The organism is Halopseudomonas maritima, assembly GCF_021545785.1.
Lineage (GTDB): Bacteria > Pseudomonadota > Gammaproteobacteria > Pseudomonadales > Pseudomonadaceae > Halopseudomonas > Halopseudomonas maritima.
The window spans coordinates 747,551-859,147 of the sequence record NZ_CP079801.1; the positions used below are offsets into that span (position 1 = coordinate 747,551).

The window sequence follows — 111,597 nt, forward strand, 5'->3', positions numbered from 1 at the left end:
GTACAGGTGCACGGTGGCTCAGGCCTGATTCAGGGCAACGCGGTGGAGTTTCTGTTCCGCGCCAGCCGGATGATGCGCATCCTCACCGGCACCAGTGAGATTCAACGCAACGCCATCGCCAAGGGACTGCTCATGCCGGGCTAAGACGGCCCACGCTGACGCGCCCCGGCCTGTGCCGGGGCGTTTTCATAACAACAATTCGAGAGTCCCCATGACAGCCCAAGACACCCTCTACCGGCCAAAAACGGCCTGGACCATTGCCGGTTTGTTGGCGACCATGATGCTGGTCAACTTCCTCGACAAGGTTGTCATTGGCCTGGTCGCCGTACCGATGATGCGCGACCTGGACCTGACACCGGCCGAATTCGGTTTGATCGGTGGCAGCCTGCATTGGCTGTTCGCCATGGCTGCGGTCGCCGGCGGCTTTCTCGCCAACCACAAGCCGACCCGCACCCTGCTGCTGATCATGGCGGCGTTCTGGTCGGTCATTCAGCTGCCGATGCTACTCGCCACCTCGGTCTGGGCCATCATTGCCTGCCGCGTGCTGCTGGGCATCGGTGAAGGTCCGGCCTCGCCCATCGCCACCCACGCGCTGTACAAGTGGTTCCCGGACAACAAGCGCAGCCTGCCGGTCGCCCTGCTGCACTCCGGCAGCTCGCTGGGCCTATTGGTCGCGGGCCTGATGATTCCCTGGGTCACCCTGCACTGGGGCTGGCGCGCCAACTTTGCCGTGCTCGCGGTGCTGGGCTTTGTCTGGTGTCTGGCGTGGCTCAAGTTTGGCGAGGAAGGCCGCCTCGATCAGGCCCGTGCCAGTCAGCTGCCAACCTCCTCCGAGCGCCTGCCCTACCGTCGCCTGTTGAGCGACCGCACGGTGCTGACCAACTACTTCTGTCACTTTGCCGCCAACTGGTCGCTGGCCCTGACCCTGACTTGGGTGCCAACCTACCTGGAAGTCGGCCTGGGCATCGACTCGCTGAACACCGGCCGCCTGTTCGCGCTGTTTGTGGTGGTCACCACGCCGCTCAGCCTGATCATGGCCTGGTGGTCGCAGGACCTGATGCGCCGCGGCTTTTCCTCGCGGCTGGCCCGCTGCGTATTCGTCTCCGTCAGCCTGATCATCAGCGGCGCGCTGGCCTTTGCCCAGACCATGCCGGATATTCCGGTGGCGGCGCGCGTCACCCTGATGACCCTGAGTGGTGGCTTCGCGCTGGTGATGTACTCCGTCGGCCCGGCGATTCTCGGTGAGATCACCCCCGCCAGCCAGCGTGGCAGCATTCTGGCAATGGGTAACGGCTTTGCCTCGATTGCCGGCCTGAGTGCACCCGTCGTCACCGGGCTGCTGGTGCAGAACGCCACCGGCCACGTTGCCAGCGGCTACGAGCAGGGCTTTATGGTTACCGGCGCAATCCTGATCGTCTCCGGCCTGCTGGGCCTGCTGTATATGAACCCCGCCCGCTCACAAAGCACGCTGGGCGCCGGCGACAGCACCGCAGTCGCAACCACAAACTAAGCTCAGACATCCGCCGAGCCGGCCGTTGCCGGCTCGCGCGGTGCAATTAGCGACCCCTTCCAGCGGCCGCTCTCAGCCAGCTCTATCAACGTGGCGCGCACCAGATCACGCATGCAGGACGCCGGAAAGCTGAGCGGCCGGTGCACCGAGTACGCCAATGAAATGGTGCGCCGAATGCTCGGCTCGACGATCCGCCGCGCATACTGCTGCTCCTGATCCTCCAGCGGCGGCCAGTTGGTGATGGTGCAGGCCAGACCTGCACGCACCAGACTGCTGATACTCTGCGCCGAGTTCTGCTCAAAGCTCACATGCAGATCCAGCCCGGTCTCCATCGCGGCCTGATCCACCCGGCGGCGCAGATGCAGCGCCCGTGGCGGCAACACCAGCGGCGCCGACAGCGCCTCGGCAAAGCTGATGGTTGAGCCGCTGGTCGGCATTGGCATACGTCCATACCACCACAGCTCCTCCAGCAGCACCGGCTCGGCACTGACGTGCGCCAACTCCTCGGCGTTGGGCACCACACCAAAATCCACATGGCCCAGCTCAATCGCGTGGCCAGCCGCCGAACTCATGCCGTCGGTGATCTGCAATTCGATACCAGGAAACTTCTCGCGGGTGCGGGTGATCAGCTCCGGCAGCAGCAAGGAGGCAGCCGACACCGGAATCGCAATCGCCACCCGCCCCTTGGGGTTGCCCCGGGTAGACTCCAGCTCATCCTTCACCGAATCGACCTTCTGAATCACCGAACGGGCAATCTCGTACAAGCGCCGCCCGGCGTCGGTCAGCTCGGTGCCGCCGTGGCGGCGCTCCAGCAACTGCATCTCCAGCTCGCTTTCCAGTAGACCGATCTGTCGGGACAACGCAGGCTGGGCAATGTAGGAGTCACGCGCGGCAGCGGAAAAGCTGCCGGCTTCGGCAATCGAGATCAGATAACGGAGCTGTTTCAGTGTCATAGCACACCCATAACAAAGCAGAATAGATGCCATACAATTTCGCTACTTGCCCGGCCAATGGCGAGTAAATAGCATCTCTGCCATTACAAAAACACATAATTGGTCGTCATCACAACAACAATGAGGTTCTCGTATGACGAAGCTGCTTACCACCCGCCGGACGCTTGTGCGCCTGCTGACGGCACTGACACTGTGGTTGCCCGGCGCCCTGGCGCAGGCAGACGCCGCCTCGCCACCTCTCTGGCCCGACAAGCCGCTCGACCTGCTGGTGGGCTTCAGCCCTGGCGGCGGCGCCGACACCCTGGCTCGTCTGGTGGCGCGTCAACTGAGCGTCGAGCTTGGCCAGCCCGTCACCGTGCGCAATATTGCCGGCGGCGGCGGTATCGTCATGGCTACCACCCTCAGGCACGCAGAGCCCGACGGCTACACCATCGGGCTGGCCGCCAACTCGGCCTTCGACGGCATGCCGACGATCACGCCGCTGCGCTACCAAACCGATGATTTCGACTACCTGACTACCGTCAGTCAGTTGCAGAACGCCCTGATTACCAGCGGCAACGCGCCCTTTGCCAACTGGGAAGAAATGGTCGCCTACGGCCGCGAGCACGGTCTGAGCTACGGCTCGCCCTCGCCCATCACCCGTGACGTGCTCAACCTGGTTGCCGAGCGCGAAGGCATACGGATTCGCTTTATCCCGATGCGCGGCGGCATGGATGTCATCAACAGCCTGATCGGCGGACACATCGATATCGCCTGGAGTGCGGGTATTCATCAGGCTTTCTTGCGTGACGGCAAGATCCGCGTACTTGCCTCGCTCAACGCCGAGCGCCTGCGTGCCTCGCCCGGCAAGCCGGCGATCCAGGAGCTGGGTTATCCAATGGGCTACTCCTCCTACTTTGTGCTGGCCGCACCGACTGGCCTGCCCGGTGAGATCAAACACCGTCTCAGCGCTGCGCTGATCAAAGCCAGCCAGTCGCCGCGCGTTGCGCAACTGGCTGAGCAGCGTATGGGCTTTCCCAATGTGGTGATGACGCCTGAGCAGATCACCCGTTTCATCCACCAGACCGCCGCCGACTATCGCCGCCAGGCGGCATCAGCGCCGCTCAACTGAGCGCAGGAGGTAGCATGTCCGAACGTACCCTTGATCTGTGGGCTGGCCTGCTGATTGTGCTGGCCGGCCTCGCTGGCCTGCTCTATCTGATTCCTGCGCACATCGGCGACGGCTTCGGCTTTGGCCTGTCGCCACGGTTTTTCCCCTACCTCTGCATCGGCGCCACCACCGCGCTGGGCGCTCTGCTGCTGCTCAACCGGCTGCTCAGTGGAGCTGAGACCCGGCGCATCGAGTTCAGTCGCCGCCATCTGGGCCGTTTGCTGCTGTTGGTGGCCCTGCTGGCCGGCAGCCTGGCGCTGATTCAGTGGCTGGGCTACCTCGTCGGCGCAGCCTTTCTGGTCGCCGCCTTCATGCTCGCCATGGGCGAGAAACGCATCAGCCGCATTCTGCCCACCGCCACACTCTGGCCGCTGGCGCTGTGGCTGCTGTTCAAACTCGCGCTGGGTGCGCCGCTGGACTGAGGAGCTACGACATGCAAGACATTCTGCTGGGGTTGGCCGATGCCTTCACCCTGAGCAACCTGCTCTACATCGGCGCCGGCGTGCTGATCGGCCAGATCTTTGCCGCAGCGCCGGGCGTCGGCGCGCTGATGGCCATTACCATCGCCGTGCCCTTCACCTTCTACCTCAGCCCGGTGACCGCCATCGGCTTTCTGGTCGGCATCAACAAGGGCGGCACCCTCGGCGGCGCCGTCTCGGCCATCCTGATGAACACGCCGGGCTCGGCGGAGGCCACCGCCACTACCTTCGACGGCTACCCGATGGCGCGCAACGGACAGGCACTGAAGGCGCTGCGCACCGCACACGCCTCGTCGGTCAGCGGCGACGCCATGAGTGATCTGGTGTTGTTTCTGGTGGCCGCACCGCTGGCCGTGCTGGCGGTCAAGATGGGGCCGCTGGAGATGGCCTCGGTGGTGCTGGTCGCCTTTGTAGTGGTGGCCGGGCTGGCCGGTCACTCGATGATCAAAGGGTTGATCGCCGCCGCGCTCGGGGTGCTGCTCAGTCTGGTCGGCACCGACCCGGAAACCGCTGGCGAGCGCCTGTCCTTCGGTATCCCGGAGCTAATGGGCGGGCTATCGATCAGCGCCGTTGGTATCGGCGTGCTGGCGTTGGGCGAAATCTTTCGTCAGGCCATCCTGCACGGCGATACCGGCAGCCAGCCAGAGCCGACCGAGCTGGGCGAGAGCAACACCAACCGCTTCCGCTGGCGGGACTTTCGCCATATCCTGCCAACCATCCTGCGCTCTACCGGCATCGGCACCGTGATTGGCGCCATCCCCGGGCTTGGCTCCACCGCTGCCGCCTTCCTCGGCTACGCCTCGGCCAAACGCGCCGCCGGGCCGGACAGCCAGTTCGGCAAGGGTGACATCCGCGGGGTCGCCGCCACCGAGGCGGCCAACTCGGCGGTGGTCGGCTCCAACTTCATCCCGCTGCTGTCGCTGGGCATCCCCGGCAACGTGGCCGCCGCGCTGATTCTGGGCGCCTTCGTGATCCACGGCATCACCCCCGGGCCGCAGCTGTTCTCCGAACAGGGCCGACTGGTCTACGCAATCTTCGGCGCCATGCTGATCGGCACCCTGTGCAACCTGGTGTTCGGCCTGTTCACCATGCGCCTGTTCGTCAAGGTAATCCGCCTGCCGCTGCCGATCATCCTGCCCTGCGTGGTGCTGCTCTGCGTGACCGGCATCATCGTCTCCAGCAACCTGTTCAGCGCCTGGCTGCTGATCGGCTTTGCGGCGCTCGGCTTTTTCATGCGCCTGCTGGACTTCTCCTTCGTGACCTTCATCATCGGCTTCGTGCTCGGCCCTGCATTCGAGCTGAACGTGCGCCAGAGTGTGCTGCTGGCGGACGGACAGATCGGCTATCTGCTTGATCGGCCGGTCGCCTGTGGCTTCATGCTGATGGCCCTGTTCCTCACCTGGCGCATCGGCCTGCGCCGCCGCAACGCCGGACGCTGATCGGCCCGCGCACAGCACCTGCACACCTGCAGCTGCTGTGCGCATCCCCCTCCTCCGCAACATGCCCGCCCCACCGCGGAGCACGGGCACCTGCGACCATGCGCCACCCCATGCCAAAAGGTTATAAACACCATCGAAATACTGTATTTGCGGGCCAATAACCGCAGCAATAGCATGCAGTCCATCACAAATACGCATGAGCCATTCATGCAGTTCGACCGATAATAAAAATGAGGGTCCTGATAGTGACTGACTTCAACGGGCGCCGCGCCCCCTACCCCATCCTGCTGTTGGCCATGGCCTGCGCTGCAACACCCGCCGCAGCCTCAACCTTCCAACTCGGTGACATCGACGGCCAGCTGACCTCATCGCTGAGCCTGGGCATGAGCATTTCCACCGAAGACCCGGACGAAGACCTGATGCGCAGCGCCAGCGGCGACGATGGCCGACGCAACTACCGTTCCGGTGACATCTACTCCAAGCTGTTCAAGGGCACCCACGACCTGGAATTGCGCTACGGCGACAGCGGCGTGTTCGTGCGCGGCAACTACTGGTACGACTACGCGGTACGCGACGAAGGCCAGCGCTATATCGACATTGAGGACGCCGGCCGCAAGACCTCGATGAAGTCCGCCGGTATTGAGCTGCTCGACGCCTTCGTCTATCACAACTACGACCTCGCCGGTCAGCCCGGCACCATCCGCCTGGGCAAGCAGGTGGTCAACTGGGGTGAAAGCACCTTCATCCAGGGCGGCATCAACGTCGTCAACCCGTTCAACCTGAGCGCCCTGCGCCGCCCCGGATCGGAAATCAAGGAAGGTCTGGTGCCGGTCAACATGCTCTACAGCATCCAGAACCTGACCGACAACCTGTCCGTTGAGGGCTTCTACCAGCTCGACTGGGAGCAAACCCAGCTCGACAACTGCGGCACCTTCATGAGCGGCAACGACTCGATCCCCGAGGCCTGCGACGGTCGCTTTGTCGGCCCTGACCTGTCTGCCAATGCCGGCGCCATCGCTGTGCTCTCGCCCTACGGCGTGAACCTCACGCCCGCGGGCATCCAGGTCAAACGCAGCGGCGACAATGACGCCCGTAACGGCGGCCAGTTCGGTCTGGCCATGCGCTGGTTCTTTGAGCCGCTGGACACCGAATTCGGCGCCTACCTCGCCAACTACCACAGCCGCATGCCCTACAGCAGCCTGATCAACAGCCCGTACGCCAACGGCGGCAACCCGGCCGGTGTGCCCGGCGCGCTGACCGGCGCCCTGCGTCTGGGCACCTCAAGCTTTTATGTCGACTACCCGGAAGACATCCGCCTGTACGGCCTGACCTTTGCGACCAACCTGCGCACTGGCACCGCGTTGCAGGGCGAGATCAGCTACCGCCCGAACATGCCGCTGCAGTTCAACGGCACCGACATGACCAACGCCGCACTGAACAACCCGGACCGTTCGCCGCTGGTCAGCAGTGGCGCCGTCGCTACCGGCAACAGTGCACGTAGCAATGGTTACCGCCGCAAGGAAGTGACCCAGGTACAGATGACCGCCACTCACTCGTTCAGCCAGGTCATGGGGGCTGACCAGTTCTTCCTGGTCGGCGAAGCGGGCGCCACCTTCATCGGTGGCCTGGAAGGCCGTTTCGGCCCCCGCTACGGCCGCAACAGCACCTTTGGTCAGGGTGAACTGGCCGACAACAGCATTTGCCTGGCCGGCTCCGAGACCCCCAAGCACTGCAATGACGAAGGCTTTGCCACCGACTTCTCCTGGGGCTACCGCGTACGCGCCATCTGGAGCTACGCCGATGCATTCGCGGGCATGGACCTGAAACCGAGCGTTTCCTGGGCGCATGACGTCGAAGGCTACAGCCCGACCGAAACCTCTGGCTTCTCCGAAGGATCGACCGCCATCAGCCTTGGCCTGGGCGCGGAGTTCAACCGTACCTACAGCGCCAACCTCTCCTACACCAATTACTTCGACGGTGACTACGGCACCAAGGGCGACCGCGATTTTGTAGCCCTTAGCGTCGGCGTAACCTTCTGATGCGGAGCAAACCGATGAACCACTACACCCGTGCATTTTCTCTGAGCCTGTTGAGCACCGCCCTGCTCGCCACTGCCGCCCATGCTGCCGTCTCGGCGGAAGAAGCAGCGCGCCTCGGCCAGGACCTGACTGCGATTGGTGCCGAACGTACCGGCAACGCCGATGGCAGCATTCCAGCCTGGACCGGCGGCCTGCCGCAAGACGCAGGTACTATCCTGCCCAATGGCACACCGAGCGACCCGTTTGCCAGCGAGCAGCCCCTGTACACCATCAACGCCAGCAACTACGAGCAGCATCGTGAGCTGTTGACCGACGGTCAGGTCGCGCTGCTCAAGCGCTACCCCGAAACCTATGTACTGCCGGTCTACGAGACCCGCCGCAGCGTCGGTTTCGCCGACGACATAGCAGCCGAGGCGCTACGCAACGCGACCGAAGCCAGCCTGATCAACGACGGCAACGGCCTGGCCGGCTTCCGCGGCAGCGTCGCCTTCCCGATCCCGCAGAACGGCCTGGAAACAATCTGGAATCACATCACCCGCTTTAACACCGGCAGCAACATATCCACCACCGACACCGCCGCGCCGCAGCCCAACGGCGACTACGTGATCACCACCACCGAGCAGTACTACACGCCGGTTGATCAAACCACCGACTACGAGCCGGCTGACTCCGACGATGTGCTGTTTTACTACAGCCACAAGATCACTGCACCGGCCCGTCAGGTAGGTGAAGTGGTGCTGGTCCACGAGACCGTTGACCAGATCGCCAACCCGCGCCGCACCTGGCTTTACACCGCCGGCCAGCGTCGCGTGCGCCGCGCGCCGAGCATCAACTATGACGCGACCGGCGCAACCACCGCGGGCCTGCGTACTGCCGACAGTCGCGACATGTACAACGGCGCGCCGGACCGCTACGAGTGGACGTTGGTAGGCAAGAAAGAGCTGCTGATCCCCTACAACAGCTACCGCCTGGCCTCACCGGACCTGACCTACAAGGAGATGATCCAGCCGGGCCATCTAGCGATGAACCACACCCGCTACGAGCGTCACCGCGTATGGGAAGTGGTTGCCGAGCTGAAGGACGGCCAGCGTCACGTTTACAAGACCCGCCGCTTCTATATCGACGAGGACAGCTGGTCGATTGCCGAAGTTGACCACTACGACACCCGCGACCAGCTCTGGCGGGTGGGCGAGCGCCACAGCTTCTACCACTACGCACAGCAGGCGCCGCTGAGTGCCGCCGACGTGTTCCACGACCTGCAGAACGGCCGCTACATCGCCCTCAGCATGGCCAACGAACAGCGCGACGGCTACCGCTTCAACTACCGCGCCAGCACCTCGGACTACTCCCCGGGTGCCCTGCGCAGCAGCGGCGTACGCTAAGCCCTGTGCCCGGTCGTACCTGCGACCGGGCTTTTTGCCGAGAAGCATCCCGCATGAACACACGCCACGCCCTGCGCTCCCTGCGCGAACGCACCCACACCCGCCTGCTGGGCGGCGATGAACCCGACCCGCGCTTTACCCTCGCCAACGAGCGAACCTACCTCGCCTGGATACGCACCTCGCTGGCCCTGCTCGGTGGCGCCATTGCCGTCGAGGCCTTTACCCAACAAACCTTCAGCCCGGAAGCGCGACGCCTGATGGTCGACTGCCTGCTGATTCTTGCCGGCCTGCTCAGTCTGGGTTCTGCCCTGCGCTGGCTCAACGTCGAACGCGCTCTGCGCCACCGCCGCCCGCTGCCGCTGGCACGCATCATTCCGTTGCTGTCACTGGGTTGCGCCGGCACTGCCCTGCTGCTGACCTGGTATCTCTGAGCAGTGAGCTTTATCCCCCCGGACCACGGCCTGCAGGCCGAACGCACCCAGCTGGCCTGGGCACGCACGCAGTTGTCGCTGCTACTGGTGGGCTGTCTTGCGCTGCGCTGGCTGCATGTGGAAAGCGGCCAACGGCTGGAAGTGGCGCTGATCATGGTCTGTCTGGCCACCGCCCTCTGGAGCAGCCAGCAGCACCGCTACCGCCGCGGACTACGCATGCTCCGCCACGAACGCAGCCGCCCTGCACTGATACCGGTGCTGATTACCAGTGGCGCACTGACCGCCGTGTCGCTGCTCGCCCTGCTGCGCTAAAACCCGGCAGACCATTCCCCTTAAAAACGCACACCTCAACCAGACGCCGTTCCCGCGAAGACAGGAATCCAGTCATACGCCCGCGCCCACCATGGATCCTCGCTTGCGCGAGGATGACGAAGTAATGAGGCGTGCCGTTCGCGTCAGGGCCCTTCCATATCACAACCACGCCTGATAAAACGCCAACTCCTCCTCCAGCACCTGCGCCAGATGCGCAGCCTGGCGGAAGCCATGGCGTTCGTCGGCGAAGGTGACGCAGTGTACGGGCACGCCGTTGTCGTCCAGCGCGGCGACCATCTGTTCGGTCTGGCTGGGCAGTACGACGGCGTCGCGCAACCCCTGAAAGAAGATCACCGGGGTGCGGATGCGGTCGGCCTGGGCGAGCGGTGAGCGTTCAACGTAGCGGTCGGGCTGGGTGTCGGGGTCGCCGATCAGCCAGTCGATGTAGTCGGCTTCAAACTTGTGGGTCACCGCGCGCAGCTGTAGCGGGTCGCTCACGCCATACAGGCTGGCCGCAGCGCGGAAGCGCCCCGCCCCGGCCACCAGCGAGCACAGGGTGGTGTAGCCGCCGGCGCTGGAGCCACGAATGAACACCTGCGCCGGGTTGATGCGGCCCTGCTGACTCAGATAGTCGACCGCCGCCAGCACATCCTCCACGTCGGTCACCCCCCAGTTGCCCTGCAGGCGCTGACGGTAGGCGCGGCCAAATCCGGTGCTGCCACGGTAGTTGAGATCGGCAACGGCAAAGCCGCGCTGGGTCCAGAACTGGATGCGGTTATCCAGCACCGGGTAGCACGCCGAGGTCGGCCCGCCGTGGGTAAAGATCAGCAGCGGTGGCGGCTGATCCAGCTTGTGGACGTGGTTGCGCGGCGGGTAGAAAAAGCCGTGGGCGCTCTCGTCGCCCGCGCTCAGATACAGCAGTCGTTCGGGGCGCGACAGGTCAGCGGCGTCCAGCGTGCTGTCTTCGCCCAGCAGGCGGGTCAGTTCACCGGTGGCCAGTTCAATGCGCAGAATCGCGGCGGTGCAGCTGGGCGACGCGCCAATGCAGTACAGCGCCTTGCCGTCGCTGCACAGGTGCCGAAAGCGACTGTAGGCGTGCGCCAGCCGCCGCTCTTCGGCGCTGACCGAGTGGCGGATAGCCAGATGGCCGTAACCCGCCTCGCTCCAGCTCAGGGCCATCCAGCCGTCCTCCAGCGGCAGCCAGGTGTTGCTGCCCTGTTGCCAGGGCGCGGGCGCGTGATCGGCGGCAATCGCCGGCAGCTTGCGCGGCCGGCTCTCGGCAAACAGCCACGGCACCCAGTAGCCACTACGATCAGACAGACAAGCCAGCTGACCGGCGCGATCAAAGCGCGGTTGCTGCAAGGCTTCATTCTCGCCCCCCACTGACTGCACCTCAGCCACGCTGCCGTCGCCAGCCAGCGTTGCTCGCATCAGACGGGTGCGCGTCCAGCTCAGATCGGGCCTATCCCACTCGATCCAGGCCAGCTGGGTGCCGCAGTCGCTGAGCTGCGGGCTGTGGTAGAAATCCGCGCCGCTGGCAAGCAACTGCCGCGAGCCGTCCAGCCCGATGGCGACCAGCCGGTGCTCCACCCGCCCCGGCAGATGCGCCTCCTCCACCACCAGTACGCGGTGGCGGGCAAGGTCAGCGCAGAGTCCGCCGTAGCGGCATTCAGGGTGATTGGTCAGCGGTTCAAGGCGCTGCCCTTCCAGGCATTGCAGATACAGCTGCTGGTCGGCTTCGTTGACGAACACCAGCAGGCAGTCAGGCGGGTGCTCGCCGGGCAGCACACAAAAGCTGCCGCCGCCGTATTCATACACGCGGCTGCGCACGGAATGGCCTTGGGGGGTAATGGTGCGGGTGACGCCGTCCTGCCAACGCTGCAGCACGCTGTCGCCCTGCTCGGGGCGGAAGGTCAGCCACCAGAGTGCGCCGTGGGCGCAGCACAGGTCGCTGTAGTCAGCGCTGGCGGCCACCGCCTGCGCTGCGCTGAAGTCGCTCGGCCAGCGACCGGGCAGGGTTACATCAGACCTTGCAGATGATCCTCGAGGTACGTTCATTACGGAAGGTCAACTCCTCTATCCCCGGCTGGGGCTGCTCTGCTTCAGCGCGCGCCTGCAATATCTTGTGATGGTGGGGCGACTTGCTGCACACCGGGTCTGCCTGGGTGGCATCGCCGGTCAGCAGGTACGCCTGACAACGGCAGCCGCCAAAATCCTTCTCCCTCTCGTCGCAGGACCGGCACGGCTCGCTCATCCAATCATAGCCGCGAAAACGGTTGAAGCCGAACGAGTCATACCAGATGTGCGACAGGCTGTGCTCGGTCACGCTGGGGAAGCTGACCGGCAGCTGCCGTGCGCTGTGGCACGGCAGCGCGGTGCCGTCTGGCGTGATAGTCAGGAAGATATTGCCCCAGCCGTTCATGCAGCCCTTGGGGCGCTCTTCATAGTAGTCGGGGGTGACCAGAATCAGCTTGCAGGGGTTGCCCTGCTCGACCAGCCTCTCGCGCCATTGATTGGTGACCAGCTCGGCGTGGTCCAGTTGCGCCTTGGTCGGCAGCAGCCCGGCGCGGTTCAGGTGCGCCCAGCCGTAGTACTGACAGGTCGCCAGCTCGACAAAATCGGCCTCCAGCGCCACGCACAGCTCGATGATGCGGTCGATCTGGTCGATGTTGTGCCGATGGGTCACGAAGTTAAGCACCATCGGGTAACCCGCCGCCTTGACCGCCCGCGCCATCGCCAGCTTCTGCTCGAACGCCTTGCGCGAGCCGGCCAGCATGTTGTTGATCTCGGCATCGGAAGCCTGAAAACTGATCTGGATGTGATCCAGCCCCGCCTCGCGGAAGGCCTCGATCTTGGCCTCGGTCAGCCCCATGCCGGAGGTGATCAGGTTGGTGTAAAAACCCAGCTCGCGCGCCGCGCCGATCAGCTCGGGCAGGTCTTCGCGCACCAACGGCTCGCCGCCGGAAAAGCCCAGCTGCGCCGCGCCCAGCGCCCGCGCCTGGGTGAATACGTCGATCCACTGGGCGGTGCTCAACTCACCCTTGTGGTTGGCAAACTCCAGCGGATTCGAGCAGTACGGGCACTGCAGCGGGCAGCGGTAGGTCAGCTCGGCCAGCAGCCACAGCGGTGGCCCTTGTTCAGCGGATGTGGAGCCAGTGTTGAGCATGGGCCACCTCGATAAAGGCCAGAACGTCTTCGTCCAGTCCCGGCACATTGGGAAACTTGTCTGTCAGCGTGTCGATGATGTCAGCCACTGGCCGCTTGCCATCCACCAGCAACAGCACTTCGGCGGCACTCTCGTTCAGCTTGACCATACCCTCAGGGTAGAGCAGCACGTGGCTGTTCTGCACCGGTTCCCATTGCAGACGAAAGCCGGGGCGCAGCACCGGCGTGTTATCACGCACCACCGGATTCATAGCGCGATCCCCCGGTGCCAGGCCTTGTCGGCGGTGACCGTGTGATACGGCGGGCGCTCCAGCTCGTAGGCCATGGTCATGGCATCGAGCATGCTCCAGAGCACGTCCAGCTTGAACTGCAGAATCTCCAGCATGCGCTGTTGCGCCTCCCAGGTGGTGTAGTGATGCAGGGTAATGCGCAGGCCGTGCTCGACGTCGCGGCGGGCCTCTTTCAGACGCTTGCGGAAATAGTCGTACCCGGTCGGATCAATCCACGGGTAATGCTGCGGCCAGCTGTCCAGCCGCGACTGGTGAATGTGCGGGGCAAACAGCTCGGTCAGCGACGAACTGGCCGCCTCCTGCCAGCTGGCCCGGCGGGCGAAGTTGACATAGGCATCCACCGCAAAGCGCACGCCCGGCAGCACCAGCTCCTGGGACAGCAGCACCTCGCGGTCCAGCCCCACGGCCTCGCCCAGACGCAGCCAGGCCTCGATACCGCCCTCGCTGCCCGGCTCGCCATCGTGGTCGATGATGCGCTGAATCCACTCGCGGCGGGTGTCGCGGTCCGGGCAGTTAGCCAGAATCGCCGCGTCCTTCACCGGAATGCAGACCTGATAGTAGAAACGGTTCGCCACCCAACCCTGAATCTGCTCGCGGGTTGCGCTGCCGTCGTACATGGCAACGTGGAACGGGTGATGAATGTGGTAGTAGCGGCCCTTGTCGCGCAGGGCCTGCTCGAATTCGGAAATACTCATCGGCTCGCGCTGCATGGCGGCCTCCTTACAGAACGATCTGCATACCGTCATGGGCGACCTCGATGCCATGCGCCACCAGTTCGGCGCGCTCGGCAGAGTCCTCGTCCAGGATCGGATTGGTGTTGTTGATATGAATGAGCACCTTGCGGCTGGCCGGCTGCGCATCCAGCAGCTCGATCATCCCGCCCGGCCCACTCTGCTGCAGGTGGCCCATCTCGCTGCCGAGCTTGTCGCCCACGCCAGCAAAGGCCATCTCGTCATCGCGCCAAAGGGTGCCGTCCACCAGCAGGCAATCGGCATCACGCATGGTCGCCAGCAGCCCGTCATCCGGCTGGCCCAAACCCGGTGCGTAAAACAGCACCCCGCCGGTATTGGTGTCGCGCACCAGCAGGCCGATGTTGTCGCCGGGGTGCGGGTCATTGCGGTGCGGCGAATACGGCGGCGCCGCGCTGCGCAGTGGAATCGGCAAAAACTCCAGCGCCGGGCAGGCCGGAATACGGAACGGCTCGCCCAGCCCGATCCGACGGCGCTGCAAACCACCGTTCCAATGGCTCAACATCGGGAACAGCGGGAAGCCGGTCTGCAGGTCCTCGTGGACCATATCGGTACACCAGACCTCGTGCGGGCAACCCTCACGCAGGGTCAGCAGCCCAGTCACGTGATCGATCTGGCTGTCCATCAACACAATCGCCCGGATCGCCGTATCACGCACCGCCCGCGCCGGTTGCAGCACAGGCGTCTGCTCCAGCTGGGTGCGAATGTCGGGGGAAGCGTTGCAGAGAATCCAGTTCACCCCGTCATCCGACAAGGCAATGGAAGATTGGGTACGCGCTTTCGCGTTGAGCGTGCCACGGCGCAGGCCGTCGCAGTTGCGGCAGTTACAGTTCCACTGCGGAAAACCACCGCCAGCAGCCGAACCAAGTATCTGTACATGCATGGGATCTGTCCTCGGCCAGCGTGCCTAAACGCCCCGGAAACCGGGGCGCCCGGTACTCAGCGGTTGGCAAAGTACATGGTGACTTCAAAGCCAATGCGCAGGTCGGTGTAGCTGGGTTTAGTCCACATGGGTCGATCCTCTTGTTATTGCGTGGGTTTACAGCGTCGGCAGGAACCGACGGACCCAGTTAAACACCAGGATCGGGGGGGTACGAATGATACTTTGGGAGTAGATTTGGTCGTGATTTGGTTGGTGTGGGGGTGGTTGCTTTGCGCTGCATCACGGCTATCTTGGTTCCAAAGCACCGCACAGGTAAACCCAATGAAAACAGTTAGCCTCCGCACGTTTGAAGACAACCTCGACAAGCATGCACAGCAAGCGTTAGCCAAGCACCTCCCACTCAAGGTAAGCAACCCCGACGGTGACGACTTTGTGGTCGTCAGCGCCGCCGAGTGGTCGCAGCAGCAAGAGACGTTGCATGTGCTGCAAAGCATGGACCTGATGCAGCAGATTGCGACATCGCTTGAGACTCATCAGCAAAGCCAGGGTTAGGCCCGTCTGAAAAGCAGATGAATGAGATCACGCGCGTTGAAGGCGATACTTGAGGTGTGCTAATACGGTATTCACCTGACAGTTGACCACTGTCAGGGGTGGTGGTCATACGGCCTCGAACCGGATTATGAAACGGGTACCCCTACCTGTCCGTAACCTGGAGAAGCACGCATGACCACCAAATCAGGTTTTTTTCTACAGCCTCAACGCCCCGATCAGGCGGCGCCTGCAACGGAGCTTTTTACGTGTTAATTTCGAGCGCAGCGAGCACACGCAAAAAACGTAGTGTAAGGCGCTCGCACTGCACCGGTTTTTTATAAGCGCCATCTAGCGCGATAGTAAATATTTAATGCCAAACCCCGCCACCAAAAGAATGATGCCAAGACCGAGCATATACCTTGGACCATAATCAGGCTTTTCACTCGGAACGACCTTATAAAACTGCCCACTCGGCTGGTCAGAACCGAAGCCAACCGGAAGAAAGTCTGTCAGTTGCGGAAGGCCAGTAATATATGCAAGCAACGTATAGACGACTATCAAGCCGCCCAAAATACTTAAAAAATAACTCACGGCCTCACCAACTTAAAACGCCGCATTCAGGGGCAGCTGACTTTGTGCGCTTAATTGCGTGAAAATGGGAGCGCAGCGACCGCGCAATAAAGTGCGCAAAGTTAACCGCCCCCTGCAACGAGGCTGTAGAAAAACCCATTCCGGGCTCACTCCAGCCATCTCCTTGTTTATCTTTCAACCCAAACTCGTCTGGGCCGTACTGTATTCAAACACGCTGGCGTGATCTGGTATCCGCCAAACAAGCCTTGCAAGGCTTTCTACAGCCACCTCTGAAGCGTCGTCAGCCGCATTGCCCGTAATTCGCCAGCTTCTCCAGATTGTGGACTAGGCAATACAACTGCCATTGACCTTGAACCTTTCTGCGGCCGCGCAAGCTGAAGCGGCTCAACCGCTTGTTGGTGCCGATGTTCCCAAACACCGGCTCCACCACCGACATCCTGTGGCTGTAAATCGCTTTGCCCTCGGGGCTGTCCACTCGGTGCTTCATCCAGTCGGTATAGCTCGGTGGCCGGTTCGCCTCCAATCGAAACGAAACCTGCCTCCCCGCGCCCTTGCGGTGCTCTGCAGACTGCGGGTTGTGCATACAGGCGTTGCGCTTGGGGCAGGTTCGGCATTGCAGCAAGCGTCCTTCAAAATAGGCTACCGGTACACCAGCGTCGTTTGTCCGCACGCCACGGTGGCTGAGTTGTTGGCCAACCGGGCAGCGGCAGGTCATGTGTATAGGATCAAAATCAAAGGCACTGGCCGGGAATGTCGGACTGCGCGTCACGCCTGCGGGCTTCTGGTGGCGCTTGCCGTACTTGTCTTTTTGCAGGGCAAAGCGCGGGTCACGACTACGAAAGCGGTTGTCCGGTATATAGCCGTTGATCTGTCTGGTATGCAGGTATTGCATGTTGGCTTCGTTGGCAAAGCCGGTATCGGCGGTGACTACCACGCCGTGCTGATAGATAGCATCGGCAATCTTCAGTCGGGCATAGCGCTGCTCCAAGGTTTCCAACATGGGTTTGAGGGTATGGTGCTCCTGCCCTTCGCCGAAGGCTTGGGCCTCAATGATGATCTGGTGCTTGCGATCCACCATGGCGACGCCGTTGTAGCCTTGCAGCGTGCCCTTGCTGGTAGTCATCTTGGCGCTGTCGTTATCGGTGATATTGCTCTTCACTTCCTTGCGGCGCTTACCCTGGCCCATCCTTGGACTCTGGGTCTTTAAAAACCGATCTACCTTTTCCATCGCTTGATCCAGCGAGAGGATCATCTTGCCGTGGCGGATGGCTCGCTCCATCTCCACCTCTGTCTCCGCCGCATCATGCTGGCGGTGTTCGTTCAGATGGTGACGGATCAGCTTGCGCAGTTTGCCGCGCTTGGCCTTGAGCTCCTTGAAGGTACCCGACCACTCCTTGGCAGCATTGGAGGACATCTTGCAACCGTCGATAGCAAACAGCTCGTTACCCAACAAACCCTGCTGATGACACACCAGCAACACCTGCTCGAATACCGCTTCGATCGCCGTGGCGTTCTCGCTGACAAAGCTGGCCAGGGTGGTGAAATGCGGAACCGTATCGCAGGACAGCGCCTTGAATAGAATGTTGGTCTCGCAGCACCACTGGATCTGGCGGCTAGAGGTAATGCCCTTGGAATAGGCGAACAGAATAATCTTGAGCAAGATGGCCGGGTCATAGGCTAACCGGCCTGTGGCATCGTTGCTGTAACGGGGATGGAAGACCGAAAGGTCCAGCTTGTGTTCAATCAGATAATGAACGGCGTACTCGAACGTGCCGGGCTGAAGCTGCTCCTGGTAGTTGATCACCACCATGCTGTGCTGGCTGTAGTCGTAGGGCTTGAAGCGCGGCATGCAACACTCCTTGTTGATCTGACGCCAGACTACCAAATCAGGGGTTTTTCTACAGCCTCAACGCCCGGCTAAACGGCGAGCTTTAGCGAGTCCAGTGGAGGCCATGCTTTTTATGGCCGGAACGATGTTTGAGCGGCTTGTTAAATTTTTACGCATAGAACTGTACAGGCCCAAAAAATATAAACAGTAATGAAACACCTAACCCACTTACTAAGCCACCATACGCGCCCGCTAGAGCAGGATTTTTCTTATTAAACGCAATATTGATGAAAAGAACCAAAACAACAAACACCAATAAAATAGCTACCAACCAATCGTACAGTGCAAACCCCACAGCACACGCCGCGAATGACGAAATGATAAAGAAGATCCAGAATTTCTTTCGGTCATTCATAAGTAGCTCTTGAAATTTAACGTGTGAAGCCAAGCACCAGTCGCGCTTGCGCGAGTGTGTGACTTGGCGACTTGTTATTTGCTGATGGCGTTGCACTGACATTTGCCACAGCAAATGGATACGCCAGCAGCTTGCCGAATAGCGAGCGAGGGAGATGAGCAATTGATGGCCTCTTCTCTGCCTTAAGGCCAAGTGGTTGTCCGGTACAGCACTCGGTGCTTCCCGGCAACCACTTGGTCTTAAGGTTTGATGTTAGGCGGAGGTCTGTCAATTTCATTTCCTAGACTTTGTGCTCATATCAGTCGCAGCCAATATGCTGTTTGGATATACAGTATTTTGTGCGGTTTGCACTATGCTGATATGGGGTCTCGCTCGCTATCGCGCAAATAACAGTGATTAGATAGCACGCAGCACTAATACATAATTAGTGCACCCGGTATAACACCGAAAGTAGATATAGATAATTTCCCAATAAAATCATGCAGTTGCCACCCTACTTGGTGCTTTTGACGTATTCGCGCCGCAGCGAAATTTGTGAAGAGCTTCCTACTTTAGCGAAAGGAGAACACACGGCAAGCTGATTTTATGTCAACGCGCAAGCCGTATTGCTTGCACGGACCCCGGGTCCCCGTTTACGCGGGCGAGTAGCGCAGATTTATCGGGATAAAGAGTCGTAGGTTGTCTGAGGAGCGCAGCGACGAGTTTTACGACTCCCCGATAAATCGAGCAACGCAGCGAACCCGAAGGGCCGCGTAGTCGGGGTGGCCTAGGGGGTGCAGGGGGAAATGGCCATGCATTTCCCCCTGCTCGCCGCGAAGGCGAAAGGCAGAGGTGAGCAACGCACAGGTCGTCCAATCTAGCCAGTCACGTTGGTGCAGATGTCACCACGGGCACGGCATGCCGTGCCCCTACCGGAGATTGGGTCAGCAGCGGAGCTATAGAGAACGCCCCCACCAAATCCCAAACAAAAAAAAGGCGTGACCGAAGTCACGCCAAAGTTTCACGAACAGACTTGCAGAACGAGGGGCATGTTCCCTCAGGGGTAGTACTCAGGGCCGACAACTCACCACCAGCCCCTAGCGCCCCGGCAGGTGGAGCAACCTGCGCGGGGTTTGCCTGGGTTGGGCTTAGAAGAAGCCCAGCGGATTGACGTCGTAGCTGATCAGCAGGTTTTTGGTCTGCTGGTAGTGGTCGAGCATCATCTTGTGGGTCTCGCGACCGACACCGGACTTCTTGTAACCACCGAACGCGGCGTGGGCCGGGTACATGTGGTAGCAGTTGGTCCAGACGCGGCCCGCCTGGATGCCACGCCCCATGCGGTAGGCACGGTTGATGTCGCGGGTCCAGAGGCCGGCGCCCAGGCCGAACTCGGTGTCGTTGGCGATGGCCAGGGCTTCGGCTTCGGTCTTGAAGGTGGTGACGCTGACCACCGGGCCGAAGATTTCTTCCTGGAAGATGCGCATCTTGTTGTGGCCTTTGAGCAGGGTCGGCTGGATGTAGTAGCCGTTGCCGAACTCGGCGTTCAGACGCTCTGCGCCGCCACCGATCAGGAACTCGGCACCCTCTTCGCGGGCGATTTCCATGTAGGACAGGATCTTGTCGAACTGCTGTTCGGAAGCCTGTGCGCCGACCTGGGTGTCGGTATCCAGCGGGTTGCCGCGCTTGATGCTGCGGGTACGCTCCAGAACCATGCCGATGAAGTCGTCGTACATGTCTTCCTGGATCAGCGCACGGGACGGACAGGTACACACTTCGCCCTGGTTGAAGAACGCCAGCACCATGCCTTCAACGGCCTTGCTGACGAAGGACTCTTCCGCCTGCATGATGTCGGAGAAGTAGATGTTCGGCGACTTGCCGCCCAGCTCGACGGTAGACGGGATGATGTTTTCCGCAGCGCACTTGAGGATGTGACGGCCAACCGGGGTAGAACCGGTGAACGCCAGCTTGGCGATGCGGGTGCTGGTGGCCAGTGCTTCACCGGCTTCGCGGCCGTAGCCGTTAACCACGTTCAGCACACCCGGCGGCAGCAGGTCGCCAATGACTTCCATCAGCACCAGAATGCTCAGCGGGGTTTGCTCGGCAGGCTTGAGCACGATGCAGTTACCGGCAGCCAGCGCCGGGGCCAGTTTCCAGGCGGCCATCAGCAGCGGGAAGTTCCACGGAATGATCTGACCAACGACGCCCAGCGGCTCGTGGAAGTGGTAGGCGGCGGTGTGCTCGTCCAGCTCGGCAGCGGTGCCTTCCTGCGAGCGCAGGCAGCCAGCGAAGTAGCGGAAGTGGTCGGCGGCCAGCGGGATGTCGGCGTTCAGGGTTTCACGCACGGCTTTGCCGTTGTCCCAGGTTTCGGTGACGGCCAGCAGTTCGAGGTTCTGTTCGATGCGGTCGGCGATTTTCAGCAGGATGTTGCTGCGCGCCTGCACGGAGGTTTTGCCCCAGGCATCCTTGGCAGCGTGGGCAGCGTCCAGCGCCTTGTCGATATCTTCTGCGGTGGAGCGCGGGATTTCGCAGACTGCGTTGCCGGTGACGGGCGTCAGGTTGGTGAAGTACTGGCCTTTGACCGGTGCAACAAACTCGCCATTGATGTAGTTGCCATAGCGAGACTTGAAGGAAACGACTGAGCCTTCGGCTCCAGGTTGTGCATAGATCATTGTTGTTTTCCTCTGAGCGAAGCCTGACCCCGCACGGGTCAAGTCATGGTTCGATCTTAGTAACGGCTCCGGGGTGTCTGGTATGCGCCGTTGGCAGGGTTGATGTCGTTATTTAGTAGTAGATTGCCCGACCCATGGCGCCTTATCAGGCTAGACAACCCGGGGGCTGCAGCCCGCCGCGCCGACCAGCAGTCAGGCGCTCTGCACCCGCAGCACGCCGGTATCAATCGCCAGGTGCACCAGCTCGGTCAGGGAGCTGACGTTGAGCTTTTGCTTGAGCACGGTGAGGTTGTTGGAGACGGTCTTGCTGCTGATGCACAGGTTCTCGGCGATCTGCCGGGGCGGCACGCCGCGGGCGAGCATCACGAAGATTTCAAACTCACGCTGGGTGACGTCACGCAGGCGCGGGTCGAGGCGTTCATCGCTCCCGGCGCAGGCCAGTTGGGTGGCCAGCTCCTGCTCGATGTAGCGATGGCCCTTGAGGCAGCGGCCGACCGCTTCGAGCAGCACCTCGGGCGAGGCGTTTTTGGTGATGTAGCCGAGCGCGCCGGTGGCCAGCGCCTGACGCACCAGCGGCAGTTCATCGTGCATGCTGAAGAACAGCACGCGCAGCAGCGGCCAGCGCTGAATCAGCCGGCGCGCGGTTTCGATACCGCTGATGCCGGGCAGGCCGATATCCATCACCACCAGATCGGGCACCCGCTGCTGGGCGGCGGCGATGGCCTCTTCGCCACTCTCCACGCCGCGTACCTCGGCCTGGCCGAGCATCATCGCCAGCAGGCTGGTGTAGCCCTGGCGCACTACCGCGTGATCGTCTACCAGCAAGATGTTCATGCTGCCTGCCTCCAGGGAATGCTCAGTTCCAGTATCAACCCGCCCTGCTCTGCGCCGCGCAACTGCAACGCAGCGCCCAGACAACGAGCCCGTTCGTGCATCGAGTGCATACCGATGCCCCAATTGCTGTTCTGCGCCAGGCCGCAGCCGTCGTCTTCAATACGCACCACCAACTGATCTCCCAGGCAGCCCAACCAGATCTGCACCAACGTAGCCTTGGCGTGGCGGGCGACGTTGTTGAGCGCTTCCTGCAGCAGTCGATATAGGTGGGCGCGAGCGTCGGGCGGCAGCTCCGGCAGCTCAGTGGTCAGCAACAGGCGGCAGTCAATGCCGTGCTGCACCTGCCATTGTTCGGTCAGCTGGGCCAGTGCCTGTTCAAGCCCAAGGCGTTGCAGCACCACCGGATGCAGATCACGGACCAGGGCGCGAAAGCCCTGCTGCAGGCCATCGCAACTGCCGATCAACTGTGCGCTGAGCTGTTCGATCTGCTCGGGTGAGGCGCTGCGGCTGTGCTGCAGCATAAAGGTCTGGGCGCGAATGCCGGTGAGGTACTGGCCCAGATCGTCGTGCAGCGCGTGGGCCAGTTGCATGCGCTCATCTTCCTGCACGCTGAGCAGCCGCTCGGTCAGGTTCTGATTGCGCTGCTCGGCCTGTTGCAGCGCGCCGGCCATGCTGTTGAAGCGTTCGGCCAACTGGTTGAGTTCCGGTTGCTGACTGGCGGCCAGTCGCGTGCTGAAGCGCCCGGCGGCAACCTCATGCAAGCCGCCGAGCAGTTGCTGATAGGCGCGCTGACCGCGGCCCAGCGCCCAGTGAATCGCCAACAGCGAAACCGCCAGCGCAGCGGCAAACACCAGTAGCAGGAGCTGGACAGACTCCCAGATCTCGCCCAGCTCATCGTGCGGGTCGGGGGTGATATGCCACTGGGAGCCGTCGTTGAACGACAAGGTCAGTGGCGGGAAGCGTGCATCCACCGCCGGTTGCAGCCAGTTGACCAGCCAGCGCGGCACGTCTTCAGCGGTGGCAGCAGGCAGCGCCTCGCCCACACGGCTGATGCGCAGATGGCGCAGGCCGTCGAACTGCTGCGGGTCGGGTGAGGTAGCGCTGCGCGACAGGCCGTCAAACAGTTGCAAGGCTAAGGCGCGGCTGGCGTGCAGCTCGCGCACCAGATCCTTCTCGGCCTGCTGCAGCAACACCAGCAGCAGGCTGAGCAACACGGCGGCGAAGGCCAGCAACACACCCGTATAGAGGCGCGCCGCCAGCGGCAGGGTTTTCATCGGAGCGCTCAGCGAACGACGAAGGTGCCCTGCATGCCCTTGCTCTCATAGCCCTTGAGATAGAAGGCATAGCGACCCGGGATCAGCGGGGTAAAGAAGACCTCGGCCTCACCGGCCTCTTCAAACTCCAGCTCGTGCAGCACGGCGGGTTTGATTTCCACATCACCGGCCTCGACCTTACGCAGGTGCACGGTTTTGAAGAAGTCGGGCGCCTGGAAGGCGTATTCCTTCATGCCGGAGGAGACGATCATCAGCTGATAGGCCTTGCCGGTTTCCAGCTCGTATTCGCTCTGGCTCATGGCAAAGTCGCTTTCGTCGTTGCCCAGCACCAGGTCAGGCAGGGGTGTGGTACGACGGGTCAGGTCGCCGGCGGCGAGCAGGCGGTCAGTGCCGACCAGGCAGATCATCATGAGGCTGACGTGCAGCAGGGTGCGAGTGCGCGACATGGCGGCGGTCCTTTTTTATTGTGCTGTAGCCATGCTAAAGCCCCTGCCGCGAGCCGAAATACTACCTTGGTACCGGGCGATTGGTACTTTCTTCATATTTCCCCGCCGCGGGGCGGTTTCTATGCTGGGGCCACAACAAAAAGGAGGCCCCGATGCGCCCGCTGCTCACCCAAACTGCATTCTTTATGCTCGCCCTGTGCGCAGCTACGCTGGTGGCCGAACGCAGCCATGCCGAGCCGCTGGAGGTGCGCATCGGCTACGTGGCCTGGGCACCTGACCCCGGCCCGGTGCTGTCGAACGTGATCCCCGAGCCGACCGATTCCGGCCTGCGCGGGGCGGAACTCGCCATCGTCGACAACAACACCACCGGCCGCTTCCTCAAGCACGACTATCAACTGCTGACCGCCAGCGAGCCCGACCTGAGCGCCACGCTCGACGCCGCCCGCGCCCTGCATGCCGACGGCGTACGGCTGTTTATCGGCAACCTGCCGGCCAGCGCGCTGAGCACCCTGTCGGCCGAGTTTGGCGACAGCCTGCTGTTCAACGCCGGCAGCTACAACGATGAGCTGCGCACCAGCCAGTGCCTGCCCAATGTGCTGCACACCCTGCCCAGCCGCGCCATGCTGGCTGATGCGCTGGGCCAGTTTCTGCTCAGCCGCAAACTCAAGCGCTGGCTGCTGATCAGCGGCCCGACCGAGGAAGACCAGGCCTATGCCGCCGCGCTCAAGCGCGCCGCCCAGCGCTACGGCATGCGCATCGTCGCGGAGAAGGAATGGAGCTTTGATACCGACCTGCGCCGCGCCGCGCAGGCCGAGGTGCCACTGTTCACCCAGACCGACGAGTACGACGTGGTACTGGTGGCCGACGAGCGCGGCGACTTTGGTGAATACATCCCCTACAACACCTGGTATCCGCGCCCGGTGGCCGGCACCCAGGGGCTAACCCCGGTCGGCTGGCACAAGACCATCGAAACCTACGGTGCCGCTCAACTTCAGAAACGCTTTGAGCAGCACGCCGGGCGCTGGATGAACAGTCTGGACTTCGCCGCCTGGCTGGCCGTGCGCTCGATTGGCGCGGCGGTCACCACGCTCAACAGCACCGACGCCGACGCCATTGGCGCGCTCAGCGTCAGCGACCGGCTGCCGATGGACGGCTTCAAGGGCCGCAAGCTGAGCTACCGCACCTGGAGCGGCCAACTGCGCCAGCCGATTGCACTGGTGCAGCCACGCGCACTGGTTACGACCTCACCGCAGGACGGCTTCCTGCACCCCGGCACCGACCTGGACACCCTCGGCTACGACGAACCCGAGAGCCAGTGCCGCATCGCCGACCACCTGAACAAGAGCTGATGGAGCTGCCCATGACTATTCTGCCCTTTCGCCACGCCCTGCTGGCCGCGTTGATCACCACCGCGAGCACCACCGCTCTGGCCGAGACTGCCTACGTCTCGAACGAGAAGGACAACACCATCTCGGTGATCGACATGAACACGCTGGAGGTCACCGATACGCTGGAGGTTGGCATGCGCCCGCGCGGCATTTTGCTGTCCAGCGACAACAGCAAGCTGTTCATCTGCGCCAGCGACTCCGACACCGTGCAGATCATGGATCTGGCGACCCGTCGCATAGTGCAGGAGCTGCCGTCCGGCGCCGACCCGGAGCAATTCGCCCTGCACCCGAACGACCGCACCCTGTACATCTCCAACGAAGACGACGCGCTGGTAACCGTGGTGGACGTACCGACCGCCGAGGTACTGGCGCAGATCGACGTGGGCGTGGAGCCCGAAGGCATGGCGGTCAGCCCCGACGGCAAGTGGGCGGTCAACACCAGCGAAACCACCAACATGCTGCACTGGATCGACACCGCCACCAATGAGCTGGTCGACAACACCCTGGTTGACCAGCGCCCGCGCCACGTCGAGTTCAGCCACGACAGCAAGACCATCTGGGCCTCGGCCGAGATCGGCGGCACCGTTACCGTGCTGGATGTGGATTCGCGTGACGTGAAAAAGGTGCTGACCTTCGAGATCAAGGGCATCCACCCGGACCGCATCCAGCCGGTGGGCGTACGCCTGACCCGCGACGGCAAATACGCCTTCGTCGCCCTTGGCCCCGCCAACCACGTCGCTGTGGTCGACGCCAACACCTTCGAGGTGCTGGACTACCTGCTGGTTGGCCGCCGCGTCTGGCACATGGCGTTCAACGCCGACGAAAGCCTGCTGCTGACCACCAACGGCATCAGCGGCGACGTATCCGTGGTCAACGTCCACGACCTGGAGGTAGTGAAGTCGATCAAGGTCGGCCGCTTCCCCTGGGGCGTGGTGATTACGCCCTGATGAGCATCCGCGCGCAGGGGGTCAGCTTCGCCTATGGCGAGCGCAGCGCACTGGATCAGGTGGATTTCAGCTGTCATCCGGGCTGCCTGAACGCCCTGCTCGGGCCTAACGGTGCGGGCAAATCGACGCTGGTGGCGCTGCTCAGTCGGCTCTATGCCCTGCAGCAGGGCGACATCCTGCTGGGCGGTTTGTCGATCCGCCAGCACCCGCGCGCCGCGCTGCGCCGGCTTGGCGTGGTGTTTCAGCAGAGCACACTGGATCTGGACCTGAGCGTGCGCCAGAACCTGGCCTACCACGCCGCCCTGCACGGGCTGTCACGCCGTGAGGCGGCGCAGCGCATCGACGCCGAACTGGCCCGCCAGCAGCTCGGCGAGCGCCAGCACGAGCGAGTGCGCGCCCTCAATGGCGGCCACCGCCGCCGGGTCGAAATTGCCCGCGCCCTGCTCCATCAACCGCGCATCCTGCTACTCGATGAGGCCAGCGTGGGGCTCGATCAAGCCAGCCGCCGGGCGCTCAATCAGCACGTGCGCACGCTATGCGCAGAACAGCAACTGACCGTGATCTGGACCACCCATCTGCTCGACGAGATTCTGCCCAGCGACCCGGTGGTGATGCTCAACCGCGGCCGCGTGGTCGCCCAGGGGCTAGCCCAGCAACTAACCAACAGCGCCGAGCAAGAAAGCCTCAGCGACGCCTTCGACCGGCTCAGCCGCAGCGCCGAGGAGCCCACCCTATGAGCTTCGCCCAGTATCTGTATTGCCTGCAGGGCGTGATGCAGCGCGAATGGCTGCGCTTCTTTCAGCAGCGCTCGCGCTTCCTCAGCGCGCTGGTGCGCCCGCTACTGTGGCTGCTGGTGTTTGCCGCCGGCTTTCGCGCCGCGCTGGGGGTGTCGATCATCCCGCCGTACAGCACCTACATCACCTACGAGACCTACATCCTGCCCGGGCTGTGCTGCATGATTTTGCTGTTCAACGGCATGCAGGGCTCGCTGTCGATGGTCTACGACCGCGAGATGGGCAGCATGCGCGTGCTGCTCATGAGCCCGCTGCCACGGCCGTTTCTGCTGCTGTGCAAGCTGCTGGCCACCGCGCTGGTGTCGCTGATTCAGGTCTACGCCTTTCTCGCCATTGCCTGGTGCTTTGACATTCGCCCGCCGCTCTGGGGGCTGCTGGCCGCCGCGCCAGCCCTGCTGCTGGCGGCGCTGCTGCTGAGTTCGCTGGGTTTGCTGCTGTCCAACGGCATTCGTCAGCTGGAGAACTTCGCCGGGGTGATGAACTTCGTCATCTTCCCGCTGTTTTTCCTGTCGTCGGCGCTGTATCCGCTGTGGAAGATGCGCGAATCGAGTGAATGGCTGTACTGGCTGTGCGCGCTCAACCCGTTCACCCACGCGGTGGAGCTGGTGCGCTTCGCGCTGTATCAGCAGTTCAACCTGACCGCGCTGCTGGTGTGTCTGGGCCTGTGGCTGGTGTTCAGCCTGGCCGCCGTGCTGACCTTCAACCCGCAGCGCGCAGCGCTCAGAGGCTGAACCACCCACATCGCGCTTCTCGCTTCTTGCTGCTCGCTTTTCGCTTTTCGCTTTTCGCTTTTCGCTTTTCGCTTTTCGCTTGTGGCTTGTGGCTTGTGGCTTGTGGCTTGCCGCTTGAGGCTTGCAGCTGCCCGCCCCTCCCGGGCCGGGCCTACTACTTTAGTACCGGTTCGTTATGCCAATGTATCATTTGCAAGACGCCCCTCCGGGGGTGTAATACCACCTAATACCACCGGGCCAGCATTGCCCGGCATAACCGACTACAAAAAAAACAGGTTGCCCAAGCCATGTACAAGATACTGATAGCTGATGATCATCCGTTGTTTCGTGAGGCCATCTGCAATGTCATCAGTAGCGGATTTCCCGGCAGCGAGCTGCTGGAAACCTGCGACCTGGATAGTGCTCTGGCCATAGCCCGGGAACAGGACGACCTGGATCTGATTCTGCTGGATCTGAACATGCCCGGCATGCACGGCCTCAATGGCCTGATCACGCTGCGCAACGAATCGCCATCGATCCCCGTGGTCATTGTCTCCGCCGAGGAAGACAAGCAAGTGGTGCTGCAGGCCATCACCTACGGCGCGGTCGGCTTTATCACCAAATCCTCACCGCGCGCGCAGATGACCGAAGCGATCGAGCAGATCCTCGACGGAAACGTCTATCTGCCCTCCGACATCATCCGCGCCAACCACACCATCACCCGCCGCAACCCCGAGGAATACCCCATCTCCCCCGAGCTGCTCTACGCCCTCACCCGCAAGCAACTGCTGGTGCTCGAGCGCATGGCCAAGGGCGAGTCCAACAAACAGATCGCCTACCACCTGGATATCGCCGAAACCACGGTCAAAGCCCACGTATCCGCGATTCTGCGCAAGCTGAATGTGCATAATCGGGTGCAGGCGATCTTGTCGGCGAGTGATGTGGATTTCAGTGCCTATTTGCGGCGCTAAGGTCAGTCCTCGACGATGTGCGCAAACGACAGGGCAAGAAAGTCCAGCATGCCGCGTACCGAAGGCAACAACCCCCGGCGCGACGGAAAGACCGCGTGAATCATCTCATCCTTGGGTGCCCACTGGGGTAGCGCACGCACTAGCCGGCCCGACGCAAGGTCTTCGCGCACAACCAGCAACGGCAATTGCACTACACCCACACCACGCAACGCTGCCTCCCGCAGGGCGAGCATATCCGTGGTGATATAACGGGGCTCGTGGAGTATCACCGCCTTGGCGCCGTCCGGCCCGTACAACTCCCATTCAGCCACCTGGCCGCTGGTGCCCAACATCATGCTGGGCATGCCTTCAAGCTCGGATGGCACAGCAGGGTAACCCAGTGCCGACACCAGACCAGGGCTGACGACCAGACATTGCCCACGGCTGCTGAACGTACGTAGCGCCAGGTCACTGTCCTGCAAGGGCAGTGGCCGTACCCGAATCGCCAGGTCGACGCCCTCTGCCACCACATCCACCCGGCGGTTGGTTGCCTCAAGGCACACCTCTACCTTGGGGTGCGCCGCCATAAATTCCGCGACCATCCTGCCAACATGCACGTGCAACAACGCCACCGGGCAGGTCATGCGAATCACCCCGCAGGGTTCGGCCCGACTGGAATCAACAGCTTCCTGCGCCGCCTGGGCCTCAACCAGCATGGCCTTGCAGTGTTCAAAATACACTCGCCCAATCTCGGTGAGCGAAAACTGGCGCGTTGAGCGGTGCAATAACCTGACCCCCAGATACGATTCCAGCCCGGCGATCCGCCGACTCAAACGAGACTTGGGAATACCTAGCGCACGCCCCGCCGGGGCAAAGCCCTTGTGCTCTACTACCTGAACAAAAAAGTACATATCGTTCAAATCATGCATAAGTTCGTTCCATAAATAGGACTCTGCAAACCATATAAGCACACTACTGAACACCGGCAACCCGTCTTATCGTTAATAACAACGAAACAACGACTGACTTGGAGCCTCCCGATGAAACGTATTACTGGTGTGTTCAGCGCCCCGCACGGCCACTGGGTAGGAAATGGTTTCCCGGTGCGCTCACTCTTCTCCTACAACACGCACGGCGCCAAGCTGAGCCCGTTCCTACTGCTTGATTACGCCGGCCCGAGCGAGTTTTCGCCTACCACCGAAGCACGAGGGGTGGGTCAGCACCCGCACCGCGGTTTTGAAACGGTCACCATCGTTTATCAGGGCGAGGTAGCCCACCAGGATTCCACTGGCCAGGGCGGCGTGATTGGTCCGGGCGACGTGCAATGGATGACCGCTGGCGCGGGCATCCTGCACGAAGAGTTCCACTCACCTGAGTTCAGCAGCACCGGCGGCACGCTGGAAATGGTGCAGCTGTGGGTCAACCTGCCGGCGCGAGCCAAGATGACCGCGCCGGGGTATCAGGCAATCCTCTCGGCAGACATTCCGAGTGTGCCGCTGGCCAACAATGCCGGGCAGGTACGCGTCATTGCTGGCGAGCTGGATGCGGCGAAAGGCCCCGCACAGACACACAGCGCCATGCACGTCTGGGACCTGAGCCTGAACGCCGACAGCTATACCGCTTGGCAACAGCCAGAGGGGTGGACCACGGCGCTGGTCGTGCTGAGCGGCCAGATAAGCGTCAACGGCAACACCACCGTGGCGCCCAGCCAGATGGCGACCCTGGCGCGCGAGGGCAGCGACTTTTCGATCGTCGCCAACAGTGACGCTCGCGTGTTGCTGCTGGCCGGTGAGCCGTTGGATGAGCCCGTGGTCGGCTACGGCCCCTTTGTCATGAATAGCCAGCAGGAAATCGTGCAGGCCATTCAGGATTTCAACAGCGGCAGGTTTGGCCAAATGGCCACCTGAGCTGTCTGGTAGCCGAGCATTTCGGCTACCGCCAACGGGTGCCTGGCACCCTCATAACTCCATAGGAGAAAGCAATGACCAAACCCTACGTGCGTCTCGACAAAAACAACGCTGCCGTGCTGCTGGTAGACCACCAGACCGGCCTCCTGTCACTGGTACGCGACATCGACCCGGACCGGTTTAAAAACAATGTCCTGGCCGTCGCCGACATCGCCGAGTATTTCAACCTGCCGACCATCCTCACCACCAGCTTTGAAACCGGCCCCAACGGCCCGCTGGTACCCGAGCTGAAAGAGAAATTCCCCGATGCGCCCTACATTGCGCGCCCGGGTCAGATCAACGCCTGGGATAACGAAGATTTCGTCAAAGCCGTCAAAGCCACCGGCAAAAAGCAGTTGATCATCGCCGGGGTTGTCACTGAGGTCTGCGTCGCCTTCCCGACCCTGTCCGCCATCGAAGAAGGGTTTGAGGTGTTCGTCGTTACCGATGCCTCCGGCACCTTCAACGAACTGACCCGCCACTCCGCCTGGGATCGCATGTCCCAGGCAGGCGCCCAGCTGATGACCTGGTTTGGTCTGGCTGGCGAGCTGCACCGCGACTGGCGCAACGACATCGAGGGTCTGGGCGCGCTGTTCTCCAACCATATCCCCGACTACCGCAACCTCATGACCAGCTACAGCAAGTTGACCGACGACAAGTAACGCACCTGGCGCCCGCCAGCAACAACAGGAGCACGGCGCACCAGCCCGTGCTCCGACACCTGAGCGGGAGCATGGAAACACCGAGCCGGCCCGCAGCACAGTCCAGCGCGGCCGGCTGTCGCGTGGCAACGCGACGACGCTTCTGGAGACCAACCATGAGTAAAACTCGCACCAACCAGGCCGTGTCGATCGGCCCGGATTACGCGCAGCGCATTAGCATGGGGCGCCACAGCCTGCTGGCTGACGAACCCGCCAGTCTGGGCGGTCAGGATGCCGGCCCTGCCCCCTTTGATCTGTACCTCGCGGCGCTTTCCTCGTGCACAGTCATCACCCTGCAAATGTATGCCAAGCGCAAGGGCTGGGACCTGGGGAATGTGAGTGCAGACCTGGCGCTGACCTTCACCGACGACGGTCAACCGCAGGTGCACCGTACCCTGCGCACCAGCACAGCACTCACTGAGGCTCAGTCGCAAAAGCTGCTTGAAATTGCCGCCAAGACGCCGGTTACGCGAGCGCTGGGTCAGGGCGCTGCCATTACCAGCAGCCTCGCCCATCACTAATCAGGAGAAGCACCCCATGCCCCGCATACTGGCGCTGTCCGGCAGCCTGCGAGCCGGTTCCTACAACACCCAGCTGGCACGTCTGGCCAGCACGCTGGCGCCGCCGGGAACCACCGTCGACGTTGCCACCCTGCACGGCATCCCCCTCTACGACGCGGACCTGGAAGAACACAGCGGCATTCCTGCCGCAGTAGAACAACTCAAACAGCAGATTCTCGCCTGCGACGGCCTGCTGCTGGTTACCCCTGAATACAACAACGGCATTCCCGGTGTGATGAAAAACGGCATCGACTGGCTGAGCCGGGCTGACCGCACTGCCATCTTCAGCGACCGCCCGGTTTGCGTGATCGGCGCAACCCCCGGTGGCTGGGGCACGCTGTCGGCGCAAAGCGCCTGGCTACCGACCCTGCGCATGCTGGGTACCCGCGAGTACCACGGACACAAGGTGCTGCTGTCACATGCCGCCTCGGTATTCAGCGACGGCGCGCCCAAAGACGAGACGCTGGAGCGCACGCTAGCTGAGCTGCTGACTGGTTTCAGTGACTATATTGTGCAGCAAACACGCTAAGGAGACCGCCATGAGCAACCAAGACACCCAGCTGGAATATGACTGCAGCTACGCCCAAGGCTGCAGCGCGGTCGAGCTGCTGATCACCCCCAAACTACGTGACCTGGGCGGTTTTTCGGTTCGCCGGGTATTGCCGTCCAGCCAGCGGCGCGCCGTTGGTCCCTGGGTATTCTTCGATCACATGGGGCCGGCCGTCTTTGCCGCCGGCACCGGTATCAACGTGCGCCCTCATCCGCATATCAACCTGGCCACCGTCAGCTACCTGTTCGAGGGCGAAATACTGCACCGGGATTCGCTCGGCACCCTGCAGCCCATCCAACCCGGCGACATCAACTTGATGGTGGCGGGCACGGGCATCGTCCATTCAGAGCGCGAGCGCCCCGAGGTCACTGCGCTCGAGCACCGCCTGCATGGCCTGCAGCTCTGGCTGGCACTACCGGAGAAAGACGAAGAGACAGCACCGGCGTTTTATCACTACCCCGGCAGCGAGATTCCGGCAACCCAGGTGGACGGTGTGCCCGTGCGGGTACTCATGGGACAGGCCTTTGGCGTCAGTTCACCGGTCAAGACCTTTGCCACCACCCTGTACGCCGAAGCGCGTCTGCAAGCCGGCCAGCAGTTGACGCTGCCCGATGCCGAGGAGCTGGCGGTGTACGTTTTGTCAGGCGAGGTCGCCGTCGGTGACACCCGGGTTCCGGCGCACAGCATGGCCGTGCTGTCAGCTGCTCGTCCGCATCCGATCCAGGCACATAGCGACAGCATCATCGCGCTAGTCGGCGGCGAGCGCTTGAGTGAGCGGCATATGGAGTGGAACTTCATTTCCAGCCGACCAGAACGCATTGAGCAGGCCAAGGCAGACTGGGCAGCCGGCCGGTTCGCGCAGGTGCCGGGGGATACAGAGGAGTTTATTCCGTTGCCCGAGTGAGCCCTGTGACTCAGGCGCCCAGCGCCAACAAATGACTCATCGCCGTTTTCAGCTTCATCGGCTTCACCGGCTTGTGCAGCATCACATGCCCCAGCTCGCGCACCTGCAACTTCAACGCGTTGCTGTAGTTGGCGGTGATCAGCAGCACGGGCAGCGGTGAGCTGCGGCGAGCGTTGATGCGTTGGACAACGTCGACGCCGTTGACGTCGTTGTCGAGGTGGTAGTCGGCGATCAGCAAGTCGGCCTGAGCGTGGAAGTTGTCGACCTGGGCGGCGAGATCTTCCTCCGACAACGCGGTGATGACGTTGCAGCCCCAGCCTTCCAGCAGCGTGCGCATGCCAGCGCAAATAGCGGCGTCGTTATCCAGCACCCAGACGGTGGAGCCGGGTAGCCGCTCGCCGATGCGGGCGGTGACGGGCTCGTCCTGTACCACGGTCGGTTGCAGGCAACCGAAGGGAACGTCCACGCTGAACACCGAGCCGCGACCTTCAACCGAGCGCACCCGGATGCGGTGGCCGAGCATACGGGCAATCTTGTCGACGATGGCAAGCCCCAGACCCAGCCCGCGGTCGCGGGTGTTGGCGCTGGGGTTGACCCGTTTGAACTCCTGAAAGATCTCCTGCAGCTTGTCTTCCGGGATACCCATGCCGGTATCCCACACCTCAATGCGCAGACCGTGGGCATGGCGACGACAGCCGAACAGGATGCGCCCGGAGGGCGTGTAGCGGATGGCGTTGGTCAGGAAGTTGCGCAGGATACGCAGCAGCAGCTGGGCGTCGCTGCGCACCACCGCGCCGCAGGGCACAAAGCTTAGCTGCAGCCCTTCGCTGGCGGCGAGCTGGCGGTATTCGTTTGCCAGGTTGTCGAGCAGGCTGTCGAGGCAGAAGGCGTTGATGTCGGGTTTGATGACCCCGGCGTCCAGCTTGGAGATATCAACCAGCGTGCCAAGCAGGTTTTCGACGTCTTCCAGCGAGTGGCTGACCTGCCGCACCAGGGAGGCACCGCCCTCCGGCACTGGCTGCTCCAGCAGCGCGCCGGTGAACAACCGCGCGGCGTTGAGCGGCTGCAGCAGATCGTGGCTGACGGCAGCGAGAAACTTGGTCTTCGACAGGTTGGCCTGCTCGGCCTCGCGCTTGGCTTCGCGCAGGCGGGCTTCGGCCTCGGCGCGTTCGCGGATCTCCTGACGCATCTGGCTGTTTACTTCGGTCAGCTCTTGGGTGCGCTCACGCACACGCTGCTCCAGATGTTGGTAGGCCTGATGCAATGCCTCTGAGGTACGCCGCCGCTCGGTGATGTCGCGGATCATCACAAAGATACCGACCACTTCGCCCTCACTGCCCCGATTCGGCACGTAAGAGCGCAGCAGGTAGCGCTGCTGGCCGTCCAGATTGGGTTCGGCAAACTCGAAGCTGACGCTTTCGCCGTTGAAGGCGCGGGCGATGTACGGCTCCAGGCGGGCGTACTGCTCGGCGCTGTGCACGCGGTGCAGGCTGTGACCGAGGATTTCACCGCGCGCCCAACCGTACCAGTCTTCATACACCTTGTTGGTGAACTGGTAAGTCAGGTCGGCACCGACGTAGGCGATCAGCGCGGGCACATGGTCGGTAATCAGCCGCACCCAGCGCTCGCTGTCTTCCAGCGCGCGGGCATAGAGGTCGCGCTCGGTGATGTCGGTAAAGGTATTGACGAAGCCGCCGGTGGGCATGGGGTGGGTGCGCACCTCCAGCACCCGGCCGTTACCCAGATGCTGCTCACAGGTCAGCACCGGCGCGCCCTGTTCGTTGCGACTGTAGGGCGTGAACAGCTCCAGCTCGCTGTCTTCCATCACCTCGTCGAACGGGCGGTGGGCTTCAATCGGTGCCAGCCCGGCCAGCTCCAGAAAGCGGCCATTCCAGACTTCCAGCGCGCCTTCGTCATTTACCACCGCCACGCCCTGCGACAGGCTGTCGACGGTGCGCTGCAGCAGGCGGGTTTTCAACTCCAGCGCCTTCTCCCGCCGCGCCTTTTCGGACTGCTTGAGGTCGGTGATGTCGGTGTACATGATCACCAGCCCGCCTTCGCGGGTCGGCCGTTCACTGACCTGCATCCAGCGCTGATCGCGCAGCTGGTGCAACTGGTGGCCGTCGGCAGCGGCATCGGTATCGACGACCAGCCCGGCGCGCAGCGCCATGCGCTTGACCTCGCCGAGCGACGTGCCTTCGGTGATGCGCACGCCGGTGCCCTGCCAGAAGGCGGCGAAGCGGCGATTGTAGAGCACGATCCGCTTGTGCTCGTCGAACAACACAAAGGCGTCGGGCACGCTCTCAATCGCATCAATCAGGTAATGATGTGCCTTCTCGGCCCGGGCGCGGGCATCGCTCAGCAGGCGGTTGCTGGCTTGCAACTCGGCCATGGTGTCGTTCAGCGCCTGGGTGCGTTCGCGCACCTGCTCGGCCAGTTCCACCGAGTGTTGAAACGCGGCGTAGCTTTCGGTGCGCTGGCTGGAGCTGGATTCGACCCGCTCGATCAGCGCCGCGTTGATGCGTTTGAGTTTGCTGTTTTCCGCCCGCAGGGCAATCAGCTCGGCCAGCAGGTCCGGGTCGTGCAGCGGCAACTCAACGCGGGAACGCAAAGGCCACCCCGGTGAAGGTCTGGTTGATGTGCATGCCGTTGAACTGCTCGCCATAGGTGTTGAAGCCGATCACCCGGTTGGCGGCGAGAAACGCGGACATGCGCCCATCTTCACCACGCAATTCGGACTCCATACGGCGCAGAAAGCAATCGCAACCGAGGATCAGCACCGGTTCGCCCAGTCGCTGGCGCAGTTGCTGGAGGCGCAGTCGCAGATTTGGCATCAGCTCACCGGGTGTCATTGCCGTGAGCACGATGCCGGTATCCACCGCGCAGTAGAAGGTCAGGCTGCGATCCGGGTTGACCCGCTGGATGGAACGCACATAGAACTGGTCGCGAATACGCACCGCCAGCGCATCGAGGGCGAAGTGCTTGCCGCTCAGTTCATCCACCGGCACGCCAACCAGCCGGGCGTATTCCTCGGCGGCGGGTTCAGCGTTCAGCTCCAGCACGGTGCGGGTGCTGCTATCGGCGTCAGTCACCACCAGCTTGCGCTCGGTGGGTTTGAGGTGGTGGGTGGTGAACACCTCAAAGTCCAGCCAGGTGTTGACCATCACCACCACCGCCGCACCGGTAAGAAAGCGGCCCTGATAGTAGACGTGGGTGTGGCTCAGGTGGTTGTCATCCCCGGCTGAGCCGCCGAAATGCGGAATGCTGCCGAGCGCGGCACTGAGGGTGTTGAGCACCAGCTCTTCGCGGCTGGACAGGCCGTCCAGCAAGGTCAGGGCAAAGGTGTGATCCTTGACCGGTGCCAGATTGACCTGCCGACAGTGGCCTAGCATGCGCTCCACCGCCTGCTGCGCCTCGACCAGACTGAAGCTGTCGAGCGCGCGGATCAGCGTGCAGTCGACCGCAAAGGTACGCAAGTCCAGCCCGACCGCGCTGATGCAGCCGCGACCGTAACCCTCTGCGCTGATTTCCCCTGCGGTAGTACAGCCCAGCAGCATCACGCCGCCAAAGTGCTGTTCCAGCGCGGTCGCCAGCTTGTCGAGCGGGTATTCCGCCGAGCAGAAAAACAGCACGCAGCCCAGATGCGGGTGCAGTAACTGACGCGCCAGATCCTGCGCCGCAGCGTCCGGGTCGGTGGCCTCGGTCATGGCGGTGCGAAAGCAGTCGTCGAGCGGCTGGGTGCTGGGGTCGGGCATACCGGGAATCGGGTTCATGCCAACAATTCTAGAGAGCAGGCAAGGTCCGCCAACATGCTACTTCAGTACTGGATTGGTAGGTCTTGGGGACAACGCGGGGCGGGGCTGGTGTGCGGTGGAGAACGCTGCGCGATTCTCCACCCTACATGGGTGAGGTGTTCGTTTGGAGGCCGACGGAGAAGCCTGCGGCGTTCTCCATCCTACATGGGTGAGGTGCTCGTTTGGAGGCCGACGGAGAAGCCTGCGGCGTTCTCCATCCTACATGGGTGAGGTGCTCGTTTGGAGGCTGACGGAGAAGCCTTCGGCGTTCTCCATCCTACATGGGTGAGGTGTGGGGCTGGTGCCGGCCGTAGGGTGGAGAATCGCGCAGCGTTCTCCACCATGAGTGGCCCGCCGCAGCCCTGTGGCCGAGTTGAAACTAAGCCTTCCGATAAACAAAAACCCCCGCCTGCATGCGCAAACGGGGGCAGATACCGGCAGACGCGCTTACCAGCTCAGGGCAACACCCAAAGCCACCGAATCCGTCTCTTCGATGGTCAGGTTGTTGGTGCGATCTTCGATCTCGAACTGGTTGTACTCGGCCACCAGCGTCAGATGCTCGTTGATGCTGTGGAACAGGCCGATGGCCCGGGTTTCGTAATCGGCGGCAATGCCCAGGCCGTTGCCGTCGTCCTCGGTCTTGCCGTAAGACAGCGCCAGGCGGGTCTTGCCGCCAAAGGTGTAGGAGCCCTGCATCAGGTAGCCAGTGCTATCAATCTCACGCAGTATCGCTTCGCCGGCGTTGTTGGTGAAGAAGGGGTTGATGCCTTCGGCGTCAAAACCAGATGCAACCAGCGACAGCGCACCCATCTTTGCCTGCACACCGTAACCAACCCCCTCGGAGGTCACATCGTCTACAGCATTATCGGTGTTCTTGGAGGTCTGATAACCGGCGTTGAGCCAGCTGTAGATCTCAGCGCCAGCCAGATCAAACTGGTAGGTGATTTCGGTTTCAAAACGCGGCGCGTCCTGGTAGTTCTTGCCGGCAACCCTGTCGTCGTTGGCATCGACCGGGTCCATGATGCCGGCGGCGATGCGCAGGCCACCCATGACCGGCGAGCGGTAGGTAATCTGAGCGGTCGGGAACGGGTACGGGTAGCCGCTGCCGATATTGCCGAAGGATACGCCACCGCCGTCAACCAGGCCCAGGGTGTCGCTTACCTGACCGTAACCGGCCAGCATTTCGTCGAGCAGGATGTTGGAGCGGGCGAACAGGCCAAAGTCCTTACCGACCAGCACTTCACCCCAGTCTCCGCCGATGGTGCCGTAGAACTGACGGACGTCGATGGCGGTTGCGGTGCCGTTGGTTTCGCTGTCGTTGATGGTGACCCAGAAGGACGAGCGCGCGCCAAGGGTCAGGTCACCCATGTCCTTGCCCATGTTGAAGCCGATGTAGTTCGGCAAAAAGCCCATCTTGACGCGGGCCTGATCGCGGTCCAGATCGTCGTTGATGTTGTCGGTGTCGGTCTGGACGTAGAAGGCGTTGACGTAGCCGTCAGCGGAGAAGGTGGTGCCGTCTTCGTCGTACAGGGTGATGGCGGCGGATGCCGGGGCGCTCAGCAGCGCGAGGGCGATAGGGGTCAGCAGGGTGCAGGCAATCTTGTTCTTGTACATGGTGCTCTCCGATGTAATCAGTGACTGAAGCGTCACGCCGATTATCAGAAAGCCCCCTGCCCGCCCCCATTAGCCATGAGCGGCGGTTGCATTGCCCTTTGGTGTCTGCGACCAAGCGATGAGAAGCCTCGCCGCCGGCAGGTTGTATTTACAACCTACCGAGGTAGTAGAAAACACCCGGTTTCAGTCCGCGCCCGCCTGCCGACTCAGCAAACGCCAGCGTGCGCTGTGCGGCAGGCGGCTGACAAAGGCGCTCCAGTGCGCGGCAGTCAGGTCAAGCAACGCCTGCTGTTCGGCGGCCAGCTGGTCTTCGCGCTGCCAGAGGCAATCTTCCCAATGCGCCTCAAAGCCCTGCTGCGGGTGCTGGCGCTGCTGCTCAAGCAATTGCGCCAGATGCACAGCCTGACTCTGCAGTTGATCGGCAGACAGCCTGCCCAGCCCCTGCAGGCTCTGGTCGAGAAAGACATCGACCGCCGACTCGATGCAGCGGTGCGAACGGTCCGGCGATTGCACCAACAGCAGCAGACCGGGGCGCCCGGCGCGGCGATGCAGCCGTGCCACCACCCAGTAGCCGAGCTGCTGACGGGTGCGCAGCTCGGCGAAGAACGGATCGGCCAGCCGGTGGTGCAGTAGACGCCAGCAGGCCGCTGCCTGCAGGCTGTCGTCTTCGGCCGGCAGGTACAGCAGTTGCGCTCGGTCGGTGTGCTTGCTGCTGACTTCGCTGACCTGCAGTTGCCCCGGTTGCAACTGCGACAACGGGCAACGCCAAACAAAGGGCTGCAGCAGGCTCGGACAGAGATTGAGCAGCAGCTTGGCAAGCTGCGAGCCCTCGCCCTCCGACCAGCCGTCAGGCTTGAGCCAAAGGATCTGCGCCTGCGCGCATAGCCCCTGCCAAAGCGCCAGCGGATCACGCAACCGCAGTGCGCGGTTTGCACACTCCTGCTCCAGCGTCTGCAGCAGGCGCCAGGCGGGTAAGGCATCCTGCTCGTCCTGCAGCCACCGGCGACTGCGACGTTCAATCAACGCCAGCTGACTGGCTGCCGGTGGTGCCTGCAGCTGACTCAGCAACTCGCGTACAAAGCTCGGCAACAGACGTTGCGGGCCACTGACATCCAGCACCACTTGGCCCGGCGCCAGTGACCATTGCAGACGCACCCCAACCCGCGCGCCCCATTGCTCCAACGCCTCGCTCTGCAGCGACCAGCAAGCCTGCAGCCAACGGCGCTCGGCCAGCGTGGCGGCCTTGTCTGTCCAGCACCAGGCCAGCCGAGTGCGCAGCGCACCACTCGACGGGGCAAAGCGATGCAAGCGCAGTCCCGGCGCGACCGATGACCAGCGCAGCCCTTTTGGTGCCTCGGCCAGCGGACCAAGGCAGGGTCCCAGACGGCCGGCCAGATTGGCGGTGGGAGCGGGGCTAGACCGCAACGCGCGGGCCTGCCAACGGGTGCTGGTATGCGCACATAGCTCGCCGCCGAGCAGGCGTGGCAGGCGCTGCAACAGCAGGCGATTGCTCGGCGCCAGCTGGCTGAGCAGTTGCTGCCAGTCGGCCAAGCCGAGGGTCGGCAACGCAACGCCGGGCACATCCAGTACCTGTTCGGCGGGCAGCGTCAGCAGCCGCTCGGCGTAGCGGCGGCAGCTGTCGAGCAGGTCGCCCTGCGGGCCGAGATCAAAGGCGGTCTGCGCCAGTGCCCGGCGCGCCGCCTGCGGCCATTCGGCCGGGTCCCTGCTGCGCATCGCCTGCACCCAGCCGTCGAGCCCGGCCAGCACCTGTTCAGGTTCGGCGTGAGCGCTGTGCAATTCAAGACGCAGCAGCGCCTGACCGCCCACATCAGCCTCCAGCGAGGCATGCAGCTCGTCGAGCAGACCTCGCTCTCGCAGATAACCCAGCGCCCCGGCGGGCGACGGGCTGTTCAGCCATTCGCCCAGCCAATGCGCCGCAGCACCGTGCACATCGCATTCACGCAACGGGTACAACAACACCGTCTGCGCCTGACTGCTGCGACCTTGCCAGTCAACCTGACGCGGCAACTGGCCTGGCGCAAACAGCGGCAGAGCGAAAGGCTCGGGCGCGCGGCCGGCCAGCAACTGGTCGGCACTGTCCTGCGCCAGCGCAAGCAGCTGCTCGGGCGATTGCGGCCCGTGCAGCACCAGCGCCATGCTGCCGGCGCGGTAATGAATCGCGTGCCATTGGCTCAGCCGCTCGGACAACGCAGCGGCGTCCCCGGCCAGCGTCTGGGCGTTGCCGGCGGTAAAGCGGCTGAGCGGATGTTCTGGCTGCACCTGGGTAGCGAGCACCGCCTGGGCGTGGATGTCGTCGTCGGCCAGCCGGGTCTGAAACTCGGCGTCGATGACGCGCCGTTCCTGCTCAACCTGCTGGGGTGCAAACAGCGGCGCAGCCAGCATGTCGGTCAACTGCGCGAGACAGGGCTGCAGCCCCTGCGGGCTGACCGAGCAGAAAAAGCGAGTGGCATAAGGCGCGGTGCTGGCGTTGAAGCGCCCACCCCACTCCGCTACCCGGGCCGGAAACGAGCCTGGCGCAGGCCAGCGCTGCGAGCCCATAAACAGCATATGTTCAAGCAGGTGTGCCAGCCCCGGCAGATCATCGGGTTCGGCATGGCTGCCGGCGGCAACCTGATAAACCGCCGTCGCCTGGCTGGCGTGGACGTCGTGAATCAGCAGACAGAACAGGCCGTTACCGGCGCGGTACAGCTGGTAATCGCGCTGGTCGGCAGGCAGGGAGGCAAGAGGTATCGGGTGCACGGCGGATCACGCAGAGTTGAAGCCAGTGCTCAGGTTAACGCAGCCAGCAGTGGCTCCCGACAAACCGATACCAAAGTAGTAGGCTGCTGCGACAGACGGTGAAAAGCCGGAGATAGAGCCTCCGACTGGCAGGAGAAGAGAGTGCGCCGAGGCGCACTCTCGACTGTTTAGCGCTGGCTGACTACTGCGCTGCTTGGCAGCTTGAAGGTCCACAGGGTGCCGCCCTGGGTGAAGTTCTTCACCCGCTCGGCAACGTGGCCACCCCACAGCGGTACTGCACCACCCCAACCGGACATGACGGAGACATACTGCTCGCCGTCCATCTCCCAGGTGACCGGCGAGCCGATCACACCCGAGCCCGTGTTGAACTGCCACAGTTTCTCACCGTTACGCGAGTCAAACGCCATCAGGTAGCCTTCCGGGTTGCCGGTGAACACCAGGTTACCCTGGGTGCTCAGCACGCCGCCCCACAGCGGAGCCTCGTTCTGGTAGCGCCAGATTTCCTCACCGGTTTTCGGGTCCATCGCGCGCAGCACGCCGATGTATTCCTCGTTCAGCGGCTTGATGGTGAAGCCAGCACCCAGGTAGGCAGCGCCTTTCTTGTAGGTGGTGGATTCGTTCCAGATGTCCATACCCCACTCGTTCGACGGCACGTAGAACAGGCCGGTGTTCTGGGCATAGGACATCGGCATCCAGTTCTTGCCGCCAAGGAAGGCCGGGGCGGTGAAGACCTGACGGCCGGCGTCGCCGGATTCGGTCGGTGCGCCCGGACGGTAGTCATCGGCGTAGATGGGACGGCCATTTTCATCCAGGCCGGTTGCCCAGGTGATCTTGTCGACAAATGGGAAGCCGCGAATGAAATCACCGTTGGTGCGGTCCAGCACGTAGAAGAAGCCGTTACGGTCGGCAGTACCGGCCGCTTTCACTTCCTTGCCGCCTTCTTCGTAGTTGAAGGAGATCAGCTCGTTCACACCGTCGAAGTCCCAGCCGTCATGCGGGGTGGTCTGGAAGTGCCAGACGATCTGACCGTTATCGGGGTTCAGCGCCAGACGCGAAGACGAGTACAGGTTGTCGCCGGGGCGCAGGTGTGAGTTCCACGGAGCCGGGTTACCGGTGCCGAAGAACAGCAGGTTGGTTTCCGGATCGTAGTAGCCGCCCAGCCACGGCGCACCGCCACCGGTCTTCCACAGGTCACCCGGCCAGGACTGGTTGGCTTCGCCGCCGGAGATACCAGCCTCGACCGCCTTGCCGTCTTCGTAGGTGTAACCCATGTGGCCTTCGATGGTCGGACGGGTCCACAGCAGTTCGCCGTTGGAGGGGTTGTAGGCTTCGATCTTGCCGACGACGCCGAATTCGCCACCGGATACCCCAGTGATCAGCTTGCCGTCAATCACCAGCGGCGCCGCAGTGATCGAGTAACCGGCCTGGTAGTCCGCGACGGTCTTGCGCCAGACCACCTTGCCGGTGTCCTTGTCCAGGGCAACCAGCTTGGCGTCCAGGGTGCCGAAGATCACCAGGTTGTCCCACAGGGCAACGCCGCGGTTGATCACGTCACAGCACGGCATGATGCCGTCGGGCAGACGGGCGTCGTATTGCCACAGCTTGGCACCGGTGCGGGCGTCCACCGCAAAAACCCGCGAGTAGGAGCCGGTGATATACATCACACCGTCCTTGATCATCGGCTGGGACTGCTGACCACGCTGTTTTTCGCCACCCAGCGAGAAAGCCCAGACCGGCTGCAGGCTGCTGACGTTGTCGGTGTTAAGCATATCCAGGGTGCTGAAACGCTGACCCTGCAGACCCATGCCGTTGGTGACCACCTGGCTGTTGTTGGTGGCGTCGGCACGGATATCGTCGTTGGTGACATTGGCTGAAGCCACGCCGGCGACGCTCATGGCGGCAACCAGCGTGGTCAACAGAAAGGAAGAGCGGGCATGTTTGGTCATTGCTGCTACCTCTGAGATGTTGTTGTATTGGCGCAGTCGGGTTGCGTCGAGCGATACTTGGCAGCGCTCGACACGTCCCACACGATGAAACGGGAAAATTTCCTGCTTCTGGCCACGATTCTTGGCTCAGAGCCCAATACCAACAATTGCTCGCAGGGGTGATTTCCTTACTCCCTTGGTAGCAGTACCCGCCCGCCTCAGAACACGAAACGCGCGCCAACCGTAAGGTTGCGACCCGGCAGCAGCACCTCATCCTTGATGAACGAACTGTGCTGACGCGCCTTCTCGTTGAGCAGGTTGTTGCCGCGCAGGTAGAGCAACAGATCGCTTTCGCCTACCTGACCACGCCAGTTCAAACCCGCACCCAGCAGGGTGTAGTCACCGGTCTCGGTCTCGTAGTCCGCGATATTGTCCTGGCGCATCACCTGACTGGCTTCCAGCTGCGCAGACACTGCCCCGCTCAGGCGCTGATCCAGCCGCACGCCAACCCGATCAGCCGGAATGCGCGGCAGATCACCACCATCCTTGAGACGGCCACGCACACTGTCGCCAAACAGGGTCAGCCCGGTCGCGGCAGTCGCCTGCCAGCTCACGCTGCCTTCCAGCCCCTGCAGCACGGCATCTGCCTGACGGTATTCGACAACGCGGTAGTCCGCACCCGGATCGGCTCCGGTATCAGCCGCATAGATAAAATCATCGACTTCATTGCGGTACACGCTGACATCAAAGGTGACCGCGCCACGGGTGCGCCGCAGACCCAGCTCAGCGTTGATCGCAGTCTCCTGATCCAAATCAGGATCACCAAGCTCAACAGTGCGCGTAGCCGCGTGCGGACCGTTGGCGTACAGCTCTTCGGCGGTCGGCAAACGTTGCGAGCGCGACAGCGAGCCGTACAGCGCCAGATCCGGCTGGAACTGCCAGGTCGCGCCGAGCGACAGCGAGGTGCCACGATGGTCGGCTTCGTCGCTACCGTCCTTCACCTCGACCGACTGCCACTCCTGACGCAGACCGACCTCATACAGCCAGTCGCCCGCCTCATAGCTTTCCAGCAGGAACAGCGCGCGGTTGTGAGTCAGCGTGGCCGGCACATACGCCTCCTCCCCTTCCGCGGCAAAATCACGGCGGGTCAGCTGGGTGCCGATCACCCCGCGCCAGCCAGCGATCGGGGCATGGGTCACTTCCAGACGGCCGTCGGTACCGCGATTGGTAAAGCGGGTGCCGACTTCATCGCCTTCCATCTCCAGATGGCGGTAGTCGGTGTCAGCCACCCGCAGGCGCACGCGCTCGACGCCGGCAAACGGATTCTGATATTCGCCACGCAGATCCCAGCGGCGCTGTTCCATATCGATCCAGGCATCGGCGTGTTCATCGTCGTCGTGGCCGTGACCATGCCCATGACCACCGCAATGCCAGTCCGGGCCGTGGGTGTGGCAGTCGGCGTGCTCATGCGCCAGCAGACCGTATTCGCGATCCTGGCGGCTGTAGGCCAGCCCCAGATAGCCCTGCTCTCCGATCCAGCTCAACCCCAGCGAGCCGGTATCGGTATCGTTGTAGGCGCCTTCCTGACGGGACGGATGGCCCGGGATGCGGTAGGGATCAGCCTCACTCTTGCCGCCTTCGATACGCATCGCAACGGCACCGGTGCCGAGGGTCAATCCGGCAGAGCCAGCGCGCTCATCGGCGACCGTGTTAGCCCGCAGATCAATTTCGCCTTCATAACCGCGCTCCGGCACATAGGTCGGCACCCGGCGATCAATCAGGTTCACCACCCCGCCAATAGCCCCGCCACCGTACAGTAGCGTGGCCGGGCCCTTGAGCACTTCAACTCGCTCGATCAACGCGGTATCGGCGCTGATCGCGTGGTCAGGGCTGATGGTCGAAGCATCCAGCACATCGGCGCCGTCGCTCAGCACCCGCACCCGCGCCCCATCCAGCCCGCGAATCACCGGCCGGCTGCTGCCCGGGCCAAACCCCGCAGCACGCACACCCGGCAGCGACTCCAGACTATCCGCCAGCCCGGTCTCACGCAGCGCAAACCACTCCTCGCCCTGCAGCACCGCCGCCGGCTGAATCATTTGCTCAGGCGTCTGATTCAACGCACTGGCACTGACCGTCAACGCCGGCAACTCCATCGGCGCATCCGCCGCCTGCACAGAAGAGACACCAGCGGCCACCGCCGCCATCGCCAGAGTCAAAGGCGTCTTACTTAAAAACATGGCTGCTCCCTTTCGATTTGGTATTGGCAACGGCGTGCCAGACACGCCGCGGGAGCATACTATATTTGTTATAACGTAACAGTAAAAGCAAAAAACGTTGCCTGAATGTAAATCGGTGATTGAACCACCGGCCGCAGAGCGGCCGAGCAGTCCGGTACCGACACAGAGCGTAGTTACCATCGAAACAGTGGAACCAAACATGCAGCGCGCACGGCCCCAATTCCCGTTTACGCGGGCGAGTAGCGCAGGGCTGACGGGAAAAAGAGGCGCAGCATGTCTGAGGAGCGGAGCGACGAGTTCTGCCGCTACCTAGCCGGCCACCCCCGCCCAACCGAGCAACGCAGCGAACCCGAAGGGCCGCGTAGTCGGGTGCCCGGGGGAATCGCTAAGGGGGCCGGGCAAGCGCCCCCCCCTTGGCTCGCCGACGAAGGCGAAAAGCAAACCACCCAGCTGCACGATAACGAGCAATGACCACACAAAAGTAGAACCTGCGCGCAAAAAAACCGGCCCAGAGGCCGGCAAAGGAGATCAGTCGATTACTGCGCGTAGCGATCAGGCGGCAAATACCGCAGCCCGTGCGCGGCATAAATGGCGGCCATGCGGCCATCCAGAATCATGCTTTCCACCTCGTCACCCAGCGCGTAGGCCAACTGACGGTTGGCGTCGTGCACCGCCATGCCCAACTCCCAGACCTGCTTACCAATATTGGGATAGGCGTTTTCGGTCAGTTGCATGCCGGCCTGCGGATGCTGCGCCAGCAGCCAGTCGATTTCTGCCTGGGTGCCCATCACCGCATTGACCTCGCCTTTAAGCATGGCGTCAAAAGCAGCGCCGAGGGTGCGGTAGTGATGGGTCATGCCGGCCAGTCGGCCGTTCATCACCGAGCCCAGATAGAACGAGGGCACCGAGTCTTCCTCTACCCCAACCGGGTAATACTGGAAGATGGCGATGCTGGGCACGCCGTCGATCTTGCTAGGGTCAAACGCGGCCTGCCAGCGCTCGCGCTGATAGGGGCCGAACATGTGCACCAGCTCGTTCTTGGGCAGGCCCAGCTCGTCGCGACGGTTGCTGAAGTCCTGATCGTAGGGCACGCGCAGCATCACGTCGGCGACTTCACCGGGGCGCAGGTAGTGCCCTTTCCACAGGTGGTTGCGCAGGTCACCGTCAATGGTTTCGTCCGCCTGCATCCACTGGATGCTGAGGCGCACACCGAGTCCTTCGGCCAGTCCCTTGGCGAGCGCAACATCCACGCCAGCGGGCTCGCCGTTCTGCATGAAGCTGTAGGGCGGAAAGTCCTGATACAGGGCTACGCGCAGCTCACCGGAGGCGACAATTTCGTCGTATTCACGGATGTGCGTGATGTTGTACGCCTGCGCTGGCAGCCCCAGCAGCAGGCAGAGACAAAACAGCCAGGCGCGGATCATGGCATTATTGCTCCACGGCGACACTTTCCAGCCAGGTACGGATGGACCAGAGCGCTTCCTGACTCAGGAAGTCGGCCATCTTTGGCATGTAGACGCGGCCGTCACGCACCGAGCCGTTGATGACCCGTTCCTTGAACCATTCGTCGCCGTAGTCACCGGCTTCCAGATACCGCAGGTCAGGCGTGATGCCGCCGGAGATGCCTTCCAGGCCGTGGCAGGCTGCACAGTTCTGGTTATAGGCTGAGGCACCTACCTTGATGGCCAGATCGTGCTGCGGGTGACCTTCACGGTAGGGGTTGGTGTCGCGCCATTCCGTGCCGAGCTCTTCGAGTCCTTTGGTGTCTACCGACTGGGGCGTGACATTGCCATGAGCCATTGCCTGGCCTGCAGCCAGTGCCAAGCCGAGTGCGGTCATCTTCAGTGTGTTCTTGTAATGGTTCATACTGCTCACCTCGTGGCCGAATCAATTGCGCAAATACATTGCTGTCGATGGCCATGGTAGGAAGCCGCCGCAATGGCCCCAATGCTGCTTTGGTGGCCGCGGCCTAGTTCGTTGGTAGTAGAAACCGCCTCCAAACAAACCCAACAAACTGATTTTAAAGACGTTTTTCAAAAAGCATAAAAGCTTTCAAATCCTTAGAGCACGTTTTCTCCGTCCAAAGTAGTGCTCCCTCTTACCCTCTACCAAGTGCCAGCGAACCGGGAACTCTTCCCGGCGCCTCCGGGCATTTTTCCGTATCGACCGAGATAGCCACGCGCCCACCATGAGCCGTGGATCAGCCCCGCTGAACACCCCAACTATCGACAGGAAAACTGCCATGAAAACAACAAGACATTCCTCGCTGAAACCGATCAGCCAGGCAATCAAGGGTATCGTGATTGCCGCTAGCCTGGGTCTGGCCGCCAATCAGGTAGCCGCCACCCCGATCACCTGGGACGACATTGCCAACGACCACATGACCACCAATAACGTGCTGATGTACGGCCTGGGCACCAACGCCCAGCGCTACAGCCCGCTGAACATGGTCAACGACGAGAACGTGTTCAAGCTGACGCCCGCCTGGTCGTTCTCCTTTGGCGACGAGAAACAGCGCGGTCAGGAGTCCCAGGCCATTGTTCACGACGGAGTGATCTACGTTACAGGTTCCTACTCGCGCATGTTCGCGCTGGATGCCAAAACCGGGCGCCGACTGTGGAGCTATTCGCACCGTCTGCCCGATGACATTCGTCCCTGCTGCGACGTGGTCAACCGGGGCGCAGCTATCTACGGCGACCTGGTGTTCTTCGGCACCCTGGACGCCAGCGTTGTTGCCCTGAACAAAGACACCGGCAAGGTGGTCTGGCGCGAGAAGTTTGGCGATCACAAGGCTGGCTACACCATGACCGGCGCACCAACCATCGTGCAGGACCAGAGCACGGGCCGCGCGCTACTGATCCACGGCTCCTCCGGTGACGAATTCGGCGTGGTCGGCAAGCTGTTTGCCCGCGATCCGCTGACCGGTGAAGAAGTCTGGATGCGCCCCTTCGTGGAAGGGCACATGGGTCGCCTGAACGGCGAAGAAAGTACCCCCACCGGCGACATCAAGGCACCTTCCTGGCCGGACGACCCGAACTCACCGACCGGCAAGGTCGAGGCCTGGAGTCAGGGCGGCGGCGCGCCGTGGCAGAGCGCCAGCTTTGACGCTGCCACCAACACCATCATCATCGGCGCCGGCAACCCGGCTCCCTGGAACGGCTGGGCGCGTACGCCGGAAGACGGCGACCCGGCTGACTACGACAGCCTGTACACCTCCGGCCAGGTTGGCGTTGACCCCAGCACGGGTGAGGTCAAGTGGTTCTACCAGCACACTCCGAACGATACCTGGGACTTCTCCGGCAACAATGAGCTGGTGCTGTTCGACTACGATCAGGACGGCGAAAAAGTACCGGCCACCGCCCACGCCGATCGCAACGGTTTCTTCTATGTGGTCAACCGCGAAGACGGCAAGCTGATGAACGCCTTCCCGTTTGTCGACAACATCACCTGGGCCAGTGGCATCGACCTGGAAACCGGTCGCCCGATCGAGAACGAAGGTCAGCGTCCGCCACGCCTGGAAGAAGGTCAGGAGCGCAGCGAAGCCATTGAAGTGTCACCACCCTTCCTCGGTGGCAAGAACTGGAACCCCATGGCCTACAGCCGCGATACCGGTCTGTTCTACGTACCGGCCAACCACTGGAAAGAGGACTACTGGACCGAAGAAGTCAGCTACACCAAGGGCTCGGCGTATCTGGGGATGGGCTTCCGCATCAAGCGTATGTTTGACGATCACGTGGGCATCCTGCGCGCCATGGACCCGCAGACCGGCAACGTTGCCTGGGAACACAAAGAACCCCTGCCGCTGTGGGCTGGCGTGCTTGCCACCGGCGGTAACCTGGTGTTCACCGGGACAGGTGACGGCTACTTCAAGGCCTTCAACGCAGAAACCGGCGAGCAGCTGTGGGAGTTCCAGACCGGTACCGGTGTTATCTCCCCGCCGATCACCTGGGAACAGGATGGCGAGCAGTACATCGGTGTCACCACCGGCTACGGCGGCGCGGTTCCGCTGTGGGGCGGCGATATGGCTGAGCTGACCAAGCCAGTCGCCCAGGGTGGCTCCTTCTGGGTATTCAAACTGCCCAGCTGGGCCAACGAGTAACCCCTGCCACGCCCTGCCCGCCCCGCGGGCAGGGCTCTGGAGACCGATATGAAACAGCTTCCTCTCGTCTGTGCCACGTTACTCGCCCTGGGCAGCGCTCAGCTGCTGGCCCAAAGCGCCGACCTGGCTGAAGAAGATGTCCAGTACATCAACGGCTGCGCGCTAAAGCCCGGCACCCACTGCCCCGGGGCTGATCTGCGCGACGCCGACCTGCGCCACATGGACCTGCGCAAGGCAGACCTGACCGGCGCCAACCTCAGCGGCGCCGACCTGCGCCACGCCATTCTCGATCAGGCCCGGCTGGATCAGGGCAACCTGCAAAACGCCAACCTGGCCCGTGCCAGCCTGCAGCAAACCGCGATGCGCGGAGCCAATGCCGACGGCGCCAACTTCATGGGCGCCAGCGCCTGGAACCTCACCGCCCAAGGCGCCAGTTTCAATGGCACCGATTTTACCGGGGCCAACCTCGAATTCGCCCGTTTCAGCGGTGCCACCCTGCACAATGCCATCCTGCGTGCGGCCAACCTGGAGATGGCCTGGCTGCCCAAGGCGGACATGGCCGGCGCAGACCTGCGCGACGCCAACCTGCAGGAGTCCAAGCTCAATCACGCCAACCTCAGCGACGCCAACCTCGAAGGCGCACGCCTGCACTACGGCACTTTCCTCAACGTCACCATGACCGACTGCACCGCCTGTCCGGTTGACTGGGAGTAACGTCAGCGTCCAGCAGCAGGCCGCCCAGCCTGCTGTCTGGCGAGAATGGCGTCAATCAGCATCTCCACCGCGTCCAGCGTACGCTCCTTCCAGCAGCGCATATCGACCAACTCGCCAACCGCGTGACTCTTCAAGCCCACAAAGCCGTGAATCAGCGCCCAGATCTGCAGCGCCTGGGTGCGTTGCTGGGCCGCGCTCGCATCGCTTGGCAACATGCCTGCGACCAACTCGGTCAAGCGCTCAAAGCCCCGCAAGCCGACCAGGCGCGCCGCGTCTGAGGGCTGGTAGCTATCGTCCAGCTTGCCAAAAATCAGCCCGTAATGCGGCTCATAGGTTTGCGCCGTCTCCAGGTAGCGACGCGCCGCCAACAACACCCGCTCGCGCGGAGAGGCCAACTACCAAAAACGAGACAGGAAAAACCGTCTGTGCTCGGTGGTACCCTTGCCCAATCACGCAACTGACTACAGTGGTCGCAGGACCGTGACCTGCGCACATGGCTATTGGAGAACCGTCTCGACGGAATGGGTAAGCTGGTCAAGGGCGCCGCGCCCGATGACGCTGACAAGCAGGCTATCATCGAGCGCACGCGCACCTACGCCATGCCCGCCATGATGAAACTTCAGCGCTTTCTCACCGCCATCAACTAACAGAGGTGTACCGTGCAGCAATTTCAGATTCGCAAAGATAACTTTCTGACCCAGCGACTGGTCGATGCCACCCCAGCGGCAAAGCTGGATGACGGACAAATTCGCCTGGCCATCGACGCCTTCTCCTTCACCGCCAACAACATCACCTACGCCGCCGCTGGCGACCAGTTGGGCTACTGGCAGTTCTTTCCGCCGCTAGGCGAGCAGAGCGAGGGCTGGGGTGTGATTCCAGTCTGGGGCTTTGCCGACGTCATCGAGTCGCGTTGCTCCGAGATTGCAACAGGCGAACGGCTTTTCGGTTATTTTCCGCCGGCCCATGAAGTCACCATGCAGCCCACCCGCATCAGTGCCCAGCATCTGGTAGACGGCAGCGCGCACCGCGCAGCGCTGCCAGCCGGCTACAACAGCTACAGCCGAGTGCACAACGAACCAGGCTACAAGCCGGCAACAGAACCAGAACGCATGCTGCTGTGGCCGCTGCACATTACCTCCTTTTGCATCTGGGACTCGCTGCAAGACAGCCAATGGCACGATGCAAAGCAGGTCATCATCCTCAGCGCCTCCAGCAAAACCAGTATTGGACTGGGTTACGCCATGTTCAAGGATGATCAGGCGCCCGCGACCATCGGCGTAACCTCGGCCCGCAACAGCGAGCTGGTTCAACAGCTCGGTATCTACGACAGCGTTGTCGGCTATGAGCAGCTGCAGGATATCGACCCATCAGTACCTACCATGATCGTCGACATGTCTGGCAACGCCAGCATGCTCAACGCCCTGCACGCCCACCTGGGCGATCACCTGCGCTACTGCCTGCGCGTGGGCCTGACCCACTGGGACGAAACCCAAACCAGGCTTACCGTCGGCAGCGACCGCAGCAGCTTCTTCTTTGCGCCCGGACATATTCAAAAGCGCATGAAAGATTGGGGGCCACAGGGTTTTGCCGAGCGCAGCCAGCAGTTTCTGCGCGATGCCGCCGCCTGGAGCCGTCGCTGGCTCAAAACCCGGGAAGTGAACGGCCTGCAAGGCCTTGCCGAGGTATACCCCGCAGTGTGCAAAGGCCAGCTCGCTGCCGATGAAGGCGTGATTGTCACCCTGGGCGCGGCTACGCAGAAGAGCAACTGACCACACCCCGTTCCGTCGCCAAGGCGGTGGAGCGGGTAAAGCGGACCTGAGCGCCACGGTTGAAAACGCAAAGGCCACCTAGCCTAGCCGGACGCTGCTGACTGAAAGCCCGTCAGGGATTACTCGGCGCGGGGCGCCTCACCGCTTCGGGCGGTGCGTCGATACGCCCGCCGTCGCTGCGCTCCGGCGTTCCTCGCCTGCACGGCAGGCTCGGTCGAACGAGGGTTCTCACCGAGAACCCTCCGGACAAACAAAAACGCCCAGCTAGTCGGGGGACCGTGCCGTCTGAGACTTCGTCAGGGATTATTCGGCGCTGCGCGGCCTCACCCCTCTTCGAGGGGCCACCGTCGCGATGCTCCGGCGTTCCTCGCCTGCACGGCAGGCTCGGTCGAACGAGGGTTCTCACCGAGAACCCTCCGGACAAACAAAAACGCCCAGCTAGGCTGGGCGTTTTTGTTTGTATGGCGGAGAGTCAGGGATTCGAACCCTGGGTACGGTTGCCCGTACAACGGATTTCGAATCCGTCCCATTCGACCACTCTGGCAACTCTCCAAGTCGGCGCGCATGTTACCAGCTTTTGCTGACAATGCGGTAGCCGAAGATGCTCAGGACAGCGGTACGCCAAGGCGTTGGGCGACTTCTTCGTAGGCTTCGATAACACCACCGAGGCCCTGACGGAAGCGGTCTTTGTCCATCTTCTTGCGGGTTTCCTTGTCCCACAGGCGGCAGCCGTCGGGGCTGAACTCGTCGCCAAGGACAATCTCGCCCTTGAACAGACCGAATTCCAGCTTGAAGTCGACCAGCAGCAGGCCGGCGTCGTCAAACAGGCCCTTGAGGATGTCGTTGATCTTCAGCGTAAGTTCCTGCATGCGCGCCAGCTGTTCGGCGGTCGCCCAGCCGAAGGTCACAACGTGCGACTGGTTGATGAAGGGGTCGCCCTTGGCGTCGTCTTTCAGGAAAAGTTCAAAGGTCGGCGGCGTCAGGGTCATGCCCTCTTCCACGCCCAGTCGCTTGACCAGGCTACCGGCGGCAAAGTTGCGTACGACACATTCAACCGGAATCATGTCGAGCTTTTTGACCAGCGACTCGGTGTCAGACAACAGTTGGTCGTACTGGGTAGGGATACCGGCGTCTTCCAGCTTCTGCATGATGAAGGCGTTGAAGCGGTTGTTGACCATGCCCTTGCGATCGAGCTGTTCGATCTTCTTCCCATCAAAGGCGGAGGTGTCGTTGCGGAACAGCAGGACCAGGCGATCCGGATCGTCAGTGGTGTATACCGACTTGGCTTTACCGCGATAGAGTTCGTTACGTTTTTCCATTATCGGCTCCCGCTGTCCGCAAAATGGTGATGGGCAGTTACTGAATTGATTGCCAGGGTAGCCCCTGGTCCTGCTGCGTCAGCAGCAGCTCTCCGGTCCAGCCGGTCAGCACGTCCTGCAGCGCTGCCAGGGCAAGCTCCGGGCGATTGTTCTTTTCGCTGATATGCGCCACGGCGATATGCCGCAACCGGTCCAGCCCCGCAGACCGCAAAAAACCGGCGGCCTGCTGGTTACTCAGATGGCCCAGATTGCCGCCAACCCGCGCCTTCAAAAAAGCCGGATAGGGTCCGCTCGATAACATGTGCGGATCATAGTTGGCTTCCAGAAAAAGTGCATCCAGATTGCTGTATTGCTCAACAATCCACGGCGTAATAGTGCCTGTATCGGTCAACACACCAAGACGCTGTTGACCGTTGTCGAATATGTATTGGCAGGGTTCTCGCGCATCATGCGGCACGGCAACCGGGGTAATTTCCAGCTCGCCAATGCCAAAGCGCCCGTGCAGGTCGACATGGCGAATGTCCAGGCCGTCTTCTTCACGCAGGGCATAACCGGTTCCCGGCGTCAGGTAAACCGGCAGGTCATAGCGCCTGGCCAGCTTGGCGACGCCCTGAATATGGTCGCTGTGCTCATGGGTAACCAGGATCGCACTGAGCTGATCACCACTGATACCAGCCTGGCGCAGCCGTTGCTCAGTGGCGCGCAAACTGAAACCACAGTCCACCAGCAAACGGCTGGCACCCTGTTCAACCAGGGTACCGTTACCACGGCTACCGCTGCCGAGGGAGCAATACCTCACTGGCGCGGCGGCCGCTCGTTCAGGCCGCGCTGAATACGCTCCAACAGGTCACGGGCGGTCGCGCTGTCGGCTGCCTGCTCGATGCCGGCATCCACACTGACCTCAATGCGGCTGGACACTGGCGTCAGACGAACCTGCAATTGATTGCCATCATCCTCAACCTGCTCTTCTTCATCGTCACCGCCAAACCAGCGGGCGAAGAAGCCCGGCTCTTCTTCCTGTTCCGAGCGGGTTTGATCCAGATCTACGTAATAGACGCCGGAGCTGCGGTTGTAGTCCGTCACCAGTACGTCCGCGCGGGCCAGCGCTTCGCCCACATCAGACCAGGCGCGGTTGAAGTCGGTCAGCATGTACAGCACGCTGTTGCCAGCGCCGTCTTGCTCCAGGCTGGTCTCTACCGGGCCGCTGTTGATGATGCTGGACACCAGCGCCGGGCCATCGCTGCTGACGCTCTGGTTCAGGTAGGTTTCCAGCTCGGCCAGCAAAGCGCGCTCGAAGTTGGCGTTGTCTGAACGGGTCGGCCATTCGCTGTCGTCATCGCCCAGATCGCGCGCCTGGTGTAGCACCTTGATCTCGGCCGTGCCGTTCTTGACGCCAGGCTCCAGGCGCAGACGGAAGCGCTGCTCTTCGTCGTCCACCCGCTGCCCTTCTTGCACCAGCGGCAGCATGCGGCGTACCAACGGGTTGCCGGCAGCCTTGCTGAAATCGACCCACTGGGTAGCAAATTCGCTCAGCGCGGCATCACTTTGTGCCATGGGCACACGGTAGTCAGACCAGAAACGCTGCAACAGGGGCCACACGTCGGAGGCCGGCAGCTGTGCCAACACCCAGCGCTGGCTGCCTTCTTGTTGCAGCGAGAACGTGGAGGTGTCAACACCGGCCGCCATTGGGCGCGGACGTGGCGTTTCAAATTTTTCACCCGGCTGCGGCGCGGCGGCAATCTGTCCAGGAACCGGCAGAAGATCGCCCGTGGGCTTGCTTTCCAGCCCGGCCGGCACCGTCATGCGAGGCTGCACCTCGGCCTGCTGATAGTCGCTACCACGATCACGGAAGTATCCGTCTTCCCCCATCAGATACCCACAGCCGCTCAGGCTGGCCAAAACTCCCAGGGTCAGTGCGCTCAGCACAGGCTTCATAAATGTTTCCTTGGTCAACAGGTATTCCGATTGATTAGAGCAGGCCACACTCACGCAGGGCGCCGTGCACGGTGTCGTGGCAGCGGGCGCTGAGCTGAGTCAACGGCAGACGAATGCCATCGGCAATCAGCCCCATCTCAAGCAGAGCCCACTTGACCGGAATCGGATTGGATTCGATAAACAGCGCCTTGTGCAGGGGCATCAGGGCCTCATTGAGGCGGCGAGCCGTTGCATCATCGCCACGCAGGGCAGCAGCACACAGCTCGTGCATTTGCTGGGGCGCCACGTTGGCCGTCACGGAGATATTGCCTTTGCCACCCAGCAGGATCAGCTCTACTGCCGTTGCATCATCGCCGGAGTAGACCGCCATGCGATCGCCCACCCGCTCGATAACCTCGCGCGCACGCTGCAGGTCACCGGTCGCTTCCTTGATACCAACGATGTTGCTGATGGCAGCCAGGCGCTCAACGGTTTCCGGCAGCATGTCGCACGCGGTGCGACCCGGCACGTTGTACAGAATCTGCGGAATGGCAACGGCTTCAGCGATGTGCTTGTGGTGCAGGTACAGGCCTTCCTGGGTAGGCTTGTTGTAATAGGGGGTAACCAGCAGTGCAGCATCGGCACCAACGCTGCGCGCCGCCTCGGTCAGTTCGACCGCTTCACGGGTCGAGTTGGCGCCAGTACCGGCAATCACCGGGATGCGCCCGCCAACCTGCTGTACCACGCGGCGAATAGCTTCCTTGTGCTCGCTCATGTCGAGGGTAGCGGACTCACCGGACGTGCCGACGGCAACGATGCCGTCGGTACCCTTTTCCAGGTGGAAGTCGATCAGGCGCTCCAGAGCCTGCCAATCCAGGTCTCCGTTTGAATCCATGGGTGTAACCAGCGCCACCAGACTGCCCGAGATCATGCAACTCTCCACTTGGAACAATAAACGACAATGGTACTTTCGCCCCGCGGCCAGTACAAGGGAGCACTGATTAATTACACCGCGTCGGTAACCAGCAGACAGCTGCTGACCGGACGCCACCGAGGACCGCCACACGGGCAGCAAGCAGCGCGCCGACTTCTGCCCATCAGACACGTCGAGCTGGCTCGCCACCGCCGCCCGACACCGCTCGCTACCGGCAGTTGCCCCGCCTCCGACAGGCTGGGACAATAGCCGCTTGTTTATCGCGCTCAAAAGGCGCTTCCGTGAATTAGAGGATCACCATGTCCACCCCACCGGGTCAACGCGAGCAATATCTGGTCATTAACGTCCTGGGCCAGGAAACCACATCGCTGGCCAGCCTGTTGACCCGCCTGTGCACCGAGCATCGATGCCAGATTGTCAGCAGCCGCATGAGCCGCCACGGCAGTTGCGCCGTTCTGCTGTTGCAGGTCAGCGGCAACTGGGACGCCCTGGCCCGACTGGAAACCCTGCTGCCGCCGCTGGCCAAGCGCGAACACATTCAGCTGTCCATGTCCCGCAGCCACAGCCTGGACGAACGCCCACAAGCCTTGCCCTACAACGTTTTTGTGACGGCAGCCCAGCGGGCAGAGCTGGTTGGAGAGCTGTGCAACTTCTTCCAGCAACTGAGCATCGACATTGAAGAGCTGCAGAGCTTCACCTATCAGGCTCAGCACACTGGCACGCCCATGCTCAATCTGACGCTGACCATAGCGATACCGGCGCGCACCCAACTGAGCTGGCTGCGCGAGCAGTTTCTGGACTTTTGCGACGAACTGAACCTGGACGCCGTGATCGAACCCTGGCGCCCACTGCACTGATATTTGACGAGGAGACCGCCCATGTCCGTTGAACTGAACCAGCCCCTCCCCGACTTCAGCGCCAGCGCTACCGGCGATCAGACCGTGACGCCCGCCAGCCTGGCCGGCAAAAAGGTCGTGATTTACTTCTACCCCAAGGACAACACCCCGGGGTGTACCACTGAGGGTCAGGACTTCCGTGACAACCACGCCGCCTTTACCGAGGCCGGCGCGGTGATTTATGGCGTATCGCGCGACAGCCTGCGCACCCACACCAACTTCAAGACCAAGCATGAATTTCCGTTCGAGCTGATCAGCGACCCGGACGAGTCATTCTGCCGCCTGTTCGACGTTATCAAACCCAAGAAGCTCTATGGCAAGGAATACGAGGGGATTGAGCGCAGCACTTTTGTGTTTGACGAGCAAGGCGTGCTGCGTCACGAATGGCGCAAGGTTAAGGTACCGGGGCATGTTGCCGACGTACTGAAAGCCGTTCAGGCGCTGTAACCTGCCACAGCGCCCGCGAAGTGATGCTCAGGCCTGCGCCGCCTGAGCATCGTGCGCCGCCTCCAGGCCGCGCGGCCAGGCATAGAGCACCGCCTTGAACAAGGTCGCCAGCGGGATCGCAAAGAACACCCCCCAAAAGCCCCACAACCCGCCAAAGATCAGCACTGCTGCGATAATCGCGACTGGGTGCAGGTTGACCGCCTCGGAAAACAGAATCGGCACCAGCACATTGCCATCCAGCGCCTGAATCACAGCGTAGACAATCATCAGCACCATAAACTCGTTGCCCAGCCCCCACTGGAACAGGCCGATCAACGCCACCGGAATAGTAACCACGGTAGCGCCGATGTAGGGCACCAGCACCGACAAACCCACCAGCACCGCCAGCAGCGCCGCATAATTGACCCCGAGTATGGCGAAGGAGATGTAGGTCACCGCGCCGACGATCAGAATTTCCGCCGCCTTGCCGCGAATGTAGTTGGCAATCTGCTGGTTCATTTCCGTCCACACAACCCGCATCAGGCGGCGCTCACGCGGCAGGTGGCTGACCGTCCAGGCAGTGAGGGTCTGGCTGTCCTTGAGGAAGAAAAACACCAGAATAGGCACCAGTACCAGATACACCAACACGGTCACCACCACCGGCAAGCTGGCCAACGACTGCGACAACGCCCATTGTCCGAAGGCACCCACTTCACCATTGATAGAGTTCATCAGGCGTTCGATCTGCGCCTCTGAAATAAACGAGGGGTATTCCTCGGGCAGGTGCAACAGCTGCGCACGCCACTCTCCCAGCATGCCCGGCAACTCGTTAAACAGATTGAGCATCTGTTTCCAGACCAGCGGCACAACCACACCCAGCAGAGCGGCCAGCGCCCCAAGAAACAGCAAGAACACAATCCACACCGACAGCGCATGGGGCAGCCAGCGCTGCAGACGGGTGACCAACCCCTGCAGCAGGTAAGCCAGCACCACGCCAGTCAACAGCGGCGCAAGCTTGTCGCCAAAGGAGATAACGATCGCGAAGCCCAGCGCCAGCACCACTGCCAGCACCACTGCCTCTTCATCGGAAAAATAACGCTGAACCCAACCCTGAAAAACTTTTAGCATTTAATCAATCTGCTTTACGCAACCAATAATGAAATTCGCCGTCAAACGCGCGAGCCTGCAGCAACCGGTTACCGGACAACTCGGCAAAGCGTTGAAAGTCCCGCTCGGAACCCGCGTCGGTAGCCATTACATGCAACGTTTGGCCTGCTAACATGCTGTTCAGCGCCTGCTTGGCCTTCAGCAGGGGTAACGGGCAGCTGAGTCCACGGGCGTCAACAACAGCATCGATGGGCAATTCAACAGACATGCAAGGGCTCCACAACAAGTGCGCGACAGTATAGCCTTGCGGGCGCGCCTCTCGACAACAGCCAGACCCGGTATGAGACAAAAATGATGCGAGAAAAGATGTCAGCCAAACGCCTGCTGCATAGCGTCTTACTGGTTGGCACCCTGGGCCTGCCTGCGGGCGCGCCGGTCAGCGCGGACGACTTCAATCTGCCCTCGCTGGGCGACACCAGCTCATCCATCATGTCACGCGAACAGGAATACCAGCTGGGGCGCACCTGGCTCACCATGCTGCGTGGTGCAGTGTCCACCCTGGACGACGCGCAACTCAAAGACTTTGTTGAGCAGCGCACCTATCGCCTGGCAGAAACCAGTCAGCTGACCGATCGCCGCCTCGCCTTTGTACTGATCGACAGCCCTGAGCTTAACGCCTTCGCAGCCCCCGGCGGTGTGGTCGGCGTCAATGGCGGCCTGTTTCTGCACGCGCAGAGCGAGGCCGAGTTTGCCTCGGTTATGGCGCACGAATTGGCGCACCTGTCCCAACGCCACTTTGCTCGGGGCCTGGAGCAACAGCAACGCATGCAAGTGCCCTTCATGACCGCGATGCTGGCTTCCATAGTACTGGCGGCAGCAGGCGGCGGAGACGCCGGCTTCGCCGCGCTGGCCACAACCCAGGCCGCAGCCATTCAGGAGCAGCGGCGCTTCTCGCGGCAAAACGAACAGGAGGCCGACCGCATTGGCATCGTCAACCTGGAGCGCGCGGGCTATGACCCCACCGCGATGCCGACCATGTTCGAGCGTCTGGCCCAACTCAGCCGCTATGACACCACGCCACCTGAATTCCTGCTGACCCACCCGGTCAGTCAGTCGCGCATGGCCGACACCCGCAATCGCGCGGAGCAACTGCCCAGCGGCGGCGAGAATGACAGCCTCGACTATCAGCTGATGCGCGCGCGCGTGCAGCTCAAGTACGAACAAAGCCCCGGCCTGTCAGCCAAGCGCTTCCGCGCCCAATTGGACGATCACGACGGCAACCACGACGCGGCGCGCTACGGTCTCGCCCTGGCGCTCTCTCGCGGCGGCCAGCACGCCGAGGCCAGCGAAACAATGGCTCCGCTGCTTGAGCAGCAACCCAACAGCCTGCCGTTCAACCTGGCGCAGATCGAACTGGACAGCAACGCCGGCCGCCTGCAACAGGCACTGGAGCGTACCCGACAACAGCAGGCGCGTTTCCCGGGCAACTTTCCCCTCGCCTTTGCCGAGGCGGACTTGCTGCTCAAGCAACAACAATACGCCGAAGCAGAGCGGGCCATCGACCGCCTGGCCAGCCGCCGCACGGACGACCCTGACGTCTGGTATCTGGCGGCCGAGATTCGCGGCCTGGCCGGCAATATTCTGGGCGTACACCTGGCGCGCGCGCACTACTTCAAGCTGACCGGCGACTTGCAACAGGCTGAGCAACAGCTACAGCTCGCCCTGGAACGTGCAGGCGGCAACTTCGTGACCACCGCGCGCATCAAGGAGCAACAGAACGAGCTGCGTCGTCAACGGGCCTTGATCGAATCGCTGTAACGCCCGCCAAGCAACAGAGCCGTCCGAGGACGACTACAGAGCCTGCTCAGGCATTACCCTTGGCAGCAAGATTGGCGTTGCGGGTGAAGTCCAGCATCCGATCCAGCGGGCGCACCGCCTTAGGGATCAGATCAGCGTCGACGTGAATTTCATCAGCCCCGGTTTCCAGCGCTGCGAGCACGCGCGGCAACGTGTTCATGGCCATCCACGGGCAGTGCGCACAGCTGCGACAGGTCGCCCCGTTACCGGCGGTCGGCGCCTCGATGAGCAAACGATCAGGCGCTGCTTGCTGCATCTTGTAGAAAATGCCTCGGTCCGTGGCCACGATAAAGGTAGGGTTTGGCAGGTCGCGGGTGGCCTGAATCAGTTGGCTGGTAGAGCCAACCACGTCAGCCAGCTCAACCACCGACTGAGGCGACTCGGGATGCACCAGAATCGCGGCTTCCGGGTGCACCTTGCGCAGGTCTTCCAGGACCTTGGCCTTGAATTCCTCGTGAACGATACACGAGCCCTGCCACAACAGCATATCGGCGCCAGTTTCGCGCTGAATGTAGTTACCCAGGTGCTGGTCCGGCGCCCAGAGAATTTTCTCGCCCTTATCGATCAGGTGCTCGACAATCGGCAGCGCGCAGCTGGAGGTCACTACCCAATCCGCCCGCGCCTTGACCGCCGCCGACGTGTTGGCGTAAACCACAACGGTTCGATCTGGATGCTGATCGCAGAAAGCTGAAAACTCGTCAATCTGGCAGCCCAGATCCAGCGAGCAGGTCGCCTCCAACGTCGGCATCAGGACGCGCTTGTGCGGGCTGAGGATCTTGGAGGTCTCACCCATAAAACGCACACCGGCCACGATCAACGTGGTCGCTTCGTGGTCACGCCCAAAGCGCGCCATCTCCAGCGAGTCGGACACGCAGCCACCGGTCTCTTCGGCCAGCTCCTGCAGCACCGGGTCGGTGTAATAGTGCGCGACCAGGACGGCGTTGTGCGCTTTGAGAGCAGCGGCGATGCGAGCCTTGTAGTCGGCCTTTTCTGCATCGCTCAGAGGCGCAGGCGCCTTGGCATCCAGGTGCGCCTGAACCAGCAGACGCTCTGAAATCTGGGACATGTCTTAATCCACCAGGAACAACGGAACGGGCGATTGTAGCACGTTCGTCCCAGAGCCTACGCAGCGGAAAGCAGACGCGAAAACGCAGCCACTGGCAGCACAATGCAATAACAACAAACGCTGATGGATTTTCAATAATGCTTGGCCAGGAACGGCCGGAGAGGATATCCAGAGTGGTGGGTCGTGTAGGATTCGAACCTACGACCAATTGGTTAAAAGCCAACTGCTCTACCAACTGAGCTAACGACCCCCTGCTGGAAGCGCGCTATATTACTGATTTAACGAGGAAACTCAAGCCCTTTTTTTGCATCTGCGCAAAATTTAATGCTGATAGCGGGTCGCATCAGGTACACCAGCAGCGGCAAAGCCTTCAGCGCGCAGGCGACAACTATCGCATACGCCACAGGCGCGCCCCTGCTCGTCTGCCTGATAGCAGGACACCGTCTGACTGTAGTCGACGCCCAGAGCCTGGCCGGCCTGAATAATCTGTGCCTTGCTCAAGTGCTGCAACGGCGCGCGAATACGGAACCCTTCGCCCTCCACTCCGGCACGTGTCGCCAGGTTGGCCAGCCGCTCAAAGGCCTCAACAAACGCCGGGCGGCAGTCGGGATAGCCAGAGTAATCTACGGCGTTGACGCCAATGTAGATATCGCGCGCCTCCAGCACCTCTGCCCAGCCCAGAGCAAGAGCCAGAAACAGCGTATTGCGCGCCGGCACGTAGGTGACCGGAATCCCCTGCTGGGGCGACTCGGGCACGGCAATAGCGTCGTCGGTTAACGCCGAGCCGCCAATGCCGTTCAGATTCATCTCGATCACCTTGTGCTCGACGACACCCGCCGCGCTTGCCACGCGCTCGGCTGCTGCCAGCTCCGCCCGGTGACGCTGCCCGTAATCGAAACTCATGGTGTAGCAGGCCAGCCCCTCGGCCTGGGCCAGCGCCAGCACGGTCGCCGAATCCAGCCCACCAGAAAGCAAGACAACGGCACGGCCGCTAGAAGAGGAAGACATAGAATACGCTCTGTCAGATACAACATCGGGAGCTAAAAGCTCCCGACAGATCAGTTCAAACTGGATAGCTCGCGCCCAGCCAACTGCGCGGCAGAGGAGTCAGGGTACTTGCTGATGACCTGCTGAAACAGCTCACGCGCCTTGTCATCTCGGCCCAGACGGCGCTCGACATCACCGAGCTTGTACATCGCATCAGATTCTTTGCGGTGATCGGGGTAGCGACTGATGACCTGGGCAAACGCCTTGCCGGCAGACTCCAGATCAGACTGAACCAGATACACCTCACCCAGCCAGTATTGCGCATTACCCGCGTACTGGCTGTCGGGGTATCGACGCAGGAACGCGGTGAAGGCCTGAGCGGCCTTGTCAAAGTCGCGCGCCTTGACCAGATCAAAGGACGCGTCGTACATCAGCTTTTCGCGCTCCGGGTCCGGCGGCGCGGCAGAAGCTCCGGCATTGGCGGCGGGCTCCCGGGTGTCAGCAACGTCTGAGCTTGCCCCGCTACTGCCCGAAGCAGGTGCGGTATTCATGCCAGACAGACGGCTGTCGATATCTTTGTAACGGTCAAGCTGATCCTGTTCCATCTGCTTGAGTTTGTAGCTCTGCTCTTCGAGCATGCCACGCAGCAGGGTTACTTCCTGCTGAAGTTGGTACAACTGTTGAAACAGCTGGCCTTCACTGGAAAGGCCAGCCTGGGTCTGCTGGGTCACCGAGGAGCCCTGATACATGGCATTCGAGCTGTTATTCGAACTGCCTTCCATCACTGGAACCTGAGCCATTGCCGCCAATGGCGACAGGGCAAAGGCGACCAGTACTCCTCTGTAACCCTTCATACGACCTCGTCTCTTACTTGCGCAGCTCTACGCGGCGGTTCTGAGCCATGGCTTCCTCGTTGGAACCCATCGCTGCCGGCTTCTCTTCGCCGTAGGATACCAGTTCCAGCTGAGCCGGGGACACACCCTGCAGCACCAGGTAGCGCTGAACGGAAGCAGCACGACGCTCGCCCAGAGCCATGTTGTACTCGCGAGTGCCACGCTCGTCGGTGTGGCCTTCCAGCACAACACGGTTGCCAGCAGACTTCAGATCCTTGGCGTGTACGTCCAGAGCGCGCATGGCTTCAGGCTTCAGCTCGGAGCTGTCGTACTCGAAGTAGAAAGTGGTGATGGCGCGCAGAGCAGCTTCAGCGCTGTTCATGCCGTTGTCCGAGCCTGCACCAGAAGTGCCGGCACCGTAGCCTGCGTTGGGATCAACTGCACCAGCGCCAGTGGTGTCGCCACCCTTGGAGGAACAGCCTACAACCACGCCGAACGCGACAACCAGAGCAGCGGCTTTGCCAAACTTGATAACTTGCATCATGAACTCCTATTAACCCCATATGGTTTAGTGTTGGTGCGCCCTATGGCAGGTATGGGGACCATGAAGGTACGCGCAGGTCGGTGAACTGTGTCGGAATCTCCGACCGTGCACGCCCGTTTGTAGATACCAGCATGAGTACGCCCCGTCCCTGTTGACGGGTAGCATAAATTAACATAGCGCCATTGGGAGAGACGGTTGGCGACTCATCCAGTGACGTTTCTGTTAAAACTCTCAAATTCCCGCGCTCAAGATCCTGCGTGGCAATCTGAAAATTACGGTAGCCATCCTGACGGTGCACCATAACCATGGTGCGCCCATCAACGGACAGCTTGGCGTTGGCATTGTAGTTGCCAACAAAAGTCAGGCGCTCGGGAGAGCCAGAGCCCAGACTCTGCTTATAAATCTGCGGGCGGCCGCCCCGATCGGACGTAAACACAATGGTGTTGTTGTCCATCCAGGTCGGCTCGGTATCAATCGAGAAGTGATTGGTTATCCGACGCATCTGCTTGCTGGCCAACTCCATGACATAGATCTCGGGGTTGCCGTCCCGCGACAACACAAAGGCCAGGCGATTGCCGTCCGGAGACCAGGCTGGCGCGCCATTCAACCCTTCGAAACTGCTCACCCGCTCACGACGACCGGTGCGGATGTAGTGCACATAAATCTCGGGCCTGCGCGATTCAAAGGACACATAGGCAATGCGCTCGCCATCCGGCGAGTAGCTCGGGCTCAGAATCGGCTCACGCGACTGCAGCAGCGTCACTGCGCGCGCGCCGTCGTAATCGCTGCGCTGCAAGGTGTAGCGGGTGTTATCGACGGAGAAGCGCTCGGCCGCGACATAGAGAATTTTGGTACTGAACGCACCCTGGATGCCGGTCAGCTCCTTGAACACTTCATCACTCAGATGATGAGCAATATCGCGCAGCTGGTTGCTAGTGCCGCTGATCGAGCGCGACAACAGTACTTCTTCCCGCGCCACGCTGTACAGGCTATAGGTCAGATCCAGGCTCTCACCACCGGCACTGCTTACCTGCCCCACGACCACGTAATCGGCACCGATCATGCGCCAATCACGGGCGTTGATCTCCTCTCCGCGCACCGGATAGCTGAGCATATTGTTACGCTCCAGCGGTGCAAACATGCCGCTGTTGCGCAGGTCGTTGCCAACAATCTGCGCCATGTCCTCAGACAATGGCGCGCTGCCCTGCCAACCGAAGGGCACCACCGCAATCGGCGTAGCCTTGTCGGTACCCTTGGTAATCTCAATGGCGTCCTGGGCCAGCAACAGCTGGCTTACGCACAGGGCAACAATGCCCGCAAATACTTGACTCAGTCTTTTCATCAGAATGACAGATCCTCTGGTCTGAAGCGCAGGTTACGCTGACGATACAGGCGATTGAACTCCGCCGGATTCTCGCTCGACAGTTGCTGCATTTCCGGGATGCGCCCCACGTTCTTCACCGCCTGCACGGCAGACTGATCGAAACCCGGGTCGCCGCTGGAGCGAATCACCACCGCATCGGTAATCTGCCCCGTCGGCAACATGCTCAGACGCACTTCCACCACCATGCCGTTACGCGCAGTCGGCGGACGACGCCACTGCTGACTCACATAACGACGAATAACATCATCAAAGCTGGCCGCCACCTGATCGCCAATGCGGTCAGCCTGCGCCTGCTGATATTCAGTCTCTTCACCCAGCAACTCGCTCAACGCGCTAGCCTTGGCTGCTTCACGCTCGCGTTGCTCGCGGGCGACCCGCTCTTGCTCACGGCGACGCTCGGCTTCCTGGGCAGCCTTGCGCTCGGCCTCTTCCGCCGCCTTGCGACGGGCCTCTTCCTGCGCCTTGCGACGCGCTTCTTCCTCGGCCTTCTTGCGCTCAGCTTCGGCAGCGGCGCGCTCGCGAGCAGCTTGCGCCTCAGCGGCCTTGCGACGCTCAGCAGCTGCAGCGGCCTCGGCAGCCTTTTGCTGCTCTTGGGCCTCTGCAGCTGCCTGGCGCTCAGCCTCTGCCGCCTTGCGCTGCGCCTCGGCCTGACGCGCCTGCTCTGTCTGGGCAGCCCTGGCCGCCTCGGCAGCCTGCTGCTGCTCGCGCTGCTTCTCCAGCGCTTCTTCATCTGCGCGCGGCGAGCGCGACTGCTGCGCTTCGCCGGCAATGTTCTGGTCGGTCGGCGTGGTACTCGGGCTCATTGAGTCCAGTTGTACCAGCGTCGCCTGCACAATCGGTCTGGCCGGCTCAAACTGCGGCGCACGACTGAAGGAGGCGAACAACAGGATCGCCACCAGCAAGTGCAGTCCAACCGCTTTCAGCAGCGGGGACGAATAACGCTCCGAGGCTGCCGGTCGGTGTTGATATCGCGTGCTCACGGCGCCTCGGTAATCAAGCCTACATTGGGCACACCTGCCTGCTGCAGAGCGCCCATAGCGGTCACCACCACGCCATAATTGGCATTTTTATCACCACGGATGTAAACCAGCGTGTCGGGCTTGGCGCGCATGATCTTGGTCACGCCCTCGGTCATGGCTTCCAGCGACACAGCACTGTCGGAATGATTCTCCGTGTCCACCGCCTCGCCCAGGTTCCAGTAATAGGTACCATCAGCCAGCACGGACAGGGTCAGTACCTGCTGATTGCTGTCGCTGGGCAATACCTCACTAGACACCTGCGGCAGATCGACTTTCACGCCCTGGTTCAGCATCGGCGCGGTCACCATAAAGATAACCAGCAGCACCAGCATCACGTCGATGTAGGGCACTACGTTCATTTCCGCGACCGGTTTACGCTTCTCACGGCGCCTGTGCATGTGCATGCTCATAGCGACCTCCGCTTACTCCTCGCGCGCGTGAACGCGGCGATGCAGAATGCTGGAAAACTCGTCAGCGAATGTGTAGTAACGGCCAATCAGCATTTCCGAGCGCGCCGAGAAGCGGTTGTAAGCCACTACCGCAGGAATCGCGGCAAACAGACCAATGGCCGTAGCCACCAGCGCCTCAGCGATACCCGGCGCCACCGTTGCCAGCGTCGCCTGCTGCACGGTTGCCAGACCGCGGAAGGAGTTCATGATCCCCCAAACAGTACCGAACAGGCCGACATAAGGACTGGTCGAGCCCACAGTCGCCAGGAACGGCAAGTGCTGCTCCAGCTTCTCTTCCTCGCGTGAAATGGCTACCCGCATGGAGCGCTGTACCGCATCCATCACCGCGTCCGGGTCAACACCCGGCTGCTGACGCATGCGAGAGAACTCTTTGAAGCCAGCGCGAAAAATCTGCTCCAACCCGGAGTTTTCATCCGGCGACCCCGTCACCTGACGGTACAACTGGGACAAATCCACACCAGACCAGAAACGATCTTCGAAATCGTCCAGGGCATTTTTCGCCGAGCGCATGACATTGCTGCGCTGGAAGATCATTACCCACGACACTACTGATGCTGCCAGCAGGGTCAGCATCACCAGCTGAACCAGCACACTTGCGCCGGACACCAGGTGCCATATCGACATTTGATCAGCCTGCACGCTCTACTACTCCTCGCAATCTCATACGGTCTTTCGGTTTACTCGTCACGCCCCAGGCCACTACCACGGAATGCTTCACGCAGATTGTCCGGAATGGCTTGGGGGCGATACCGGTCTGCACTCACACAGGCAACCAGCACATCACCCTCACACAACAGCTCCCCCGCCCGAGTCACACTCTGGCGGAAACGAATACTTGCTCGCTTGGTTTCCAAGACAGCCGCAGTTACGACAAGTTCATCGTCCAGCCGCGCAGGCGCGTGATAACGTGCCGTGACAGAGTGCACAACAAAAATGACATTTTCTCTCTGCAGAGCGCTTTGATCAAAGCCGAGAGTGCGGACCAGCTCCGTCCGCGCACGCTCCATAAACTTCAGGTAATTGACGTAGTAGACGATGCCGCCGGCATCGGTATCTTCAAAGTAGACGCGGGCTTTCAGCTCGAACGGCGGCCCAGAACGTTCAACGCGCATAATGTAGAGCCAAGCTAGGGTTTTGCATAGTGGGTTTGCTCGCTATTTGCAAAAATATTTTTCAGGGCGGATCAGGCGCGCCCGGATCGTCAAACAGGTCCGCAGAGGCACGGGCCATGCGGGCCGGCAGATTCAGACCGAAATGCTGGTAGGCATGGCGGGTAACCACCCGGCCGCGCGGGGTGCGCATGATAAACCCCTGCTGAATAAGGTAGGGCTCCAGTACATCCTCAATAGTGTGGCGCTCCTCGCTGATGGAGGCGGCAAGGTTGTCGATGCCCACCGGGCCGCCGTCAAACTTGTCGATCATGGTCAGCAGCAGGCGGCGGTCCATATGGTCGAAGCCCTGCTCATCGACATCCAGCAGGTTGAGCGCCTGATCGGCCACCTCGGCGCTGATCATCCCGGCACTGCGCACCTCGGCAAAATCGCGCACCCGGCGCAGCAGACGATTGGCAATACGCGGCGTGCCGCGTGAGCGGCGCGCAATCTCACGGGCGCCGCCGTCATCCATCTGCAAACCGAGAATCCCAGCCGAACGGGCCACGATAGTGGACAGATCCGCGACCGAGTAGAACTCCAGACGCTGGACGATACCAAAGCGATCACGCAGCGGATTGGTCAGCATGCCAGCGCGAGTGGTGGCACCAACCAAGGTGAAGGGGGGCAGATCCAGTTTGATCGAACGCGCGGCTGGCCCCTCGCCAATCATGATATCGAGCTGGTAGTCCTCCATCGCAGGATAGAGGATTTCCTCAACAACAGGGGACAGGCGATGGATCTCATCAACAAAGAGCACATCGCCCGCTTCCAGATTGGTCAGCAGCGCAGCCAGATCTCCAGCACGCTCAAGCACCGGACCGGAGGTGCTCTTGATCTTGGCGCCCATTTCCTGGGCAATGATATTGGCGAGCGTGGTTTTACCCAGACCGGGTGGGCCAAAGATCAGCACGTGATCCAGCGCCTCACCCCGCCCCCTGGCCGCCTTGATGAACAACTCCATCTGCTCGCGCACCGTCGGCTGACCTATATAGTCGGCCAGCTTAAGCGGACGGATCGCCCGGTCGATAACTTCTTCCTGCTGCCTGGGCGTTGCCGCAATCAGGCGATCTTCTTCCAGCATGTTTTATCCATCAATAAAGGAAGCAATGCCTCCGGCAAGGCACGCTCTACACCATGCCCTTGAGCGCACGGCGAATCAACTCTTCACTGCTGAGGCCATCTTCGTCGACAGCAGCCACGGCCTTACTGGCCTCCTGCGGCTTGTAGCCCAGGGCGATAAGCGCACTGACGGCATCAGCGCTCGGCTTGGCCGGCACGCCCCCACCAGCCACAGGGCCGGCCAGCGTAATGGCACCTGGAGCAGCCTCCCAGGCCTTGAAACGATCCCGCAGCTCGATCAACAGGCGCTCGGCTGTTTTCTTGCCAACACCGGGTATCTTCACCAGCGCGCTGACATCCTGGTGCTGTACCGCCATCACCAGTTCATCGACATCCATACCGGACATCAGCGCCAGCGCCAGCTTGGGACCAACGCCGTTAAGCCGAATCAGCTCACGAAACAGATCACGGCCGCGCTTGTCGGAGAAGGCGTAGAGCAGCTGAGCGTCCTCACGTACTACCATGTGTGTATGCAGCGTGACCTTCTCGCCCAGCGCCGGCAATTGATAGAAGGTACTCATCGGCGCGTCCAGCTCGTAGCCGACGCCCTGCACATCCAGCAGGATATGCGGCGGTTGTTTTTCCAGCAAAACACCACTCAAACGTCCTATCACCAGCCCTGCTCCCTCGTATTCAATTAACGACGCCGCACTCGGCCTGCACGCACCGCCAGCGCCACGTTACCCATCTGCTGCTGCACCCCGCTCATGTGTGCATGACACAAGGCGATGGCCAGCGCATCGGCAGCATCCGCCTGCGGCGTACCGGCCAGCCCCAGCAACTGGGTGACCATATGCTGAACCTGCTTCTTGTCGGCCGCCCCCGTCCCCACCACCGCCTGCTTAACCTGACGCGCGCTGTATTCATGCACACCAAGGCCCGCGTTCACCGCGGCCACAATCGCGGCGCCCCGCGCCTGCCCGAGTTTGAGCGCAGAGTCCGGATTACGCGCCATGAAAACCTGCTCGATACTGACCACATCCGGCCGATATTGCTCAATCAGTTCAGAGAGGTAATGGAAGATTTTCTGCAGCCGCTCGGGAAAGGCGCCCTCGCCCACCCGAATACACCCCGAGGTGACGTACTCCTGACGTCCGGCTTCGTGACGCACAATGCCAAAACCGGTAATGCGGGAGCCGGGGTCGATGCCCAGTATCAGCGCCATATCACCCCCATCAGCGTGCGGGTTATAGAAAAAAGGGAGGCCTGCGCCTCCCTTCTCTTACTCAGCCGGCATTGGGTCACCCCAACTGCTCCATGATGTCATCGGAGATCGACGCATTGGAATAGACGTTCTGCACGTCATCCAGGTCTTCCAGCATGTCGATCAGCTTGATCACCTTCTGCGCGATTTCCAGGTCCAGCTCTGCCTCGGTGGAGGGGATCATTGCCACTTCCGCCGATTCAGCAGCGAAGCCGTCCGCATCCAGCGCATCGCGTACCGCGCCAAACTCCTCGAAGCTGGTAAATACATCAAAGGAGCCATCGTCATTGGCGACAACATCCTCAGCACCAGCCTCCAGCGCCGCCTCCATCAGAGCGTCTTCATCCAAGCCTGCTGCGAAAACAAGCTGACCGCGACGCGTGAACAGGTAGGCCACCGAACCGTCGGTGCCCAGATTGCCACCGCACTTACCAAAGGCGTGGCGCACCTCGCTGACTGTGCGATTGCGGTTGTCGGTCATGGCTTCCACCAGAACCGCCACACCACCCGCGCCGTACCCCTCATAGGTCAGCTCTTCCATGTTGTCGGCATCGTTGCTGCCGGCACCACGGGCGATAGCACGGTCAATGGTATCGCGGGTCATATTGGCGCCCAGCGCCTTGTCCACTGCGGCACGCAAACGCGGGTTGTCGGCAGGATTACCGCCACCCACCTTGGCCGACACCGTCAATTCGCGAATCAGCTTGGTAAAGATCTTGCCCCGCTTGGCATCCTGAGCCGCCTTGCGGTGCTTGATATTGGCCCATTTGGAATGACCGGCCATAACACAACTCCAGATAAAACAGCCCCGATCACGCAAACGTGACCGGGGTTAACAGACTTACTCGACCTTGGTCTGCTCGCGCAGACGGATGCTCAGCTCACGCAGCGCCTTGTTGTCGACAAGGCCCGGCGCCTGGGTCATGACACAGGCCGCGCTTTGGGTTTTCGGGAAAGCAATAACTTCACGAATAGACTGAGCACCGGTCACCAGCATGACCAGACGATCCAGACCAAAGGCCAGACCGCCGTGCGGCGGCGCACCAAACTTCAGCGCATCGAGCAGGAAGCCAAACTTCTCCTGCTGCTCGTCGGCGCTGATACCCAGGATATTGAAGACCGCCTGCTGCATTTCCTTGCGGTGAATACGAATGGAACCGCCACCCAGCTCGGTGCCGTTCAGGACCATGTCGTAAGCGCGCGACAGCGCGGTCGACGGGTTGGCCTGCAGCTCTTCCGGCGTGCACTTGGGCGCAGTGAAAGGGTGGTGCAGCGCAGACAGTGAACCGTCGTCGTTCTCTTCGAACATCGGGAAGTCGACCACCCACAGCGGCGCCCACTCACAGGTCAGCAGGTCCAGGTCGTGACCCAGCTTGATGCGCAGCGCACCGAGCGCCTCGGATACGATCTTCGCCTTGTCGGCACCAAAGAAGACGATATCGCCATCCACAGCGCCCACACGGTTGAGGATTTCTTCCAGATTGGCTTCGGGGATGAACTTGACGATGGGCGACTGCAGCCCTTCAACACCCTTGGCACGCTCGTTGACCTTGATGTAAGCCAGACCCTTGGCACCGTAGATGCCAACAAACTTGGTGTAGTCGTCGATCTGCTTGCGCGGCATGCTGGCACCGCCCGGCACACGCAGCGCAGCAACGCGGCCTTTCGGGTCGGTTGCCGGGCCGCTGAACACCTTGAACTCGACTTCGGCCAGTTGGTCAGCGACATCGACCAGCTCCAGCGGGTTACGCAGGTCCGGCTTGTCAGAGCCGAAGCGACGCATGGCCTCTTCAAAGGTCATGTGCGGGAAGTCGCCCAGATCCACATCCAGCACCTGCTTGAACAACTGGCGAATCATGCCCTCGGTGAGGCCCATGATGTCGGCCTCGTCGAGGAAGCTGGTCTCGATATCGATCTGCGTAAATTCAGGCTGACGGTCAGCACGCAGGTCTTCGTCGCGGAAACACTTGGCGATTTGGTAATAACGATCAAAACCCGACACCATCAACAGCTGCTTGAACAACTGCGGCGACTGCGGCAGCGCAAAGAAATGGCCGGGATGGGTACGGCTGGGCACCAGATAATCGCGCGCACCCTCAGGGGTGGCACGGGTCAGAATCGGGGTTTCGACATCCAGAAAGCCGTTCTCGTCCAGATAACGGCGAATGCTGCTGGTGATCTGCGAGCGCAGCTTCAGCTTTTCAGCCATCTCGGGGCGACGCAGGTCGATAAAGCGATAGCGCAGGCGGGTTTCCTCGCCCACATCAGAGTATTCGTTCAGCGGGAACGGCGGGGTGTCAGCCTCGTTCAACACCTCAAGCTCATAACCCAGCACCTCGATGTCGCCTGATGCCATGTTGGCGTTACGGGCGCCTTCCGGACGCAGACGCACCTTACCGGTCACCTTGACGACATACTCGCTGCGCACACGGTCGGCCTTGGCAAAGGTCTCGGCACGATCAGGGTCAAATACGACCTGCGCCAGCCCGTCGCGATCACGGATATCCAGGAAAATGACTCCACCATGGTCACGGCGGCGGTGAACCCAGCCGCAAAGAGTGATTTCCTGATCCGCCAGCGATTGGTTCAGCTGGCCGCAATAGTGGCTACGCATCATGGTGTGGTGCTTCCTGTAGTCGGCAAATTTGGCGCAAACAGCCCTGGCGGCGTTTTACCGCATCGACGAGCGCCCGAAGAAAAACGCCATAATATACCCGAAACTTAGCCAACGAGGGAGCCTGAGCGGTGTGAGCAAATCGACGATGCCGCCCAACGGGAACCCTCCGGCAAATCTATACTCTGTACAATAGACCTGTTACCGCGGATGCAACGCCCCAACGACGTCGCGCCGCCAGACAACAATGAGGAGCCATGATGAAAATCGATATCGGCATTACCGAAACGGATCGCGGACAAATTGCTGAGGGCCTGTCGCGCCTGCTGGCCGACACCTACACCCTCTACTTGAAGACGCACAACTTTCACTGGAACGTGAAAGGGCCGATGTTTCAAACCCTGCACCTTATGTTCGAAACCCACTACAACGAACTGGCTCTGGCGGTTGACGACATCGCCGAACGCATTCGGACCCTGGGCTTCCCGGCACCGGGCACCTACAAACAGTTCGTCGAACTGAGCAGCATCAAGGAAGAGGACGGCGTTCCAGAGGCTAAGGAGATGATCCGCCTGCTGGTAGAGGGACACGAAGCCTGCGTACGCACAGCACGCAGCATCTTCCCGGTCTGCGACGAAGCGAGCGACGAGCCGACTGCCGACCTGCTGACCCAGCGTATGCAGACGCACGAGAAAACCGCCTGGATGCTGCGCAGCCTGCTCGAAGGCTGAGCACCCCTCCCTCACCCGCAACGCGACAGCGCCCGGCCGGCTTGGTAGCCGGGCGTTTTCAGGTTAGAGTGCCATCCGGCAGCGCCACAGCCATCGGCCTGCCGACATGACAATACTAAATCGCTGCATCCATGGTGAGCCTCTTGAAAACCCTTCGTTATCTGCATCTGGTAACAGGTGTCGGCGTTCTGCTGACTGGCCTGTTTCACAGCATGCCGTTCTTTACCCAATCCGCCCCGATCAGTCACATCGCCCTACTGGCGGTCCTGACCGGCTTGATAAACCTGCAGCAATACAACCAAACCGAGCAACCACACAGCGGAGCCCGCGGCGCGGTCGCACTGCTAGCCTCGACACTTCTCATAGTTGCGGCGTGCATTCCCTTCGCCAGCCTGCTGATCAGCACCTACTTCAGCACCTGGAGCATCTGGGCAATGGCCGCAGGCGTATCCGGCGTCTGCCTGGTCAGCCTGCTCGCTATAACAAGCGAACTCAGCACCCTCGGCGCCCGGCGCGTCCCCAAGGAGCCAAAGCCGACGCGCAAGCCGCGCCACCAGAAGGAGCGCCAGGGGCAGTCAGCCGGCGGCCGAGAAACCGGCACCGTTAAATGGTTCAACACCAGCAAAGGGTTTGGTTTTATTACCCGCGACTCCGGCAGCGACGTCTTCGTGCACTTTCGCTCAATCCAAGGGGACGGCCATCGCGTTCTGCAGGAAGGGCAACGCGTTGCCTACACTGTCGCCAAGCGGGAAAAAGGCCTGCAAGCTGAGGATGTGGCCATCCTCGACTGATCCATTCGGCAGCAGGCAGAGGGCCATTTGGCCCTCTCTCCCCGCAACAGCGCCCGGTGGATCGTTAGTAATGCGGAGGCGGCGGTTCGTCGCCCGCCGCATCAGGCAGCCGGGCAGCAAAATCGGCCTGACGCTTGGCGAGCAGCTCCAACGAACGGCGCAACCTGTCCAGCTCAAGTTGCTGCGCTGCAATCACGTCGTTCAATGCCTGAATGGTGTCATCCTGAAACGCCTGGCGCACTTCCAACTCGTCCACTCGCGCTGGCAAATGATCACCCGCACTCACGACTGCACCTCGGCAAACGCCAGTTCGCCGACAAGCAGCGCCCTCACCCGTGTCAACATGGCTGCCAACTCAGATTCAGAATAAGGAATTGCCGGCACTTTACCCCACACGGGCGCAGGCCAGGCAGCATCACCACGAAAGCGAACAACATGATGCACATGCAACTGAGGCACCATGTTGCCCAGTGCGGCGACATTCATCTTGTCCGCCTTGAACTCGGCACTTAGCAGTTCGGCAAGCCGATCAGACTCACAATGGAACTGAGCTCTGTCCTGTGCGCCAAGTTCAAACACCTCGCGCAACCCCTGCCGACGCGGAACCAGAACAAACCAGGGATAATGCTTATCATTAAGCAAGAGCAAACGACTTAAAGGAAAGTCACCAACTACCAGACAGTCTGCTTGTAACTGCGGGTGCAACTCAAACATGCAACTCACCTCGATTTGACGCAACAAGTTCAAAAACCGTCTCATTCTTCGACGACAACTTTAAAATTTCGGCATTTACGCACATAGTGTGCATAAATCTGCACGCCAGGGCTCGCCATTTTGCTTACAATAAATTATAAACATGCCTCGACAAGACGCTGTTTTTTCAGGCGCTTGCTTTCGTAGTTTACGCGCAGGTGCTTTAATATACTGCGAAAACAAGAAGCCAGGCCCGGTTTGGCGCCTCAAGGTTTTCTTTTAATCAAAGGAGCACATCACAATGAAGAACGCAGTTAAATGGAGTTCGCTTGCTTTGGCAGTAGCTGCGGGCAACGGCCTGCTGGCAACTCAGGCAATGGCAGAGGGAGAAGGTTTCGTCGAAGGCGCAACTGCGACTCTGTACAGCCGAACCATGTACTTCAACCGCGATTTTCGTGACAACGTCGGCCAGAGCAAGGCTGATGAAACCGCGACCAGCTTCCTGATGAACTTTGAGTCCGGCTACACCCAGGGCCCAATCGGCTTCGGTGCAGACGTGATGGCTCAGGAAGGTATCAAGCTGGACAGCGGCCGCGGCCGTGCCGGTACCGGTCTACTGCCCCTCGACAACAACGGTCGCGCCAAAGGCGAGTATATGGAGATCCGTGGTGCGCTGAAAATGGCCATCCTGGACGACACCGTGCTGCGCTACGGTCTGCACATGTTGAGCAACCCCGTCATCAACTATGACGACGCACGCCTGCTGCCCAGCCACTACGAAGGTTACAGCATCACCAACAGCTCCATCGAGGGCCTGTTCGTCGAAGCCGGTCGCATGACTGACCGCGGCGAGCGCAACACCTCCAGCGAAAGCGACGGCGGCCTGCTGCAGGACGAAGACCTGACCTACGCCGGCGGTAGCTACAACTTCACTGACGACTTCAGCGTCTCGCTGTACGGCGCCAAGAGCGAAGAGTCCTACACTCGCGGCTTCGCCGGCTTTGACTGGACCGTTCCGCTGAGCAGCGACACCAGCCTGAACACCAACTTTGCGTTTTATGACACCAGCGACGATGACTCTGCCGACGGCAACGAGTTTGACAACCAGGCAGCCTCTCTGGCTCTGACCCTGCATACTGGCAACCACGCCTTCGGCGTTGCCTACCAGCAGATGAATGGCGATGGCCGCTATCAGTACACTGACAGCGAGATCTATCTGGCCAACTCGGTACAATACGCTGACTTCAACGGCGTAGACGAAACGTCGTACCAAGCTCGCTATGACTACGACCTCGCTGGCTGGGGCATTCCCGGCCTGACCTTCATGACCCGTTACATCGCTGGTACCGACATCGATACCAACTCTGCAGAGCACGCAGGCGTAAACCGCGATTCTCGCTGGGAGCGTGATGTTGAGCTGCGCTACATTGTGCCGGCTGGTCTCTTCGAAGGCCTCGACATCCGCTGGCGTAACGCTACCGTCCGCCAGGATATCAACCTGGATGGCGGCGACATCGACGAAAACCGTCTGATCGTCGGCTACACCTGGACCCTGCTCTAAGCAGCCCAGGCAAGACCAAGAAACCCGGCTCCGGCCGGGTTTTTTATTGCCCGGCAGCCCACTTCAATCGCCTGACCCGCGGGCTGTACGCTGCACCGGCACAATCGTACAATAGCGCCCATTCTGCCCGTCTCTGCTCAGGACCTGACTAGCTCATGCGTACCAGCCACTATCTGATTTCCACCCTCAAGGAAACCCCCTCGGACGCCACCGTCATCAGCCACCAGCTGATGCTGCGCGCCGGCATGATCCGCAAGATCGCGTCGGGCCTGTACACCTGGCTGCCAATGGGCCTGCGCGTGCTGCGCAAGGTAGAGGCGGTGGTACGTGATGAGATGGACAAGGCCGGCGCGCTGGAAGTCCTGATGCCCGCCATCCAGCCAGCCGAACTCTGGCAGGAATCCGGCCGCTGGGAACAGTACGGCCCCGAGCTGCTGCGCCTGAAAGATCGCCACGACCGTGAGTTCTGTGTCGGCCCGACGCACGAAGAGGTGATTACCGACCTGGCGCGCAACGAGATCACCAGCTACAAGCAGTTGCCAGTCAACATGTATCAGATTCAGACCAAGTTCCGCGACGAGATCCGTCCGCGTTTTGGTCTGATGCGTGGCCGCGAATTCCTAATGAAGGATGCCTACTCCTTCCACCTGACCCAGGAATCACTGCAGCAGACCTACGACGGCATGTATCAGGCCTACTGCAACATCTTCAGCCGCCTGGGCCTGGAGTTCCGCCCGGTTGTTGCTGACAACGGCTCAATCGGCGGCGAAGGCTCCCACGAGTTTCACGTACTGGCAGACTCCGGCGAAGACGCCATCGTGTTTTCCTCCAGCGGCAGTTACGCCGCCAATATGGAGAAAGCCACCGCGCAGCTGCCCCAGGGCGAACGCCCAGCCGCCAGCCAGGAGCTGACCCTGGTCGCCACTCCCAACCAGGTGACCATCGCTGCGGTCAGCGAGTTTCTGCAGCTGCCACCGGAGCAATCGGTCAAGACCCTGATCGTGCTGGGCGCCGCCGAGGAAGGCGAAACGCAGCCGCTGGTTGCACTGGTACTGCGCGGCGACCATGAACTAAACGAGATCAAGGCCGAGCACCTGCCTCAGGTGCACGCCCCTCTGACCTTCGCCAGCGAAGCGCAGATCATCGACACCATCGGCTGCAAACCCGGCTCCATTGGACCGGTCAAGTTGCCGATCACCGTGATCGCCGACCACAGCGCCGCCCATCTGGCGGATTTTGTCTGTGGCGCCAACGTCGACGGCAAGCACTACACCGGCGTCAACTGGGAGCGCGATGCTCACTGCGACCAGGTCGCCGATCTGCGCAATGTTGTTGAAGGCGACAGCAGCCCGGATGGCGAAGGCACCCTGAGCATCAAGCGCGGTATCGAAGTGGGTCATATCTTCCAACTGGGCAAGAAGTACAGTGAAGCCATGAACTGCAGCGTATTGAACGAGCAAGGCAAGGCTCAGTTGCTGACCATGGGTTGCTATGGCATCGGCGTATCCCGTGTTGTGGCCGCCGCTATCGAGCAAAACTACGACGAACGCGGCATCCTCTGGCCAGACGCGCTGGCACCCTTCCAGGTCGCCCTGGTACCGATGAAGATGGAAAGCTCCGAGGCTGTACAGCAAGCCACCATGGCACTGTACGAAGGCCTGCAGGCCGCCGGCGTTGACGTGTTGCTGGATGACCGCGACAAGAAGACCAGCCCCGGCGTGAAGTTTGCCGACATGGACTTGATCGGCATTCCGCACCGCGTTGTCATCAGCGATCGCGGTCTGGCCGAGGGCCAACTGGAATACAAGTATCGTCGGGATCAGGACGCCACGACTGTCGCGGTCGAGCAAATGCTTCAACATCTGCTGGAGCGCGTACAGGCAAACTGATGATGCACACCGTCGCTTCCCCACGAAGCGCTCGCCTGCTTGGCGCGGGCGCCGTGCTTGGCTTGCTGCAGGCATGCAGCACAACGCCGGCTCCCAACAGCGCCAGTGCGCCGCAGATCGAGCGTGAGCTGCTGAGCCACAGCCTGCATATCGAAACCGGTGAGCCGCGGGTCATGGACACGCCACACCGCAGTATTCGCGTGACTGAAAGCCGGCTGTTCAGCATCCGTCAGTACGACGGCCAAGGCACCCTGCAAGATGAACATCGCCAATACCAGACCTTGCCCTGGGCAGGCCGCACGCTAACCATTGAGCTAGGCGAGTTGGCCGTCACACGACAAACCGACAGCGATGGCCAACTGCGCCTGAACCTGCTGGACGAGGACATTGTGCCGGTGGACTTCGACCAGCTGCGAGTCATCGAACTGGACGCACGGGCCACGTCCGAAGTTCACGCTGAAGCCATCTTACTGGTCGACCGCGAACTGCGCAGCGTATTACACGAAGCCTCAGAGCTGATTTATGACAACCTCGAAGAGGACGACGTGGAGCAGTGGGTTGGCCGCATCGAACGCCTGCGCGAGCTGGACCTAAAGGAAGAGGCCAGCCAACTGGAAAACATGCTGATTCTGCTGACCACCGGCGACCCGCACCTGCAAGGTGAGTTCGTTCAGGCGCTGGATAACGCGACTACACCACAGGAATAAACCATGCGCACAGGGATAGTGCTGCTTCTGCTGATCGGGCTTGCCGCGTCGCCGGCCGGCGCCAGCCCGTCAGCACCGCCGGTCGATGCAGAGCTGCGGGCCGAGCTCAAGCAGGCCATCGCACGCGCCGACAGCTTTCATGACCGCTTTGACGCCGAAGTCTGGCTGCTCGACATGTCGACCCGAATGGCACCCTACATTCGCGACGAACAGCAGCGCCTGCGTCTGCTACGCCTGGTGCATCAGGCTGCGACCCGGGCCGGCCTGAAACCCGACCTGGTGCTGGCAGTCATGCATGTGGAAAGCCTTTTCGACCCCTACGCCTTGTCCTACGTGGGCGCCCAGGGGGTGATGCAGGTCATGCCGTTTTGGAAGGCCGAGATTGGCCGCCCAGACGACAACCTGATCGACCTGGCAACCAACCTGCAGTACGGCTGCGCCATTCTCAAGTTTTACCTGGACAAGGAAAACGGTAACCTGCGTCGGGCGCTGGCTCGCTACAACGGCAGCCTGGGCAGCAACCGATACCCGGACAAGGTGCTGGACTACTGGTACAGCTACTGGTACGTCACGCCGTAACAGCGGTAGCCACCAGCACGCAAGCTGCCTGCCGCGACGGCGCCGCCACCCTATCGCGCTTTGCCTCTAGCCGAGCTGCGCAAAGCCGGCAATATCCTGCCACAGGCAACCCGCCAGCTCGACGCGCTCCACCTTGGCCGCGGCGGGGCCGCGACGCAGCCAGGCCGTCATGGCATCAAGCGCATCCTCCGACCCACATAGCAGCAGGCTGACACTGCCGTCGTCGTCGTTACGAACCCAGCCCGAGATACCTAGCCGGTTAGCCTCGCGCACGGTCGACTGACGAAAACCAACACCCTGCACCACACCAAACACCTTGCCCTGCACACAAATAGCGCTCATTTACTGATCCTTGCTGTTAGGGGTCATCTTTGGCTTCAATATCTCGTAATGCTGCGGCCCCTGAAGCGTTTCGACAATCTGGCCATCAGCATCCAGCAGATAGGTCGTCGGCAGAACCGCCGGCCTGGGCAACTGGAAATCCTGCACAAAATCGCTGCCCAACACCGGGAAGGCGATTCCCATGCGGTCGCTGGTTTGCCTCAGCTGTTCACCGGTAGCGCCATCGTAATCAACCCCGACAACGCTGCCCGGCGGCAGCTCAGCAGCCAGACGGTTAAGCTCCGGCAGTTCATCGCGACAGGGGCCGCACCACTCGGCCCAATAATTCACCAATACCGGGCCTTGGCCGAGGGCCGCCGCATCCAACGCGCGGCCGTGTTGGTCACGCCATGGCCCAGCGCCGTCGCATGCCGCAAGCAGAGCGAACAGTACCAGCAGCGATATTATTCTCATTCGACCTCCGAGGACGGCAGCGGTGAGGCGACCAGACTGTCGCTAAGCAGCCAGTGCTTGACACTGCCACGCAGCGCCTCGCGGCGCGCCTTGTCAGCATGACCCAGTGCCTCGCTGAACGGCGCAAACCAGCCGTGATCACCGGCCAGCGCCGCCGGTAACGCTTCGTGAGTCAGCGGCGGCTCCGGCATGCGCTCAAGCACATGACTAAGCTCCACCTGTTCCAGGTCACGACACAGCACAAAGGCTCCACTCTGGGTGCGGGTAATCAGCGCTTCGCTCTCCAGCCAGTCGGTCAGTTGTAGCCACAACTCTTCGTGCATCAGCCAGCCGCTAGCGTTCACCCGTGCCAGATCCACCTGTACGCCTTGCTGCTGAGCGCGCAGGAACAGTCGCAGCAACACCAGCAGGTTGATCATCCAGGGGTACTCCGGTCGCCGCCAGGCGGAGCCATTACCCATATTACTGACCAGCTCTGCGCCCAGCAAAATGATCAGCCAGCTGACATAGATCCAAAGCAAAAACAGCGGCACCGCCGCGAAGGCGCCGTAGATCAGCTGGTAGCCAGGAAAGAGTTTTACGTAGAGAGCAAAGCACGCCTTGGCTCCCTCGAACAGCAACGCGACCAGCACACCTCCAGCCACACCGTACTTAAGCGGGACCCGAGTATTGGGTACGGCGACAAACAACAGGGTAAAGGCGGCAATACTGAGGATCAGAGGCAGAAAGCGCAGCAGGTTGCTCCAGGCCGATGCCAGAAAGGCGCCTTCCTGAAAAAACGACATGGAAGCTACATAGGTACTGACAACAAAGCCGGCACCCAGTAACAAGGGACCGATACTGAGCACCGCCCAGTACAGCAGGAAGCTGGACAGGCCGCGACGCGGCTGGCGAATGCGCCAAATGTCGTTAAAGGCTTTCTCGATGTTCACCAGCATCAGCAGCGCCGTCACCATCAGCAGCGCTACACCAACGCCGGTCAGCTGCCGAGCTTGGCTGGAGAACGCACTGAGGTGCTGCTGCAGCGCCGCCCCGCTGGCGGGCAGGAAATTCTTGAAAATAAAGGCCTCAACCTGACTACCCACCTGATCGAAGGCAGGAATCGCCGCCAGCATTGCGTAGGCCACGGTCATCACCGGCACGACCGCAAACAGCGTGGTATAAGTCAGGGCCGCAGCATTCTTGATGCAGTTATCTTCCAGAAAGCGGCGCGCCAGATAGCGGCCAAAGTGCAGATACTGGTTCAGTTGACGCGGCATTCCTGCTCCCTGACAGCCTGGTGCAATAGCGCTTAGAATAACTCCCAACCGCAACCTTAGGCCACCGCGCCCCCGGAGGACAACCGATGACCACCACCATTTACCACAACCCGCGCTGCTCAAAATCTCGCCAGGCGCTGGAGCTGCTGGAGGCTCAGGGCGCCGACATCGAGGTTATCCGCTATCTGGATACACCGCCCGATGCCGCCACCCTGGTCGAGCTGCTGGAGCGTCTGGGCCTGAGCGCTCGCGAGCTGATGCGCAAGGGCGAAGATGCCTACAAGGAGCTGAATCTGGCCAACCCGGAACTGTCCGAGGCACAGCTGGTGCAAGCGATGGCCGATTATCCCAAGCTGATCGAGCGCCCGATCGTGATCCGCGAGGGCAAGGCTGTCATCGGTCGCCCGCCCGAGCGCGTACTGGAGCTGTTCGCATGAGTGACGCTTACGTTCTGGTGCTCTACTACAGCCGCCACGGCGCCACCGCCGAGATGGCCAGGCTGATTGCAGAAGGCGTTGAAAGCAGCGGCATGGAAGCGCGCCTGCGCACCGTACCACCGGTTGCGTCAGAAACCACCAGCGCACTACCGCCGGTGCCGACCGATGGCGCAACCTACTGCACCGAGGCCGACCTCAAACACTGCTCTGCGCTGATACTCGGCAGCCCCACCCGTTTTGGCAACATGGCCGCGCCGCTCAAGCATTTCATCGATGGCACCAGCAGCCTGTGGCTGAGCGGCAGCCTCAATGGCAAGCCCGCCGCGGTCTTTACCTCCACCGCCAGCCTGCACGGCGGCCAGGAGTCGACCCTGCTGTCGATGCAGCTGCCGCTACTGCACCATGGCATGCTGCTGGTTGGCCTGCCCTACAGCGAAAGCGCACTGACCGAAACACGCGGTGGCGGCACGCCTTACGGCGCCAGCCACCACGCCGGCAGCCAGGGCGAGCGCCGCCTGGATGAACACGAAAGTCAGCTGTGCCGAGCACTGGGGGCGCGTGTCGGCAACCTCAGCCAGCAGCTGGCAGCGGGAGCCAAGGCCCGTGGCTAAAAAGAAAAAACCGCTGCCCTCGCTCAACTACCTGCTACCGCGCTGCCGCATCAGTCGCCTGGTGGCACTGACCGGCTACGTCGGCCTGCTGTTGTCGATTCTGGGGTATAACCTGCTGTTTGCCGACCTGCACGGCGCCAACCCGGTCATCGTGATTGGCGTGCAGCTGTTGCCGCTGCTGATCTTCCTGCCCGGTGTTATCACCGCACACGTGCGCACCCACGCCTGGCTGGCCTTTGCCATCAATCTGTATTTCATCCAGGGCGTATTGATCTGCTTTCAGCCAGGGCGACTGGAGTACGGCCTGATAATGAGCGGCTTCAGCGTGCTGTATTTTGTCGCGGCGTTGTACTTCATCCGCTGGAGCTTTCAGGCTCAGCGGGTTGCCCGCGGCGAGACCTGAAAGCCAAGGATCTGCTGCCGCGGCTACCAGCCCATCTCGCGCTTGACGAAAGGAATCGTCAGGCGGTGCTGGTCCCGCAGCGATGCCTGATCCAGCGTTTCCAGCGCAGCGAACAGTTCACCCATGCCCCGCGCGCCGCGGCTGAGGATGTAACGAGCCACATCATCGGTCAGTTGCAGGCCACGCTGCGCGGCCCGCAGTTTGAGCACTTCCTGCTTGCCCGCATCGTCCAGCGGCTGCAGCTGAAACACCAACCCCCATCCCAAGCGCGATGCCAGATCCGGCAGTTGCAGCCCCAAGGCACGCGGCGCAGCCACCGCCGCCACCAGCAGGCGACCTCCCTGCTCTCGCAGGCGGTTGTAGAGGTGAAACAGGGCCTCTTCCCAGTCCGGACGACCAGCGACAGCTTCCAGTTTGTCGAGGCACAGCAGATCAACCGACTCCATACCTTCCAGCAGCAGCGGCCCCTCCTCTGCCAGTTCATCCAATGGCAGATACATGGCCAACCCGCCCACATCAGCCAGGGCATGACAGGCAGCCTGCAATAAATGCGTACGCCCGGTGCCTTCGCTACCCCACAGGTACAGGCAGCACTCCTCAACCGACGATTGCGGTTCAGCAAAGGCCTGGGTCGCGGCCAGCACCCCGGCATTCGGACCCGGGTAGTAGCTGGTAAAGGTAGCCTCGTCGCGCAGCTTGATACCCAGCGGCAGCTGGATGGGCCGTCCGGCAGACATCAGCGAGCCTCCGCCAGAGCAGAAACAGACACACGCAGCAGCGCAAGAGACGTCGGCATCGGCTGCGCAACAATGGCAGCCGCCCGGTCGCCAGAGTCCGGGGTCATGGGCAGTCCTTAGATAACCTGATAAGCCAAACCAGCCCGAAGGCTAGCGCCAGCGATAATACAGGGTATTGGCCGGCGCCGCCGCCCCAACCTGCGCCTCGGGCTGCTCAACGACACCTTCACCCTCTACCGGCAACACGCTGCCTGACTCGACAGCCGCGGCTGCCGGGGCCTCGGTACGAATCAGACGCTGATCCAGCATCAGCATGCGCTCCAGCTGGCCCTGATCGCCGGGGAAGTCGACGGCAAAGACCACCTGATCGCCGCTGATAGACACCAGGCTTGGCTGGTGCTGGCTACTGAGTTGCTGCAGGCTACGCTGCAGGTCGGCAAAGGCACCGACAGAGTTGATACCGCTGATCTGCAAGGTCCAGCCTGCGGCGCTACCCTCCGCCTGGACACCCACCGCGTACTGGCTGTGCACCTCCAGTGCCAGGGCGCGCATCAATCCATCGGCCAGCTGCGCCGGATCAGCGCTGCGCTCCTTACCGTCCAGCGTGCGGTCATTGAGCCAGAAGGTCCACTCCAGCCGCCAGTCTTCACCCGCATCGTGGTACACATCCAGCGCCAGAATACCCTCACTGGCGTAGCGCTCGCTGGCCGCCTTGAGCGCCTCGACATCGCCGTCCAGCACATCCTCTTCACTGATGCTGGCACGGTCCTGCAAGTCGGACAGCGGCTGCATCAGCGCCACGCCACGAAACCGCGCAGCCGTGCGCAGAGCCTGGCCCATCTCGCCGCCCGGCGCCATAAAGTCAGCGCCCAATTCATCGCGCTGGACGGCCCAGACCAGCACGCCGGGGCGATTGCGCCCCAACATCGGCACCTGAGCCTGAGTCAGCGCGTCGCGCAAAAGCAGCGGGTCAAAGTCCACCTGCATGCTGCCATCGTCCTGCAACGCGCTGATCTGCCGGGTCACCGAGCTGGGTTCGGCAAGCACCTTGGCCAGGGCTGGCGCCTCGGCATCCAGACTGTCGCCAGCCAGCCGTTCCAGCATCACGTCCAGGGCGCCGGACAACTGTGCACTTTGCTCCGCCTCAGCGTGCGGCGGCATCTGCACTTGATAAAGGGAGTCCAGCACCGCAGCGTGGGCAGCCAAGGGCAGGCAAAGTGAGAAAAATCCGATAGAAAAAAAGCGCGACAAGGGCATGAACAGTTCCGTCAGGGTGGCGGGCACAGGACGCTCGACTGCAAGTATTGCAAGCCGACCAAGCCCTTTACATTAACCAAGCCACCGGTGCGCAGCAACCGCAGCGTCACGCGACGCATGGTCGGCTGAGCCAGGATACTGTCCGCGCCCTTCAGCATGGCTCTGAAGCTGATGAATTGGTAGACTATGCCGCTATCCGGCGCCGCGCCCGACAAGGCATGACGGGGGCGGCGGACCTATATTGTCCCTTGATCCCTTCGAGACCCGCTCATGAGCAGCCAGACGCCCTCCAAACCTTCGATCAGCTACAAAGACGCCGGCGTGGATATCGCCGCTGGCAACGCCCTGGTTGACCGCATCAAGCATGTTGCCAAACGCACTGCGCGCCCCGAAGTCATGGGCGGCCTGGGTGGCTTTGGCGCGCTGTGCGAAATCCCTGAAGGTTACCGCCAGCCGGTCCTGGTATCGGGCACCGACGGCGTGGGCACCAAGCTGCGTCTGGCGATGGACCTGGGCATGCACGACAGCATCGGCATCGACCTAGTCGCCATGTGCGTCAACGATCTGATTGTCTGCGGCGCCGAGCCGCTGTTCTTCCTTGACTATTACGCCACCGGCAAACTCAACGTTGACGTTGCCGCCCAGGTGGTGACCGGTATCGGTACCGGCTGCGAGCAGGCGGGCTGCGCCCTGGTGGGTGGTGAGACGGCTGAAATGCCCGGCATGTACGAAGGCGAAGATTACGACCTGGCCGGCTTCTGTGTTGGCGTGGTAGAAAAGGCCGAGATCATCGACGGCACCAAGGTCATCGCCGGCGACACCCTGATCGCCCTGCCCTCATCCGGTCCGCACTCCAACGGCTATTCGCTGATTCGCAAAATCATTGAAGTGGCCGGCATCGACATCCACAGCACACAACTTGACGGCAAGCCGCTGAGCGAGCTGCTGATGGCGCCGACCCGCATCTACGTCAAGGCCCTGCTGCAACTGATCAAGCAGACCGGCGCAGTGAAGGCCATGGCCCACATCACCGGTGGCGGCCTGCTGGAGAACATCCCGCGCGTGCTGCCCGAAGGCTCGCAGGCCATCATCGACCTGAACAGCTGGCAGCGTCCGGCAGTCTTCAACTGGCTGCAGGAGCAGGGCAACGTTGATGAAACCGAAATGCACCGCGTGCTGAACTGCGGCGTGGGCATGGTCATCTGTGTTGCAGCCGAGCAAGCAGAAACCGCACTGCAAAGCCTGCGCGACGCCGGCGAGCAACCCTGGGTGATCGGACAGATCAGCAGCGCAACCGAAGGCGCCGAAGCCGTTGTTCTGCAGGGCAACTGATCGGTGGGCTGCCGTATTGTCGTCCTGATCTCCGGATCGGGCAGTAATCTGCAGGCAGTTCTCGACGACCTGGCCGGTGCCGACGCACCGGCCGAGGTAGTCGCCGTCATTTCCAACAAGGCCGAGGCCTACGGCCTTGAGCGAGCGCGCAGCGCCGGTATCGAAACCCGCGCGCTGGACCACCGCAACTTCGCTGACCGTGCCGCCTACGATCAGGCACTGATCGAACAGATCGGCGCCTTCACCCCTGATCTGGTACTACTGGCCGGCTTCATGCGCATTCTGACCGCCACCTTCGTGACACATTTTCATGGCAGGCTGTTGAACATTCACCCGTCCCTGTTGCCGAAGTACAAAGGCCTGCAGACCCACCAGCGAGCATTGGATGCCGGAGACGCCGAGGCCGGCGCCAGCATCCACTTCGTGACCGAGGAACTGGACGGTGGCCCGCTGGTACTTCAGGGGCGCGTCGCAATCCATCCCGACGATGATGCAGCCAGCCTGGCAACGCGGGTACAGCAACAGGAACACCGCCTGTATCCGCTGGTGGTACGCTGGTTCGCCAGCGGCCGACTGCGCCTGATTAACGGAGTGGCAAACCTGGACGGTGAGCCAATTCCATCCGGTGGACTAAGACTGGAAACCATCGAATCCAGCATGTGAGACACAACAGATGCACGCCAACATCAGATCGCGCACTACCCGTTTTTTTGTCGCCCCTCTGGCGACACTGGTTTTAACCCTCACCGCAACCGGTGCTAGCGCTCTTGAACTGACCCCCTTCAGCGCCAGCTACGCCGCAGACATGAAAAACATCCCGGTCAACGGCGAGGCTGTACACAGCCTGCAGCAGAACGCCGACGGCACCTGGCGCCTTTCGTTCAGCGCCAGCATGTTTGTCGCGCGCCTCACCGAAGAAAGCAGTCTGCAGGTAGTTGATGAACAGATCCGCCCGCTCAGCTACCACTACGAGCGCCGCGGCCTTGGCCGGGGCAAAGAGATCACCCAGCAGTTTGACTGGCAACAGGGCCAGGTCACCGGCGATTACAAGGGCGAAGCCTTCAGCCTGCCGACCGAACCCGGCCTGCTCGACAAGACCACCTATCAGCTCGCTCTGCAGGCCGACCTGGCCGCAGGCAAGCAGGACATGCAATACCGCGTAGTAGATGGCGACGAGGTGGAGGAATACCACTTCCGCGTGGTCGGTGAAGACCGCGTGACCACCCGCGTCGGCCAGTTTGACGCCGTTGAGGTGGAGCGCATCCGCGAGCCCGACGCCAAGCGCGAAACCACCCTCTGGTTTGCCAAGGACTGGAACTACCTGCTGGTCCGCCTCAGCCAGACCGAGACCGACGGCCAGCACTATCAGATCATGCTCAAGGAGGCGAGCATAAACGGCCAGCCCGTCAGCGGCCTTCCGGTCAAGACCGACTGAGCCTATCGTTAAGGCGCGGCATGCCGCGCCCAATACGGCGCTCAAAAAAATCCGCCGTACAGTTAGTCTGTACGGCGGATTTTTTTCATCATGACTCCAGCACCGAACGGGTTCCAGCCCTATGCATACTTCTCCAAGTTACGGGCACCCCGTTTCACAACCCGGTATGCATTGCACATAGCTCTTAGATGAAAGCGTTGGTTATCTATAGGGGTTTGCCCTGAGGGGTTGGGTTTCCAGCAGCGCAAAGACCTCCTTGCCAGTTTTTAAGCTCGGAAAGCGGGAAGGCTCATCCTGCACCTGTAAATGAGCATTGGGCAGTAGCGCCAGCAATGCTTCCATCGCGGCAAAAGGCCCCTGATCATCTGCTCGTGAGTGCCAGGCGTGAACGAGGCCACCGATGTCCGCGGGCCTGCACCACTACGGGACACTGAGCAGGTGTGGCCGTCCGCCAGTTGTAGCGTTCTGGTTGCTGTCATGTCAGGCATCGTCCGGTGCGATCGCCAATGTGTATACCGCATAAAGGGGCACACCAGTGAGGGCCTTGAACACGGGCTGCAGTATTCGATAGAACAGGCTGTAGTCTCCCATGACTTGATGCGCGCCCTGCAACCTCAAACGCGGATGCAGGGCCGCGAGCTCCGAGGCCTTACGGGGCCCCCAGCGAAACTCGGCATCGGTATGTTTCACGGAAGTATGACGCTTGGCGCGCCCCACGCTCAGCCAGCACATGACATCAAAAGTCAGGATAGATCCCGCTGAGGCGCGCTCACCGAAGGTCGTTAGAATGTCTTCTACCGTTGATGGTTGCAGATACATGAATACGCCTTCGCTCATCAGAAACACAGGTTCTGCCCCCCGATGGGCAGGCAAACCGAGACGATCCCACCAGTCTGGCGTGGTCAAATCCAACTCTGACAATGTATGGCGTTCATGCTCTGAAGGCATGACCTCCCGACGGATAGTCATCACCTCGGGCAAATCCGCATCGGTCATGCGCAAACTACCGTTGTCAATCCATTGCAGATAGTCACTCAGACCGCAGCCCAGGTTAGCGATATGCGCGCTGGGGTGTGCCGCCACAAAGTCACGCGCCTGATCACGAAACCGTTGTGTGCGGGCCAAGGTGCCGTAGACACTCTGAGGATCTTTCAGCCATTGCTGGCCATCATCGCCCAAACGCGCCAATGCAGCGGCAGCATGGCGGTCTTCCACGGCCATCTGCGGAAACAGGGTGCCCCCCAGAGCCCTGGCCGCAAGCGGAATACGTAATGTTGAAGGAACGGCGGCAAGGACGGGTGTATTTGCTGACATGGTGTCGGTTTCTCCGCGAATGACAAGTCACACCTAACCCGGAAAGCGCGTACCACGAATTCCAGTAGGCTTAGCTTGGCTGAATCTCAAGGGATGGGAACTCAACAGACACTCCTTGATCGAGCCAGGAAGCCTGCCACTTAGTTACCGAGTGTCGATCTGGGAGGCTTACGAATCCGCCACCCCACAAACACAATTGATAATCAATATCACTTGATCAGCGCAACAGTCAAGCGTGGGGGAGAATGAACTAGTTCCCCTCTTCGTGCAGGCCAACACCTACCGGGCCGGCGGGCTTGAGAGTAACGAAGTCAGAACAGAGGTCTGCGAAATCCTAGAAGGGGGGGGGGGGTAAAGCAGTGTTCCAAGAGCAGGCAAGGCGGCATCGCGTTAGCCTGGATAGATGGGCTGTCGTAGTTAATTAAGATGTGGGGGGATATTAAAGAAAGCTTGATTCCAGTCTTTCTTAAGACGCTGCCCGCAGCCATGCGGGCAGCTGCACTATCACGCCTTGGTGAAGCGACCACCTGCTTCGGCCAGCTTGACCAGACCGGCGGCTGGGGTCCAGAACTCACCGCGTTCGGCTTCCAGCGCACGAATCTCGGCCAGCACCTTGTCCAGGCCCAGGCTGTCAGCGTAGGCCATCGGGCCGCCGCGCTCGGCCGGGAAGCCGTAACCAAAGCGGTACACGCGGTCGATGTCTTCGGCAGACTCGGCAAAGCCTTCGTCCAGAATGCGCGCGCCTTCGTTGACCAGCGCCAGAATGCAGCGGGTAACGATTTCGTCGGAGGAAACGTCGCGTGCGGTGTAGCCAGCTTCCTCAGCGACTTCGCGGGCCATCATGTCGGTTTCCGGGTCGTGGATCGCCTGACGGCTGCCAGCCTCGTACTTGTAGAAGCCGTGGCCGCTCTTCTGGCCAAAGCGCTCCATTTCGCACAGCTTGTTGTCCAGCCATACGATCGGCTCACCGCGGCCGACGCCGGCCAGCTGACGGGAACGCCAGCCCAGGTCAACACCCACCACGTCGTACATGCGGTAGGGGCCCATGGCCATGCCAAAGCCCTGCAGCGCCTGGTCAACTTCCCACGGGGTGGAGCCTTCCAGCACGACTTCACGCGACTGGCGGGAGTATTTCTCCAGCATGCGGTTACCGATAAAGCCGTGGCAGTTACCCGCCAATACCGCTTCTTTACCAATCTTCTTGCCAACGGCCAGGCAGGCGTCCATGACGTCTTGCGCAGTCGCCTTGCCACGCACCACTTCCAGCAGCTTCATGATGTGCGCCGGGCTGAAGAAGTGCAGGCCCAGAACCTGAGCAGGACGCTGGGTCGCAGACGCGATCTCGTCGATGTCCAGGTAAGAGGTGTTGGTGGCCAGGATGGCGGACGGCTTAACGGCCTTGTCCAGCTCGGTGAAGATCTTTTTCTTCAGATCCATGTTTTCGTAAACGGCTTCAACCACCAGGTCCAGGTCAGCCAGGTCGGCGTATTCCTGGGTGGTGCTGATGCGCGCCAGGCGGGCCTGGGCTTCGGCGTCGTCAAAACGCTCCTGGGCGACCGAGCGCTTGTAGACGGCGGCGATCTCAACCTTGCCCTTTTCCAGCATTTCGCCGTTAACGTCGAGCCAGGTGACCGGATAACCGGCGTTGACGAAGTTCATCACGATACCGCGACCCATGGTGCCGGCGCCGATCACGCCAACCTTCTTGATATCCTCAAACGCAGCCATCGCAGCCACCTCCAATTCAAATGACAAAACGGAAAATTGCTTGCCGGCGACCAGGCGGTCACTAGCGGGGACCGATACAGTACGCAAATTGCGCCCGGATTGGACCCCGTTCACACTGATACATCGCATTCACGCGATGAATAACACGCGGACGCTCACAGCGCTGGCAGCGGCTCACCCAGTTGCCACTCGGCAGCAGCGCGCTGCGCTCGCTTGACCTCACTGGCCGACAGGTCTTCGGCAACGATGTCGCGGGCGTTGCGAGCCCCCTCAACACCTTGACCGGCACACAGTGCAAACAGCATGTAGGCCATCGGCGTATTCACCGGTGTACCTTCACCATTCATGTGCATGATCGCCAGGTTGAACATGGCATTGCCTTCACCCTGACTGGCGGCCTTGCCATACCAGTGGATGGCCAACTGGTTGTCTTCCGGCGTGCCCTCGCCCTCATCATGCATGATGGCCAGGTTGTATTGCGCGTTAACTTCGCCCTGCTCGGCAGCAGCGGTATACCAGCGGATAGCCGCCTGGTTATCTTCCGGGGTGCCTTCACCCTCGTCATACATCAGGGCCAGGTTGTACTGCGCACTGGCGTGCCCCTGTTGGGCCGCAAAGGTGTACCAGTTGATGGCTTCGGCATCATCCACCTTGGTGCCTTCACCTTCGTCGTACATCAGCGCCAGGTTGTACTGGGCGTCAGGGTGGCCCTGCTCGGCGGCTTTGCGATACCACTCGATAGCACGACGGTCATCCACCGGCATGCCCTCACCTTCGTCATACATGATGGCCAGATTGTATTGCGCGGACGCATCGCCCTGTTCGGCTGCTGCGGTATACCAGCGCACCGCCTCCAGATCGTCCATGGCAACCCCCTCTCCCTGGTCATAGAGCAGTGCGAGGTTGTACTGAGCGTCGGAGTGCCCTTGCTGCGCGGCCTGCAGGTATAGCTCGGCTGCGCGCTTGTCGTTGACCGGGACGCCTTCGCCCTCGTCATACATGATGGCCAGGTTGTACTGGGCATCGGCGTGTCCCAGCTCAGCCGCGCGCTGATACCAGTCGATGGCCTTGAGGTCGTCTACCGGCACACCCTCGCCTTCGTCGTACATCAGCGCCAGATTGAACTGCGCCGCGGCGTGATCCTGTTCAGCGGCCTGGGTATAGAACTCGATCGCCTTGAGGTCATCCAGCTCGACGCCTTCGCCCATGTCGTACATGTACGCGACCGAGAACTGGGCCGCTGCGTCTCCTTGCTCGGCAGCCTCACTGTAAAGCTCAAATGCCTTGGCATAGTCCTGCTCTACGCCGTCGCCGTCGTAGTAGCGCTGGGCAAGCTCACGCTGCGCTGCGGCATCACCGCCCAGCGCCCGCTTGACCCACTGGGTGAACTGCTCACTCAGATCGGCGCGCTTCTCGTATTCGGGGGCTGCCTGCAACGGCATGGATAGCAAGACACTAGTAAAACCCAGTGCCAGCAAAGAGGGTGCTCTCATGAAAAAACCTTCCCTGTAGCTTTGGTATGGCCGCGCGGAACACGGCAGGGGTAACAAATGATAACGGAATAGTCTCGCCTGAGCAGGTTAGCAATGGCACACAGCAGTGTCTTCGCCAACCAGTTCACGCACGGAGTCATCAGCTCCCGGGCCGGCAACCACTTCTACGTCCCAGGCCTTTAATGGCTTGCCGTTGGCCGACAGAACCTCAGCACCGCGGATCGGCAGGCCGCTGCTTTTCTCAAGCAACAGCATGCGGTCGCCCTTGCCGTTGGGTCGCCACTTCTCGCCCCATTGCATGAGGCTGATGATGACCGGATACAGGTCCATACCCGCCGGTGTGAGGCGATATTCAAATGAGCGGCCATCGGCCGCCGAAGGGACTTTCTGCAGTACGCCAGCCTCGGTGAGCTTCTTCAACCGAGCACTAAGCACACTGCTGGAGATGTCCAGCTGGCGCTGGAAGGCATCAAAGGTACGCATGCCATGGAAGGCATTGCGCAAAATAAGCAGCGACCACCACTCACCGATGATCTCGGCGGTTTTCACAACACTGCAATCGATGTGGCTGGTCGGCATGGATACTCCAGAGAAACCGCTGCCCGGCAGCGCCGGGCAGCGGAACAGCTTACAGCATGGACTGCAGACGCTCGCGAATGATGCCTTCAGCCTGCTTCATGATGCGCTCGATCAGGTCTTCGCAGCTGGGGATGTCATGGATCAAGCCCGCAACCATGCCGCAGGACCAGGCGCCCAGATCCATCTCACCGTTCTGCATGATGCGCGGGTACACGCCAGCAACTTCATCAATGATGTCGGCAAAGGTCAGCTTGTCGCCCAACGCCTTCTCTTTCTCGACAATGCGCTCAACAGCCGCGTTGTTCAGTACGCGCTCAGTGTTACGCAGCGGGCGCATGACCAGACGGGTGTCCAGCTCGGACGCAGCAACGATGGCCTGCTTCACGTTCTCGTGAACCGGAGCCTCTTTGGTGGCGATAAAGCGTGTGCCCATGTTCATACCCTCGGCACCCAATGCCATGGCCGACACCAGGGAGCGGCCGTCTGCCATGCCGCCGGACGCAACGAAGGGGATTTCCAGTTCTTCGGCCGCACGCGGCAGCAGAATCATGTTGGGGATATCGTCTTCACCCGGGTGGCCACCACACTCGAAACCGTCAACGGATACAGCGTCGCAACCGATGGACTGGGCTTTGAGCGAGTGACGCACGGAGGTGCACTTGTGGATGACCTTGATGCCGGCATCTTTCAGCGCAGGCATGTATTCCTGCGGGCTACGGCCAGCAGTCTCGACGATCTTCACACCGCCCTTGACGATTGCCTCAATGTAACCGGGGTAGTCGGGCGCATTGACGGTCGGCAGGAAGGTCAGGTTAACGGCAAACGGCTTATTGGTCAGCTCACGGCATTTGGCAATTTCATTGGCCAGGTCAGCCGGAGTCTTCTGGGTCAGGCCTGTGATGGTGCCCAGACCGCCAGCGTTGGAGACAGCGGCAGCCAACTCGGCAAAGCCCACCCAGTGCATGCCGCCCTGAATAATCGGGTGCTCAATGCCAAACAGTTCTGTAATGCGTGTTTTCACGTTGATTTCGCCTCGTGCGGGGATGTGACAGGTCGAGCTGGTCGACCGGCTATTTAGCTTCGGATAGAGAAGCTAAATTCATCCGCGACGAAAAGCAAGTAATCCCTCCCGCGCCCAGCGCGGCCATATACCTTGCAAAAAGCCCCCTGAATACCCCACCTACAGCCGAAATCCGCTGTGCGCATGGCAGTACATGCGTTGCCGGGCAGAAGCAAGACGGGTCCCATTACCGCAACGTTCAGCCAGCCAGGCCCTGGCGCCTTTGCGGCACGTGCGGTAGTCAATGGAGCCACGCCGGTAATTGCGGCAGAAACTGCCGGTATCGATCACGCCGTTGTGATACTCATAGCGCGTTTTCCAGCGGCTACGCTGACGCCGCGCATCGCGCCAGTCAAAGGTGGCTGTAGCACTGCCACTGGGCCCGCCATCAGCTCGGCGCTCGGTACCGGCCTGGCCCGCACGCGATGAAATATGCCGCGACTCCAGAATGTTGTCCGGCTGACGCGCAACGTAGTTTTGGTCATTGAACTCTGTTTGCCTTTGCTCGGCAGCAGGCGGGCGCGTCGCCAATGCGCTCTCGGCGGCAGACTCACGCAGTTTGGCCTCCACAATCGCGTCATAATCCGGCCTGACATCAACCAACTCCGGCGCGGCCGGCTGCGGCACAGCGGTTGCCGGCGCCGCGTCGGCGACATCCTCGGCAGGAGCCTGATAACGCTCCCATGCCCACCATCCCGTTGCACAACCCAGCAACAGCAAAAGCCCTATCCGTACGCTATCCATGCTCCCTCCACCCTCAGGTTCATCCTGCAGGTAGGGTGCAAGAAAGTTCCGCACGGCAACAGCGCGGCAGGTCAGCCGCGTGAACGGGCGCAAAACGCGCAGGGAGATTGCCAAATCGAAAGGCGCTCTGCCGCCGAGCGTAGCGGCATGAGCCTGCAAAACCACCCTGATGGCCAACGCCCTGGGCCAACAGTCAGGGGCCAGCCTGAGCCGCTATGCGTCGGCAAACACCGGCCAACGCTCAACCACCCTGCCCGCCCGCACCGCGAGCACATCACCAAACTGCAGCAGTACCGCCTCGCTCTGCGTAGGGCGCATAAACACCAGGTCATCCACCTGCAACGTGGTATCGGCTGGCGCCAGCAAAACTTGCTGATTCGAACTGGTGCCGTACAGCCCGCTTGCGGTCAGCCCGGCAGGCGAGACGGGGTCGGCCAGCCAGTTGCCGCCGTAGATAAACAGCGCCTGCTTGCCGCGCCCGGCCAGCCACGAGATAAGCGCGGGTAGCCGCCCTGCCCCCGGCAGCGTCAATGTACCAGCCATTTTGAGTACCGGCGTGGCGATAAACAGTGCTGGCAGGTGCTCTGCCAGGCTTGGTAAATCAAAGTGCGAGGGTTTGAGCAAGCCGCTGCCGAGCGCCAGCTCATTGCTGACCTGCTCCTGATCGTGCAGTCGATAGGTTGGGCTGCCAGCGGTGTTGAGCGTCAGCGGCGGCTGCCCCTCTGCGGCCAGCGCCTGGGCCCAAAGCGCGGGCGCTTCACGCTGCACCTGCTCCACCCGGGCCTGATAGGTCGCCATGGCCTGCGCCAGCAAGCGTTCAGGCACACCAAACAGCCGTGGCAGCATCGCTACGTGGGGCTCGTAGCCCATAAACCCGGTAAACCTCAGGTGCTGCGGATGCTGCGCGATACACCGCAGCAGCGCGCTGAGCATCAAAGCGCCCGCGCGGCCTTGCGGCACGCCGCCCCGGTGCAGGCCGACATCCAGCTCGAGATTCACGTTCAGCCGCAATCCCATGCGCTGCGCCAGAGCCAAATATTGTTCAAGCCGCTCGGGTGAGTCGATCAACCATTGCAGTTGGCGCTGCGGCTCAAAGGCGCCCGTGAATGATTGATAGAACCGTTCGGCCAGCGCCACCGGCATTGGTTTGCCAAGCAGAATGTCGGCATCCGGCCAATGCTGGGCATCCAGCGTGAGAAACGGCTGATGAAAGGACATCAACCGCCGCGTACCGGCGCGACGGGCGATGTAATCAAGTAGCTCAAACGACGGCAGCGACTTTTCTACCAGCCGCACCGCCTTGCCCGCACGCGCCGCAAAGGCCACGGCTTGATCTATGTTGTGATCCAGCCGATCCAGGTCAACAATCAGACGAGGACGAACCTCGCCTTCTGCACGCAGCGCCGCCTGCAACTGGGCAAAATAGGCATCGTGGATAGTCATGGCAGCACCAGCAACTGGCGCAGGTGCTCATTGAGCATGCGACCTCGCGGGTCCAGCCGCTCACGCACACGACGCGCGTCGTCCCAGCGCGGGTACAGCTCCGCCAGCCGCGCCGCGTCCAGCGAATGCAATTTACCCCAATGCGGGCGCCCGCCGTACTTCCAGAAGATCGGCTCAACCAAATCAAACAGGGGACGGTAATCAGCGCAGACATGCTGATGAATCGAGATGGACGCGCTGTCACGCCCATAGAACGGCGACAGCCAAACCTCATCCGCCGCTACCGTCCGATACTCCAGCGGGAACAGCGTGCGCAGTGGCGAGCGCTTAACCGTCGCCATCACCTCTTCTACGCATTCAAGGCCACGCGCCAGCGGCACCTCATACTCCATCTCATTAAAGCGCGACGCCCGCGGGCTGGGGAATATCTCATGGGAGCGCCCGACCCGCCGCACCTCCGAATGCAGCGCGGTCAGCAACTGTTGCATCCAGGCATCCGCACCCGCCACCCCGTGGGCGATACGCGAGGTGATATCCAGTACCTTGTCGACCGGCAGATTAAAACGCGGCTTGGGCGTTGCCGGCTCAGTCGACTCGTTCAGCACCTTCACCACCGCCTTGTCGGTACGAAAGAACGCCCAGAACTCCGCGTGACGATTGGCGCTCGCCAGTTGCTCAAAGCTGCTCAGCACCTCAGGCAACGGCAGCAGATACTCGTGCTCGGCCAACTGATAACGCGCGCGGTTCTGCAGCGTAATGCGGGTAACCACACCCAGCGCACCAAGGGAGGTTGCGCCCGCCTGCAGAATGTCGGGATGGTTCTCGCTGTCAGCATCAATCACCTCGCCGCCGGGTGTCACCAGCCGCAAGCCACGTACCTGTGCAGAGAAAGATCCAAGGCCCAGCCCCGTGCCGTGGGTGGAGGTGCCGCAGGCGCCCGCCAGCGACTGAGCATCGATATCGCCCTGATTGATAAGCCCCTGCCCCAGCGGCCAAAGCAGCGGCCCCAACGCGTGTAGCGGCGTACCCGCCAGCGCCGTTGCGGTCAGCCGCCCGGCATCGTGGGACACCAGCCCGCTTAACTGGTCAAGGGAAATAAGGTTCTCGGGGGTTTTACACAAGGCACTGAACGAATGCCCCGCGCCGGTAACGCGCACCTCGCCGGTCGAGCGCTGCAGCAACGCAGCCAATTCGTCCTCACTGGCCGGCTGCCACCAATGCGCAGGCGTTGCCTGCTGAGCGCCAGACCAGTTACGCCACACCCCCTGCGCTGCCACCGCCTCTGCCATACCGCCTCCTTGTCGTTGAACCCGGCATTCCGCCGGGCGCACGGTACACTGCCGTGCCAGCACGATCATTACGCGAGATGGCGGCGGGAACAAGCGCATACCGCCGCCGGGGCAGTTTAAGCACCGCGCAGCCAACGATAGCGGTACGCCAAAGCGCACGGCAGCGCACCTTGACGTCCGGCGGCGCCGTCCCCCGGCTCAGCCGCCAACAGCACAACATTCGCCCAGCGACAGAGCCCGTGCCATGCTGGTTAACACTATGCAGGGCGCTGGCATCCGGAGCCGGTCTGGCAGGACGGAACCAGGCTTATGGCACATAGGGCTCGGCCACAGGGCAGGAGTCAGACCCGCTCAGTTCGGACAGGAAGCGACGCAACAAAAAGTTCAGTTGCTCTGGCTGATCAAGCGGTGTGGCATGTCCGGAGTCATATATCACTTCCAATCGACCGTTGAGCAGCTGCTCCGTGTACTGCTGCTTCAAGGCGATTGGGGTGTAGTCCCGGTCACCGGTTACAACCAGTACCGGCAGGTCAACCTGATTGACCGCCGGCACCGAAGACCAGCCCGCAATCGCACCAATAGCGTGCAAGTAAGAACGCCGATCGTTGTCGCCAAAAGCCTGTACAAGGCGACTTCTTAGCGGCGCCTGCTGCGGTTTGGGGAACAGGTTTCGCGCCAACAGCCGGCTCAGATTGCGCATACCCAGCACGCGCAACATCGCAAGTCGCATCATCAACTTGGCGCGCACGTGCCAGCTATCAATCGGAAAACTCGGCGCGGAGTTGATCACCGCCAGCCCGTTTATCAGTTGCGGATAGCGCGACAGCAAGTCAAACCCTACCATGCCCCCCATGGATATCCCGATTACAGTACAGCCCTGGATATCCATGACGCTGATAAATTCAGCGACGTCATCCGCCAACTCGCCCAAACGCAAGGGCCGCGTCAAACGGGCACTTTCACCATGACCACGCAAATCCAAAGCCCAGACGCTGGCAACACGAGACAGATCGTTGATCTGCATCTCCCAGTCCCGTGATGACGAGCCCAGGCCATGCACCAGTAAAACCGGCTTTCCCTGGCCGCGATGAGTATAAGCAACTTGCCCGTTCCTCAGCTTGATGTACTTCATTGCATTACTCCGATTATCAGGTTCGTTCATGCAGACCCGTCTATCTCTCAGCTTGCCCCGTTGTTTGCCTTGCCGCCCGTGAGCCCTATAGAATCGCTACTTGCAAAGGAAAATTTAATGCGCACAATTCCCAATCCCACGCAGGCAAGAAGCCGCCAAGCGCTTGAGCGCTACATCAAGGTAACTATCGACCTGCTTGCCCAAAACCGCTTTGAAGACACCAGCATTGCGCAGATCGCGCGGCTGGCAAATTCGTCGGTCGGCACCTTCTATCGCCTGCTCGCAGACAAGGACGTTTTGCTGTGCGCAGTGCATGAGCGCTTTGTAGATGACAGCCACCAGGTCATATCGGATCTGGTTGAGTCACTCGGCAGCAGCGAGCATCCATTCCAGGAGCAGTTGAAGCAGTTCGTGCGAGGCATCATCGGCCTTTACGACGGCAACGAAGGCCTGCTTCGGGCCCTCATTCGCCGCAGTTCGGTTGATGAGCGCTTCCGTGAGCGCATACACCAACTCAACTTTTTCGTGGGCCACTCCCTCCGCAGCCTGGTGCTCAAACAACGCGATCAGCTGAGCCATCCCGCCCCCGAAAACGCAGCAGACCTGGCCGGCCACGTATTGCTGGCCAGCATGAACTACTACAGTTTGGTGGGAACGCTCGGAGACACTCCCCGGGATCATCTCCCAGAGGAGCTCTCACTACTGATCTGCAACTATCTCCAGCTTCGCTAGCGGCGGCTGTCCCGCCGTAGCTGGGCAGGCGTAAAGTCGCTCGGCTGCAGGCTGGCGCCGAACTGCTCGCGCGGCTCCTCGTTGGACAACAGGCCGATAACATAGCGTCCGTTCAGCAGGTCATAGACCGCATCACCCTTGGTCCATACCAACGGCTGGTCATACAGATTGATGGTGTATGACTCACCAAGACGCCAGAGCTGGTCACGATTGTCATAGTGATCAACCACCACTAGGTGGTAGCTATCTTCGTCAAAGTACATGTCACGCTGTTTGTACAGGTGACGCTGACCATCCTTCAGCGTTGCACGCACGTGCCACACTCGGTGCAACTCATAACGGGCCAGATCCGGGTTGATGTGACCAGGCTGAACAATATCTTCGTAGCGGTTGCCCTTATCCGCCAGACGGTAGCTGTTATAGGGGATCAGCATTTCCTTCTTGCCCATCAGCTCCCAGTCGTAACGGTCAGGCGCGCCCGAGAACATATCGAAGTTATCCGTTGTGCGCATTCCGTCAGAGGCCGTGCCGGGCGAATCGTAGGCGACATTAGGTGCCCGCCGTACGCGGCGCTGACCGGCTGCATAGATCCAGGACATACGCGGCTCAGATACCTGGTTCACCGTTTCGTGAACCAGCAGCTCCATTCCCGCCAGACGCGTCGGGGCTACCACCGACTGGCGGAAGTAGAACAGGATGTTGCCGTTGTCGGCCGTTGAGTCCCCTGCCCGCTGATTGAACAGGAAGAAGTCCTCAATCCGGGTCATGAAGTAGTTCCCGTCCGGCTGCGGCGTGGCCTGAGCGTAATAGCGCTTGACGCTTTCCCCGCGGTAACGCGTCAAATGGTTCCAGAGCACTTCATGCGCCGACCGAGGCAACGGGAAAGGCGTAGCCACCTTCATGTTGGCAACACCGTTGCCATTGTCTGTCAACTCCGCAGAGGTTGCGTTGGCTCTAACAGCCTCATAGACCTCCTGAGGATAGGAGGCCGAACGCTGACTGGGGTACACCTGCATCTTCCAGGTCGCACTGTAGCGCCGCAACATCGCCTGCTGACCCGGACTCAAACGATCGGCAAAGCCGTCCATATTGGCTGCGGTCACGCTATACAGAACCTGATCGTCAGCAAAGGGATCGATATAGCCCCGACCATCTACATAGGCACCTGGCTTGGCCTCCAGACCACCGTCCCAAGCGGGAATGGAGCCGTCCGCATTACCGGCCCGCTCGGCGCCCATTGGCGTCAAGTCAGCATCCAGCCGAGCTGCCGCGTCACTATCAACGCGCGCCTGCGCGATGGCAGATGCGAGCGCCAGCGACCCAACGAAGGCAAGTTTGAATACACTCTTTTTTTGCATGGTTTTGAACTCCGTTAGAAGCTGTACTTGACGCTAAGGCTCAGGTAATCGCGATCGGTCCGCTTGTTTGAGAGACCACCTCCTGCATAGGAGACATAGCGGGCGCCAAAGGTCAGCGACTCCTGGTAAACGGCATCTACGCCAACGGCATAGCTGCGCGCGTCTTCGATCAGCCCGTTGGTGAGCTGCGGAGCGATACCATTCATACCGCGCTGGTAACTGACACTGGGAATCAGGTTCACCAGATTCATGACGTTGCTGTACGTCAAAGACAGAGTGCCCTGCGCCCCCCAGGCGCTGGAGGTCGCGCTGTAATAGTCAATATCCGACTCAAGCCCTTGCACACGGCTACCGACCAGCTCGACCATTAGCGTCCCCGTGTTGGAGCCCAGAAAGCCGTTGAAGCTCTGAATCCCGACCAGCGCTCCCTGCCACATGGCTTTCTCGTCATAGCCATCCAGGCGTGTGCCAACGGGCACACCGGTGAGGTTGCCCAGCAATGCTGTTGGCAGATACTCACCCAACCCCAGAGCAATGGCCGCGTTTGGTCGATAGCTCAGCTCGCCCGCCAGCGAAATACCGTTAAGCCAGCTGTCGCCACCAAAGCTGGTATTGAAGCTGAGGCCATACAGATGTCTTTTCTCCAGATACTCGGCGTAATAACGCGAGGTATTGGCGACTGGCAGGACGCCCACACCAGGGATGTTGACCGGCTGCCCGACCGTCAGCCCAAGCATTGGCACGTTCATGTTGTACCGCAGGTAGTAAAAACCCAGCTCGCTGTAGTTGAAGTCAGGCATCAGCAAACGTGCGGCAATACCGTATTGCGCTGCCCCATCGGCATCCACATCACCCGCCCGAGGAATAAAGGTGGTCGGCAGATAGCCCTTGAGCGCAGCAAATGCCGGAATGGCCGGCAGACTGTCAGCGTAAGCTTGCGCCTGTTCAGGACTGTCAAAGGCCAGACCACCAGTCAACGGCTCCTGGGTGGGAGGCACCATCAAATAGTTGCAGCCCCCACCGATGACATCGAGGGTCGAGAAATAGCTGCCGCAGGGGTCAATGCGCGTCTTCTCCCAGGCGCTGCCTGGCTGCCAATACCCTTCTACAGAAAGACCATCACTCAACTCGAGGGACACATACCCCATCAACGTCGGCATGTAGGCTTCCTTGAGTTCAGAACCCGGCGCACGCAACGCGTTGATATCTACCGGGTTGGTCGCGCCGATACCATTCTGAGCAAACAAACCCTCGCCCCAGTTGACCACCTGGCGACCCGCACGAACGTTAAGCGCACGATCTGCAACATCCCAGCTGGCGAATACAAACGCATCCAGCAGATCCACATTGGAACCGGCATCATCCAGCCCCTTGCTCGGAATCTCGCGATGACGACGCTCATCATCCTTCAACTCGAAGTCATAGAATCCGCGGGCACGAGCAAACACCCCGAAGCGCTCGCGATAGCTCAAATCCAGCTCTGAAACCACCTTGGCGACTTCTGAAAACAGCTCACCTCGCTCGAAATTGAGGTTACCGTCATCGGAGTTGATCAGCCCAGAATTGTCTCCCCGACCGCCATTGGCACGGGCAATCAAGCGACTATCCTGATCTTCCATTCGATAATTGACGCCGTAGGATAACGTCGTATCCAGCGCCACCGACCAGTCGCCCGAACGCGTCTGGTATGCCATCGTCTGACTGGCCGCAAGCAGCGCTGCGCAGCCGACCGCCCAAACTATTCCCTGTGTTGCCACGAGGACCTCCAATAGTTTTGTTATTATACGGAACCGGAACACCGGTTCCGATATAGTAGAACCCCCCACCTCGGTGCACAAGCAGTAAATGCAACTATTTGCCCCGCCCCCTCTGCAATGCGGCCTAGCGGGCAGTCAGCACCTGAATGGCAAAAATCCGATTTGACGGAATCGGAGTTCCGATTTTAATTTATAGGTGCGACTGGCACTCATGCCCCGCCAACAATGACAATAAACTGGAGACTCGCAATGCAACTATCCTTCCGCACCTGGCTCAGGGTCATCATCATCCTTAGCCTCACCGCCATCGCTGGCACAGCCCCGGCTCTCGCTGCCTCACCCTGTACCGAGCGCGCAAAATCACTGCTGTTGCCAGGCAAGATCAGCTGCAGCTACAGATCTACCTGGATACCTTCAAGCAGTATCTCCAATCGCAAGGTGATCTATCAGTTGCCTTCAGGCACGGCCCCGACCGGCGGCTGGCCGGTAGTGCTGATATATCAGGGGTCATTTTTCCCGTTGAACAATTTCACCTACTACACAACAGACCCGTTTGGCGGTTACTACGAAGGGCGCGTAGTCAAAACCCTGCTCGAAAATGGCTACGCGGTGATTGCACCTAGCGCACCAGCAGACCTGTTCTGGCATACCAACCTTCCAGCGCTGGCCAGCAACTACGAACTGAGCACCGACTACACCTTTCTGACCAACGTGTTTCAGGCAATCGATGACGGCGACTTCGGCCCGCTCAACGGCAACCGAAAGTACGCTACCGGCATCTCCAGCGGCGGCTACAACACCAGCCGGATGGCCGTGTCCTTCCCGGGGGAGTTCAAGGCTCTAGCAGTTCAATCCGGGTCTTACGCCACCTGCAGCGGGCCAGTGTGCTCCGTGCCGGATGAACTGCCAGCAGACCACCCGCCAACCTACTTCCTCCATGGCTTTGTTGATCTAACGGTGCCGTGGTGGAGCATGGACATGTACTACGACCGACTGCTGTACCAGAACATCCCAACCGGACGCTACACCAAAACCACAGGGGGCCATGAGTGGTTTCCCGCGTCAGCCGCCAAAGTACTGGCCTGGTTCAACGCATACCCTTAGCGGGCCTCAAGCCCGGGCGGCCGCACACACGGCAACCCGGGCCGGCCTGGCCTGTCGCGCCCAACATAGTCTGAGCACCCAGGCTGTACCAGACAGGGACGAGGTAAAAGCGGCGTGACGCGGCAAACGCTAGGCAACATTCCGTGCAGCTTGCTTGGCAGCAAACACGCACAATCGACAACCCCGTCGACTGATTTTGAGAGGAAAAAGAGAACCTATGAAATATCAACTAAATCATTAGCTTATATATCATAACTAGCGGAGAGGGGGATTGTTCGGCGCTTTGCGCCTCACCCTGCAGGCCGTCGCTGCGCTCCTGCGCCAGCGCAGCTGGCTCCGGTCGAACCCTTAGGGGTCTCGTCCGTCTTTTCACCGCACAAACAAAAAAGCCCCAGCTTGCGCTGGGGCTTTTTTGTTTGTCTGGCGGAGAGAGAGGGATTCGAAACCTTTGCGGCTCTTAGCCTTTGCTGCCCTACGAATGCCTACTTGTTGATTTTATTAGATTTTCACAACAAAACCCGTTAGACATAGCTCTATGTTTGCCTTTGATTTCGACACTTTTCGACTCTTCTGCCCAGTTTCGGCTGGCCTTAAGCTATCACTTGTGCTTATCTGAGAATTCATCCACAAGGAATGAGGATCTGCTATGCCAAGCTTTATCATTAACCGCAACGCCCAAGCTAACGGCGATCACGAAGTTCACAATACCACTACTGGTTGTTCCTTCATGCCGCTTTTAGAAAATCGTGTCGATTTGGGTACCCACAACGACTGCCATGGCGCTGTTAGGTATGCAAAACAGCAGTGGCCAGACAATCGAATTAATGGCTGTTATTACTGCTGCACCCCCTGCCACACTAGCTAACACAATGGCGTCAAGTCCTCCTTGACGCCTCATTTATACTAGAACGTCACAGCTTGACAATTGAGTTTGCCAAACGCTTCTCGGCGCCAATAATTGTAGAATAAAATCGTTGCTCAATGCCATAAACAAGATTCTTCAAGGACCCCTCATCGCACACTTCAAAAGTCTTGTTTTGCTCATCAAAATTGAGATCATCACAATAATCTTTTATGTACACGAATAGAGCCCCTTTCTCCTCCTCACCCAAAGCGTTCAAACTCTCCATCGCCAAAGCAATTCTTTGCCTATTTAACTTACCTACCTTTGTCGCCTCATAGCCACCTTTGAGTTCAATAAACGGCTGACTCAGAAAATCCCTAGTTTCTTCTTCCGTGGCTTCTCTATACAGCTCTTCAATACCCTTGAATATGTTAGATATAGTTGTTAGATTTCGAAAAAAGAATTGATCGCTTTCTTTAGCATATATGGCGTCGGGTATTTCATGCACTACCACCCTCGTCTTGTCTCGTTCAACCTCCACCCCTTCTCCAAATGCCAAAAATGTTTTACGCATAATTTGAGAAGGCGTCACTTTCTGAAAAAAATAATTACTTCCTTGAACAGAGAACATGTACCTCATGTCCCTTATACTACCCGCCGGCATCTGATTGTGCTCAGCTGCAACAAAGTCACGCTTTAAAAAGTCAAGACAATAGGTTTCCTCGGAGAAGTTTTTAATTTCGAACCAACAGTCGTTGTCTAGATTGTGGTCTGGTGCGTAAGACACAGTTTGCAGCTGTCCGGGGTCTATGTTGTATATAGCAACATCGCTCATCAGACGCTTTATCTTGTCTTGCCCTCGTCCCTTTAGCTTCACCATTAAATGATCCATCACTTTCTCCCCTCAATCAAAGTATAGTCATTCACCGAGAATGCTTTGTTTATTACAACATCGCCGGGCGATCTATATAGACACTTGCTAATTAGAAAAACCTCAGCTCCGTTTTTTGTCTTTAGATTATAGAACTGGTACCCAAACACCAAAAAAAGCGGATTAAAGTACAATGCCTGAGACAGGAATGTAAAAGCCGCCAATATTCCATAAACGAACAGAAGGGTCTCAACATTCGGTATACTTAGCGCCACAAAGAAATAACCAAGATAGCTAGGGAGAAAGTTATTATTCGCATAACCTATCTCAACAACATCCCCTCTGTTAAAGCTGCACCTTGGCAGCCATTTAGACAAGAATATACTCAACCAAGTAAGGGCTATAGGGGGCAGGCAGTATAAAATATAAAAAAACCAGTTAGGGATTTCGCCTATCACCCTCACCAGACATCCCGGCGTATCAAATACAACTCCCGACTTGATCAGATAAATAATTATAAGCATCGAAGTTGCATTTATTGTCAACAACACTCTAAAGGCTGCATTCATCTGATTACTCGTTTTCTCGAGTTAATTTCATTACCTCATTTCCCATATCACCGAAGATCGTATCGATTAGCTCGGTCGCATGCGTATTGACTCCCACCGATATCACAGTTTCTCCTGTCTGCCTGCTGTAGAAGTTGCTTAATTTTTCTACATGAGGCTGATCCTTGTGCCGCCCCCAAGCATGACCGCTTTGTTTCCTCCACTACGGTTACGTACGACCCGCGTCTTGGTTCCTGCTGGGGTCGGCTTTGAACTCCACTACCCCAAGGTGCTGCATTGAGAATCGCTAGGTTCGCTTCTGCTTGGGAGGTTCTGTTTATGTCGCTTGAACGCTCCTGGGTGACTGGCGCTCGCTCGGCTTGCTGATACGCCTGTGTGTCAGACATGGATTCAGGGGGCTGCTCCGCTGACTCGCGCAGCAGCCTGTTTACCTGCTCGTCATAGTCGACTTGAGCTTTTGACTCTGACTGTGGCCTTTCTGCGGGGGTATGTTCGATGGTGACTCGGGTGGCCTGCTCTGGTTGCAGGTTGATCCAGCCTTTCGACTCGGCCATGTAGGCGGCTCCGCCGAAGATGCCAAGCGTCATTGCGACGCTGACCAATATTCCGACATGGTTTGTCTTTTTCCGCACTCGGATCGGTGCGTCATCCCAATCGGCTTTCATGCTTAGCTCTCCTTGCTCGCGCTACGGGAATACCAGCGCCTAGCTGCTTCCGTTGTGATCGCTATCCCGCGTGGTGTGTTGGCAACTTTGAGTTAGCTTCGTCGTAATCGGGGCTTGTTTGCCCACTCTCGGGAATGATCTCTCCGCTCGCGATCCACAGCGCGTATTGCGGAAATGCCTTTACCAAAACATCGATCTCTAAGGTGCTCACACGCACCGCGCCCTTGCTTACGTTCAGCCAGCGGCTGTGATCGGTTCCGCTTAGCTGGCTCAGCTTTTTCGGGCCGATCTTCTTTATCAATGTACGTGCTCTATCTGCACTGCTTTCCATATAGAGAAAAACAACCCAATAAATTCAGGGTAACTATTGACGCGGCATCACTACAGGTCAATAATTGCCTTAAGGTAATAATTGACTTGAAGGCCATCCCTTCAAGTGGTCGAGAACATAGTGCAACAAAGGGCATTGATGTGGAAGGTATGGATATCAACCTTGGAGACCAGCCACCGCCACCACCCCCGCCACCGCTGATGCCGTGGCGAGAGTTCGCGGACTGGATTCGTATGGATCACGACATTGTCAGGGGCTGGATTCGTCGCGGCTACATCCCGACCGTCAAGCTTGGCAAGCACATGATGATCAACCTGACGCTGCTCTCTGAACGCCTGCGCGATGAGGACGAATTCTGATGAGCCGTGCTGACTCCCAATTCAAGCTCCGCATGCCTGCAGACCTCCGCGCCCTGCTAGAAGTGGCCGCCTCGGAAGCAAATCGCTCGCTGAATGCTGAGATCGTCACACGCCTGCAAACCAGTTTTGAAGCTGCTCCGTTTTCACTTGATGGTGTAGTGCCGATTCCTGAAAGCCTGCTTGAGCGTATGGCCCGTATTCGGGAGCTGGCTGATGTCACCAGACAAGGAAATCACCCGGAAAGGACTACGGAATGAACAGCCGCCAACGCTACAAGCCCAAGCATGAACCCGGTTGCAACTGTGCCGTATGCACCACCGCCGAGTTCGTCGCCACCATGAGCGCCCGCGCTGACGCCCGCCAAAAACGGGTTCACGAGATTCTCAATAATCCCTTTGGTACCCGCCGTGACTCTGGCGAATGGACCAAAGAACGTCCGGTTAAGCCGATTGATTACCGCAAAGCCTCTGAGGGTGAGGTTTAACCATGTGCAACCAGACTGCCAAGCTCACTGATAGTTATGTGCTCTGCCAAGAGTGCGGCCACGTCGAGGAATACACCGACGCCCGCGCCAATCGGCAAGAGCGCTGCTCCCGCTGCGGGTCTGGCTTCTTCTGCGGTTGTCACTGCTGCGACGGTCTGGCCCGTATGAATCTGCAACTGCGTATTCACGAACAGCTTGATAAGGGAGGCGATCAATGACAGTCCGTTTCCGCACTGCTCGTTATCTGGTGGGCCTGCTTTGGCACTGGTCTATCCCTTTCCTGCTGGGCTGTGCTGCCGCTGCTGTCGTCACCACTCAAGGCGTGCTGTCCAGCGTCCAGCTGATCGACCAATCGTTAGACGGTGCCATTCAGCGCGTCGTCGCCAGTTGTTCAACCGCAGCCCCTGAGACGGCGGAAATTAGCGGAGCAACGCGGAGTCTGTTTCCGCTGGCTCGGGGGCCAACAAGCCCACCGGGCGCGTTAGTTCTGGCATTACCCAGTGATACCCGGCCCTAGGCCAACAACCTAAAACCCCCGCAGTACCGAGAACACCCCTCGGGCGAAAAGCTGAAATTCGCCTGTGTGGATTCGCTCGGCCTGCAGAAAGGCAAAACCGCGCAATCAGGCGCATCACAAGTGAGGTAACACCAATGGCACGTTCAACTATCGAAGTCGCATTTCTGAGCACCCAGAAACTCCAGTTCAGCAACAAGGACGGCAACGTGAAGATTGTGAAGGTCTTCTACGGCGATGAACCTGACGGCCAAACCGAACACGGTCTGTCCGTGGTCAGCATGGACGTCCCCGAAGAAGTGGCCGATGAAATCTTCGCTGCCGGTGCCAACATCGCCCCGCTCGAACAGGTGCGCATCACCTTTGAGATTGCCCGCGCAGGCAAACAAAAGGGCAACAATCTGTGCCTGCACATCGAGCCGGTGAAACCCAAGGCCGACAAGCCTGCGACTCAGGCCCAGTCCCCCAACACCCAGGCCAAAGCCTGACCCGTTAACTGAAAAGGGGTAGGCCATGGGACCGCAAGTTTACGTTCAGGTGTGTTCCACCTTCGACCAATCCGGCCAGTGCGTACAGGCCGCTTGGCAACTGGCCTACCTCGCTTCGGACTCCACGGAGTTTGAAGCCTTCACCGCATTCGATCCCGAGGCATTTTGGTTCGGGTTCGGAACGACAGTGACCTGTTTCTTTGTTGGTTTCGGCATCGGGTTGCTGGCGGCACTGTTCCGCAAAATGCGCGGATAACTTAACCCTGTAAGAGGTACTACCTATGAAAGATATGAATGTTGTGCGTCGCTTCGGCGGCAAGTTCGGCACTGCTACTCGCAATGCTGCCATTGCTCTGACCGTCCCGGTCATGGCGTCCCCGGCCTTCGCCGCTCTGCCCGAAGGTGTACAGACCGCTGTCGACACCGCTACCGGTGACCTCAAAGAAGGCGGCGGCCTGATCATCGGTGCCGTCGCGGTGCTGGCTGGTCTGGCTCTGGTGATCGCCGTTTTCCGTAAGGCGTAAGCCGTGCTCTGGTCATTGCTGCTGGGCGTCGTGTTGGCCTCGGCGTTCATCGCAGGCATCAAGGTTGGCCAGTATCAATGACTTCTAGGGGCCTTCGGGCCCCTTTCTTGTTTGAGGGTGTGGGTATGCGTTGGGCCGTTGCACTACTTCTGCTAATGGGGGCCGGTCCCTCTTTTGCTGTCGATTACTATTGGGGCATCGCATACCGCGGCAGCTATTCGGGCGCATCTCCCCAAGCTGCCTGTTCTGCCATGACCTCGGCCAAGACTAGCTCGACTGAAATTTGGACCGTTGACCAAGTTTTCATGGTCTCGCCCACGCATTACAAGTGCTATGCCAAGGTGGTTAATCCGAACTACCCAAATCAGCCTTCCATTTCCAAGCAGGACGCTTATCGGTACGGCGACAACTGCCCCATTGGCACGACTGAAGATGCCTCTACTGGCCTTTGTGAGGCTACCTGCTCTGACACAGTAGGCGAGTCGTTGCTGGTCCGTGGTGATGATGCCGTGGTCATCAACAGCAACGGCACTAACTACGTTGCCTCCCAAGCGCCTGAATCTATCTGCTCCCTCAGCTGCAGCTATGCCCCCGTCTCCAACTTCTCCGCTAGCTGCTACTTGGTGGCTGGCTCCACCTCCACCGGTTATTGCAACTACATCGTCGAGGGCACAGGTGATACCTGCAGCGGCTCGAACCTCGTTGCCGGCGATACCTCTGGTGACCCTCTTAACCCTGTTGATCCAGGAGATGGCAGTGAGCCGGAAGAACCTGATCCCTGTCATGGTGTGCCTGGCTACGAGTGGGACGGCTCCACCTGCGTCAAAACTGACGGCGAAGGCGGTGGTGATGGTTCGGGTGATGGTGGTGATGGCTCCGGTGATGGTGACGGCGATGGATCGGGCGACGGCGATGGCGGTGACGGCTCGGGTGACGGCGGGTCGGGTGGCGATGGCGATGGCGGTGGCTCGGGTGATGGCGACGGTGACGGTTCAGGCGGCGGCGGTGGCGGGTCGGGCGATGGTGGCTGCACTGGTGAGGATTGCGGCGAAGGTGAGGGCGGCGGTCTCAACCGTCCCGAGAAAGGCAACTTCGAAGAAGCCATAGCTGAATACGAGCAAAAGATCACCGACACGCTTGCCGAGATCAAAGACCAGTCCGGCCAGTTCGGGTCGCTGATCGAGCAAAAGATGACTATCCCGCTGAATTCCGGTAACGCCGTTTTGCCCTGCTTTGAAGCTGAGGTAGTAGGCCGCACGGTCGGCTTCTGCCTGTCTGATAACGCTGATCAGCTCGCCATCCTGCGCAACATCCTGTTGTTTCTCGCAACCGTGATCGCCCTGTTCATCATCTTCCGGGAGGACAAGTAATGGATATCCCGTTTATCGGTGACATTCTCGAGTTTTTTCAGGCTGTCTGGGATTGGATCTATTCAGGCATCTACGACTTTGTGAAAGAGGCCTTTGTACTCGCCACCAAGGTCGCCATCTATAGCTATTACCAAGCCCTGCTATTCGCCCTGCAGGTGGCTTATCAGACTTTTCACGAACTGGTGAGCGAGATCGGCATCAGCGACAAGGTGCAGCAGTACTACAACATGTTGGACGCTGACGTTCGCTCGGTGCTTGCGTTCTTCGGCATACCTGATGCGCTGATGATTATCTTCTCTGCGATCGGCACCCGCTGGACCCTCAAGTTCGTACCGTTTGTGGGGCGCTGATCATGGCTATCAAAATCCACCATGGCCCTAACGGCTCCTATAAAACCTCCGGTGCCATTCAGGACGACTTGATACCAGCGCTCAAGGCTGGCCGGCACATCATCACTAACATCCGGGGGCTGACACGTGAGCGGGTGTTTCAGGTGTTTCCTGATCTGCCGTCGAGCGTCGAGATTGAAAACCTCGATCTGGAAAATCTCGACGACTTGGAGAAGATGCGCACCTTTCCGCAATGGGCACCGCGGGGCGCGTTCATCATTTTCGATGAAACGCAGCTGATCTTCCTCAAGTCGTGGCGCGAAACCGATCTGCGCAAGTTCGATTTCCCAGGTGGCCCCCAGGCTGCAAAAGAAGCTGACCGGCCCATCAACTGGCTGGATGGCTGGACCCGTCACCGGCATTGGAACTGGGACATCATCCTCACCACGCCCAACATCGGCTACATCCGCGAAGACATTCGCCTGACCGCCGAGAAAGCCTACCTGCATTCGAATTTGGCCGTGATTGGCATCAAGGGCCGTTACAAGGAATCGCAGCACTCGGCCACCGAGAACAAGCCCGCCATGAAAGGCTCCATGGTCGCCGTTAAGAAGATCAACAAGAGGACTTTTCAGCTCTATGACTCAACAGCAACCGGTACCGTCTCCGACACCATCGCGGGCAAGAGCATTTTTCGAGACCCTAAAGTACTTTTTCTACTCGGTCTTCCGGCCCTTTTTG

117 protein-coding genes and 2 tRNA genes (2 of these 119 only partly in view) are annotated in these 111,597 nt (G+C 60.8%); 51 read left to right on the forward strand and 68 right to left on the reverse strand.

Going from position 1 to position 111,597, the window contains the following annotated elements:
* Window positions 1–144, forward strand: the 3' portion of a protein-coding gene (locus HV822_RS03415) for an acyl-CoA dehydrogenase family protein (protein ID WP_238872328.1). Its footprint begins 1,020 nt before the window's first position; the window shows 144 of its 1,164 coding nt (coding positions 1,021–1,164); its start codon lies beyond the left edge, outside the window; its stop codon occupies window positions 142–144.
* A gap of 67 nt (window positions 145–211) precedes the next feature.
* The gene (locus HV822_RS03420; RefSeq protein WP_238872330.1) at window positions 212–1,510 is read left to right on the forward strand and encodes an MFS transporter; all 1,299 of its coding nucleotides are present in this window, start codon (window positions 212–214) and stop codon (window positions 1,508–1,510) included.
* A gap of 2 nt (window positions 1,511–1,512) precedes the next feature.
* On the opposite strand, the gene HV822_RS03425 is transcribed toward HV822_RS03420, so the two are convergent.
* On the reverse strand, window positions 1,513–2,463 hold the full coding sequence (locus tag HV822_RS03425) for a LysR family transcriptional regulator (RefSeq protein WP_238872332.1): 951 nt from the start codon (window positions 2,461–2,463) through the stop codon (window positions 1,513–1,515).
* A 133-nt stretch (window positions 2,464–2,596) separates the two neighbouring features.
* Here HV822_RS03425 and HV822_RS03430 point away from each other — a divergent pair, with 133 nt between their 5' ends.
* The 7 genes from HV822_RS03430 (at window position 2,597) to HV822_RS03460 (ending at window position 9,695) form a co-directional block, all read left to right on the forward strand.
* Complete coding sequence (locus HV822_RS03430) at window positions 2,597–3,574, forward strand: Bug family tripartite tricarboxylate transporter substrate binding protein (protein WP_238872334.1); 978 nt, start codon at window positions 2,597–2,599, stop codon at window positions 3,572–3,574.
* Window positions 3,575–3,588: 14 nt separating this feature from the next.
* The gene (locus HV822_RS03435) at window positions 3,589–4,035 is read left to right on the forward strand and encodes a tripartite tricarboxylate transporter TctB family protein (protein WP_238872335.1); all 447 of its coding nucleotides are present in this window, start codon (window positions 3,589–3,591) and stop codon (window positions 4,033–4,035) included.
* Window positions 4,036–4,046: 11 nt separating this feature from the next.
* Window positions 4,047–5,531, forward strand: a complete 1,485-nt coding sequence (locus HV822_RS03440) for a tripartite tricarboxylate transporter permease (RefSeq protein ID WP_238872336.1) — start codon at window positions 4,047–4,049, stop codon at window positions 5,529–5,531.
* Between the two features lie 230 nt (window positions 5,532–5,761).
* Window positions 5,762–7,570: a DUF1302 domain-containing protein gene (locus tag HV822_RS03445; protein ID WP_396265001.1), complete on the forward strand. Its 1,809-nt coding sequence runs from the start codon at window positions 5,762–5,764 to the stop codon at window positions 7,568–7,570.
* A 14-nt stretch (window positions 7,571–7,584) separates the two neighbouring features.
* Window positions 7,585–8,952: a DUF1329 domain-containing protein gene (locus HV822_RS03450; protein WP_238872338.1), complete on the forward strand. Its 1,368-nt coding sequence runs from the start codon at window positions 7,585–7,587 to the stop codon at window positions 8,950–8,952.
* Between the two features lie 53 nt (window positions 8,953–9,005).
* Window positions 9,006–9,383, forward strand: a complete 378-nt coding sequence (locus HV822_RS03455; RefSeq protein ID WP_238872340.1) for a YidH family protein — start codon at window positions 9,006–9,008, stop codon at window positions 9,381–9,383.
* A 3-nt stretch (window positions 9,384–9,386) separates the two neighbouring features.
* On the forward strand, window positions 9,387–9,695 hold the full coding sequence (locus HV822_RS03460) for a DUF202 domain-containing protein (RefSeq protein ID WP_238872341.1): 309 nt from the start codon (window positions 9,387–9,389) through the stop codon (window positions 9,693–9,695).
* A gap of 159 nt (window positions 9,696–9,854) precedes the next feature.
* Here HV822_RS03460 and HV822_RS03465 read toward each other — a convergent pair whose 3' ends face one another.
* The 6 genes from HV822_RS03465 to pqqA are packed head-to-tail and all read right to left on the reverse strand — an operon-like array spanning window position 9,855 to window position 14,910.
* Window positions 9,855–11,753, reverse strand: coding sequence for an alpha/beta hydrolase family protein (locus tag HV822_RS03465; protein ID WP_238872342.1), 1,899 nt, complete (start codon window positions 11,751–11,753; stop codon window positions 9,855–9,857).
* Window positions 11,719–12,861 carry a pyrroloquinoline quinone biosynthesis protein PqqE gene (gene pqqE / locus HV822_RS03470; protein ID WP_238872344.1) on the reverse strand — a complete coding sequence of 381 codons (1,143 nt, stop codon included), beginning with the start codon at window positions 12,859–12,861 and terminating at the stop codon, window positions 11,719–11,721. The genes HV822_RS03465 and pqqE overlap by 35 nt, the downstream gene beginning before the upstream one ends.
* Entirely contained in the window at window positions 12,833–13,111 is a 279-nt protein-coding gene (gene pqqD, locus HV822_RS03475; RefSeq protein ID WP_096006507.1) for a pyrroloquinoline quinone biosynthesis peptide chaperone PqqD, read from the reverse strand. The genes pqqE and pqqD overlap by 29 nt, the downstream gene beginning before the upstream one ends.
* Window positions 13,108–13,860, reverse strand: a complete 753-nt coding sequence (gene pqqC, locus HV822_RS03480; RefSeq protein WP_238872346.1) for a pyrroloquinoline-quinone synthase PqqC — start codon at window positions 13,858–13,860, stop codon at window positions 13,108–13,110. Before pqqC ends, pqqD begins: the two co-directional genes overlap by 4 nt.
* Window positions 13,861–13,870: 10 nt before the next feature.
* Entirely contained in the window at window positions 13,871–14,782 is a 912-nt protein-coding gene (pqqB, locus tag HV822_RS03485) for a pyrroloquinoline quinone biosynthesis protein PqqB (protein ID WP_088277984.1), read from the reverse strand.
* A 56-nt stretch (window positions 14,783–14,838) separates the two neighbouring features.
* Window positions 14,839–14,910: a pyrroloquinoline quinone precursor peptide PqqA gene (pqqA, locus tag HV822_RS03490; protein WP_063607997.1), complete on the reverse strand. Its 72-nt coding sequence runs from the start codon at window positions 14,908–14,910 to the stop codon at window positions 14,839–14,841.
* Window positions 14,911–15,103: 193 nt separating this feature from the next.
* Between pqqA and HV822_RS03495 the strand changes: the two genes are divergently transcribed.
* Entirely contained in the window at window positions 15,104–15,334 is a 231-nt protein-coding gene (locus tag HV822_RS03495; RefSeq protein WP_238872348.1) for a type II toxin-antitoxin system Phd/YefM family antitoxin, read from the forward strand.
* A 327-nt stretch (window positions 15,335–15,661) separates the two neighbouring features.
* On the opposite strand, the gene HV822_RS03500 is transcribed toward HV822_RS03495, so the two are convergent.
* The 7 genes from HV822_RS03500 to HV822_RS03530 all read right to left on the reverse strand — a co-directional run bounded on the left by HV822_RS03500 (window position 15,662) and on the right by HV822_RS03530 (window position 23,349).
* Window positions 15,662–15,904: a hypothetical protein gene (locus tag HV822_RS03500; RefSeq protein ID WP_238872350.1), complete on the reverse strand. Its 243-nt coding sequence runs from the start codon at window positions 15,902–15,904 to the stop codon at window positions 15,662–15,664.
* Between the two features lie 280 nt (window positions 15,905–16,184).
* A complete protein-coding gene (locus HV822_RS03505; protein ID WP_238871869.1) occupies window positions 16,185–17,753 on the reverse strand; it encodes a transposase in 1,569 nt (522 codons plus the stop codon).
* 148 nt (window positions 17,754–17,901) lie between these two features.
* Window positions 17,902–18,309 carry a hypothetical protein gene (locus HV822_RS03510; RefSeq protein WP_238872352.1) on the reverse strand — a complete coding sequence of 136 codons (408 nt, stop codon included), beginning with the start codon at window positions 18,307–18,309 and terminating at the stop codon, window positions 17,902–17,904.
* Window positions 18,310–19,274: 965 nt separating this feature from the next.
* Window positions 19,275–20,795, reverse strand: a complete 1,521-nt coding sequence (exaC, locus tag HV822_RS03515) for an acetaldehyde dehydrogenase ExaC (RefSeq protein WP_238872353.1) — start codon at window positions 20,793–20,795, stop codon at window positions 19,275–19,277.
* Between the two features lie 192 nt (window positions 20,796–20,987).
* A complete protein-coding gene (locus HV822_RS03520) occupies window positions 20,988–21,629 on the reverse strand; it encodes a response regulator (protein ID WP_238872355.1) in 642 nt (213 codons plus the stop codon).
* On the reverse strand, window positions 21,626–22,903 hold the full coding sequence (locus HV822_RS03525) for a sensor histidine kinase (protein ID WP_238872357.1): 1,278 nt from the start codon (window positions 22,901–22,903) through the stop codon (window positions 21,626–21,628). The genes HV822_RS03520 and HV822_RS03525 overlap by 4 nt, the downstream gene beginning before the upstream one ends.
* 8 nt (window positions 22,904–22,911) lie before the next feature.
* Complete coding sequence (locus tag HV822_RS03530) at window positions 22,912–23,349, reverse strand: cupredoxin domain-containing protein (protein WP_238872358.1); 438 nt, start codon at window positions 23,347–23,349, stop codon at window positions 22,912–22,914.
* A 152-nt stretch (window positions 23,350–23,501) separates the two neighbouring features.
* On the opposite strand from HV822_RS03530, the gene HV822_RS03535 reads away from it, so the two are divergent.
* From HV822_RS03535 to HV822_RS03555, 5 genes are all read left to right on the forward strand, one after another.
* A complete protein-coding gene (locus tag HV822_RS03535) occupies window positions 23,502–24,698 on the forward strand; it encodes an ABC transporter substrate-binding protein (RefSeq protein WP_238872360.1) in 1,197 nt (398 codons plus the stop codon).
* A gap of 11 nt (window positions 24,699–24,709) precedes the next feature.
* Window positions 24,710–25,684, forward strand: a complete 975-nt coding sequence (locus tag HV822_RS03540) for a YVTN family beta-propeller repeat protein (RefSeq protein WP_238872362.1) — start codon at window positions 24,710–24,712, stop codon at window positions 25,682–25,684.
* Complete coding sequence (locus tag HV822_RS03545; protein ID WP_238872364.1) at window positions 25,684–26,421, forward strand: ABC transporter ATP-binding protein; 738 nt, start codon at window positions 25,684–25,686, stop codon at window positions 26,419–26,421. The genes HV822_RS03540 and HV822_RS03545 overlap by 1 nt, the downstream gene beginning before the upstream one ends.
* A complete protein-coding gene (locus HV822_RS03550) occupies window positions 26,418–27,209 on the forward strand; it encodes an ABC transporter permease (protein ID WP_238872366.1) in 792 nt (263 codons plus the stop codon). Before HV822_RS03545 ends, HV822_RS03550 begins: the two co-directional genes overlap by 4 nt.
* Before the next feature lie 287 nt (window positions 27,210–27,496).
* Window positions 27,497–28,159 (forward strand): response regulator transcription factor, encoded by a 663-nt coding sequence (locus HV822_RS03555; protein WP_083724638.1) that lies wholly within the window; start codon window positions 27,497–27,499, stop codon window positions 28,157–28,159.
* A gap of 2 nt (window positions 28,160–28,161) precedes the next feature.
* On the opposite strand, the gene HV822_RS03560 is transcribed toward HV822_RS03555, so the two are convergent.
* Window positions 28,162–29,067: a LysR family transcriptional regulator gene (locus HV822_RS03560; protein ID WP_238872368.1), complete on the reverse strand. Its 906-nt coding sequence runs from the start codon at window positions 29,065–29,067 to the stop codon at window positions 28,162–28,164.
* Between the two features lie 111 nt (window positions 29,068–29,178).
* Here HV822_RS03560 and HV822_RS03565 point away from each other — a divergent pair, with 111 nt between their 5' ends.
* The 5 genes from HV822_RS03565 to HV822_RS03585 all read left to right on the forward strand — a co-directional run bounded on the left by HV822_RS03565 (window position 29,179) and on the right by HV822_RS03585 (window position 32,799).
* Window positions 29,179–30,045 (forward strand): pirin family protein, encoded by an 867-nt coding sequence (locus HV822_RS03565; RefSeq protein ID WP_238872370.1) that lies wholly within the window; start codon window positions 29,179–29,181, stop codon window positions 30,043–30,045.
* Window positions 30,046–30,119: 74 nt separating this feature from the next.
* Entirely contained in the window at window positions 30,120–30,746 is a 627-nt protein-coding gene (gene ycaC / locus HV822_RS03570; RefSeq protein WP_238872371.1) for an isochorismate family cysteine hydrolase YcaC, read from the forward strand.
* A 155-nt stretch (window positions 30,747–30,901) separates the two neighbouring features.
* Window positions 30,902–31,306 (forward strand): OsmC family protein, encoded by a 405-nt coding sequence (locus HV822_RS03575; RefSeq protein ID WP_238872373.1) that lies wholly within the window; start codon window positions 30,902–30,904, stop codon window positions 31,304–31,306.
* A gap of 16 nt (window positions 31,307–31,322) precedes the next feature.
* Window positions 31,323–31,874 carry an NADPH-dependent FMN reductase gene (locus tag HV822_RS03580; RefSeq protein ID WP_238872374.1) on the forward strand — a complete coding sequence of 184 codons (552 nt, stop codon included), beginning with the start codon at window positions 31,323–31,325 and terminating at the stop codon, window positions 31,872–31,874.
* Between the two features lie 10 nt (window positions 31,875–31,884).
* Window positions 31,885–32,799 (forward strand): pirin family protein, encoded by a 915-nt coding sequence (locus HV822_RS03585; protein ID WP_238872375.1) that lies wholly within the window; start codon window positions 31,885–31,887, stop codon window positions 32,797–32,799.
* Window positions 32,800–32,809: 10 nt separating this feature from the next.
* Here HV822_RS03585 and HV822_RS03590 read toward each other — a convergent pair whose 3' ends face one another.
* The 6 genes from HV822_RS03590 to HV822_RS03615 form a co-directional block, all read right to left on the reverse strand.
* Window positions 32,810–35,464, reverse strand: coding sequence for a hybrid sensor histidine kinase/response regulator (locus HV822_RS03590; RefSeq protein ID WP_238872376.1), 2,655 nt, complete (start codon window positions 35,462–35,464; stop codon window positions 32,810–32,812).
* On the reverse strand, window positions 35,394–36,554 hold the full coding sequence (nosP, locus tag HV822_RS03595) for a nitric oxide-sensing protein NosP (protein ID WP_318035917.1): 1,161 nt from the start codon (window positions 36,552–36,554) through the stop codon (window positions 35,394–35,396). The genes HV822_RS03590 and nosP overlap by 71 nt, the downstream gene beginning before the upstream one ends.
* A gap of 486 nt (window positions 36,555–37,040) precedes the next feature.
* On the reverse strand, window positions 37,041–38,207 hold the full coding sequence (locus HV822_RS03600; protein ID WP_238872377.1) for a porin: 1,167 nt from the start codon (window positions 38,205–38,207) through the stop codon (window positions 37,041–37,043).
* Window positions 38,208–38,390: 183 nt separating this feature from the next.
* Window positions 38,391–40,967, reverse strand: coding sequence for an insulinase family protein (locus tag HV822_RS03605; RefSeq protein ID WP_238872379.1), 2,577 nt, complete (start codon window positions 40,965–40,967; stop codon window positions 38,391–38,393).
* Window positions 40,968–41,134: 167 nt separating this feature from the next.
* Complete coding sequence (locus tag HV822_RS03610; RefSeq protein ID WP_238872380.1) at window positions 41,135–42,913, reverse strand: PQQ-dependent methanol/ethanol family dehydrogenase; 1,779 nt, start codon at window positions 42,911–42,913, stop codon at window positions 41,135–41,137.
* Between the two features lie 197 nt (window positions 42,914–43,110).
* Complete coding sequence (locus tag HV822_RS03615) at window positions 43,111–45,129, reverse strand: TonB-dependent receptor (protein WP_238872382.1); 2,019 nt, start codon at window positions 45,127–45,129, stop codon at window positions 43,111–43,113.
* Between the two features lie 273 nt (window positions 45,130–45,402).
* Between HV822_RS03615 and HV822_RS03620 the strand changes: the two genes are divergently transcribed.
* Window positions 45,403–45,600, forward strand: a complete 198-nt coding sequence (locus tag HV822_RS03620; RefSeq protein WP_238872384.1) for a hypothetical protein — start codon at window positions 45,403–45,405, stop codon at window positions 45,598–45,600.
* A 65-nt stretch (window positions 45,601–45,665) separates the two neighbouring features.
* Here the strand turns inward: HV822_RS03620 and HV822_RS03625 are convergent, their stop codons facing one another.
* Together HV822_RS03625 and pedF are read right to left on the reverse strand one after the other, a co-directional pair.
* On the reverse strand, window positions 45,666–46,553 hold the full coding sequence (locus HV822_RS03625; RefSeq protein ID WP_238872386.1) for a substrate-binding periplasmic protein: 888 nt from the start codon (window positions 46,551–46,553) through the stop codon (window positions 45,666–45,668).
* A 4-nt stretch (window positions 46,554–46,557) separates the two neighbouring features.
* Window positions 46,558–46,968, reverse strand: a complete 411-nt coding sequence (pedF, locus tag HV822_RS03630) for a cytochrome c-550 PedF (protein ID WP_396265139.1) — start codon at window positions 46,966–46,968, stop codon at window positions 46,558–46,560.
* 403 nt (window positions 46,969–47,371) lie between these two features.
* Here pedF and exaA point away from each other — a divergent pair, with 403 nt between their 5' ends.
* Both exaA and HV822_RS03640 read left to right on the forward strand, forming a co-directional pair.
* Complete coding sequence (gene exaA, locus HV822_RS03635) at window positions 47,372–49,228, forward strand: quinoprotein ethanol dehydrogenase (protein WP_238872388.1); 1,857 nt, start codon at window positions 47,372–47,374, stop codon at window positions 49,226–49,228.
* A 48-nt stretch (window positions 49,229–49,276) separates the two neighbouring features.
* On the forward strand, window positions 49,277–49,942 hold the full coding sequence (locus HV822_RS03640; RefSeq protein WP_238872389.1) for a pentapeptide repeat-containing protein: 666 nt from the start codon (window positions 49,277–49,279) through the stop codon (window positions 49,940–49,942).
* 2 nt (window positions 49,943–49,944) lie between these two features.
* Here HV822_RS03640 and HV822_RS03645 read toward each other — a convergent pair whose 3' ends face one another.
* Window positions 49,945–50,337 (reverse strand): TetR-like C-terminal domain-containing protein, encoded by a 393-nt coding sequence (locus tag HV822_RS03645; protein WP_238872391.1) that lies wholly within the window; start codon window positions 50,335–50,337, stop codon window positions 49,945–49,947.
* Window positions 50,338–50,463: 126 nt separating this feature from the next.
* Here HV822_RS03645 and HV822_RS18140 point away from each other — a divergent pair, with 126 nt between their 5' ends.
* Window positions 50,464–50,589: a hypothetical protein gene (locus tag HV822_RS18140; RefSeq protein ID WP_275419402.1), complete on the forward strand. Its 126-nt coding sequence runs from the start codon at window positions 50,464–50,466 to the stop codon at window positions 50,587–50,589.
* A 12-nt stretch (window positions 50,590–50,601) separates the two neighbouring features.
* A complete protein-coding gene (locus HV822_RS03650) occupies window positions 50,602–51,711 on the forward strand; it encodes a DUF2855 family protein (RefSeq protein ID WP_238872392.1) in 1,110 nt (369 codons plus the stop codon).
* Window positions 51,712–52,173: 462 nt separating this feature from the next.
* On the opposite strand, the gene HV822_RS03655 is transcribed toward HV822_RS03650, so the two are convergent.
* From HV822_RS03655 to dapA, 5 genes are all read right to left on the reverse strand, one after another.
* Window positions 52,174–52,263, reverse strand: a tRNA-Ser gene (locus HV822_RS03655).
* A 53-nt stretch (window positions 52,264–52,316) separates the two neighbouring features.
* Window positions 52,317–53,030, reverse strand: a complete 714-nt coding sequence (gene purC / locus HV822_RS03660) for a phosphoribosylaminoimidazolesuccinocarboxamide synthase (RefSeq protein WP_238872394.1) — start codon at window positions 53,028–53,030, stop codon at window positions 52,317–52,319.
* Window positions 53,031–53,067: 37 nt separating this feature from the next.
* A complete protein-coding gene (locus HV822_RS03665; RefSeq protein ID WP_238872396.1) occupies window positions 53,068–53,829 on the reverse strand; it encodes an MBL fold metallo-hydrolase in 762 nt (253 codons plus the stop codon).
* Window positions 53,826–54,965, reverse strand: coding sequence for an outer membrane protein assembly factor BamC (bamC, locus tag HV822_RS03670; protein WP_238872397.1), 1,140 nt, complete (start codon window positions 54,963–54,965; stop codon window positions 53,826–53,828). Before bamC ends, HV822_RS03665 begins: the two co-directional genes overlap by 4 nt.
* Window positions 54,966–54,999: 34 nt before the next feature.
* On the reverse strand, window positions 55,000–55,875 hold the full coding sequence (gene dapA / locus HV822_RS03675) for a 4-hydroxy-tetrahydrodipicolinate synthase (RefSeq protein ID WP_238872398.1): 876 nt from the start codon (window positions 55,873–55,875) through the stop codon (window positions 55,000–55,002).
* A 302-nt stretch (window positions 55,876–56,177) separates the two neighbouring features.
* On the opposite strand from dapA, the gene HV822_RS03680 reads away from it, so the two are divergent.
* Both HV822_RS03680 and HV822_RS03685 read left to right on the forward strand, forming a co-directional pair.
* The gene (locus HV822_RS03680) at window positions 56,178–56,735 is read left to right on the forward strand and encodes a glycine cleavage system protein R (protein WP_238872400.1); all 558 of its coding nucleotides are present in this window, start codon (window positions 56,178–56,180) and stop codon (window positions 56,733–56,735) included.
* A 21-nt stretch (window positions 56,736–56,756) separates the two neighbouring features.
* The gene (locus HV822_RS03685; RefSeq protein WP_238872402.1) at window positions 56,757–57,221 is read left to right on the forward strand and encodes a peroxiredoxin; all 465 of its coding nucleotides are present in this window, start codon (window positions 56,757–56,759) and stop codon (window positions 57,219–57,221) included.
* Window positions 57,222–57,248: 27 nt separating this feature from the next.
* On the opposite strand, the gene HV822_RS03690 is transcribed toward HV822_RS03685, so the two are convergent.
* Window positions 57,249–58,328: an AI-2E family transporter gene (locus HV822_RS03690; RefSeq protein WP_238872403.1), complete on the reverse strand. Its 1,080-nt coding sequence runs from the start codon at window positions 58,326–58,328 to the stop codon at window positions 57,249–57,251.
* Window positions 58,329–58,332: 4 nt separating this feature from the next.
* Window positions 58,333–58,575, reverse strand: coding sequence for a sulfurtransferase TusA family protein (locus HV822_RS03695; protein WP_238872404.1), 243 nt, complete (start codon window positions 58,573–58,575; stop codon window positions 58,333–58,335).
* Window positions 58,576–58,673: 98 nt separating this feature from the next.
* On the opposite strand from HV822_RS03695, the gene HV822_RS03700 reads away from it, so the two are divergent.
* Complete coding sequence (locus HV822_RS03700; RefSeq protein ID WP_238872406.1) at window positions 58,674–60,125, forward strand: M48 family metalloprotease; 1,452 nt, start codon at window positions 58,674–58,676, stop codon at window positions 60,123–60,125.
* 46 nt (window positions 60,126–60,171) lie between these two features.
* Here the strand turns inward: HV822_RS03700 and nadA are convergent, their stop codons facing one another.
* The 15 genes from nadA to aspS all read right to left on the reverse strand — a co-directional run bounded on the left by nadA (window position 60,172) and on the right by aspS (window position 72,561).
* On the reverse strand, window positions 60,172–61,230 hold the full coding sequence (nadA, locus tag HV822_RS03705; RefSeq protein ID WP_238872407.1) for a quinolinate synthase NadA: 1,059 nt from the start codon (window positions 61,228–61,230) through the stop codon (window positions 60,172–60,174).
* Window positions 61,231–61,404: 174 nt separating this feature from the next.
* Window positions 61,405–61,480, reverse strand: a tRNA-Lys gene (locus HV822_RS03710).
* A gap of 71 nt (window positions 61,481–61,551) precedes the next feature.
* Window positions 61,552–62,238 (reverse strand): 7-cyano-7-deazaguanine synthase QueC, encoded by a 687-nt coding sequence (gene queC, locus HV822_RS03715; RefSeq protein ID WP_238872409.1) that lies wholly within the window; start codon window positions 62,236–62,238, stop codon window positions 61,552–61,554.
* A 50-nt stretch (window positions 62,239–62,288) separates the two neighbouring features.
* Window positions 62,289–63,071 (reverse strand): tol-pal system protein YbgF, encoded by a 783-nt coding sequence (ybgF, locus tag HV822_RS03720; RefSeq protein ID WP_238872411.1) that lies wholly within the window; start codon window positions 63,069–63,071, stop codon window positions 62,289–62,291.
* Between the two features lie 13 nt (window positions 63,072–63,084).
* Window positions 63,085–63,591: a peptidoglycan-associated lipoprotein Pal gene (pal, locus tag HV822_RS03725; protein WP_238872412.1), complete on the reverse strand. Its 507-nt coding sequence runs from the start codon at window positions 63,589–63,591 to the stop codon at window positions 63,085–63,087.
* A gap of 43 nt (window positions 63,592–63,634) precedes the next feature.
* A complete protein-coding gene (gene tolB, locus HV822_RS03730; protein ID WP_238872413.1) occupies window positions 63,635–64,936 on the reverse strand; it encodes a Tol-Pal system beta propeller repeat protein TolB in 1,302 nt (433 codons plus the stop codon).
* Window positions 64,936–65,958: a cell envelope integrity protein TolA gene (gene tolA / locus HV822_RS03735; RefSeq protein WP_238872414.1), complete on the reverse strand. Its 1,023-nt coding sequence runs from the start codon at window positions 65,956–65,958 to the stop codon at window positions 64,936–64,938. Before tolA ends, tolB begins: the two co-directional genes overlap by 1 nt.
* Window positions 65,955–66,395 carry a protein TolR gene (tolR, locus tag HV822_RS03740; RefSeq protein WP_083727746.1) on the reverse strand — a complete coding sequence of 147 codons (441 nt, stop codon included), beginning with the start codon at window positions 66,393–66,395 and terminating at the stop codon, window positions 65,955–65,957. The genes tolA and tolR overlap by 4 nt, the downstream gene beginning before the upstream one ends.
* 24 nt (window positions 66,396–66,419) lie before the next feature.
* Window positions 66,420–67,091 (reverse strand): protein TolQ, encoded by a 672-nt coding sequence (gene tolQ, locus HV822_RS03745; RefSeq protein WP_238873528.1) that lies wholly within the window; start codon window positions 67,089–67,091, stop codon window positions 66,420–66,422.
* A 53-nt stretch (window positions 67,092–67,144) separates the two neighbouring features.
* Window positions 67,145–67,579, reverse strand: a complete 435-nt coding sequence (gene ybgC, locus HV822_RS03750; RefSeq protein WP_238872415.1) for a tol-pal system-associated acyl-CoA thioesterase — start codon at window positions 67,577–67,579, stop codon at window positions 67,145–67,147.
* Window positions 67,580–67,640: 61 nt separating this feature from the next.
* Window positions 67,641–68,702 (reverse strand): Holliday junction branch migration DNA helicase RuvB, encoded by a 1,062-nt coding sequence (gene ruvB / locus HV822_RS03755; protein WP_238872416.1) that lies wholly within the window; start codon window positions 68,700–68,702, stop codon window positions 67,641–67,643.
* Window positions 68,703–68,748: 46 nt separating this feature from the next.
* A complete protein-coding gene (gene ruvA, locus HV822_RS03760; protein ID WP_238872418.1) occupies window positions 68,749–69,354 on the reverse strand; it encodes a Holliday junction branch migration protein RuvA in 606 nt (201 codons plus the stop codon).
* Between the two features lie 23 nt (window positions 69,355–69,377).
* The gene (gene ruvC, locus HV822_RS03765; protein WP_238872419.1) at window positions 69,378–69,905 is read right to left on the reverse strand and encodes a crossover junction endodeoxyribonuclease RuvC; all 528 of its coding nucleotides are present in this window, start codon (window positions 69,903–69,905) and stop codon (window positions 69,378–69,380) included.
* A 76-nt stretch (window positions 69,906–69,981) separates the two neighbouring features.
* Window positions 69,982–70,728 (reverse strand): YebC/PmpR family DNA-binding transcriptional regulator, encoded by a 747-nt coding sequence (locus HV822_RS03770; RefSeq protein ID WP_238872420.1) that lies wholly within the window; start codon window positions 70,726–70,728, stop codon window positions 69,982–69,984.
* A gap of 57 nt (window positions 70,729–70,785) precedes the next feature.
* Window positions 70,786–72,561 (reverse strand): aspartate--tRNA ligase, encoded by a 1,776-nt coding sequence (gene aspS, locus HV822_RS03775; RefSeq protein ID WP_238872422.1) that lies wholly within the window; start codon window positions 72,559–72,561, stop codon window positions 70,786–70,788.
* Between the two features lie 257 nt (window positions 72,562–72,818).
* Between aspS and HV822_RS03780 the strand changes: the two genes are divergently transcribed.
* Both HV822_RS03780 and HV822_RS18145 read left to right on the forward strand, forming a co-directional pair.
* Window positions 72,819–73,289, forward strand: a complete 471-nt coding sequence (locus HV822_RS03780; protein ID WP_238872423.1) for a Dps family protein — start codon at window positions 72,819–72,821, stop codon at window positions 73,287–73,289.
* 143 nt (window positions 73,290–73,432) lie between these two features.
* Window positions 73,433–74,080: a cold-shock protein gene (locus HV822_RS18145; protein ID WP_275419403.1), complete on the forward strand. Its 648-nt coding sequence runs from the start codon at window positions 73,433–73,435 to the stop codon at window positions 74,078–74,080.
* 64 nt (window positions 74,081–74,144) lie between these two features.
* Here the strand turns inward: HV822_RS18145 and HV822_RS03790 are convergent, their stop codons facing one another.
* Window positions 74,145–74,366, reverse strand: a complete 222-nt coding sequence (locus HV822_RS03790; RefSeq protein ID WP_238872424.1) for a SlyX family protein — start codon at window positions 74,364–74,366, stop codon at window positions 74,145–74,147.
* Entirely contained in the window at window positions 74,363–74,794 is a 432-nt protein-coding gene (locus HV822_RS03795; protein WP_238872425.1) for an HIT domain-containing protein, read from the reverse strand. The genes HV822_RS03790 and HV822_RS03795 overlap by 4 nt, the downstream gene beginning before the upstream one ends.
* 280 nt (window positions 74,795–75,074) lie before the next feature.
* Here HV822_RS03795 and HV822_RS03800 point away from each other — a divergent pair, with 280 nt between their 5' ends.
* The 4 genes from HV822_RS03800 (at window position 75,075) to HV822_RS03815 (ending at window position 79,509) form a co-directional block, all read left to right on the forward strand.
* Window positions 75,075–76,334 carry an OprD family outer membrane porin gene (locus HV822_RS03800; protein WP_238872426.1) on the forward strand — a complete coding sequence of 420 codons (1,260 nt, stop codon included), beginning with the start codon at window positions 75,075–75,077 and terminating at the stop codon, window positions 76,332–76,334.
* Window positions 76,335–76,489: 155 nt separating this feature from the next.
* Window positions 76,490–78,223 carry a proline--tRNA ligase gene (locus HV822_RS03805; protein WP_238872427.1) on the forward strand — a complete coding sequence of 578 codons (1,734 nt, stop codon included), beginning with the start codon at window positions 76,490–76,492 and terminating at the stop codon, window positions 78,221–78,223.
* Window positions 78,223–78,930 carry a hypothetical protein gene (locus HV822_RS03810; protein WP_238872429.1) on the forward strand — a complete coding sequence of 236 codons (708 nt, stop codon included), beginning with the start codon at window positions 78,223–78,225 and terminating at the stop codon, window positions 78,928–78,930. Before HV822_RS03805 ends, HV822_RS03810 begins: the two co-directional genes overlap by 1 nt.
* A gap of 3 nt (window positions 78,931–78,933) precedes the next feature.
* The gene (locus HV822_RS03815) at window positions 78,934–79,509 is read left to right on the forward strand and encodes a lytic transglycosylase domain-containing protein (RefSeq protein WP_238872431.1); all 576 of its coding nucleotides are present in this window, start codon (window positions 78,934–78,936) and stop codon (window positions 79,507–79,509) included.
* Window positions 79,510–79,575: 66 nt separating this feature from the next.
* On the opposite strand, the gene HV822_RS03820 is transcribed toward HV822_RS03815, so the two are convergent.
* The 3 genes from HV822_RS03820 to HV822_RS03830 are packed head-to-tail and all read right to left on the reverse strand — an operon-like array spanning window position 79,576 to window position 81,563.
* Window positions 79,576–79,851 carry an acylphosphatase gene (locus HV822_RS03820; RefSeq protein WP_238872433.1) on the reverse strand — a complete coding sequence of 92 codons (276 nt, stop codon included), beginning with the start codon at window positions 79,849–79,851 and terminating at the stop codon, window positions 79,576–79,578.
* Entirely contained in the window at window positions 79,852–80,304 is a 453-nt protein-coding gene (locus HV822_RS03825; RefSeq protein ID WP_238872434.1) for a TlpA family protein disulfide reductase, read from the reverse strand. It lies immediately after the preceding gene.
* The gene (locus HV822_RS03830; protein ID WP_238872436.1) at window positions 80,301–81,563 is read right to left on the reverse strand and encodes a YihY family inner membrane protein; all 1,263 of its coding nucleotides are present in this window, start codon (window positions 81,561–81,563) and stop codon (window positions 80,301–80,303) included. The genes HV822_RS03825 and HV822_RS03830 overlap by 4 nt, the downstream gene beginning before the upstream one ends.
* 86 nt (window positions 81,564–81,649) lie before the next feature.
* Between HV822_RS03830 and arsC the strand changes: the two genes are divergently transcribed.
* The 3 genes from arsC to HV822_RS03845 are packed head-to-tail and all read left to right on the forward strand — an operon-like array spanning window position 81,650 to window position 83,014.
* On the forward strand, window positions 81,650–82,000 hold the full coding sequence (gene arsC / locus HV822_RS03835) for an arsenate reductase (glutaredoxin) (RefSeq protein WP_238872438.1): 351 nt from the start codon (window positions 81,650–81,652) through the stop codon (window positions 81,998–82,000).
* Window positions 81,997–82,611, forward strand: coding sequence for an NAD(P)H:quinone oxidoreductase (gene wrbA, locus HV822_RS03840; protein WP_238872440.1), 615 nt, complete (start codon window positions 81,997–81,999; stop codon window positions 82,609–82,611). Before arsC ends, wrbA begins: the two co-directional genes overlap by 4 nt.
* Entirely contained in the window at window positions 82,604–83,014 is a 411-nt protein-coding gene (locus HV822_RS03845; protein ID WP_238872442.1) for a DUF2069 domain-containing protein, read from the forward strand. The genes wrbA and HV822_RS03845 overlap by 8 nt, the downstream gene beginning before the upstream one ends.
* A 23-nt stretch (window positions 83,015–83,037) precedes the next feature.
* On the opposite strand, the gene hda is transcribed toward HV822_RS03845, so the two are convergent.
* Both hda and HV822_RS03855 read right to left on the reverse strand, forming a co-directional pair.
* Complete coding sequence (hda, locus tag HV822_RS03850) at window positions 83,038–83,751, reverse strand: DnaA regulatory inactivator Hda (RefSeq protein ID WP_238872443.1); 714 nt, start codon at window positions 83,749–83,751, stop codon at window positions 83,038–83,040.
* A 150-nt stretch (window positions 83,752–83,901) separates the two neighbouring features.
* Window positions 83,902–85,008 carry a DUF2066 domain-containing protein gene (locus HV822_RS03855; RefSeq protein ID WP_238872445.1) on the reverse strand — a complete coding sequence of 369 codons (1,107 nt, stop codon included), beginning with the start codon at window positions 85,006–85,008 and terminating at the stop codon, window positions 83,902–83,904.
* A gap of 270 nt (window positions 85,009–85,278) precedes the next feature.
* On the opposite strand from HV822_RS03855, the gene purM reads away from it, so the two are divergent.
* From purM to HV822_RS03870, 3 genes are read left to right on the forward strand one after another with little or no spacing between them, the layout of a single operon-like run.
* Complete coding sequence (purM, locus tag HV822_RS03860; protein ID WP_238872447.1) at window positions 85,279–86,340, forward strand: phosphoribosylformylglycinamidine cyclo-ligase; 1,062 nt, start codon at window positions 85,279–85,281, stop codon at window positions 86,338–86,340.
* Between the two features lie 3 nt (window positions 86,341–86,343).
* A complete protein-coding gene (purN, locus tag HV822_RS03865) occupies window positions 86,344–87,003 on the forward strand; it encodes a phosphoribosylglycinamide formyltransferase (protein ID WP_238872449.1) in 660 nt (219 codons plus the stop codon).
* 10 nt (window positions 87,004–87,013) lie between these two features.
* The gene (locus HV822_RS03870) at window positions 87,014–87,775 is read left to right on the forward strand and encodes a DUF3108 domain-containing protein (RefSeq protein ID WP_238872451.1); all 762 of its coding nucleotides are present in this window, start codon (window positions 87,014–87,016) and stop codon (window positions 87,773–87,775) included.
* A 480-nt stretch (window positions 87,776–88,255) separates the two neighbouring features.
* Here HV822_RS03870 and HV822_RS03875 read toward each other — a convergent pair whose 3' ends face one another.
* The 9 genes from HV822_RS03875 to HV822_RS03915 all read right to left on the reverse strand — a co-directional run bounded on the left by HV822_RS03875 (window position 88,256) and on the right by HV822_RS03915 (window position 98,557).
* Complete coding sequence (locus HV822_RS03875; protein WP_238872453.1) at window positions 88,256–89,089, reverse strand: class I SAM-dependent methyltransferase; 834 nt, start codon at window positions 89,087–89,089, stop codon at window positions 88,256–88,258.
* 504 nt (window positions 89,090–89,593) lie between these two features.
* Window positions 89,594–90,817, reverse strand: coding sequence for a 3-hydroxyacyl-CoA dehydrogenase (locus HV822_RS03880; protein WP_238872455.1), 1,224 nt, complete (start codon window positions 90,815–90,817; stop codon window positions 89,594–89,596).
* A gap of 155 nt (window positions 90,818–90,972) precedes the next feature.
* On the reverse strand, window positions 90,973–92,310 hold the full coding sequence (locus HV822_RS03885) for a tetratricopeptide repeat protein (protein ID WP_238872457.1): 1,338 nt from the start codon (window positions 92,308–92,310) through the stop codon (window positions 90,973–90,975).
* A gap of 87 nt (window positions 92,311–92,397) precedes the next feature.
* Window positions 92,398–92,889 (reverse strand): winged helix-turn-helix transcriptional regulator, encoded by a 492-nt coding sequence (locus HV822_RS03890; RefSeq protein ID WP_238872459.1) that lies wholly within the window; start codon window positions 92,887–92,889, stop codon window positions 92,398–92,400.
* A 49-nt stretch (window positions 92,890–92,938) separates the two neighbouring features.
* Window positions 92,939–93,910 (reverse strand): NAD(P)H-dependent flavin oxidoreductase, encoded by a 972-nt coding sequence (locus HV822_RS03895; RefSeq protein ID WP_275419404.1) that lies wholly within the window; start codon window positions 93,908–93,910, stop codon window positions 92,939–92,941.
* Window positions 93,911–94,069: 159 nt separating this feature from the next.
* The gene (locus tag HV822_RS03900) at window positions 94,070–94,693 is read right to left on the reverse strand and encodes a hypothetical protein (protein WP_238872461.1); all 624 of its coding nucleotides are present in this window, start codon (window positions 94,691–94,693) and stop codon (window positions 94,070–94,072) included.
* A 213-nt stretch (window positions 94,694–94,906) separates the two neighbouring features.
* On the reverse strand, window positions 94,907–96,136 hold the full coding sequence (locus HV822_RS03905) for an alanine racemase (RefSeq protein ID WP_238872463.1): 1,230 nt from the start codon (window positions 96,134–96,136) through the stop codon (window positions 94,907–94,909).
* Entirely contained in the window at window positions 96,133–97,425 is a 1,293-nt protein-coding gene (locus HV822_RS03910) for a D-arabinono-1,4-lactone oxidase (protein ID WP_238872464.1), read from the reverse strand. The genes HV822_RS03905 and HV822_RS03910 overlap by 4 nt, the downstream gene beginning before the upstream one ends.
* A gap of 307 nt (window positions 97,426–97,732) precedes the next feature.
* Window positions 97,733–98,557, reverse strand: coding sequence for an alpha/beta fold hydrolase (locus HV822_RS03915; RefSeq protein WP_238872465.1), 825 nt, complete (start codon window positions 98,555–98,557; stop codon window positions 97,733–97,735).
* A gap of 117 nt (window positions 98,558–98,674) precedes the next feature.
* On the opposite strand from HV822_RS03915, the gene HV822_RS03920 reads away from it, so the two are divergent.
* The gene (locus HV822_RS03920) at window positions 98,675–99,289 is read left to right on the forward strand and encodes a TetR/AcrR family transcriptional regulator (protein WP_238872467.1); all 615 of its coding nucleotides are present in this window, start codon (window positions 98,675–98,677) and stop codon (window positions 99,287–99,289) included.
* Here HV822_RS03920 and HV822_RS03925 read toward each other — a convergent pair.
* Together HV822_RS03925 and HV822_RS03930 are read right to left on the reverse strand one after the other, a co-directional pair.
* The gene (locus HV822_RS03925) at window positions 99,286–100,647 is read right to left on the reverse strand and encodes a DUF1329 domain-containing protein (protein ID WP_238872469.1); all 1,362 of its coding nucleotides are present in this window, start codon (window positions 100,645–100,647) and stop codon (window positions 99,286–99,288) included. The genes HV822_RS03920 and HV822_RS03925 overlap by 4 nt on opposite strands.
* Before the next feature lie 14 nt (window positions 100,648–100,661).
* Window positions 100,662–102,341: a DUF1302 domain-containing protein gene (locus HV822_RS03930; protein WP_238872470.1), complete on the reverse strand. Its 1,680-nt coding sequence runs from the start codon at window positions 102,339–102,341 to the stop codon at window positions 100,662–100,664.
* A gap of 312 nt (window positions 102,342–102,653) precedes the next feature.
* Here HV822_RS03930 and HV822_RS03935 point away from each other — a divergent pair, with 312 nt between their 5' ends.
* On the forward strand, window positions 102,654–103,508 hold the full coding sequence (locus HV822_RS03935; RefSeq protein WP_238872471.1) for an extracellular medium-chain-length polyhydroxyalkanoate depolymerase: 855 nt from the start codon (window positions 102,654–102,656) through the stop codon (window positions 103,506–103,508).
* 911 nt (window positions 103,509–104,419) lie between these two features.
* On the opposite strand, the gene HV822_RS03940 is transcribed toward HV822_RS03935, so the two are convergent.
* The 4 genes from HV822_RS03940 to HV822_RS03955 form a co-directional block, all read right to left on the reverse strand.
* Window positions 104,420–105,244, reverse strand: coding sequence for an ATP F0F1 synthase synthase (locus HV822_RS03940; protein ID WP_238872472.1), 825 nt, complete (start codon window positions 105,242–105,244; stop codon window positions 104,420–104,422).
* Window positions 105,244–105,792, reverse strand: coding sequence for a hypothetical protein (locus tag HV822_RS03945; protein ID WP_238872473.1), 549 nt, complete (start codon window positions 105,790–105,792; stop codon window positions 105,244–105,246). Before HV822_RS03945 ends, HV822_RS03940 begins: the two co-directional genes overlap by 1 nt.
* A gap of 47 nt (window positions 105,793–105,839) precedes the next feature.
* Window positions 105,840–106,457 carry a hypothetical protein gene (locus HV822_RS03950; protein WP_238872474.1) on the reverse strand — a complete coding sequence of 206 codons (618 nt, stop codon included), beginning with the start codon at window positions 106,455–106,457 and terminating at the stop codon, window positions 105,840–105,842.
* A 61-nt stretch (window positions 106,458–106,518) separates the two neighbouring features.
* Window positions 106,519–106,758, reverse strand: a complete 240-nt coding sequence (locus tag HV822_RS03955; RefSeq protein ID WP_396265008.1) for a DNA-binding protein — start codon at window positions 106,756–106,758, stop codon at window positions 106,519–106,521.
* Between the two features lie 179 nt (window positions 106,759–106,937).
* Here HV822_RS03955 and HV822_RS03960 point away from each other — a divergent pair, with 179 nt between their 5' ends.
* The 9 genes from HV822_RS03960 to HV822_RS04000 all read left to right on the forward strand — a co-directional run.
* Window positions 106,938–107,147 carry a DNA-binding protein gene (locus HV822_RS03960; RefSeq protein WP_238872476.1) on the forward strand — a complete coding sequence of 70 codons (210 nt, stop codon included), beginning with the start codon at window positions 106,938–106,940 and terminating at the stop codon, window positions 107,145–107,147.
* A complete protein-coding gene (locus HV822_RS03965; protein ID WP_238872477.1) occupies window positions 107,147–107,404 on the forward strand; it encodes an Arc family DNA-binding protein in 258 nt (85 codons plus the stop codon). Before HV822_RS03960 ends, HV822_RS03965 begins: the two co-directional genes overlap by 1 nt.
* Entirely contained in the window at window positions 107,401–107,631 is a 231-nt protein-coding gene (locus HV822_RS03970; RefSeq protein ID WP_238872478.1) for a hypothetical protein, read from the forward strand. The genes HV822_RS03965 and HV822_RS03970 overlap by 4 nt, the downstream gene beginning before the upstream one ends.
* A 651-nt stretch (window positions 107,632–108,282) precedes the next feature.
* Window positions 108,283–108,633, forward strand: coding sequence for a hypothetical protein (locus HV822_RS03975; protein ID WP_238871003.1), 351 nt, complete (start codon window positions 108,283–108,285; stop codon window positions 108,631–108,633).
* A gap of 25 nt (window positions 108,634–108,658) precedes the next feature.
* The gene (locus HV822_RS03980; RefSeq protein WP_238872479.1) at window positions 108,659–108,889 is read left to right on the forward strand and encodes a hypothetical protein; all 231 of its coding nucleotides are present in this window, start codon (window positions 108,659–108,661) and stop codon (window positions 108,887–108,889) included.
* 25 nt (window positions 108,890–108,914) lie between these two features.
* A complete protein-coding gene (locus tag HV822_RS03985; protein WP_238872480.1) occupies window positions 108,915–109,157 on the forward strand; it encodes a hypothetical protein in 243 nt (80 codons plus the stop codon).
* Window positions 109,158–109,462: 305 nt separating this feature from the next.
* Window positions 109,463–110,527: an attachment protein gene (locus HV822_RS03990; protein WP_238872481.1), complete on the forward strand. Its 1,065-nt coding sequence runs from the start codon at window positions 109,463–109,465 to the stop codon at window positions 110,525–110,527.
* Window positions 110,527–110,877, forward strand: a complete 351-nt coding sequence (locus tag HV822_RS03995; RefSeq protein WP_238871007.1) for a DUF2523 family protein — start codon at window positions 110,527–110,529, stop codon at window positions 110,875–110,877. The genes HV822_RS03990 and HV822_RS03995 overlap by 1 nt, the downstream gene beginning before the upstream one ends.
* Before the next feature lie 2 nt (window positions 110,878–110,879).
* Window positions 110,880–111,597, forward strand: the 5' portion of a protein-coding gene (locus tag HV822_RS04000) for a zonular occludens toxin domain-containing protein (RefSeq protein WP_238872482.1). Its footprint extends 518 nt past the window's final position; only the first 718 of its 1,236 coding nucleotides appear in the window; it begins with the start codon at window positions 110,880–110,882; its stop codon lies beyond the right edge, outside the window.

Bases quoted from the DNA above. Each gene is read 5' to 3' on its own strand.
- HV822_RS03420 (WP_238872330.1), top strand. From the start codon at position 212: ATGACAGCCCAAGACACCCTCTACCGGCCAAAAACGGCCTGGACCATT.
- HV822_RS03425 (WP_238872332.1), bottom strand. From the start codon at position 2,463: ATGACACTGAAACAGCTCCGTTATCTGATCTCGATTGCCGAAGCCGGC.
- HV822_RS03430 (WP_238872334.1), top strand. From the start codon at position 2,597: ATGACGAAGCTGCTTACCACCCGCCGGACGCTTGTGCGCCTGCTGACG.
- HV822_RS03435 (WP_238872335.1), top strand. From the start codon at position 3,589: ATGTCCGAACGTACCCTTGATCTGTGGGCTGGCCTGCTGATTGTGCTG.
- HV822_RS03440 (WP_238872336.1), top strand. From the start codon at position 4,047: ATGCAAGACATTCTGCTGGGGTTGGCCGATGCCTTCACCCTGAGCAAC.
- HV822_RS03445 (WP_396265001.1), top strand. From the start codon at position 5,762: ATGAGGGTCCTGATAGTGACTGACTTCAACGGGCGCCGCGCCCCCTAC.
- HV822_RS03450 (WP_238872338.1), top strand. From the start codon at position 7,585: ATGAACCACTACACCCGTGCATTTTCTCTGAGCCTGTTGAGCACCGCC.
- HV822_RS03455 (WP_238872340.1), top strand. From the start codon at position 9,006: ATGAACACACGCCACGCCCTGCGCTCCCTGCGCGAACGCACCCACACC.
- HV822_RS03465 (WP_238872342.1), bottom strand. From the start codon at position 11,753: ATGAACGTACCTCGAGGATCATCTGCAAGGTCTGATGTAACCCTGCCC.
- pqqE (WP_238872344.1), bottom strand. From the start codon at position 12,861: ATGCTCAACACTGGCTCCACATCCGCTGAACAAGGGCCACCGCTGTGG.
- pqqD (WP_096006507.1), bottom strand. From the start codon at position 13,111: ATGAATCCGGTGGTGCGTGATAACACGCCGGTGCTGCGCCCCGGCTTT.
- pqqC (WP_238872346.1), bottom strand. From the start codon at position 13,860: ATGCAGCGCGAGCCGATGAGTATTTCCGAATTCGAGCAGGCCCTGCGC.
- pqqB (WP_088277984.1), bottom strand. From the start codon at position 14,782: ATGCATGTACAGATACTTGGTTCGGCTGCTGGCGGTGGTTTTCCGCAG.
- HV822_RS03495 (WP_238872348.1), top strand. From the start codon at position 15,104: ATGAAAACAGTTAGCCTCCGCACGTTTGAAGACAACCTCGACAAGCAT.
- HV822_RS03505 (WP_238871869.1), bottom strand. From the start codon at position 17,753: ATGCCGCGCTTCAAGCCCTACGACTACAGCCAGCACAGCATGGTGGTG.
- exaC (WP_238872353.1), bottom strand. From the start codon at position 20,795: ATGATCTATGCACAACCTGGAGCCGAAGGCTCAGTCGTTTCCTTCAAG.
- HV822_RS03520 (WP_238872355.1), bottom strand. From the start codon at position 21,629: ATGAACATCTTGCTGGTAGACGATCACGCGGTAGTGCGCCAGGGCTAC.
- HV822_RS03525 (WP_238872357.1), bottom strand. From the start codon at position 22,903: ATGAAAACCCTGCCGCTGGCGGCGCGCCTCTATACGGGTGTGTTGCTG.
- HV822_RS03530 (WP_238872358.1), bottom strand. From the start codon at position 23,349: ATGTCGCGCACTCGCACCCTGCTGCACGTCAGCCTCATGATGATCTGC.
- HV822_RS03535 (WP_238872360.1), top strand. From the start codon at position 23,502: ATGCGCCCGCTGCTCACCCAAACTGCATTCTTTATGCTCGCCCTGTGC.
- HV822_RS03540 (WP_238872362.1), top strand. From the start codon at position 24,710: ATGACTATTCTGCCCTTTCGCCACGCCCTGCTGGCCGCGTTGATCACC.
- HV822_RS03545 (WP_238872364.1), top strand. From the start codon at position 25,684: ATGAGCATCCGCGCGCAGGGGGTCAGCTTCGCCTATGGCGAGCGCAGC.
- HV822_RS03550 (WP_238872366.1), top strand. From the start codon at position 26,418: ATGAGCTTCGCCCAGTATCTGTATTGCCTGCAGGGCGTGATGCAGCGC.
- HV822_RS03555 (WP_083724638.1), top strand. From the start codon at position 27,497: ATGTACAAGATACTGATAGCTGATGATCATCCGTTGTTTCGTGAGGCC.
- HV822_RS03560 (WP_238872368.1), bottom strand. From the start codon at position 29,067: ATGCATGATTTGAACGATATGTACTTTTTTGTTCAGGTAGTAGAGCAC.
- HV822_RS03565 (WP_238872370.1), top strand. From the start codon at position 29,179: ATGAAACGTATTACTGGTGTGTTCAGCGCCCCGCACGGCCACTGGGTA.
- ycaC (WP_238872371.1), top strand. From the start codon at position 30,120: ATGACCAAACCCTACGTGCGTCTCGACAAAAACAACGCTGCCGTGCTG.
- HV822_RS03575 (WP_238872373.1), top strand. From the start codon at position 30,902: ATGAGTAAAACTCGCACCAACCAGGCCGTGTCGATCGGCCCGGATTAC.
- HV822_RS03580 (WP_238872374.1), top strand. From the start codon at position 31,323: ATGCCCCGCATACTGGCGCTGTCCGGCAGCCTGCGAGCCGGTTCCTAC.
- HV822_RS03585 (WP_238872375.1), top strand. From the start codon at position 31,885: ATGAGCAACCAAGACACCCAGCTGGAATATGACTGCAGCTACGCCCAA.
- HV822_RS03590 (WP_238872376.1), bottom strand. From the start codon at position 35,464: ATGGCGAGCAGTTCAACGGCATGCACATCAACCAGACCTTCACCGGGG.
- nosP (WP_318035917.1), bottom strand. From the start codon at position 36,554: ATGCCCGACCCCAGCACCCAGCCGCTCGACGACTGCTTTCGCACCGCC.
- HV822_RS03600 (WP_238872377.1), bottom strand. From the start codon at position 38,207: ATGTACAAGAACAAGATTGCCTGCACCCTGCTGACCCCTATCGCCCTC.
- HV822_RS03610 (WP_238872380.1), bottom strand. From the start codon at position 42,913: ATGACCAAACATGCCCGCTCTTCCTTTCTGTTGACCACGCTGGTTGCC.
- HV822_RS03615 (WP_238872382.1), bottom strand. From the start codon at position 45,129: ATGTTTTTAAGTAAGACGCCTTTGACTCTGGCGATGGCGGCGGTGGCC.
- HV822_RS03620 (WP_238872384.1), top strand. From the start codon at position 45,403: ATGTCTGAGGAGCGGAGCGACGAGTTCTGCCGCTACCTAGCCGGCCAC.
- HV822_RS03625 (WP_238872386.1), bottom strand. From the start codon at position 46,553: ATGATCCGCGCCTGGCTGTTTTGTCTCTGCCTGCTGCTGGGGCTGCCA.
- pedF (WP_396265139.1), bottom strand. From the start codon at position 46,968: ATGACCGCACTCGGCTTGGCACTGGCTGCAGGCCAGGCAATGGCTCAT.
- exaA (WP_238872388.1), top strand. From the start codon at position 47,372: ATGAAAACAACAAGACATTCCTCGCTGAAACCGATCAGCCAGGCAATC.
- HV822_RS03640 (WP_238872389.1), top strand. From the start codon at position 49,277: ATGAAACAGCTTCCTCTCGTCTGTGCCACGTTACTCGCCCTGGGCAGC.
- HV822_RS18140 (WP_275419402.1), top strand. From the start codon at position 50,464: ATGGGTAAGCTGGTCAAGGGCGCCGCGCCCGATGACGCTGACAAGCAG.
- purC (WP_238872394.1), bottom strand. From the start codon at position 53,030: ATGGAAAAACGTAACGAACTCTATCGCGGTAAAGCCAAGTCGGTATAC.
- bamC (WP_238872397.1), bottom strand. From the start codon at position 54,965: ATGAAGCCTGTGCTGAGCGCACTGACCCTGGGAGTTTTGGCCAGCCTG.
- dapA (WP_238872398.1), bottom strand. From the start codon at position 55,875: ATGATCTCGGGCAGTCTGGTGGCGCTGGTTACACCCATGGATTCAAAC.
- HV822_RS03680 (WP_238872400.1), top strand. From the start codon at position 56,178: ATGTCCACCCCACCGGGTCAACGCGAGCAATATCTGGTCATTAACGTC.
- HV822_RS03685 (WP_238872402.1), top strand. From the start codon at position 56,757: ATGTCCGTTGAACTGAACCAGCCCCTCCCCGACTTCAGCGCCAGCGCT.
- HV822_RS03690 (WP_238872403.1), bottom strand. From the start codon at position 58,328: ATGCTAAAAGTTTTTCAGGGTTGGGTTCAGCGTTATTTTTCCGATGAA.
- HV822_RS03695 (WP_238872404.1), bottom strand. From the start codon at position 58,575: ATGTCTGTTGAATTGCCCATCGATGCTGTTGTTGACGCCCGTGGACTC.
- HV822_RS03700 (WP_238872406.1), top strand. From the start codon at position 58,674: ATGTCAGCCAAACGCCTGCTGCATAGCGTCTTACTGGTTGGCACCCTG.
- nadA (WP_238872407.1), bottom strand. From the start codon at position 61,230: ATGTCCCAGATTTCAGAGCGTCTGCTGGTTCAGGCGCACCTGGATGCC.
- queC (WP_238872409.1), bottom strand. From the start codon at position 62,238: ATGTCTTCCTCTTCTAGCGGCCGTGCCGTTGTCTTGCTTTCTGGTGGG.
- ybgF (WP_238872411.1), bottom strand. From the start codon at position 63,071: ATGAAGGGTTACAGAGGAGTACTGGTCGCCTTTGCCCTGTCGCCATTG.
- pal (WP_238872412.1), bottom strand. From the start codon at position 63,591: ATGCAAGTTATCAAGTTTGGCAAAGCCGCTGCTCTGGTTGTCGCGTTC.
- tolB (WP_238872413.1), bottom strand. From the start codon at position 64,936: ATGAAAAGACTGAGTCAAGTATTTGCGGGCATTGTTGCCCTGTGCGTA.
- tolR (WP_083727746.1), bottom strand. From the start codon at position 66,395: ATGCACAGGCGCCGTGAGAAGCGTAAACCGGTCGCGGAAATGAACGTA.
- tolQ (WP_238873528.1), bottom strand. From the start codon at position 67,091: ATGTCGATATGGCACCTGGTGTCCGGCGCAAGTGTGCTGGTTCAGCTG.
- ybgC (WP_238872415.1), bottom strand. From the start codon at position 67,579: ATGCGCGTTGAACGTTCTGGGCCGCCGTTCGAGCTGAAAGCCCGCGTC.
- ruvB (WP_238872416.1), bottom strand. From the start codon at position 68,702: ATGCTGGAAGAAGATCGCCTGATTGCGGCAACGCCCAGGCAGCAGGAA.
- ruvC (WP_238872419.1), bottom strand. From the start codon at position 69,905: ATGGCGCTGATACTGGGCATCGACCCCGGCTCCCGCATTACCGGTTTT.
- HV822_RS03770 (WP_238872420.1), bottom strand. From the start codon at position 70,728: ATGGCCGGTCATTCCAAATGGGCCAATATCAAGCACCGCAAGGCGGCT.
- aspS (WP_238872422.1), bottom strand. From the start codon at position 72,561: ATGATGCGTAGCCACTATTGCGGCCAGCTGAACCAATCGCTGGCGGAT.
- HV822_RS03780 (WP_238872423.1), top strand. From the start codon at position 72,819: ATGAAAATCGATATCGGCATTACCGAAACGGATCGCGGACAAATTGCT.
- HV822_RS03795 (WP_238872425.1), bottom strand. From the start codon at position 74,794: ATGTTTGAGTTGCACCCGCAGTTACAAGCAGACTGTCTGGTAGTTGGT.
- HV822_RS03800 (WP_238872426.1), top strand. From the start codon at position 75,075: ATGAAGAACGCAGTTAAATGGAGTTCGCTTGCTTTGGCAGTAGCTGCG.
- HV822_RS03805 (WP_238872427.1), top strand. From the start codon at position 76,490: ATGCGTACCAGCCACTATCTGATTTCCACCCTCAAGGAAACCCCCTCG.
- HV822_RS03810 (WP_238872429.1), top strand. From the start codon at position 78,223: ATGATGCACACCGTCGCTTCCCCACGAAGCGCTCGCCTGCTTGGCGCG.
- HV822_RS03815 (WP_238872431.1), top strand. From the start codon at position 78,934: ATGCGCACAGGGATAGTGCTGCTTCTGCTGATCGGGCTTGCCGCGTCG.
- HV822_RS03820 (WP_238872433.1), bottom strand. From the start codon at position 79,851: ATGAGCGCTATTTGTGTGCAGGGCAAGGTGTTTGGTGTGGTGCAGGGT.
- HV822_RS03825 (WP_238872434.1), bottom strand. From the start codon at position 80,304: ATGAGAATAATATCGCTGCTGGTACTGTTCGCTCTGCTTGCGGCATGC.
- HV822_RS03830 (WP_238872436.1), bottom strand. From the start codon at position 81,563: ATGCCGCGTCAACTGAACCAGTATCTGCACTTTGGCCGCTATCTGGCG.
- arsC (WP_238872438.1), top strand. From the start codon at position 81,650: ATGACCACCACCATTTACCACAACCCGCGCTGCTCAAAATCTCGCCAG.
- wrbA (WP_238872440.1), top strand. From the start codon at position 81,997: ATGAGTGACGCTTACGTTCTGGTGCTCTACTACAGCCGCCACGGCGCC.
- hda (WP_238872443.1), bottom strand. From the start codon at position 83,751: ATGTCTGCCGGACGGCCCATCCAGCTGCCGCTGGGTATCAAGCTGCGC.
- HV822_RS03855 (WP_238872445.1), bottom strand. From the start codon at position 85,008: ATGCCCTTGTCGCGCTTTTTTTCTATCGGATTTTTCTCACTTTGCCTG.
- purM (WP_238872447.1), top strand. From the start codon at position 85,279: ATGAGCAGCCAGACGCCCTCCAAACCTTCGATCAGCTACAAAGACGCC.
- HV822_RS03870 (WP_238872451.1), top strand. From the start codon at position 87,014: ATGCACGCCAACATCAGATCGCGCACTACCCGTTTTTTTGTCGCCCCT.
- HV822_RS03875 (WP_238872453.1), bottom strand. From the start codon at position 89,089: ATGTCAGCAAATACACCCGTCCTTGCCGCCGTTCCTTCAACATTACGT.
- HV822_RS03880 (WP_238872455.1), bottom strand. From the start codon at position 90,817: ATGGCTGCGTTTGAGGATATCAAGAAGGTTGGCGTGATCGGCGCCGGC.
- HV822_RS03885 (WP_238872457.1), bottom strand. From the start codon at position 92,310: ATGAGAGCACCCTCTTTGCTGGCACTGGGTTTTACTAGTGTCTTGCTA.
- HV822_RS03890 (WP_238872459.1), bottom strand. From the start codon at position 92,889: ATGCCGACCAGCCACATCGATTGCAGTGTTGTGAAAACCGCCGAGATC.
- HV822_RS03900 (WP_238872461.1), bottom strand. From the start codon at position 94,693: ATGGATAGCGTACGGATAGGGCTTTTGCTGTTGCTGGGTTGTGCAACG.
- HV822_RS03905 (WP_238872463.1), bottom strand. From the start codon at position 96,136: ATGACTATCCACGATGCCTATTTTGCCCAGTTGCAGGCGGCGCTGCGT.
- HV822_RS03910 (WP_238872464.1), bottom strand. From the start codon at position 97,425: ATGGCAGAGGCGGTGGCAGCGCAGGGGGTGTGGCGTAACTGGTCTGGC.
- HV822_RS03915 (WP_238872465.1), bottom strand. From the start codon at position 98,557: ATGAAGTACATCAAGCTGAGGAACGGGCAAGTTGCTTATACTCATCGC.
- HV822_RS03920 (WP_238872467.1), top strand. From the start codon at position 98,675: ATGCGCACAATTCCCAATCCCACGCAGGCAAGAAGCCGCCAAGCGCTT.
- HV822_RS03925 (WP_238872469.1), bottom strand. From the start codon at position 100,647: ATGCAAAAAAAGAGTGTATTCAAACTTGCCTTCGTTGGGTCGCTGGCG.
- HV822_RS03930 (WP_238872470.1), bottom strand. From the start codon at position 102,341: ATGGCATACCAGACGCGTTCGGGCGACTGGTCGGTGGCGCTGGATACG.
- HV822_RS03935 (WP_238872471.1), top strand. From the start codon at position 102,654: ATGCAACTATCCTTCCGCACCTGGCTCAGGGTCATCATCATCCTTAGC.
- HV822_RS03940 (WP_238872472.1), bottom strand. From the start codon at position 105,244: ATGGATCATTTAATGGTGAAGCTAAAGGGACGAGGGCAAGACAAGATA.
- HV822_RS03945 (WP_238872473.1), bottom strand. From the start codon at position 105,792: ATGAATGCAGCCTTTAGAGTGTTGTTGACAATAAATGCAACTTCGATG.
- HV822_RS03950 (WP_238872474.1), bottom strand. From the start codon at position 106,457: ATGAAAGCCGATTGGGATGACGCACCGATCCGAGTGCGGAAAAAGACA.
- HV822_RS03960 (WP_238872476.1), top strand. From the start codon at position 106,938: ATGGATATCAACCTTGGAGACCAGCCACCGCCACCACCCCCGCCACCG.
- HV822_RS03965 (WP_238872477.1), top strand. From the start codon at position 107,147: ATGAGCCGTGCTGACTCCCAATTCAAGCTCCGCATGCCTGCAGACCTC.
- HV822_RS03970 (WP_238872478.1), top strand. From the start codon at position 107,401: ATGAACAGCCGCCAACGCTACAAGCCCAAGCATGAACCCGGTTGCAAC.
- HV822_RS03975 (WP_238871003.1), top strand. From the start codon at position 108,283: ATGGCACGTTCAACTATCGAAGTCGCATTTCTGAGCACCCAGAAACTC.
- HV822_RS03980 (WP_238872479.1), top strand. From the start codon at position 108,659: ATGGGACCGCAAGTTTACGTTCAGGTGTGTTCCACCTTCGACCAATCC.
- HV822_RS03985 (WP_238872480.1), top strand. From the start codon at position 108,915: ATGAAAGATATGAATGTTGTGCGTCGCTTCGGCGGCAAGTTCGGCACT.
- HV822_RS03990 (WP_238872481.1), top strand. From the start codon at position 109,463: ATGGTCTCGCCCACGCATTACAAGTGCTATGCCAAGGTGGTTAATCCG.
- HV822_RS03995 (WP_238871007.1), top strand. From the start codon at position 110,527: ATGGATATCCCGTTTATCGGTGACATTCTCGAGTTTTTTCAGGCTGTC.